104 protein-coding genes, 2 pseudogenes and 1 riboswitch are annotated in these 104,756 nt (G+C 62.6%); of the genes and pseudogenes, 39 read left to right on the top strand and 67 right to left on the bottom strand.

Features of this window, described 5'->3' with window-relative positions:
* Positions 1-319 precede the first annotated feature (319 nt).
* On the top strand, positions 320-1,741 hold the full coding sequence (gene tcuA, locus P9A16_RS24405) for an FAD-dependent tricarballylate dehydrogenase TcuA (protein ID WP_278025996.1): 1,422 nt from the start codon (positions 320-322) through the stop codon (positions 1,739-1,741).
* On the top strand, positions 1,738-2,871 hold the full coding sequence (gene tcuB / locus P9A16_RS24400) for a tricarballylate utilization 4Fe-4S protein TcuB (RefSeq protein ID WP_278025995.1): 1,134 nt from the start codon (positions 1,738-1,740) through the stop codon (positions 2,869-2,871). The genes tcuA and tcuB overlap by 4 nt, the downstream gene beginning before the upstream one ends.
* Before the next feature lie 3 nt (positions 2,872-2,874).
* On the opposite strand, the gene P9A16_RS24395 is transcribed toward tcuB, so the two are convergent.
* The 3 genes from P9A16_RS24395 to P9A16_RS24385 form a co-directional block, all read right to left on the bottom strand.
* Positions 2,875-3,033 (bottom strand): hypothetical protein, encoded by a 159-nt coding sequence (locus P9A16_RS24395; protein WP_278025994.1) that lies wholly within the window; start codon positions 3,031-3,033, stop codon positions 2,875-2,877.
* Between the two features lie 91 nt (positions 3,034-3,124).
* Positions 3,125-3,811 (bottom strand): SMC-Scp complex subunit ScpB, encoded by a 687-nt coding sequence (gene scpB / locus P9A16_RS24390; protein WP_278025993.1) that lies wholly within the window; start codon positions 3,809-3,811, stop codon positions 3,125-3,127.
* Between the two features lie 2 nt (positions 3,812-3,813).
* Positions 3,814-4,767: a DUF1403 family protein gene (locus tag P9A16_RS24385; RefSeq protein ID WP_278025992.1), complete on the bottom strand. Its 954-nt coding sequence runs from the start codon at positions 4,765-4,767 to the stop codon at positions 3,814-3,816.
* Positions 4,768-5,043: 276 nt separating this feature from the next.
* Between P9A16_RS24385 and P9A16_RS24380 the strand changes: the two genes are divergently transcribed.
* The 3 genes from P9A16_RS24380 to P9A16_RS24370 all read left to right on the top strand — a co-directional run bounded on the left by P9A16_RS24380 (position 5,044) and on the right by P9A16_RS24370 (position 9,626).
* On the top strand, positions 5,044-6,804 hold the full coding sequence (locus tag P9A16_RS24380) for a peptidoglycan D,D-transpeptidase FtsI family protein (protein ID WP_278025991.1): 1,761 nt from the start codon (positions 5,044-5,046) through the stop codon (positions 6,802-6,804).
* A gap of 114 nt (positions 6,805-6,918) precedes the next feature.
* A complete protein-coding gene (locus P9A16_RS24375; protein ID WP_024269936.1) occupies positions 6,919-7,857 on the top strand; it encodes an AraC family transcriptional regulator in 939 nt (312 codons plus the stop codon).
* Positions 7,858-8,054: 197 nt separating this feature from the next.
* A complete protein-coding gene (locus P9A16_RS24370; RefSeq protein ID WP_278025990.1) occupies positions 8,055-9,626 on the top strand; it encodes a calcium-binding protein in 1,572 nt (523 codons plus the stop codon).
* 113 nt (positions 9,627-9,739) lie between these two features.
* Here the strand turns inward: P9A16_RS24370 and P9A16_RS24365 are convergent, their stop codons facing one another.
* Complete coding sequence (locus P9A16_RS24365) at positions 9,740-10,678, bottom strand: phytanoyl-CoA dioxygenase family protein (protein WP_272790828.1); 939 nt, start codon at positions 10,676-10,678, stop codon at positions 9,740-9,742.
* A 129-nt stretch (positions 10,679-10,807) separates the two neighbouring features.
* Between P9A16_RS24365 and P9A16_RS24360 the strand changes: the two genes are divergently transcribed.
* Complete coding sequence (locus tag P9A16_RS24360; protein WP_023515186.1) at positions 10,808-11,662, top strand: helix-turn-helix domain-containing protein; 855 nt, start codon at positions 10,808-10,810, stop codon at positions 11,660-11,662.
* A 96-nt stretch (positions 11,663-11,758) separates the two neighbouring features.
* Here P9A16_RS24360 and P9A16_RS24355 read toward each other — a convergent pair whose 3' ends face one another.
* The gene (locus P9A16_RS24355) at positions 11,759-11,950 is read right to left on the bottom strand and encodes a DUF3008 family protein (protein ID WP_023515187.1); all 192 of its coding nucleotides are present in this window, start codon (positions 11,948-11,950) and stop codon (positions 11,759-11,761) included.
* An 88-nt stretch (positions 11,951-12,038) separates the two neighbouring features.
* A complete protein-coding gene (locus P9A16_RS24350) occupies positions 12,039-15,764 on the bottom strand; it encodes a PAS domain-containing protein (RefSeq protein WP_278025989.1) in 3,726 nt (1,241 codons plus the stop codon).
* 290 nt (positions 15,765-16,054) lie between these two features.
* Here P9A16_RS24350 and P9A16_RS24345 point away from each other — a divergent pair, with 290 nt between their 5' ends.
* From P9A16_RS24345 to P9A16_RS24330, 4 genes are all read left to right on the top strand, one after another.
* Complete coding sequence (locus P9A16_RS24345) at positions 16,055-16,261, top strand: hypothetical protein (RefSeq protein ID WP_278025988.1); 207 nt, start codon at positions 16,055-16,057, stop codon at positions 16,259-16,261.
* Positions 16,262-16,292: 31 nt separating this feature from the next.
* Positions 16,293-16,667, top strand: coding sequence for a CBS domain-containing protein (locus P9A16_RS24340; RefSeq protein WP_278025987.1), 375 nt, complete (start codon positions 16,293-16,295; stop codon positions 16,665-16,667).
* Positions 16,664-16,930, top strand: a complete 267-nt coding sequence (locus tag P9A16_RS24335; RefSeq protein WP_443021694.1) for a DUF982 domain-containing protein — start codon at positions 16,664-16,666, stop codon at positions 16,928-16,930. Before P9A16_RS24340 ends, P9A16_RS24335 begins: the two co-directional genes overlap by 4 nt.
* A 301-nt stretch (positions 16,931-17,231) precedes the next feature.
* Positions 17,232-17,603, top strand: coding sequence for a CBS domain-containing protein (locus tag P9A16_RS24330; RefSeq protein WP_272790824.1), 372 nt, complete (start codon positions 17,232-17,234; stop codon positions 17,601-17,603).
* Positions 17,604-17,783: 180 nt separating this feature from the next.
* On the opposite strand, the gene P9A16_RS24325 is transcribed toward P9A16_RS24330, so the two are convergent.
* The 6 genes from P9A16_RS24325 to P9A16_RS24300 form a co-directional block, all read right to left on the bottom strand.
* A complete protein-coding gene (locus P9A16_RS24325; protein ID WP_278025986.1) occupies positions 17,784-18,632 on the bottom strand; it encodes a sugar phosphate isomerase/epimerase family protein in 849 nt (282 codons plus the stop codon).
* On the bottom strand, positions 18,632-19,837 hold the full coding sequence (locus tag P9A16_RS24320; protein WP_278025985.1) for an NAD(P)/FAD-dependent oxidoreductase: 1,206 nt from the start codon (positions 19,835-19,837) through the stop codon (positions 18,632-18,634). The genes P9A16_RS24325 and P9A16_RS24320 overlap by 1 nt, the downstream gene beginning before the upstream one ends.
* A gap of 49 nt (positions 19,838-19,886) precedes the next feature.
* Entirely contained in the window at positions 19,887-20,831 is a 945-nt protein-coding gene (locus tag P9A16_RS24315; protein WP_023514289.1) for a substrate-binding domain-containing protein, read from the bottom strand.
* 76 nt (positions 20,832-20,907) lie between these two features.
* The gene (locus P9A16_RS24310) at positions 20,908-21,219 is read right to left on the bottom strand and encodes a MocE family 2Fe-2S type ferredoxin (RefSeq protein ID WP_023514290.1); all 312 of its coding nucleotides are present in this window, start codon (positions 21,217-21,219) and stop codon (positions 20,908-20,910) included.
* On the bottom strand, positions 21,216-22,250 hold the full coding sequence (locus P9A16_RS24305; RefSeq protein WP_130520441.1) for a sterol desaturase family protein: 1,035 nt from the start codon (positions 22,248-22,250) through the stop codon (positions 21,216-21,218). Before P9A16_RS24305 ends, P9A16_RS24310 begins: the two co-directional genes overlap by 4 nt.
* A gap of 171 nt (positions 22,251-22,421) precedes the next feature.
* Positions 22,422-23,423, bottom strand: coding sequence for a LacI family DNA-binding transcriptional regulator (locus P9A16_RS24300; RefSeq protein WP_023516851.1), 1,002 nt, complete (start codon positions 23,421-23,423; stop codon positions 22,422-22,424).
* Positions 23,424-23,962: 539 nt separating this feature from the next.
* On the opposite strand from P9A16_RS24300, the gene P9A16_RS24295 reads away from it, so the two are divergent.
* Entirely contained in the window at positions 23,963-24,601 is a 639-nt protein-coding gene (locus tag P9A16_RS24295; RefSeq protein ID WP_272791104.1) for an IS30 family transposase, read from the top strand.
* 64 nt (positions 24,602-24,665) lie between these two features.
* On the opposite strand, the gene P9A16_RS24290 is transcribed toward P9A16_RS24295, so the two are convergent.
* Both P9A16_RS24290 and P9A16_RS24285 read right to left on the bottom strand, forming a co-directional pair.
* Positions 24,666-26,600, bottom strand: coding sequence for a HAMP domain-containing methyl-accepting chemotaxis protein (locus P9A16_RS24290; protein WP_278025984.1), 1,935 nt, complete (start codon positions 26,598-26,600; stop codon positions 24,666-24,668).
* Between the two features lie 388 nt (positions 26,601-26,988).
* Positions 26,989-27,900, bottom strand: a complete 912-nt coding sequence (locus tag P9A16_RS24285) for a LysR family transcriptional regulator (RefSeq protein ID WP_050746032.1) — start codon at positions 27,898-27,900, stop codon at positions 26,989-26,991.
* A gap of 147 nt (positions 27,901-28,047) precedes the next feature.
* On the opposite strand from P9A16_RS24285, the gene dctP reads away from it, so the two are divergent.
* From dctP to speB, 4 genes are read left to right on the top strand one after another with little or no spacing between them, the layout of a single operon-like run.
* Positions 28,048-29,052: a TRAP transporter substrate-binding protein DctP gene (dctP, locus tag P9A16_RS24280; RefSeq protein ID WP_278025983.1), complete on the top strand. Its 1,005-nt coding sequence runs from the start codon at positions 28,048-28,050 to the stop codon at positions 29,050-29,052.
* Between the two features lie 52 nt (positions 29,053-29,104).
* Positions 29,105-29,722: a TRAP transporter small permease gene (locus tag P9A16_RS24275; protein WP_024269929.1), complete on the top strand. Its 618-nt coding sequence runs from the start codon at positions 29,105-29,107 to the stop codon at positions 29,720-29,722.
* Between the two features lie 3 nt (positions 29,723-29,725).
* Positions 29,726-31,006, top strand: coding sequence for a TRAP transporter large permease (locus P9A16_RS24270; protein WP_024269928.1), 1,281 nt, complete (start codon positions 29,726-29,728; stop codon positions 31,004-31,006).
* A gap of 27 nt (positions 31,007-31,033) precedes the next feature.
* Complete coding sequence (speB, locus tag P9A16_RS24265) at positions 31,034-32,017, top strand: agmatinase (RefSeq protein ID WP_023516999.1); 984 nt, start codon at positions 31,034-31,036, stop codon at positions 32,015-32,017.
* 214 nt (positions 32,018-32,231) lie between these two features.
* Here speB and P9A16_RS24260 read toward each other — a convergent pair whose 3' ends face one another.
* Genes P9A16_RS24260 through P9A16_RS24215 form a run of 10 tightly spaced genes read right to left on the bottom strand, consistent with a single transcriptional unit; the run spans position 32,232 to position 41,535 of the window.
* A complete protein-coding gene (locus P9A16_RS24260) occupies positions 32,232-32,999 on the bottom strand; it encodes an HpcH/HpaI aldolase family protein (protein WP_278025982.1) in 768 nt (255 codons plus the stop codon).
* Positions 33,000-33,006: 7 nt separating this feature from the next.
* Entirely contained in the window at positions 33,007-33,789 is a 783-nt protein-coding gene (locus P9A16_RS24255; protein WP_023513513.1) for a fumarylacetoacetate hydrolase family protein, read from the bottom strand.
* Positions 33,790-33,803: 14 nt separating this feature from the next.
* Positions 33,804-35,258 carry a 2-hydroxymuconic semialdehyde dehydrogenase gene (locus P9A16_RS24250; protein WP_278025981.1) on the bottom strand — a complete coding sequence of 485 codons (1,455 nt, stop codon included), beginning with the start codon at positions 35,256-35,258 and terminating at the stop codon, positions 33,804-33,806.
* Positions 35,259-35,286: 28 nt separating this feature from the next.
* Entirely contained in the window at positions 35,287-35,964 is a 678-nt protein-coding gene (locus P9A16_RS24245) for a class II aldolase/adducin family protein (RefSeq protein WP_278025980.1), read from the bottom strand.
* Between the two features lie 4 nt (positions 35,965-35,968).
* Positions 35,969-36,826, bottom strand: coding sequence for a VOC family protein (locus tag P9A16_RS24240; RefSeq protein WP_023513510.1), 858 nt, complete (start codon positions 36,824-36,826; stop codon positions 35,969-35,971).
* On the bottom strand, positions 36,823-37,683 hold the full coding sequence (locus P9A16_RS24235) for a VOC family protein (protein WP_278025979.1): 861 nt from the start codon (positions 37,681-37,683) through the stop codon (positions 36,823-36,825). The genes P9A16_RS24240 and P9A16_RS24235 overlap by 4 nt, the downstream gene beginning before the upstream one ends.
* A gap of 57 nt (positions 37,684-37,740) precedes the next feature.
* On the bottom strand, positions 37,741-38,712 hold the full coding sequence (locus tag P9A16_RS24230) for a TRAP transporter substrate-binding protein (RefSeq protein ID WP_278025977.1): 972 nt from the start codon (positions 38,710-38,712) through the stop codon (positions 37,741-37,743).
* Positions 38,709-39,662, bottom strand: coding sequence for a 3-hydroxyacyl-CoA dehydrogenase NAD-binding domain-containing protein (locus P9A16_RS24225; protein ID WP_278025976.1), 954 nt, complete (start codon positions 39,660-39,662; stop codon positions 38,709-38,711). The genes P9A16_RS24230 and P9A16_RS24225 overlap by 4 nt, the downstream gene beginning before the upstream one ends.
* Positions 39,662-40,933 (bottom strand): TRAP transporter large permease, encoded by a 1,272-nt coding sequence (locus P9A16_RS24220; protein ID WP_278025975.1) that lies wholly within the window; start codon positions 40,931-40,933, stop codon positions 39,662-39,664. The genes P9A16_RS24225 and P9A16_RS24220 overlap by 1 nt, the downstream gene beginning before the upstream one ends.
* Positions 40,930-41,535, bottom strand: a complete 606-nt coding sequence (locus P9A16_RS24215; RefSeq protein WP_278025974.1) for a TRAP transporter small permease — start codon at positions 41,533-41,535, stop codon at positions 40,930-40,932. The genes P9A16_RS24220 and P9A16_RS24215 overlap by 4 nt, the downstream gene beginning before the upstream one ends.
* A 115-nt stretch (positions 41,536-41,650) precedes the next feature.
* Here P9A16_RS24215 and P9A16_RS24210 point away from each other — a divergent pair, with 115 nt between their 5' ends.
* Positions 41,651-42,349 (top strand): FCD domain-containing protein, encoded by a 699-nt coding sequence (locus tag P9A16_RS24210; protein ID WP_050746025.1) that lies wholly within the window; start codon positions 41,651-41,653, stop codon positions 42,347-42,349.
* 131 nt (positions 42,350-42,480) lie between these two features.
* Here the strand turns inward: P9A16_RS24210 and P9A16_RS24205 are convergent, their stop codons facing one another.
* A complete protein-coding gene (locus P9A16_RS24205; protein ID WP_278025973.1) occupies positions 42,481-43,812 on the bottom strand; it encodes an NAD(P)/FAD-dependent oxidoreductase in 1,332 nt (443 codons plus the stop codon).
* Between the two features lie 100 nt (positions 43,813-43,912).
* Between P9A16_RS24205 and P9A16_RS24200 the strand changes: the two genes are divergently transcribed.
* From P9A16_RS24200 to P9A16_RS24180, 5 genes are read left to right on the top strand one after another with little or no spacing between them, the layout of a single operon-like run.
* A complete protein-coding gene (locus tag P9A16_RS24200) occupies positions 43,913-44,587 on the top strand; it encodes a sigma-70 family RNA polymerase sigma factor (RefSeq protein ID WP_245290210.1) in 675 nt (224 codons plus the stop codon).
* Complete coding sequence (locus P9A16_RS24195) at positions 44,584-45,237, top strand: ChrR family anti-sigma-E factor (protein WP_278025972.1); 654 nt, start codon at positions 44,584-44,586, stop codon at positions 45,235-45,237. The genes P9A16_RS24200 and P9A16_RS24195 overlap by 4 nt, the downstream gene beginning before the upstream one ends.
* 3 nt (positions 45,238-45,240) lie before the next feature.
* Positions 45,241-46,056 carry a DUF1295 domain-containing protein gene (locus P9A16_RS24190; protein ID WP_278025971.1) on the top strand — a complete coding sequence of 272 codons (816 nt, stop codon included), beginning with the start codon at positions 45,241-45,243 and terminating at the stop codon, positions 46,054-46,056.
* A complete protein-coding gene (locus P9A16_RS24185) occupies positions 46,053-47,090 on the top strand; it encodes an SAM-dependent methyltransferase (RefSeq protein WP_278025970.1) in 1,038 nt (345 codons plus the stop codon). The genes P9A16_RS24190 and P9A16_RS24185 overlap by 4 nt, the downstream gene beginning before the upstream one ends.
* Positions 47,087-47,686 (top strand): hypothetical protein, encoded by a 600-nt coding sequence (locus P9A16_RS24180; protein ID WP_278025969.1) that lies wholly within the window; start codon positions 47,087-47,089, stop codon positions 47,684-47,686. The genes P9A16_RS24185 and P9A16_RS24180 overlap by 4 nt, the downstream gene beginning before the upstream one ends.
* On the opposite strand, the gene P9A16_RS24175 is transcribed toward P9A16_RS24180, so the two are convergent.
* The gene (locus tag P9A16_RS24175; protein WP_278025968.1) at positions 47,651-48,052 is read right to left on the bottom strand and encodes a DUF2177 family protein; all 402 of its coding nucleotides are present in this window, start codon (positions 48,050-48,052) and stop codon (positions 47,651-47,653) included. The two genes, P9A16_RS24180 and P9A16_RS24175, sit on opposite strands and share 36 nt — an antisense overlap.
* 120 nt (positions 48,053-48,172) lie before the next feature.
* Between P9A16_RS24175 and P9A16_RS24170 the strand changes: the two genes are divergently transcribed.
* The 3 genes and pseudogenes from P9A16_RS24170 to P9A16_RS35805 form a co-directional block, all read left to right on the top strand.
* A complete protein-coding gene (locus P9A16_RS24170) occupies positions 48,173-48,553 on the top strand; it encodes a DUF2147 domain-containing protein (RefSeq protein ID WP_278025967.1) in 381 nt (126 codons plus the stop codon).
* A 164-nt stretch (positions 48,554-48,717) separates the two neighbouring features.
* Complete coding sequence (locus P9A16_RS24165; RefSeq protein ID WP_336620619.1) at positions 48,718-49,401, top strand: DUF1365 domain-containing protein; 684 nt, start codon at positions 48,718-48,720, stop codon at positions 49,399-49,401.
* A 119-nt stretch (positions 49,402-49,520) separates the two neighbouring features.
* Positions 49,521-49,613: pseudogene (locus tag P9A16_RS35805) on the top strand (IS5/IS1182 family transposase); the annotation flags it as partial.
* 254 nt (positions 49,614-49,867) lie between these two features.
* On the opposite strand, the gene P9A16_RS24160 reads toward P9A16_RS35805, so the two are convergent.
* Complete coding sequence (locus tag P9A16_RS24160; protein ID WP_272790808.1) at positions 49,868-50,791, bottom strand: GntR family transcriptional regulator; 924 nt, start codon at positions 50,789-50,791, stop codon at positions 49,868-49,870.
* Positions 50,792-50,868: 77 nt separating this feature from the next.
* Positions 50,869-51,522: an FMN-binding negative transcriptional regulator gene (locus P9A16_RS24155; protein ID WP_278025966.1), complete on the bottom strand. Its 654-nt coding sequence runs from the start codon at positions 51,520-51,522 to the stop codon at positions 50,869-50,871.
* Positions 51,523-51,577: 55 nt separating this feature from the next.
* Between P9A16_RS24155 and P9A16_RS24150 the strand changes: the two genes are divergently transcribed.
* Positions 51,578-53,020, top strand: a complete 1,443-nt coding sequence (locus tag P9A16_RS24150; protein ID WP_278025965.1) for an amidase — start codon at positions 51,578-51,580, stop codon at positions 53,018-53,020.
* A 67-nt stretch (positions 53,021-53,087) separates the two neighbouring features.
* Positions 53,088-53,408, top strand: coding sequence for a cupin domain-containing protein (locus P9A16_RS24145; RefSeq protein ID WP_245290325.1), 321 nt, complete (start codon positions 53,088-53,090; stop codon positions 53,406-53,408).
* 81 nt (positions 53,409-53,489) lie between these two features.
* Here the strand turns inward: P9A16_RS24145 and P9A16_RS24140 are convergent, their stop codons facing one another.
* Positions 53,490-54,485, bottom strand: a complete 996-nt coding sequence (locus P9A16_RS24140; protein ID WP_278025999.1) for an alpha/beta hydrolase family protein — start codon at positions 54,483-54,485, stop codon at positions 53,490-53,492.
* A gap of 129 nt (positions 54,486-54,614) precedes the next feature.
* Between P9A16_RS24140 and P9A16_RS24135 the strand changes: the two genes are divergently transcribed.
* Complete coding sequence (locus P9A16_RS24135; protein WP_278025964.1) at positions 54,615-55,655, top strand: helix-turn-helix domain-containing protein; 1,041 nt, start codon at positions 54,615-54,617, stop codon at positions 55,653-55,655.
* Positions 55,656-55,892: 237 nt separating this feature from the next.
* Here P9A16_RS24135 and P9A16_RS24130 read toward each other — a convergent pair whose 3' ends face one another.
* From P9A16_RS24130 to P9A16_RS24075, 12 genes are all read right to left on the bottom strand, one after another.
* The gene (locus tag P9A16_RS24130; protein WP_443021693.1) at positions 55,893-58,481 is read right to left on the bottom strand and encodes an HWE histidine kinase domain-containing protein; all 2,589 of its coding nucleotides are present in this window, start codon (positions 58,479-58,481) and stop codon (positions 55,893-55,895) included.
* The gene (locus P9A16_RS24125) at positions 58,423-58,980 is read right to left on the bottom strand and encodes a biliverdin-producing heme oxygenase (RefSeq protein ID WP_278025963.1); all 558 of its coding nucleotides are present in this window, start codon (positions 58,978-58,980) and stop codon (positions 58,423-58,425) included. The genes P9A16_RS24130 and P9A16_RS24125 overlap by 59 nt, the downstream gene beginning before the upstream one ends.
* A gap of 317 nt (positions 58,981-59,297) precedes the next feature.
* Positions 59,298-60,050, bottom strand: coding sequence for an SDR family NAD(P)-dependent oxidoreductase (locus tag P9A16_RS24120; RefSeq protein WP_278025962.1), 753 nt, complete (start codon positions 60,048-60,050; stop codon positions 59,298-59,300).
* 5 nt (positions 60,051-60,055) lie between these two features.
* The gene (locus P9A16_RS24115; protein ID WP_278025961.1) at positions 60,056-60,808 is read right to left on the bottom strand and encodes an SDR family NAD(P)-dependent oxidoreductase; all 753 of its coding nucleotides are present in this window, start codon (positions 60,806-60,808) and stop codon (positions 60,056-60,058) included.
* Positions 60,805-61,836: a proline racemase family protein gene (locus P9A16_RS24110; RefSeq protein ID WP_278025997.1), complete on the bottom strand. Its 1,032-nt coding sequence runs from the start codon at positions 61,834-61,836 to the stop codon at positions 60,805-60,807. Before P9A16_RS24110 ends, P9A16_RS24115 begins: the two co-directional genes overlap by 4 nt.
* On the bottom strand, positions 61,833-63,302 hold the full coding sequence (locus P9A16_RS24105; RefSeq protein WP_023512444.1) for an aldehyde dehydrogenase family protein: 1,470 nt from the start codon (positions 63,300-63,302) through the stop codon (positions 61,833-61,835). The genes P9A16_RS24110 and P9A16_RS24105 overlap by 4 nt, the downstream gene beginning before the upstream one ends.
* Positions 63,303-63,338: 36 nt before the next feature.
* Positions 63,339-64,571, bottom strand: a complete 1,233-nt coding sequence (locus P9A16_RS24100) for an NAD(P)/FAD-dependent oxidoreductase (protein WP_278025960.1) — start codon at positions 64,569-64,571, stop codon at positions 63,339-63,341.
* Positions 64,572-64,628: 57 nt separating this feature from the next.
* The gene (gene dapA / locus P9A16_RS24095) at positions 64,629-65,507 is read right to left on the bottom strand and encodes a 4-hydroxy-tetrahydrodipicolinate synthase (protein WP_278025959.1); all 879 of its coding nucleotides are present in this window, start codon (positions 65,505-65,507) and stop codon (positions 64,629-64,631) included.
* A 32-nt stretch (positions 65,508-65,539) separates the two neighbouring features.
* Entirely contained in the window at positions 65,540-66,205 is a 666-nt protein-coding gene (locus P9A16_RS24090; RefSeq protein ID WP_024269919.1) for an amino acid ABC transporter permease, read from the bottom strand.
* Between the two features lie 11 nt (positions 66,206-66,216).
* Positions 66,217-66,885 carry an amino acid ABC transporter permease gene (locus P9A16_RS24085; RefSeq protein WP_024269918.1) on the bottom strand — a complete coding sequence of 223 codons (669 nt, stop codon included), beginning with the start codon at positions 66,883-66,885 and terminating at the stop codon, positions 66,217-66,219.
* Between the two features lie 11 nt (positions 66,886-66,896).
* Entirely contained in the window at positions 66,897-67,667 is a 771-nt protein-coding gene (locus P9A16_RS24080) for an amino acid ABC transporter ATP-binding protein (protein ID WP_037404845.1), read from the bottom strand.
* A gap of 62 nt (positions 67,668-67,729) precedes the next feature.
* Positions 67,730-68,560 (bottom strand): substrate-binding periplasmic protein, encoded by an 831-nt coding sequence (locus tag P9A16_RS24075; RefSeq protein ID WP_278025958.1) that lies wholly within the window; start codon positions 68,558-68,560, stop codon positions 67,730-67,732.
* A gap of 200 nt (positions 68,561-68,760) precedes the next feature.
* On the opposite strand from P9A16_RS24075, the gene P9A16_RS24070 reads away from it, so the two are divergent.
* Both P9A16_RS24070 and P9A16_RS24065 read left to right on the top strand, forming a co-directional pair.
* Positions 68,761-69,480 carry a GntR family transcriptional regulator gene (locus P9A16_RS24070; protein ID WP_278025957.1) on the top strand — a complete coding sequence of 240 codons (720 nt, stop codon included), beginning with the start codon at positions 68,761-68,763 and terminating at the stop codon, positions 69,478-69,480.
* A gap of 2 nt (positions 69,481-69,482) precedes the next feature.
* Positions 69,483-70,265, top strand: coding sequence for a pyrroline-5-carboxylate reductase (locus P9A16_RS24065; protein WP_278025956.1), 783 nt, complete (start codon positions 69,483-69,485; stop codon positions 70,263-70,265).
* Between the two features lie 30 nt (positions 70,266-70,295).
* On the opposite strand, the gene P9A16_RS24060 is transcribed toward P9A16_RS24065, so the two are convergent.
* The 3 genes from P9A16_RS24060 to P9A16_RS24050 are packed head-to-tail and all read right to left on the bottom strand — an operon-like array spanning position 70,296 to position 73,153.
* Positions 70,296-70,601, bottom strand: coding sequence for an antibiotic biosynthesis monooxygenase (locus tag P9A16_RS24060; protein ID WP_023514172.1), 306 nt, complete (start codon positions 70,599-70,601; stop codon positions 70,296-70,298).
* A gap of 38 nt (positions 70,602-70,639) precedes the next feature.
* Positions 70,640-72,202: an autoinducer-2 kinase gene (lsrK, locus tag P9A16_RS24055; protein ID WP_278025955.1), complete on the bottom strand. Its 1,563-nt coding sequence runs from the start codon at positions 72,200-72,202 to the stop codon at positions 70,640-70,642.
* A 3-nt stretch (positions 72,203-72,205) separates the two neighbouring features.
* Positions 72,206-73,153, bottom strand: a complete 948-nt coding sequence (locus P9A16_RS24050) for a sugar-binding transcriptional regulator (protein ID WP_024269916.1) — start codon at positions 73,151-73,153, stop codon at positions 72,206-72,208.
* A 240-nt stretch (positions 73,154-73,393) separates the two neighbouring features.
* On the opposite strand from P9A16_RS24050, the gene lsrA reads away from it, so the two are divergent.
* From lsrA to P9A16_RS24025, 5 genes and pseudogenes are all read left to right on the top strand, one after another.
* Positions 73,394-74,896: an autoinducer 2 ABC transporter ATP-binding protein LsrA gene (gene lsrA, locus P9A16_RS24045; protein ID WP_272790793.1), complete on the top strand. Its 1,503-nt coding sequence runs from the start codon at positions 73,394-73,396 to the stop codon at positions 74,894-74,896.
* Positions 74,889-75,920 carry an ABC transporter permease subunit gene (locus P9A16_RS24040; RefSeq protein ID WP_272790792.1) on the top strand — a complete coding sequence of 344 codons (1,032 nt, stop codon included), beginning with the start codon at positions 74,889-74,891 and terminating at the stop codon, positions 75,918-75,920. Before lsrA ends, P9A16_RS24040 begins: the two co-directional genes overlap by 8 nt.
* A pseudogene (locus P9A16_RS24035) lies at positions 75,917-76,929 on the top strand (ABC transporter permease subunit). Before P9A16_RS24040 ends, P9A16_RS24035 begins: the two are co-directional and overlap by 4 nt.
* A gap of 2 nt (positions 76,930-76,931) precedes the next feature.
* Positions 76,932-77,963, top strand: a complete 1,032-nt coding sequence (lsrB, locus tag P9A16_RS24030; RefSeq protein ID WP_272790791.1) for an autoinducer 2 ABC transporter substrate-binding protein LsrB — start codon at positions 76,932-76,934, stop codon at positions 77,961-77,963.
* Between the two features lie 67 nt (positions 77,964-78,030).
* Positions 78,031-79,284, top strand: a complete 1,254-nt coding sequence (locus tag P9A16_RS24025; RefSeq protein ID WP_278025954.1) for a class II aldolase — start codon at positions 78,031-78,033, stop codon at positions 79,282-79,284.
* Positions 79,285-79,333: 49 nt separating this feature from the next.
* Here the strand turns inward: P9A16_RS24025 and P9A16_RS24020 are convergent, their stop codons facing one another.
* Positions 79,334-79,942, bottom strand: a complete 609-nt coding sequence (locus P9A16_RS24020) for a TetR/AcrR family transcriptional regulator (RefSeq protein ID WP_023516673.1) — start codon at positions 79,940-79,942, stop codon at positions 79,334-79,336.
* 125 nt (positions 79,943-80,067) lie between these two features.
* Here P9A16_RS24020 and P9A16_RS24015 point away from each other — a divergent pair, with 125 nt between their 5' ends.
* Both P9A16_RS24015 and P9A16_RS24010 read left to right on the top strand, forming a co-directional pair.
* The gene (locus P9A16_RS24015; protein ID WP_278025953.1) at positions 80,068-81,072 is read left to right on the top strand and encodes an NAD(P)-dependent oxidoreductase; all 1,005 of its coding nucleotides are present in this window, start codon (positions 80,068-80,070) and stop codon (positions 81,070-81,072) included.
* An 11-nt stretch (positions 81,073-81,083) separates the two neighbouring features.
* Positions 81,084-82,094, top strand: a complete 1,011-nt coding sequence (locus tag P9A16_RS24010; protein ID WP_023511826.1) for a hypothetical protein — start codon at positions 81,084-81,086, stop codon at positions 82,092-82,094.
* An 80-nt stretch (positions 82,095-82,174) separates the two neighbouring features.
* On the opposite strand, the gene P9A16_RS24005 is transcribed toward P9A16_RS24010, so the two are convergent.
* From P9A16_RS24005 to P9A16_RS23965, 9 genes are all read right to left on the bottom strand, one after another.
* Entirely contained in the window at positions 82,175-84,682 is a 2,508-nt protein-coding gene (locus P9A16_RS24005; RefSeq protein ID WP_278025952.1) for a heavy metal translocating P-type ATPase, read from the bottom strand.
* 143 nt (positions 84,683-84,825) lie between these two features.
* Positions 84,826-85,170: a RidA family protein gene (locus P9A16_RS24000; protein ID WP_023511828.1), complete on the bottom strand. Its 345-nt coding sequence runs from the start codon at positions 85,168-85,170 to the stop codon at positions 84,826-84,828.
* Between the two features lie 19 nt (positions 85,171-85,189).
* Positions 85,190-86,656, bottom strand: a complete 1,467-nt coding sequence (locus tag P9A16_RS23995) for an FAD-dependent oxidoreductase (RefSeq protein ID WP_023511829.1) — start codon at positions 86,654-86,656, stop codon at positions 85,190-85,192.
* Entirely contained in the window at positions 86,653-86,955 is a 303-nt protein-coding gene (locus tag P9A16_RS23990) for a (2Fe-2S)-binding protein (RefSeq protein WP_023511830.1), read from the bottom strand. Before P9A16_RS23990 ends, P9A16_RS23995 begins: the two co-directional genes overlap by 4 nt.
* On the bottom strand, positions 86,939-88,060 hold the full coding sequence (locus P9A16_RS23985; protein WP_023511831.1) for an NAD(P)/FAD-dependent oxidoreductase: 1,122 nt from the start codon (positions 88,058-88,060) through the stop codon (positions 86,939-86,941). The genes P9A16_RS23990 and P9A16_RS23985 overlap by 17 nt, the downstream gene beginning before the upstream one ends.
* A 154-nt stretch (positions 88,061-88,214) precedes the next feature.
* Positions 88,215-89,039, bottom strand: coding sequence for a lysine/arginine/ornithine ABC transporter substrate-binding protein (locus P9A16_RS23980; RefSeq protein WP_023511832.1), 825 nt, complete (start codon positions 89,037-89,039; stop codon positions 88,215-88,217).
* 27 nt (positions 89,040-89,066) lie between these two features.
* The gene (locus tag P9A16_RS23975; RefSeq protein ID WP_023515021.1) at positions 89,067-89,849 is read right to left on the bottom strand and encodes an ABC transporter ATP-binding protein; all 783 of its coding nucleotides are present in this window, start codon (positions 89,847-89,849) and stop codon (positions 89,067-89,069) included.
* On the bottom strand, positions 89,846-90,565 hold the full coding sequence (locus P9A16_RS23970) for an ABC transporter permease (protein WP_023515022.1): 720 nt from the start codon (positions 90,563-90,565) through the stop codon (positions 89,846-89,848). The genes P9A16_RS23975 and P9A16_RS23970 overlap by 4 nt, the downstream gene beginning before the upstream one ends.
* A complete protein-coding gene (locus P9A16_RS23965) occupies positions 90,562-91,257 on the bottom strand; it encodes an ABC transporter permease (protein ID WP_037404843.1) in 696 nt (231 codons plus the stop codon). Before P9A16_RS23965 ends, P9A16_RS23970 begins: the two co-directional genes overlap by 4 nt.
* 153 nt (positions 91,258-91,410) lie before the next feature.
* Here P9A16_RS23965 and P9A16_RS23960 point away from each other — a divergent pair, with 153 nt between their 5' ends.
* Complete coding sequence (locus tag P9A16_RS23960; RefSeq protein WP_130517459.1) at positions 91,411-92,316, top strand: LysR substrate-binding domain-containing protein; 906 nt, start codon at positions 91,411-91,413, stop codon at positions 92,314-92,316.
* A 63-nt stretch (positions 92,317-92,379) separates the two neighbouring features.
* Here the strand turns inward: P9A16_RS23960 and nrdF are convergent, their stop codons facing one another.
* From nrdF to nrdH, 4 genes are read right to left on the bottom strand one after another with little or no spacing between them, the layout of a single operon-like run.
* Positions 92,380-93,369, bottom strand: coding sequence for a class 1b ribonucleoside-diphosphate reductase subunit beta (gene nrdF, locus P9A16_RS23955; RefSeq protein WP_024269915.1), 990 nt, complete (start codon positions 93,367-93,369; stop codon positions 92,380-92,382).
* A 14-nt stretch (positions 93,370-93,383) separates the two neighbouring features.
* Positions 93,384-95,531 (bottom strand): class 1b ribonucleoside-diphosphate reductase subunit alpha, encoded by a 2,148-nt coding sequence (gene nrdE / locus P9A16_RS23950; protein WP_024269914.1) that lies wholly within the window; start codon positions 95,529-95,531, stop codon positions 93,384-93,386.
* Positions 95,528-95,923 (bottom strand): class Ib ribonucleoside-diphosphate reductase assembly flavoprotein NrdI, encoded by a 396-nt coding sequence (gene nrdI / locus P9A16_RS23945; RefSeq protein ID WP_023516431.1) that lies wholly within the window; start codon positions 95,921-95,923, stop codon positions 95,528-95,530. The genes nrdE and nrdI overlap by 4 nt, the downstream gene beginning before the upstream one ends.
* Positions 95,924-95,933: 10 nt before the next feature.
* Positions 95,934-96,155: a glutaredoxin-like protein NrdH gene (gene nrdH, locus P9A16_RS23940; RefSeq protein WP_023516430.1), complete on the bottom strand. Its 222-nt coding sequence runs from the start codon at positions 96,153-96,155 to the stop codon at positions 95,934-95,936.
* A gap of 252 nt (positions 96,156-96,407) precedes the next feature.
* Positions 96,408-96,625, bottom strand: a riboswitch (cobalamin riboswitch).
* Between the two features lie 216 nt (positions 96,626-96,841).
* Between nrdH and P9A16_RS23935 the strand changes: the two genes are divergently transcribed.
* Positions 96,842-97,045 carry a cold-shock protein gene (locus P9A16_RS23935; RefSeq protein ID WP_024269913.1) on the top strand — a complete coding sequence of 68 codons (204 nt, stop codon included), beginning with the start codon at positions 96,842-96,844 and terminating at the stop codon, positions 97,043-97,045.
* A 96-nt stretch (positions 97,046-97,141) separates the two neighbouring features.
* The gene (locus P9A16_RS23930; RefSeq protein ID WP_037404840.1) at positions 97,142-98,353 is read left to right on the top strand and encodes an MFS transporter; all 1,212 of its coding nucleotides are present in this window, start codon (positions 97,142-97,144) and stop codon (positions 98,351-98,353) included.
* Between the two features lie 88 nt (positions 98,354-98,441).
* Here the strand turns inward: P9A16_RS23930 and cls are convergent, their stop codons facing one another.
* The 9 genes from cls to P9A16_RS23885 form a co-directional block, all read right to left on the bottom strand.
* Positions 98,442-99,863, bottom strand: coding sequence for a cardiolipin synthase (cls, locus tag P9A16_RS23925; protein WP_024269912.1), 1,422 nt, complete (start codon positions 99,861-99,863; stop codon positions 98,442-98,444).
* The gene (locus tag P9A16_RS23920; RefSeq protein WP_156031757.1) at positions 99,860-100,243 is read right to left on the bottom strand and encodes a hypothetical protein; all 384 of its coding nucleotides are present in this window, start codon (positions 100,241-100,243) and stop codon (positions 99,860-99,862) included. Before P9A16_RS23920 ends, cls begins: the two co-directional genes overlap by 4 nt.
* 85 nt (positions 100,244-100,328) lie before the next feature.
* Positions 100,329-100,928, bottom strand: coding sequence for a Maf family protein (locus P9A16_RS23915; protein ID WP_023517243.1), 600 nt, complete (start codon positions 100,926-100,928; stop codon positions 100,329-100,331).
* A gap of 59 nt (positions 100,929-100,987) precedes the next feature.
* The gene (locus tag P9A16_RS23910; RefSeq protein WP_023517242.1) at positions 100,988-101,788 is read right to left on the bottom strand and encodes a family 1 encapsulin nanocompartment shell protein; all 801 of its coding nucleotides are present in this window, start codon (positions 101,786-101,788) and stop codon (positions 100,988-100,990) included.
* Positions 101,781-102,833: a Dyp-type peroxidase gene (locus tag P9A16_RS23905; protein ID WP_024269911.1), complete on the bottom strand. Its 1,053-nt coding sequence runs from the start codon at positions 102,831-102,833 to the stop codon at positions 101,781-101,783. Before P9A16_RS23905 ends, P9A16_RS23910 begins: the two co-directional genes overlap by 8 nt.
* 65 nt (positions 102,834-102,898) lie before the next feature.
* Positions 102,899-103,153, bottom strand: a complete 255-nt coding sequence (locus P9A16_RS23900) for a DUF2171 domain-containing protein (RefSeq protein WP_024269910.1) — start codon at positions 103,151-103,153, stop codon at positions 102,899-102,901.
* 26 nt (positions 103,154-103,179) lie between these two features.
* On the bottom strand, positions 103,180-103,311 hold the full coding sequence (locus P9A16_RS23895) for a hypothetical protein (protein WP_256363695.1): 132 nt from the start codon (positions 103,309-103,311) through the stop codon (positions 103,180-103,182).
* A gap of 210 nt (positions 103,312-103,521) precedes the next feature.
* Complete coding sequence (locus tag P9A16_RS23890) at positions 103,522-103,803, bottom strand: chaperone modulator CbpM (RefSeq protein WP_023516772.1); 282 nt, start codon at positions 103,801-103,803, stop codon at positions 103,522-103,524.
* 2 nt (positions 103,804-103,805) lie between these two features.
* A complete protein-coding gene (locus P9A16_RS23885) occupies positions 103,806-104,708 on the bottom strand; it encodes a DnaJ C-terminal domain-containing protein (RefSeq protein ID WP_023516771.1) in 903 nt (300 codons plus the stop codon).
* Positions 104,709-104,756 lie beyond the last annotated feature (48 nt).

The raw sequence follows: 104,756 nt of genomic DNA, 5'->3' as shown, positions 1-104,756 counted from the left end.
CGGGATGCGGGTGCGGCCATTTCCGCTGTCCGTACCCGGAAATCACTCCCGCGTTCGGCGCTGATCATCAAATTCACGCCGACCGCTGGCGTGATAAGCGCCTTATAGATAATTTCCTGTTCCTCCGCCACACCGATGTATCCATTTGCATACTGCCCTTCGGCGAATGGGGGCTTCTCCAATTGCGAGGCCCTGTTTTCATTTCCGATTTACCGTTCGATGCAGCGCGAACGTCGCGCCCTTCCGGCACATGCTTGACTGTATACAAATGTGTGCAGTATGAACGGTGCAAGTGCAGCAAAGGCGGAACGGCTCCAGCATGCTTGACGGCTCGACAGACTATGACGTGCTCATCGCCGGTGGCGGCAATGCCGCGCTCTGTGCGGCGATCAGCGCCCGGCGTGCCGGCGCGCGCGTGCTCGTCGTCGAAGGCGCGCCGCATTTCTACAGGGGCGGCAATACGCGCCACACGCGCAACATGCGCTGCGCGCACGATGCGGCGACCGAAACACTCTCCGGCCCCTATACCGAGGAGGAGTTCTTCGAGGATCTTCTGCGGGTGACCGGCGGACGGACGGACGAGGTCCTGGCGCGCATGATGATCGCCGAATCCAAGGAGATGCTGACCTGGATCGTCGAGCAGGGCGTGCGTTTCCAGCCTTCCCTTGGTGGCACGCTCAGCCTCGGGCGCACCAATTCCTTCTTCCTCGGTGGTGGACGGGCGATGCTCAATGCGCTTTACCGCACGGCCGAAGGCCTCGGTGTCGAGGTCGTCTATGACGCTGAGGTCGTGGACCTTTCGATCGAAGGCATGCACTTTCGTTCCGCCACCGTGCGACATGCGGGCAAGGACGTCGTCCTCCGCGCGAAAACCTTCATCGCGGCCAGCGGGGGGTTCGAGGCGAATATCGACTGGCTGAAGGAAGGTTGGGGCGAGATTGCCGAAAACTTCCTGATCCGGGGTACACCCTACAATCGCGGCACCGTGCTGCGGATGCTCATCGACAGGGGCGTGATGCAGATCGGCGACCCCACCCAGTGCCATGCCGTCGCGATCGATGCGCGCGCCCCGAAATTCGACGGTGGTATCATCACGCGCCTCGACTGCGTCGTCTTCGGCATTGTCGTCAACAGGCATGCCGAACGCTTCTACGATGAAGGCGAGGACGTCTGGCCGAAACGCTATGCCATATGGGGGCGGCTCGTTGCCGCCCAGCCGGACCAGATCGCCTACATCGTCTTCGACGCGCCCTCGCTCGAACTCTTCATGCCGTCGCTTTTTCCGCCGGTAAAGGCTGATACGATCGGCGGGCTTGCGGAGAGGCTGGGTCTGGAGCCGGAGGCGCTGGAGCGCACGGTTGCCGGTTTCAATGCCGCCGTCCGGCCGGGTACTTTCGATCACACGACCCTCGACAACTGTCGGACCGAGGGCATCGAGCCGGCCAAGACCCACTGGGCACGGCGCATCGAGACGGCGCCTTTCTATGCCTATCCGGTCCGGCCGGGTATCACCTTCACCTATCTCGGCGTCAAGGTTGACCGGGCGGCGCGCATGGCGATGGGGGATGGGCAGCCTGCCGCCAACATGTTCGCCGCCGGAGAGATCATGGCCGGCAACGTGCTTGGCCAGGGTTATGCCGCCGGGATCGGCATGACGATCGGCAGCGTTTTCGGCCGTATTGCCGGCCGGGAGGCTGCCCGTCTCGTTTCGTCCGCCAGCCAGTCCCCGGAGGCCGCATGAACATCCATACCCAGCTCAAGCCGGCCCATGCGACGGCCAGCCTTGCCGAGGCTGACCGTCTGATGACGGTTTGCAATTCCTGCCGGTACTGCGAGGGGCTTTGCGCCGTTTTCCCGGCCATGGAAATGCGGCGTGCCTTTTCGGACGGTGATCTCAACTATCTTGCCAATCTCTGTCACAGCTGCGGCGCCTGCTTCCACGATTGCCAGTTCTCGCCGCCGCACGAATTCGATGTGAACGTGCCGAAGACGCTGGCGATTGTGCGCAACGATTCCTACCGGGCCTATGCCTGGCCGCGGGCCCTTTCCGGCCTTTTTCATCGCAACGGGCTGGCGATCAGCCTGATTGCGGCGCTAAGCGTGGCGCTCTTCATTGCCGGCTTTGCCGTCTGGCACGATCCTGCCGTGCTCTTCGGCGTGCATACCGGCCCCGGTGCCTTCTACAAGCTGATGCCGCACAATGCGATGGCGCTGCTTTTCGGCGCTGCCTTCGCCTATGCCATGGTGGCGATGGCAATGGGCATCCGCAATTTCTGGAAGGATATCGGCGAGCCCGCCGGCACGCTCGGGGAGTCCGCCTCGATCTGGCAGGCGGTCCGCGATGCCGGAAGCTTGCGCTACCTCGACGGTGCCGGGGTCGGCTGCATGAACGAGGACGACAGGCCGACCGATCGGCGGCGCCTCTATCACCACATGACGTTCTACGGCTTCCTTCTGTGTTTTGCCGCAACCTCGACGGCGACGCTCTACCACTACCTTCTCGGTCTCGAAGCCCCCTACCCGGTGTATGATCTCCCCGTCGTGCTCGGCATACTCGGCGGTATCGGGTTGCTCGTCGGGCCGGTTGGCCTGCTCCATGCAAAATGGCGGCGCGATCCCGTCCTCAAGGACGGTTCGCGCACCGGCATGGACGTCGCCTTCCTCGTCATGCTGTTCCTGACGAGCCTGACCGGTCTTCTGTTGCTTGTCCTGCGCGCCACCCCGGCCATGGGCCTGCTGCTCGCCCTGCATCTCGGCGTCGTCTTCAGCCTGTTCGTCACCATGCCCTATGGCAAGTTCGTGCACGGCATCTACCGGTTCCTGGCGCTGGTGCGCTATGCCAAGGAGAAGCGGCAGCTCGATGAGGCCTGAGGATCACGGGGCTGGAGGCGGGGCATTGCCGAAGAAGTCGCCGAGAGCGCCCCAGACATCGGCACCATCGAGCATGGCGGACGCGCGCGCATAGGCGTCGTCGCCGGCAGCATCTTCCGCCCATGCCATGCAGTCGATGAACTTCGCCCTTCGTTCATCCACGCCAAGCGGCCTTCGGCGGCGCCCCGCGCATGCAGGCGGGAGGCGGTAAACCCCGCCGCGCCGCCACCGGTGCCTCGCCCTTCCGGCCTGATCACCCCTCCCCGTCGTCCGCCGGGGCGGGAAGAGTTTCGTCCAGCATTTCCTTGCGGCTGAGCAATCCGGCGTCTTCGAGGGCCTCGATATCCGGCAGGTCGCGCAGCGTTTCCATGCCGAAGGCCGAGAGGAATTGTTTGGTCGTCACATAGGTGTAGGGGGCGCCCGGCGTCGGGCTGCGCGGTCCGGAACCGATGAAACCTATGTTGCGCAGGGCGCCGATCGTGTCGCGGCTGACCTCCTTGCCGAAGATCTTCGACAGCTCGCCTCGTGTGACCGGCTGGAAGTATCCCACGGCCATCAGCACCATCGCCTCGAATTCTGACAGCAATGATCCGCCCCCGCGCGTGGGTGTGGAGGATGCACGGATCGCATCGGTATAGCGCAGGCGGGTCCGGTGCTGCCAGCCGCCGGCAACGGCGACGATCTCGTAGGGCCGCCCGTGCAAATCTTCCTTGAGGTCGTCGATCAGAAGATCGATGCTGCAATCCTTACCAACGATGCGGGCCAGGGTCTCACGGGTTACCGGTTCGGCCGAAGCGAAGATGACGGCCTCGATGCGCAGCATCCATTCCCGCCAGCGCAGGTCCGGCGGCAGATCCTCCAGTTCGCGATCGAAGAGGATTTCCTTCTCCGTCTTCGCCTTGCCGGCGCGCGGTGCCCTGGGAGCGGTCGATCCGGTCATCGTCACAACCCGAAGATCCTGAAGGAGGTGCGGCCGGACAGTTCGCGCACGGCGCCGAACCCTTGCAACCGCTCGAACAGCCGGGTGCTGGCCCAGCGGGAGAGGTTGGTGCCGCGCGCGGAGGCCGAGATGGCATCCTCGTCGAGCAGTTTGCGGATAACGGCGCTCGCGCCCTTGGTCCGCACCTTCGGTGCGGCGGCAAGAAGCTGTTCGGCACGGCGCGCGACTTCGCTGGCCGACCTTAGTGCTGCACCGGCACCTTCGACCAGCGCGAGGCAGACGGCGCGCTCGAAGCCTGGTTCGCCGGGGCGCACCCGTCCCCTCCCCCCGATCGTCCGGAAGGCGGGGCCGTGGCGCTCGGCCATCAGCAGCGGTACGGGGTGCTGCCATTTGAGTTTTTCCGCGATCATCGCATCGCCGAGCGCCCAGGCGAGGGCTTCGGCATCCGGCCGTTCGGCATGGATGGCGGCCACGAGTTCGGCTGCGGCGAAGGGCGCAGGGCGGCCCGACTGCAGGACCGCATCGGCGTGATCGACGGCTGCCTCGAGCCGCGTGTCCCAGGCGAGGCCGAAGAGATCGGCCATCTCGGCGACGAATTTCGACGAGATGGCACCCTTGCGGCTTGCGAGCTTGCCGAAGGCGAGGAAGAGCTTTCCGGCCGGCCCCGGATCATCGCCGGGCGCCGTCAGCAGCGCGGCATCGCGCAGGGCCGCCTCGTCCTCTCCCCTGCCCGCCAGCCGGACGGCAGCGACGGCGCAGGTAAGCGCCTGGCGCGCGCGCCAGCAGCCGATCCAGACGGGTTCGCTGCGAACGAGGTCGTCAAGGGTTTTCAGGGCTGTGCCGGCGGCAAAGGCGGCGTCGAGGTCATCCGGCGTCCGGCCGCGCGGCAGGGTCCAGCCGGGCAGGTGCGTGAGCGGCAGGACGACGGGAGCAGGCGGGCGGGTGCGCGAATCCATGTCGGCGAGTTTACATGGTGCGTGCGGTTTGTGCTGCTTTTTCCAGCGGACTCGCACAGCTTTTCGATTTCCCGCAATGCCCTCCTGCCCGGGGACCCTAAAGGATCGTTAAGCAGGTCAATACGACTTTAAATGTATATTAATGCAAATTTAATCGTGCGCCGGTGATCACCTACTCTTTCCTTGGTTTTCCGGCTTTCTGCATGCAGGCTCCCTCCAGTCAGCGCGCAGGGATCCGCCCTTCGTTTGCGGCGACAGGGCCTGGATTGCTGTGGAATGATCTCGTTCGTCATTCGGTTGAAGAGCCGAGCACATTTCGTCCTCGACCGGGACGGGCACGCCAACGGCGAGGCCTTCGTCGGCACCAATATGCGTCGCCGCAAGCAGGCCCGGCAGCGTGTAGCGATCATGATCGCGATCTTTTCGGCGGTCTATCTGGTGATCGGCGGCCGTCTCCTGCAGTACGGCCTGTCCGAGCCCGTCGTTTCCGCATCGATCGGCGGTAATGTGAATGCGGTCGCCTCGCGCCCCAACATCGTCGACCGCAATGGTGAGCTGCTGGCGACCGACCTCCACATGGTCTCGCTCTACGCCGATCCCCGCCGCATCGTTGATGCCGATGAGGTGGTCGAAAAACTCGCCCTCGTCATTCCCAATCTCGACTGGGGCGATGTTCACAGGAAGCTGCGCTCCTCCACGGCGTTCCAATGGCTGCGGCGGCAGCTGACGCCCAAGCAGCAGGCGGATATTCTGGCGCTCGGGATTCCGGGGATCGGCTTTCGGCCGGAAAAACGACGGTTCTATCCGGGGGGTGCCACCGCCTCCCATATTGTCGGCCACGTCAATGTCGACAACCAGGGTCTTGCCGGCATGGAGCGTTATCTCGACCAGCAGGGGCTGGCGGACTTGAGAGCTGCCGGGCTGACCGACAATGCACGCCTTGCGCCGGTCCGGCTGTCGATCGATCTTCGCGTCCAGAACATCGTGCGCGACGTCGTTGCCAAGGCGATGGCCGACTATCAGGCGGAAGCGGCAGGCGCCGTCATCCTTGACGTGGAGACCGGCGAGGTGCTGGCCATGGCCTCGGTGCCGGACTATGATCCGAATGCGCCGTCCCGCACCCTGGCGGACGGAAGCATCGACAAGGAATATGAGAAGGGCTGGTTCAACCGGATCAGCAATGCGACCTTCGAGATGGGCTCGACCTTCAAGAGCTTCACCCTGGCGATGGGGCTCGATGCAGACAAGATCACACTGAACTCCGTTGTCGACGCCTCCCGCCCGATCCGCATGGGTGGCTTCACCATCCGCGATTTCAGGGGCAAGAACCGCCCCCTCTCCATCCCGGAAGTGTTCCAGTACTCCTCCAACATCGGCACGGCCGCGGTGGCGGACATGGTCGGCATCGAGGGCCACCAGCAGTTCCTCACCCGGCTTGGCCTGCTGTCGAAGCTTGCAACGGAAATGCCGGGTGTTGCGACACCGACCCAGCCGCGGACGTGGAAGAAGATCAACTCCGTCACGATCTCCTTTGGTCACGGTATTGCCACCACGCCCCTGCAGACCGCCGTCGCGGCGGCGGCGCTCATGAATGGCGGCTTCCTTATCCCACCGACCTTCCTGCCACGTACGAAGGAGGAGGCGCAGGCGCTCGCAACGCGCGTCCTGAAGGACAAGACGAGCGCCGACATGCGCTTCCTCTATGATTGGAACGGGCAGCGGGGGTCGGGCAGGAACGCGCAGGTCGAGGGCTTCCATGTCGGCGGCAAGACCGGGACGGCCGACAAGGTCATCAACGGGCGTTATGCCAAGAATATCAATTTCAATGCCTTCGTTGCCGCCTTCCCGATGGACAAGCCGCGCTACATCGTCCTTTCCATCATCGATGCACCCAAGACGGGCGAGCGCGGCGGGCGGACCGCGGCGTCCACCGCGGCCCCGATGATCAAGGCCATCCTCCAGCGTGTCGCACCGCTCCTCGGCGTTCAGCCGCGCTTCGGTACACCCGAGGCGGAGATGCGATTGATCGACTACTAGGCTTCCATTCGGTCGAAGCGCGAATAGACGCGCAAACCGGCACGTCTTGATTCTGTGGCCTCCAGCGACATATCTGCTCTGCGGGTCGTACGATCAACGATTGCCGGGGGCCAGATGTCCGTCGTCCAGTTTTCCACGCGAGAGACCGCCGAGTGCCTGCGCAAGGAACTGGTCGAAGCCGTCTATAACGGCCATGTCCGCACCACGATCGATTTTCTTGGCGACGTGCCCGTGGATATCGACATGCGGCTGCGCGGGGTTGGCGGCGTGCATATTGCCGGCGCCAACACGACACCTGTCACACTGGTTACCCCCTCGGACGAGGAGGACCTTCTCTATCTCAGCATTGCCGGCGGCAATGGTGTGCACGATGCCCGCGGCGAGGACCTCTTCATCCGGCCGGGCGACGTCAACGTGATGCGGCGCGACCGCAAGACGGTGACAACGGTTGCCGAGAAGAGCTCCTGCCTCAGCATCGCCATTCCGCGTGCGCTGATCATCGATCGTATCGCATCCTCCGACAACCTCTTGAAGACCTGGTCGCTGCGCGATCCAACAGCCCATCTGTTGCACAGCTATGCCATTTCGCTGCTCGCCAGCGACGCCGAAATTGGCGAGGGCGACCAGACGGTCTTTGCCGCCCATATCGTCGACTTAGCCGTTCTGATGTTCGGCGCAAAGCGCGACGCGGCCCACCAGGCGCGCGGGAACGGCGCGCGTGCGGCACGCCGCCAGGCGCTCAAGGTCGATATCGCGACCCATCTCAGCGATCCACGCCTCTCCCTCGAATGGCTCGCCAAGCGCCACGGTATCAGCGTGCCCTATGTGCGTGCGCTGTTCTACGAGGAGGGGACCAGCTTTACGGATCATGTGACCGCCGAGCGGCTCGACCATGTGCACGGGCTTCTGCGCGATCCCGGCCTGAAAGACCACACGATCGCCACCATTGCCCTGATGGCGGGCTTCGGCGATATTTCCTGGTTCAACCAGCTTTTCCGCCGCCGCTTCCAGGCAACGCCGTCCGATATTCGCCAGCACTTCCTGTCGAACTGACGCGCCGCAGTATCTCAAAACCCTGGCTCCCTCCCCAAGCCACCACGGCCGGCCGCGGTGTAGGCTTGTCACCCTGTCGGCGTTCGGTTCACCGGGCAGCGATGGGAAAGTCGGCGTCTTGTTGCAGCAAAACCGATGGTGCGCTGCCGCGAGCGCCGGAACCGGCGGTACAAGCCGCCATGGCAAACGAGGGCGACATGGCACGCGATCCAAACGGCAGCAACAACGGCACGGATGGCAACGACATCCTCTGGGGCAAGGCCCTGGTGCTGAGTGACGGCACCTATGACAACTACAGCGACTTCGCTTCCGACGCGTTGCGTGGCTTCGGCGGCGACGACCTCATCTTCGGCGATATCTACAACGATGGCGATGACCATACCGAAGGCGACACCGCCTATGGCGGCGACGGCAACGACGTCATCTACGGCGACTGCGGCGCCGATGAGCCGAACTGGGAGACGAGCCAGAATGGTGCGAGCGACGTGCTCTACGGCGATGCCGGCGACGACCGCATCTATGGACAGGCCGGCAATGACAGGATGGAGGGCGGCACGGGCAGCGATCTCCTGGTCGGCGGCAGCGGCGGGGATGCCCTGCGGGGCGGCGACGGCAACGACGTGCTCTGGGCCGGCCTTCAGAACGACCTGACATACGAGACGACCCGTAACACGCTGTTTGGCGACGGCGGCAATGACAAGCTTTACGGCAGCGCCGGCGCGGATGAGATGGATGGCGGCGACGGCCGCGACATCCTCAACTGCGCGGCGGGCGACGACGATGTCGCCGGCGGCAATGGCTCGGATGTCATCTATGGCGGCGATGGCAACGACTACATCGAAGGCGGTGGATACTACGCGACCGAGACGGGCGATGGGGCCGACTTGCTCTATGGCGGCAACGGAAACGACAACATCTTTGGTCATTCCGGCAATGACAGGCTCTTTGGCGGGGCCGGCGAGGATGTGCTGAACGGCGGAACGGGCAGCGACATATACGATGGCGGTGCGGGTGCCGATATCTACCGCTGCGCCAGCGGCGGCAACGATACCTACATCTTCGGGGCCGGAGACAAGTTCGAGTGGGACTATGCGGACGATGGGGTCGATCTCGTTCTCTCCTCCATTTCCCACACGCTTGGTCGCTACCATGAAAAGCTGACGCTGACCGGCACGGCCGCCTTGACGGGGGTCGGCAACGGTTCTGCCAATGTCATCATCGGCAACGGTGCCGCAAACACGTTACGTGGCCTCGGCGGTGCTGACGTCATCAGTGGCGGTGGTGGCAACGACCGCATAGAAGGCGGTGCCGGCAACGATGGGCTCAGTGGCGGTGCGAGCCATGATGTCCTGTTCGGCGGCGCGGGGGCCGACCGCCTCAACGGCGGCGTTGGCAATGACAGGCTCAATGGCGGCGCGGGTAAGGACATCCTGACCGGCGGAACCGGAAACGACACCTTCATTTTCGTGCACAAGCCGACGGCCGCCAATCGTGACGTGATCACCGATTTCAACCGGGCGGCCGATACGATCGGCCTCGAGAAGGATATCTTCGACGACCTCGGTCAGCTCGGCAGGCTCGGTTCGGCGCTGTTCAAGACGATCGGTGTTGGTAATGCCGCCGTCGACGCCAGCGACCGGGTGATCTACGACAACAAGAGCGGCGCTCTCTACTATGACTTCGACGGTTCCGGCAGTGCGGCACGCCAGCAGATTGCCACGCTGGACTCCGGCCTGCGGCTGACATTCGCGGATATTCTGGTTCTCTAGGAGCTGTCGATGTTCCGGGGCGGGCCGGAAAGCTGATCCGTTCCGCGCCCTGCTTCAAGCAAGGCAATTGCCACCTCCCTGGCCGCAACATTCCCGTTGCGGCCAGGCACCCTTTACCACCGGGCAAGGCCGAGGAGCTTTTCACCGAGTGGCGTCAATGTCGCAGTCTCCGCATTGTGCTTCTCCCATTCGCGCGGGTCGCCGGGGAAGGCGTCGCGTTTCGGGTGGTCGCGGTCCTGCCACAGGCGGATACGCTCCTGCCGTTCGGCCGCGTTGTCGAATTCCGCCGGATGCATGGAGATATATTGCGCCATGCGCACCCGGGTGTCCGAATGGTTCGGCCGTACCCCGTGGGCAAGCAGCGAGTTGAAGATCATCAGGTCGCCTGGATCCATCTCGATATTGACGACGCCGAGCCCGGCCATGTCGGGATGCATGGGATCGCGATCTTCCGGTTGCGCCTTCACCCATTCCTCAAAATGCTCGAAGAGCCAGGGCACGCACTGGAAGCCGCCGACGTCGCCGTCCTGCTTTTGCAGACTGAGCACGCCCTGCACGCCGATCGGCAGCGGGCGGATCGAGGTGTCCACGTCCCAGTGGATGAAGCCGTTGGGATTGCCCTTGATCTTCTTCGGCGGGTTGAGATTGGCCCGGTCGATGGTGACCCACAGGTCTTCCCGGTCCCAGATGTCGACGAAAGCGTCGTAGACGCGGGGTTCCATGCGGTTGTCCCACAGATGCTGGTGATTGTAGATTTCCAGCATGCCGGTGTTGTTGAGCTCCTTCATCTTGTGTTCGCGTCGCTGCGGTGCGTACCAGGTGGACGGGTCTGCGGGGTTCTTTTCATCGAACCGCCAGAGAAGGTCGACGAGCCGCTCCACATTGGCCGCCGGCACTGCCTGGCGAATGATGACGTAGCCCTTCCTTGTCCAGTGTTCCCAGTCCGCCTTCGACAGGACGCGCAGCGGTAGCGCCTTGTCGATCTCTTTGAGCTGCGTTGTGGCTGCGCTTGTCGGGTGGCTGTCGCGTTTGTCTGCGGTGGCCGGATGCATCTTGTTCTCCCGTGGTTGCCGTCCCGGATGTCGGGTTTGGAAGGAGAGTATGCTTTTCTGGGCTGACGTGTTGTCGGTAGCTGGCCGGTTCTGATACTATTCCGGCGTTTCAGGCAATGTAGACGCTTCATGAGGCCCTATCTCGAACATCGCGTACCTAGCCCGGATTCGTCCTGGCACAGGCTCAACCGGCGTCTCGACGAGACCATCCCGTTCGAATGGCACCATCATCCCGAGTTCGAACTGACGCTGACGCTCAACTCCCGCGGCCAGCGTTTCGTAGGCAACCATGTGGCGGCCTATGACCACGGTGACCTTGTTCTGATTGGCCCGAATCTGCCGCATACCTGGGCATCGCGTGAAAAGCTCGATGCCACGCAGCCGCATATCGCCCTCGTCTTCTGGTTCAGCAGGGAGTGGATCGAAGGGCTGGCCGGCGGTTCGGTGGAGTTTGCGCCGATCCGGCGGCTGATCGACGAGGCGGCGACCGGTCTTGCCTTTGGCAATGCGCTCGGTGGGGCGCTCGCCGTTGATTTCGAGACGATCTTCACACAGGCGCCGGCGGAGCGGTTGATCGGCTTGCTGCAGATCCTGGTACGGCTGGCGGGTGCGGAAGGCCGCCAACCCCTTTCCTCCGTCGTCCCGCAGGAAATGGAGGGTGACAGATCCCGGCTGGACCGGGTGCTCATGCATCTTCACCAGCATTATCACGAGCCCTTGCTCATGGCGCAGCTGGCCGACATCGCGGCACTCAGCGAGAGCGGCCTGCACCGGCTGTTCAGGAAGCACACTCAATCGACCGTCTCGGACTATCTGGCGGGATTGCGGATCGGCGAGGCGTGTGCCCGGCTATCGGCAACGCGCCAGCCCATCCAGCATATCGCAGCCGATGTCGGTTATGGCTCGCTTGCCAATTTCAACCGCCAGTTCCTGCGCCTTCGCGGCATGACCCCGCGGGCCTACCGCGCCTCGTTTCAACGGTGACGGAAAGGTCTCCCCACCTCGCTTCCCATTTGATCGCCTCGGAACGGTGCAGCGGCGATCTTGCCCGGTGCCATCGTTGCTGCTGATCTCGGCGCATCACGCGGGTTTGGAGACGTGTTCGGGCTTGCCCTTGCGCTTCGTCGACGCCAGCTCCTTCAATGCGCTCTCGGACATGGATTTCTCCATGCTGCGCGAGGCGCCTTTCAGCTCGCTTTTCTTGATGTCGCCGCGCTTGGCTGCAAGCGCGGCTCCGGCGGCCTTCTGCTGTGCTTTCGATTTTGCAGGCATGGAATGGTCTCCTTGCTAGGAATGTTTCCGCCAAACCCGAAAAGGTCTTCCAATGTTCCCGCGGCGCCCGGGCACCAGGAAAAGCGTCTCAGCCAACCGCTGCCGCGAGGGCGGCGGCGATCTCGCGGCCGTCATAGGGCTTCAGCAGCAGGATGGCCGCGCGATCGCCGGGAATGGCAGGCAGGCGGTCGTGGCCGGTGGCGAAGACGACACCGATCCCTTCATTTTCCGTTCGGGCATGGACGGCAAGCTCGGCACCTGACATGGCGGGCAGGCCGATGTCCGTGAGGAGGACGTCGAAGCGCCTCTCCTTCAGCAACGGCAATGCCTGTTCCGCCGTTGCCGCTTCCACCACCTCATGGCCGAGTTCCTGTACGAGATCGACGGCATTGAGCCGGATCAGGAAGTCATCCTCCACCAGCAGGATCGTCAGCCGCCTGGCTTCCGTCACTTCGGCTCCCGTGCCGTCTGCCGGCGTCCCTGCTTGTGACGACAAGTGCTGCCGGCCCGCAAGGCTGGCACGGATTTTCCGGGCCAGAGCCTCCCGACTGTAGGGTTTGGAGAGGAGGTCGACGCCAGCATCGAGCCGGCCCTCATGCACGATCGAGTTTTCCGTGTAGCCGGAGGTGAAGAGCACGGCGAGGTTCGGCAGGCGCTCACGCGCCTTGCGGGCGAGATCGGGGCTGCGCAACGGCCCGGGCATGACGACATCGGTGAAAAGAAGGTCGATGGCAACGCCGCTTTCGATGACCGACAGGGCGCTGGCCGCATCGCGCGCCTTCAGCACCGAATAGCCGAGGTCGCCCAGCATCTCGACGACGGTTGCGCGTACCTCGTCGTCGTCCTCGGCCACAAGGATGGTCTCCGTGCCGCCGGTGACCGGACCGAAGTCGACCTCGGCAAGTCGGTCCTCCTCTTCCAGTGAGCGCGGCAGGTAGATGCGTACCGTCGTACCCTCCCCCGGCTCGCTGTAGATCTTCACATGCCCGCCCGATTGCTTGACGAAGCCATAGACCATGGACAGGCCGAGGCCACTGCCTTTGCCGGCGGGCTTGGTGGAAAAAAAGGGTTCGAAAACGCGCCCCAGCACGTCCGGCTGCATACCCTCCCCCGTATCGGTGACGGCAATGAGGACATACTGGCCTGTCTTGATATCTGGATGGTGGCGGGCATAGGCATCGTCGATATGCGCGTTGCCGACCTCGATTGTCAGTTTCCCCATGCCGTTCATGGCATCGCGGGCATTGATCGCCAGGTTGAGGATGGCGTTCTCGATTTGTGAGGGATCGATGAACGTGTTCCACAAACCGCCGGAGCGGATGGTCTCGATCTCGATCGCCTCACCGATCGTGCGATGCAGAAGATCCTCCAGGGCCATGACGAAGCGGCCGATATTGATGACCTTCGGCTCGAGGGCCTGGCGACGACCGAAGGCCAGCAACTGATTGGCGAGCTTGGAGCCGCGGCTGACGCCGGCAATGGCATTGGCGACGCGCTGCTCGGCACGGCCATTGCCCGCCACGTCCTTGCCGAGCAGCTGGAGGTTGCCGGAGATGACCTGCAGGAGATTGTTGAAGTCGTGGGCGACGCCGCCCGTCAGCTGGCCGATCGATTCCATCTTCTGGGCCTGGCGAAGCTGATCTTCAGCCTCCACGAGCGCCTGGGCCTGCTCCCGTTGCGCGGTGACATCCCGGCCGTAGGCGAAGGTCAGCCCCTCTTCTGCAAAAATGCGCCAGGAAATCCAGCGCACCGAGCCGTCGAAATGGCGGAAGCGCATGTCGAGGTCCGGAGCGCCGGAGCGCCTGTTGGTGGTGGGGAAGGTTGCGGCGTCCTCCGGCCAGACGAAGCTGCCGAGGCGTCGGCCGATACTTTCACGCGCGGGAAAGCCGAGGACCACCGACCATGCGGGATTGACCGAGCGGATCGTGCCGTCTTCGCCGGTTACGACAAGGAGGTCGCGTGCATTGCGCCAAAGGCGGTTGACCTCGGCGGTGCGTTCGCTGACCTGTCGTTCGAGCGAGTTCGCGAGCTGCTCCAGCTTCTGTTCGACCCGCCTTCGTTCGACGGCGATGCGCGTACGCGCCGCGACGTCGCGCACGAAATCGAGCTCGCTTTCCGACCATTGGCGTACCTCGGCATGATTGAGGTAGAGCAATGCGACGAGGCCGGAGGCCTCCGTCACCGGCATGTTGATGAAGGCCCGTGCCTTGATCGCCTTCAAGGCGTCGGCGGTCACCTTCGTGCGGGGGTCCTGTTCGGCGTCCGCCACCACGACGGTCTCGCCGCGCTTCAGATCGTCGATATAGGTGCCGTACTCCCGGAAATTGAGCACGCCGGCGATGGTCTCGACGCCGGGGGCATTCCAGTCGCGCTCGATGGTGATCGTCTCAGCGACGAGGTCGATGGTGCCATAACCGGCGCGGCTGACATTGTGCGCCTTGGCCAGTGTCTCGGCGGCGGCGAAGGCGATGTCGGCCGGATCGGTGAGCTGGCTGAAGCGATCGGTCAGCTCGATCAGGGCGTTGCGGCGAATTTGCTCTGCTCGCTCCTCGGTAATGTCGACATTGACGCCGATCATGCCGAGGAACTCACCGCCGGCGCCGAAGCGTGGCTGGGCCTGTGTATGCAACAACCGGTAGCACCCGAGCTTGCGGCGATAGCGCGCCTCGGCTGTGAAAGGTACCTGCCGGCGCATGGCGTCTTGCATCGTCGCGGCCAAAGCCTGCCGGTCGTCGGGATGTACGGTGCCGGCCCAGTCGAAGCTTGAGACGTCCTCGGGGGCGACGCCCCAAAAGGCGCGTTTAGCCGCATTCAGGTAAAGGCATCTGCTGTTCTGGTCGCCCATCCAGAGCATGACGGGCGCGGTATCGGCTGCCAGGCGAAACCGTGCTTCACTTTCCCGCAGCGCCTCTTCGGCCGCCCGCTGTTCGGTCACGTCATGCCCCTGCACGAAGACGCCGGTCGCCTTGCCGTCGTCGCCGAAGACAGGCTGATAGATGAAATCGAGATAGCGCTCCGCCGGCGCCTCGTCATGCCGGCGTCGCAGGAGGACGCGCGCGCCCTTGCCGACATAAGGCCGGCGGGTTGACAGCACGCGGTCGAGCAGATCGACAAAACCCTGTTCGACAACCTCTGGTAATGCCTCGCGGATCGGTTTTCCCAGAATGTCCCGGTGATCGACCAGCTGGAGATAGGCGTTGTTGGCGATCTCGAAGACATGATCCGGTCCGGTGAGCGTTGCCACGAAGCCCGGCGCCTGTTCGAACATCTGGCGCAGCCGCTCTCCTTCCGTCTTCGATCGTTCCTCGGCCTTCACCTTGGCGGTCGTCTCGACCACGATGGCGATGACGCCGGCCGGGCGGCCATCTTCGCCGAGCACCGGAGAGTAGTCGAGGTTCATCCAGACCTGTTCCGGCTCACCCCGGTGCCGGTAGAGCGTCAGTTCTTGGTCCTTGTAGGCGAGCGTTCCGCCGGCAAGGCCGACCTTCATGATATTGTCGTTGAAGTCGGCGACTTCGGGCCATCCCTCGCGCACCTTGCTGCCAAAAATGGCCGGATGCCGGCCGCCGGCAAAGATGGAATAGGCGTCGTTGTAGATCATGATGCCGTCTTCGCCCCAGAGCAGGACGATGGGGACCGGTGAACGCAGCAGTAGGCCCGCTGCCGTCTTGAGACTCTGCGGCCAGGCATCCAGACAGCCAACCGGCGTGCGGGACCAATCGAAAGCGGCAATCAGCAGGGCGGCATCCCCGCCCCCGCTCAGGAACGGATAGCGGCTGTCCACCGATCCGTCCGGACCTTCACCCAAACCCATCCACCACCTCTTTCACGCGTCCCACGGCCGGTCACGCCCGTGAAAGGCGCTTTCCCGGGAAAAACAGGCCCCGTCCTGTCTCGATCAGTTCCGTCCATGCAAGGAGGATGGAGCCGCGACAGGAGATAGGGCGCTACCCCGCTGCGTCAAATGACGGATTTGGGACATTCGGCGTGCCGGCTCGATGCAAACGGGAGTGTGCGGACGGCAAGGCCGTTGCGGTTTTTGGGGAACCAAGCCGGAGTGCGTGCGTTTGTCCAAAAGATGAAGCCCGTTCGCAGGAGTTCGATGTGCGCCAGAAAAAGAAGCCGCTTGCCCGCAAACCAGCCGTCACCACCGATGCTGAGCTCCGGAACGCCCGCAAGCGCCGCAATTCCTGGGAGCCGCAGGTAATCGTGCCGCCGCAGGTCGATCTGCCGCTCAGCCGGCAGGAACACGAAGAGGTGGTCGTGCCTACGGCGCCAAATGGCCGCAGCCTCGTCAACGGGCGGTTCTGAAAGGGCGCGTGACATGCTTGTGAAGGACGTGATGTCCGCCCAGATAGTGACCGTGTCGCCCAATGATACTGCCCAGTCGGCCGCACGGCTGATGCTTGAGGCCGAGGTCGGCGCCCTGCCGGTCGAGGTGCCCGGCGTCGGCGCCATTGTTGGCATCATCACGGACCGCGACATCGTGGTCTCGGTCCTCGGACGGGGGCATTCGACGTCCATGGCGATTGCGGAATTCATGACCGTGTCGCCTGAAGTGTGCGACGAGAGCGATGACACCGCCACGGTGGCGCTCCGCATGCGCGGGCTGGGCGTGCGCCGTCTCGTGGTGGTAAACGGGGGGCGGCGGGTCGTCGGCATCGTCAGCCTTGTCGATATTCCTACCGAGGGCCCCGCAGCGGAGGAATCGCAATGACGATCTTTGCGACCGATCGGCTGTGGGATGAGGTTGTCGTGCTCGAGGGCGATTTGCAGGTGCTTCGCGTGCAAAGCACGCGGGACGCCCTCCTTTGCCTGAAGAACCACTGGCCGATTGAAGACGGGCCTGCAGGGCTGATGGCCAGAAACGTCTGCGAGCAGGGACTGGCGAGTGACGACGATCCGGGCTTTGCGCGACGCGCGTTTATCGAGGCGGCAAAGGAGGCCGGCTTCAGGGTGAATTCTTGGACGGCGGCATAGGTTGTCTGCGACGAGGCCGCCAGGCACCCATGCACATTGGACGAGGCGATGACAGAAGGCCCCTTTGGGCTGATACAGCCAACGGCAACGGAACGGTCTTCAGGCAGGTCGGCCCCCGTCGATGGCGACGCGCAGGCCATGCTGGGAGCCGATACGGGAACCAAGGTCTGGGGCGTCTGTTCCTGGCGCAGCGCTGGTGGGATCCGGTTCGCCGGCCCTGCTTCAGGGGCTTTTTTATCGCATTTTCCGACGTTGACGTGGTCGGAGATGCACCAGTCAAAGCGCACAGCAAGAGGTCCTCATGCCCATCGGTGACATCATGACCCGCAATGTCCATCTTGTCCGGCCCGAAGAGACCCTGCAATACGCTGCAAGCCTGATGGCGGAATGGGACATTGCCTTCCTGCCGGTGGTCGATGCCAACGGTCTCGTCGGCACGCTTACGGATCGTGATATTATCCTGCGGGCTGTGGCGCCGGGGCTCGACGCGGAAACGACGAAGGTCGGCGATGTCATGACGACCAACATCACCTATTGCTTCGACGACGAAGCACCGGAAAGTGTGCTGGCCAATATGCAGTCGCTGCACCTGCGCCGTCTCGCCGTGCTCGACCGGCAGAACCGGCTGACCGGTGTCGTTTCGCAATCGGATTTCAAGCGCCGCCGGCCCTGACGGCGGCGTGCTTTCGGCCAGCGAGGCGATGTCTCTATCCCGATCCATTCGGCATTCGCCGTGCCTCCATGCCGCATGCGTCACGATCACGGTTGGTGGCTGCAGGGCACTCGCTAATTTGGGAGGCAACGGGTTCTTGCCGGGCAGGATCTGTGTCTCATCATGCGCATTAAGTGCCTGTTAACCATCCCGGTCAGGCAGGGCACTGGCGGCCCAGAGGTCGAGTGCCATCCTGCGGAGCTCAAGCGCTTCCGCCCACCGGTCCGTCGTGTCGTTGCCGTCCCGGCCGGTGATCGCATAGGGCTTGGGGCCGAGCTCGCAAGTGAAGACCAGCGTGGCGTCCACGGCTGCGCGGGAGCGCCAGTCGCAGAAGCCATAGCTCCACCACTGGTGGAAGAGATCGACCCAGGGACGATGGTGCGGAAAGGAAAGTTCGATCTGCACCTGCTCGCGCGAAGCGATGCGGCCGTGGAAAGCCTGGGCGTTCTTGAGGATGCGGTGGATCAGCGCGTGGTTTTCTTCCGAGACCGGGAAGGCGAATTCACGCCCGACCAGAAAATGCGAGAGGTCGGCGAGGAGCGGCAGGTCGGGCCGCCGGTCGAGGAGATCGAGCGTGAAGTAGAGATCCGTGGTCATCCGGTCTCGATGCGTCTCGATATAGACGGGAATGGCGGCCTCTTCGGCGAGCCGTATCCATCCATCGAGAAGCGGCAGACAGTCCTCGATCCGGCGCGGCCGGATATCGGGTTGCAGGTTGATATGGCTGACCGGATACTCTGCGGCCAGCTCCAGCGCCAGGCGCAGATCATCGACGGTGCGCGGAAAGCAGACCCCTTCGATCCTCAGGCCGGTGCCGCGTAGTGTCTCGTTAAGGCGGGCGACATCCGCGCGGTTTGTATAGTGCGCACTGACACCGTCGAACCCTGCCTTTGCGATCATCGCGATGTTTTCCGCAAGGCTACGCTCATGGCCATCCGTATGGCGGCGCTCCATGGCCCAGAGCGACTGGAAGACGAGCAGCGTCTGCATCAGGCGGCCCGGGCGCTCTTGAGAAGACCTTTGAGGTTCACAGCCGGATCGGCAAGCGCCGACCGGTCAGGTGTAATCCCGGCCGCAATCAGCATCTCCACCAGCTTGATGTCTCTTGCCACTCCGTTGCCGGTTCCGAGACCGGCCGCCGCCACGAGAAGTCCGTCCTCAAGGTAGAATTCCAGTTCACCTTCCGCTATGGAGCGGAGAATGCTCTGGTGCCCGGATTGGGGCAGGCCTGTAACCTGCAGGCTGAGATCATACTGGTCGGACCAGAACCACTGTGGGGCGCAGAAGGCTTCGTGGGCGCCGGTCATGTTGCGGGCGGCCGTCTCGGCCTGGCTGCGTGCATTGCGCCAGCTCTCGAACCGCGTGGTGCCGCCCTCCGGCTGGGAGACGGCGGCGCAGTCGCCGGCGGCGAAGATATGCGGATCGCTCGTGCGCAGGAAGGCGTCGGTGACGATGCCATTCGCCGTTGCGAGCCCTGCTCTCTCGGCAAGCGCGACATCGGGCAGAACGCCGATGGCTGAAACTACGGTTTCAGCGGGAACGCGGATACCATCGGCAAGCATGACGGCATCGGAGGTGATTTCGGTAAGCCCGAGGCCGAGATGAAAACGCACCCCCTCCCCCCGGTGCCGCGCATGCAGCCTTTCGGCGAAGCGTGGCGGAACGGCCCGCCCGAGCGGTCTGGGTGCGGCCTCGATGATGCTGACAGGAATACCCCTGCTCCGCAGCACCGCGGCAAGCTCCATGCCGATCAGCCCGCCGCCGATGATGGCGACAGGCCCGCCAGTTTCTGCACGGGAAAAGAGGGTTGCGGCGTCGCCATAGGTGCGGAAATCGAGCGCTCGCTCGGCACCGGGGCATGCCAGCCGTCGTACTCGTGCGCCGGTGGCGAGGAGCAGTTTGCCGTAGGGCAGTGCCCGGCCGTCGCTGAGGGCTATGGTGCGGCTGGCGGCGTCGATGCGGGTGGCGGTGCGGCCCGGGCGATAGGTAATGCCGGCGGCTTCCAGTGCCTCAGTCGTGCAGATCGCCTTCATCTGCACAACTCCTTCCAGTGGTTTGGAGAGCGGAGGGCGCTCATAAGGCAGGTGTGGTTCCGTGCCAATCAGCGTGACGGCGCCGGAAAAACCGGCTTCACGGGTGGCGAAGGCGGCGCGGGTCCCGGCTTCGCCCGCCCCGATAATGACGATGTCGTCCATGCTGGTCTCCGTGGAAAGGGACCGGCGCGTGGCGCCGGTCGGGGGGGGATCAGTTCCGGCTGGCGTAGTCGGCCATGTTCTTCGGGGTGACGAGCTCGAAGGGCACCCAGACCTGCTTTTCGATCGCCTCGCCGCGCACCAGCGCCACCGCGGCATCCACCGCGCTTGCCGATTGGCCCTTGGCGTTCTGGAACACGGTCGCGTCGAGATCGCCTGCCGCCATGGCTGCGAGGCCGTCCTGCGTCGCGTCGATGCCGATGATGATGACGTCGTCCATGGAGACGCTTGCCGCCTTGAGAGCCTGAATCGCGCCGATCGCCATTTCGTCATTGTTGGCGAAGACCACGTCGATGGGCTGGCCAGCAGTGATCCAGTTGGTTGTCAGGTCCATGGCATTGGTGCGTGTCCAGGCGCCGGACTGTTCGTCGGCGATGGTGACACCCTTGCAGTCGCTCGCTGCCAGCGCATCCTTGAATGAGGACGTACGGTCGCGCGAGGCCTGGTGGGCAAGGTCGCCCATCAGGATGTAGACCTGTGCATCGCTTGCCTTGCCCTTCTCCTTCAGCAGCGAACAGGCGGCCTGTGCGCCAAGTTCGCCGGAATCCGTCTCCTTTGATCCGACATAGGCCTGCTTTTGCGGGAGCTTGGCGATGTTGTCCGGCTCGAGGTTGAGATAGACGAGCGGAATGCCGGCCTTCTCGGCAGCCTCGCTGATGCCCGGGGCGGCGGAGGTGTCCGTCAACGTCATGATAATCGCATCCACCCCGGCAGCGATGAAATTGTTCACCTGATTGAGCTGCTTGGAGATGTCGGTCTGGGCGTCCTCGACCTGGACATTGACGCCTTTGACCTCTGCGGCTCGCGCGCCAATCCCTTCGCGCAAGAGGGTCTGGAAATTGTTGTCGAAACTCTGCATCGAGACGCCGATCGTCTCCGCTGCGGCAGCACTTCCCATCAAGGCGGCCAGAATGGCCGCCAGGCACATGGATTTCATGGTATCCTCCCAGTTTGGGTGCCGGTCCACCCGCTCGCACTCCGGAGACCCGGCGGGCCTGCTTGTCGGCGCCGCCCTAGCCGAGGGCGACGCGAACCTCTCCGTCGATCACCTCGGCGGGATAGGTTTTCAGGTTCTCGCAGGCCGGCAGGCGCAGGGCCTCGCCGGTGCGATAGTCGAAAGCGCCGGAATGCTTGGGACACTCCACCTCGAAATCCATCACCAATCCTTCGGCAAGATGGATCGCCTCATGAGTGCACAGGCCGGCGGTACAATAGACGCTGTCATCCGGCGCGCGGTAGATGGCGTAGGTGCGGCCGCCATGGTCGAAACGGACAGCGCCTTCCTGTTCGATGTCGGCGAGCTTGCAGGCGGGAACCCAGGTCATTCGGCAGCTCCTTGAACTTCGGTACGAGCCTTGCGGGCGGCGAGCTTTTCCTTGCGCTTGCGGTAGCGCTCCTGCATGCGGGCTTCGCCTTCCGTGGAGCCGTCGTGCCAGGTGCCGAACCACTTATCGAGCGGGATCAGGGCATCGCCGTAATTCACCTCGAAATACTTGTGGTGCAGGTAATGCGCATAGGCGTGGCTATCGACCAGCGTCTCTTCGCCCACTTCCACCTTGTCGAAGCCGACATGGCCGGGAATGGCGCCGAAGCCGGCATAGTGAAGCTGATAGAGCATCAGGATGGGGTTTGACGGCAGGACCAGGTGATAGAAGGCGGTGCCGAGATAGAGCAGGTGCTCGACCGGGTGCATCGACAGTGACGACCAAGGCGACGGGTTCACCGAATTGTGGTGGACCGAGTGCACCCATTTGTAGAGAAACGGGGTGTGGATGAGCCGGTGAATGCAGAAGAAGTGGAACTCGTGGATGATCGGCACGGCGAGGGCGACGAGTGCCAGTGTCCACGGGTTTTCGGCAAAGCTCAGCCAGGGGGCGTAGCCATTGGCATAGGCCCAGAGCATGGCGACCTCGATCGCCGTCCAGATGGTGACGCCCGAAAGAAACGTGCGCAGGATGTTGTCGAGGTTCTGGCTCTCGAACCAGAAGGCCTTGTTCTTCTGATCGGCAGGGAATTTTCCGTTGTATTTGAAGCGGTTTTCCTGCCTCTTCAACACATAGAGATGCACCTCGAAGGCGCCGTAGAAGAGAAGGACACAGACCGCATTCACCGCGTAGAGCCAGGCGACCCAGCCGATGCCGAGGCTCTGCAGCGTTTCGATTGGCGGGATTATCCAGGCCCAGTAGGCGATAGCGGAAGCCGCGAAGATGGCGTTCCACGGAAAGAAATAGTGCGGCAGCCACTTGAGGATCGCCAGGAGGCGAGGCGGAAAGACGAACAGCGGTGCGGTCTCGACCGGCTGGTTCGGTGCCCAGTCCCCACGCTTATTGCGCGTCCCGTATTTTAGATCGTCCATTGCGCTCTCCCTCGGACGTGCGAGCGGTTTCACACTCGCTGAATTTCCTTGTTGGAAGGGGCGCATGTCGCGCCGCTGGCCCTGTTGCGCCTTGCGCAACCGGCTCTCCTGCCGACCTGGAAATTATCAAGAGCGAGCCGGAATGCCGAACGGTTCCTTGATCAAATCAGATCAGAGGCCTTCGGCCGTGATGGTGATGAAGCGGATGGGGCTTGGGTCCGGTTCGACATCCGTCAGGCCGATGCGGCGGAGGACGAGGTCGAGCGCGCGCTGGGCCTGTGCTTCCGGCGCCTGGTCCAGCACCACATCCATGATGCCATCGCTGAGCGCCGCGCGGGTGTAATCAGTCAACTCGTGTCCGATGAACAGGATCTCCCTGCCCCGCGGATGGCGGCGCAGCACGCTGATCAGGGCGGAGTTGGCACCGCCGGCATTGTAGAGGCCGACGAGATCAGGATATTTCTCCAGCGCGATTGCGAGTGTCTCCGCGCTGAAATGCTCTTCGTCCCGTGTGAAACCCAGCCATTCGAAGGCGATGGGACCGGGATGGGCGGCGAAGTAACTGGAGAAACCGCGGATGCGATCGCGGTGGACCTGATAGATCGGATGACAAAGCGCGACGACAGGGCCTTTCGTGCGGGCCATGCGGGCGATGAACCAGGCGGCCGTCCGCCCGGCGGCCTCGTTGTCTATGCCGACGAAGGCCCCGGTCTTCTCCAGGGCACGGGTGACGACATGCACGATGGGCACGCCCTGGGCCGCCACGGCTTCCACTGCCGCCTTGATGAGCGGGCTGTTCGGGACGGCAAGGATCAGGCCAGCACGCGGCAAATCGGTCGAGCGGATGTGGCGGGCGATCTGCTCCGGGTTCATTTCCTCGGTAAAGCTGCGATGCACGACAACCAACGGATCCAGCGTGGCTGCGATGCGCTCGAATGCCTTGGAAAGGCGCCGGTAGAATGTCGTTTCGGGGCGGACCATCAGGACTTCGATGCGCAGCAAGCCACGGTGCGCATCGGGCAGCGTGCGGGGATAGTTCAGGCTGCGGGCGGCGATCACCACCTTTTCGGCGAGCTCGGGGCGCACGCCGCCACGCCCGTTCAGCACCCGCTCCACGGTCGCTGTACCGACACCGGCAAGGCGGGCAATGTCCCTGTAGCTGGACTTGCTCATCGTATCGTGGGCTCCTTGAACCGATCCCTGCATGCCGCGGAAGCGTGTGCCCGCCGCCGACTACCGTATGACTGCACCACCAAATAGCTGTCTTCAACAAGATCCAGTCGCGACAAATCTGTCGATGAGGCATCCGGCAACAAGCCATGGGCGCGATGCGGGATGAGAGGCAGAATGCTGCGCGATTCGATGCTCTTGCGCTACGGATCGTCTGAGGGCCGTACTTCGACAGCGCCACGAAGGATCGGGCGGCATGCGGCGGATGCTTGCGGGAAGGTGGAAAAGTGGCAGTGTAGCAAGGAATTAGCCCTTTTGCACCAACCCACGGTGACCTGCTGGAAGGTTAGTAACCTTAAAAACCTCGCGCCCCTAGAGAATCGCACATTATCCCGCTTACGTGATCATTGGCTGTCGTGGCTATTTAGTAATGCGACAGTCTCGCCTCTCGATGCGCTGGTCAACGCCAACGTTGGGAGCAAGGCTCGCGTGCCCGTCAATCCGTGATCGATCGGATCAAGCACGGCTGATCGCCGCAACAGATTGCCGGAAGGAGGCGTCTGGAGCTGCATCCAATCTCGGTCAGCCACGAAACGACCTACAAGTTCGAATGCTTAACCGACGGCCAGGCGATCAAGCTATGGCAACATGTGCCGGAGCATCGTGCCAGACATCGACCCCTTCACGCCAGACGCAAGCATGGTCAGAGGTTTAGCCCAGATCTCAATATTCTACGTCACCCGGATGTCGTGGCCGATCGCAAGCAGTTCGAGCATTGGGAAAGCGATCTTATCCAGTTTTGGAAGACGTTCGGAAAAGCCAATGTGATATCACTGGTCGAACCGGTCAGCCGGGTCGCGATTTTCCCGCGCAACAACGATCGGCAGTCCCGACCGGTCAAGAACAGCCTTGGGAAGGGACTACAAGCCCTGTCCCACCTCGCCCGCCGTTCCATCACCTTCGACGGTGGACCGGAGTTCACCGACTGGCCATACCTCCAGGTGAGCATCGGCAACCAGACGTGGTTCTGGGATCCGCAGTTGCCGTGGCAAAAGGAACTGCCGAAAACACCAACGGTCGCGTGCGGAAATGGCTTTCGAGAGGGAGCCGATCCTTTATCCGTTACCGACGCAGACCTCATCGAGATCTGCAACCGGCTAAACATGCGGCACGGAGCTTAGCATGAGACGCTCCCGCAAGCCGCGCTTCGCGCGTGAACGCCACCATCCAAATGCACGACGCTCATCAGAACTCTTCCCAACTATCCTTGCCGGTATCGAGAGCGGCATTGCCCGAGAAGGCCGACGCGATCCTGCGGCTGAGCGCCCGAACCGGCAAGGCAGCTGCGGTGTCATAGGCTCCGGTCTCGCGAGGCGGAAAAGATGCGGAGATCGTGGTCCGCAATTGCGGATGCGAGAGCCTGAACTGTGCCAGCAACTGTCTCAGCGATGCCACTTCCCGCGCCAGACCGTGGCTGGCGGCGGTCGATTCCTCGACCATTGCGGCATTTTTCTGCGTGTCGTGATCCATCTGGTTGACGGCCGTGTTGATCTGCTGAAGGCCTGAAGCCTGCTCCTGCGCCGATTCCACGATCGCTGCCACGTGCCGGTTGATTTCCTGAACCTCGGATACGATCGTTTCCAGCGCCCTCCCCGTATAGCCGACGAGTTGCACCCCTTCACGCACCTGATTGTTCGACGTGGTGATCAGCCCCTTGATATCCTTGGCGGCGCTGGCGGAACGCTGGGCCAGTTCCCGCACTTCCTGTGCAACGACAGCAAAGCCCTTGCCCGCTTCACCGGCGCGTGCGGCCTCGACACCTGCATTCAGCGCCAGCAAGTTCGTTTGGAACGCAATCTCGTCGATAACGCCGATGATGTTGCTGATTTCGTTGGCTGACTTCTCGATCTGCTCCATCGCATGCACGGCGCGGCGTACGACATCACCGGACTGCTCAGCGCCAACCTTTGCGCGGACGACAAGCTGACCCGCATCCTGAGCGCGAGCCGTGGAATTTTTGACCGTTCTCGTGATTTCTTCGAGAGCTGCGGCCGTTTCTTCCACGGCTGCCGCCTGCTGTTCCGTGCGCTTGGCCAGGTCGTCGGCCGCCGATTTGATCTCGTTCGCGCCGGCGTCAATGCCAAGGGCGTTCTGCGCGACCCTGTTTAGAGCGTCCTGAAGCTTTTCGGCCGAGTTGTTGAAGTCGTTGCGCACGGAATCCAGCGAGGCCGTAAATGGCCGCTCGATCCTGTGTGACACGTCGCCGTCCGACAGCTTCGCAAGACCGGCAGCCAGATTGTCGACCGCGAACTGCACATCGGCAGCTTCTTTCGCTTTCAGTTTCTCTCGCGCGACCCGCTCCTCCTCCGACAATGAACGGTTGGCTTCCGTTTCCTGTTCAAGACGAATACGCGCCAAAGCGTTCTCACGGAAAACCGCGACCGTTTTTGCCATTCGGCCTATCTCGTCCCTGCGCTCCTCGCCATAGATGGCAATGTCGAGCTTGCCGCCAGCCAGGGAGGCCATCGTATCTGTCATGATATCGATCGGTCTGATGACACCCTTGATGACGGTCCAGATCGAAAATACTGCGATAGCCGCAGCAAACGCGCCGATGAGGGCCATGATCGCCAACAACAGGGACTTCAGGGCTTCCCCTTCCGCCATGCCGTCTTCAGCAGCGGTGAGCTGAAGGGCAATGAGCTTGTTGATATCCTCGCTCAGAGGATCAACAAGCGGGTAGAGCGCGTTGGTAGCAAACTCTGCGAGAGCCCTGTCGTCATTCGTCGCGACCAGGTCCGCCAGCCCACCGAGCTGCGTCGCTGCATTTTCAAGGTTTTGCCCAAACTGGTTGGCCAGCCGCTCCTCCTCGGCCGTCAGTTTGGTCGAAAGATATATGGCCCACTGTCCGTCGATGTTCTTGAGAGCCGACCGGATATCCTGTTCGCCCTTTTCATTTGTTACCGTGCCCGCTGCGACCTTGTGAACGGTATCAACGATCTTCACGGCATATTCGTCGGCTATCGTCTTCAACTGGCTCATGGGTATGACGCGGTCGGCCACGATCGACCGTACGAGCTTTGCTTCCTCGTTCAGAGCATAGAGGGCGAAAGCTGCTATGGCGACCAGAGTGGCAACAAGCAAAGATATGCAGGAAAGGAGTTTCAGGCGAATGGACATTGCAACTACTCCAAATCTGATAAGTGACGAAATGTGTTTTTCGGGGCTAAAATCACTACCATGGAGTGTCTGCGTGGACACTTGTTATCGAAGATTGCATATATGTGAATAAAATTTGGTTAAACTATAGGCATTTGCCTCGTGTTTTAGCATTCCGAGTATTGAGCAGGGCGGCATAAGAGTGATCCGTCTTTGCTGAGCGAACCCAGATAGTGCGGACCGCGCCGTATTCTCCGTTGGCGCACAGGGTTCTCCGCATCGCCGATCGCAGAGCGATCGGCGTGGTTGTCTATGATAGTCTTAAGAAAAACAGCCGAGGCAAGGATTGGCGCACGCCCATTGCGCCAAGGCAGAAGTCAAGCGCCTCGCGATCGATGGTCGCTCCGCTTCACACTGACGAGCCGACGCGTGACAACTCCAGGGAGATGTCCCTTGCAAAGATCACGGCGATTTCCGGTGGTGTCGGGCGGGCGCGCAGCGCAACATAGAACTGCGACTGCCATTCCAGTTCCAGCCCCCTGATCTGCCGCATCTCGTTCTGTTGCACCCAGGGCCGCGCGAAATGCGTCGGGAGGAATCCGAGAAAACAGCCACTCCGTACCAACATGGCCTGCGCCTCCATGTTGGAAACCGACGCCGTCACGATAGGTGAGCGGAATTTGGCCAGTTCACTCTTGTGCAGGTAAGGCCTTACCGTGACCGGGTGACGTGACACCTCGGCCAGCGTGATGTCCTCATTGGGACGATGGAACAGAGGATGATTTTCGCCGCAGAAAAGGGCGTGCTCCTCGACATAGACCGGGGTGTACTCGACGTTGAGATGACGCTGCGGAAAGGGTCCGACGGCAACGTGGAGTTCACCTGTCTGCAGCCCTTTTGCGAGCGTTTCGGGTGTACCGACTTCGAGTGACAGGCGAACCTTCTGCTCGCGCAGGAAGAACCGCCGAATGGCGAGGTGGACAGGGAGCTCCGGATTGCTGGCTTCGCTGTCCACGATTCCGACGCGCAAGTGGCCTGTCAGGACACGGCGCAGCTGGCCAAGGCTTGTCTCGCAGGTTTCGATCGACCCCAGCAGCTGCTTGGCCTCGTCGTAGACGGCCTCCCCCTTCTCCGTCAGGGCAAAACCCGCACGCCCCCGATGACAGAGCGTGAAGCCCAGCGTCAGCTCAAGGTCTTTCAAATGGGTCGAGATGGCCGAGATGCTACCGCCAAGCACGGCCTGTGCACCGCCAAAGCCGCTGTGCTCGACGACGGCACAGAAGGTGCGCAGGTTGCGAAGGGTATAGTCGCTGATCCGCATGGCGCCGAGCCTCCTCGTTTGGCCCAGCGTAACTTCAATTATTCTGAAGTAAATGTGCAAAGATTGCGATTTAATGAATTATCGCACGCCTGAATACTCCTGCCATCGGCCGTGGCTGTCGCGCCCGCCGACCAGAGGGAGGAAGACATGAAAAATTTTGCCAGGGCCGCAGCCGTCGCTGCCGTCGTGACCTTCGCCGGCAATGTCGCGAAGGCTGAGGAGTGGAAATTCGCAATCGAGGAAATTCCTGGCTCGATCATGGACAGCTATGCGCAGGAGTTCAAGAAGCGCATCGAGACGGCGACCGCCGGAGAGGTCAAGGTCACGGTCTATCCGCTGGGTTCGCTCGGCACGCCGACCGAAGTGGCCGAACAGACGGCGGACGGGGTCATCCAGCTTTCAAACCTTTCGGTCGGTAATCTCGGCACGATCGTTCCGGAGAGTCAGATCTTTCTCTCAACCTATGTTCTACCCAGCGATCCCAAGCGCATGAACGACATGCTGGCGACCAGTCCCGTGATCCATCAGGAGCTGGCAGGGCATTTCGAGACCAAGGGATTGAAGCTTGGCGCTCTCTACAGCGAGGGGCCGCAGGTCTGGACCACCCGGAAGGAAATCCGCAAGCCGGAGGATCTGGCCAATTTCAAGATGCGCGTGATGGTTTCGCCCATGCTGTTGAAGGCCTATGAGGATCTCGGTGCCTCGCCGACGCCGGTTCCGTTCGGCGAAGTCTACGGCGCCCTGCAACTTGGCCAGGTCGATGGCCAGATCAATCCCATTCCGACGATCGAGGAGATGAAGTTCTACGAGGTCACGGATTACCTGATCTGGGCCGGCGAGCAGGAACTTATCACCGCGGTTCTTGCGAGCGACGATTGGTACAAGGATTTGCCCGAAGACCGTCGCCAACTTCTCGACAAGACGCTCGCCGAACTCAACGGTTTCATTCCCCCGGTCGTGCAGCGCTTCAATCAGGAGCGGCTGCAGAAGATCCAGGCGGCCAAACCCACGATCAAGCTGGTCGAGCTGACGGAGGCCGAGCGGGCAGTCTTTCGTGAGCGCGCAAAGGTGACAGCCGATGCCGTTGCGGATGTCGCTGGCCCCGATGCCGGCGCTCTCCTGAAGAAGCTTCAGGCCGAGTCCGTTCAATAGGGCGCGCGGCCCGGCAATCTGCCGGGCGCATCCCGGATCAGGAAACAGAATCATGGAACAAGCACCGCGCTCGCGCCGGAACGCCCTTTTGCGGCTGGATGATGGAATCGCCTCCCTCGAGGCGGCGGTTCTCAGCCTGACGATGATCGTCATGGCGCTGAACACGATTGCCAATGTCTTCGGCCGGTACGTCCTGGCACACAGTCTGTATTTTTCCGAAGAGCTGAACGAGATCCTGATGGTGACCGCCACCTTCATGGGCCTTGGATATGTGACGCGCAAAGGCCGCCATATCCGCATGTCTGCGGTCTACGATCTGGTTCCGGAAACCGCCCGGCGGTGGCTGATGGCCGCCATCGCGCTGACCACGGCTGCCGCCATGTTCCTGCTTGCATGGCACGCCTGGGAATATGTCGCCAAGGTTGCCGCCCGCGGGCGGCTTACACCAGCGATGCAGCTGCCGCTCTGGACAACCTATGTCGTCGTCGTCGTCGGCCTCGCGCTGACCGGCATCCAATACCTCCTTGCTGTCGTCGCCAATGTCACACGCCGGGAGGGGGTCTGGGTCTCCTTTGAAGAGACCGACGCCTTCGAGGATCCCGAAGTGACGAAACTTCTCGAATTGCAGGTCGGCGAAGAGGCCGGTCCTGCCCGCGCCACGGGAGGCTGAACCATGACACTCATGATGATCGCCGTCATGTGCCTGCTGCTCCTGGCAGGTTATCCGATGATGATGCCGCTTCTCGCCGCGACGGTTCTGGCCTTCTGGCTGTACCTGCCTGATCTTGCCATGCAGCAGATCGTCCAGCAGATGATCGGTGGGGTAAAGCCTTCCGCGCTCGTTGCCGTCCCCATGTTCATTCTTGCCGCCGACATCATCACGCGCGGCCAGTCGGCCGACCGGCTGGTCGACCTCGTGATGCGCTTCATGGGGCACCTGCGCGGGGGCCTGGCGATTTCGGTGACATCCGCCTGCGCCTTGTTTGGCGCGGTGTGCGGCTCGACCCAGGCAACCGTCGTCGCCGTTGGCGGGGCCATGCGGCCTCGCATGCTGCGGGCGGGCTACCGCGATGATTTCACTATCGGGCTGATCGTCAACGCGGCCGACCTTGCCTATCTCATTCCACCGTCGATCGGCATGATCGTTTACGGGGTCCTTTCGGGCACGTCGATTTCGGAACTGTTCATCGCCGGCATCGGGCCGGGGCTGCTCGTGGTCGTGCTGTTTTCCGTATGGTGCTGGTATGTCGCCCGGAAGGAAGGGCTTCCCGTCGAACGCCGGGCCACCTGGGCGGAGCGGTTTCATGCGGCGCGGCGCGCTCTCTGGCCGCTCGGCTTTCCGGCTCTTGTTGTCGGCGGCATCTATGGCGGCATCTTCAGCCCCACCGAAGCGGCCGCGATCTGCGTGCTCTATGCCACGCTGCTCGAGCTCCTGATCTTCCGCTCGATCGGTTTGAAGGATCTCTGGAACATTGCCCTTTCGACAGGAATGATGACCTCCGTCGTCTTCATCCTGATCGCCACGGGCGCGGCCTTCTCCTGGACGATTTCCTATGCCCAGGTGCCCCAGCAGATTCTGGCTGCCATAGGGCTGGAAGGTGCCGGTCCGATGAAGGTGCTGCTGGTGATAAACCTCGCCTTCTTCATCGGCTGCATGTTCGTCGATTCACTGGTGGTGATGCTGATCCTCGTGCCGATCTTCGCACCATTGGTGGCCGCGACCGGGCTCGATCCGGTGCTGGTCGGCATCCTGGTCACGCTGCAGGTTGCCATCGGAGCGGCGACGCCGCCTTTCGGATGCAATCTGTTCACGGCCGTCGCCGTGTTCCGCCGACCCTTCGTCGATGTGGTGCGTGGCGTACCGCCCTTCCTTCTCATCCTGCTGCTGGTCGCCGTGCTGCTGAGCCTGTTCCCGTGGATCTCGCTCGGGCTGCGTGACCTCGCGTTCCGCTGACCAAATTCAATCACAAGGAGACTTTTCATGACGGATACAAAATCCGGCAATGCGCACGGCTACGAGAACGGCAGGCTCAATCTACCCTTCGTCGGCATCTCGACCTTCGGCAAGCGCCCCTATGTCGAAGACTGGACGAAGATCGATGCGGATGTGGCCGTTCTCGGCGCACCCTTCGACTTCGGCACCCAGTTCCGCGCGGGTTCGCGCTTCGGGCCCCGCGCGGTGCGCGAAGCCTCGACGCTGTTCAGCTTCGGCCACGCCGGAGCCTATGACCACGAAGACGACCGCATGTACCTCGGCGAGGGCGTGCGTATCGTGGACATCGGTGACGCGGACATCGTGCATACGAACACGGAAAAGAGCCATGCAAACATCCGCAAGGGCGTCAATGCGATCCTGGACGCTGGTGCGCTGCCTGTGGTGATCGGCGGCGATCATTCCGTCAACATTCCCTGCATCGAGGCTTTCGAAGGCCGCGGCCCGATCCACATCCTGCAGATCGACGCCCATCTGGATTTCGTCGACGAGCGCCATGGCGTGCGCAACGGCCACGGCAATCCGATGCGCCGGGCAGCGGAAAAATCGTGGGTGAGCGGGTTGACGCAGGTCGGTATCCGCAACGTTTCGTCAACGGCGAAGGATGGCTACGACGCAGCCCGCAGCATGGGATCCGACATCCTCTCCGTCCGGCAGGCGCGAGGGCTTGGCGCACGCGGCGTGATCGACCGTATTCCCGAAAACGCACGCGTCTACGTCACGCTTGATATCGACGGTTTCTGCCCCTCGATCGCTCCGGGTACCGGCACACCCAGCCACGGTGGCTTCCTCTACTATGAGGTGCTTGAGATGCTCCAAGGCCTGGCGCGTCGCAACGAAGTGGTCGGCATGGATCTTGTCGAGGTTGCACCGGATTATGACCATACTGGCGGGACCGCCATTCTCGCCGCGCAGGTTCTGCTTAACTTCCTCGGTTTCGTCTTCGACGCCCGCGCACAACACGCGCGCTGAAACAACCGCTGAACGCACGGCGGCAGCCTTGGACAGCGGCTGCCGCCGTGACATCAGGTGAAGCCAAGCGTGGCACCTGCGATGAAGGGTGCCCCTCCTCTCCTTGAGAGCCCTTCATCGGCCTCGCCTGGAAGCCTGCCGTGCCAGCACGCGGATGGTGCAAACACAGGCACCTGCCGTTGGCGTGCGGGCAGCGGCAGGCCCACTGATGGGCTTAGCCGTCCGCCATATCCTTGAGTACACCCTGGGCGGCCTTCACCAGGAGGCCGAGATCGACCGCACCGGCAATGAAGCGGTAGCCCCAATGCCTGTAGCGGACGGCGTCGGCCGCGTTGGTGGCGAGGATGCCCGGGGCCTTGCCGGTGGCGACGATGCGGCGTGCCGCATCTTCAAGCACGGCCTGGACCTCCGGCGCTCCGGCGCGACCGAGAAAACCCATGGAGGCGGAGAGATCGGAGGGACCAATGAAGACGCCGTCGACGCCCGGAACAGCCGCGATTTCCTCCAGCCTCGTAAGGGCATTGGTGGTTTCGATCTGCACGAGCACGGCGATCTCGTCGTCGGAGACGGCAAAATAGTCCGATGTCAGGCCGTAGCGGCTTGCCCGGGTCGCGCCAGCGACGCCACGGAGCCCCTTGGGCGGGTAGCGTGTGGCGGCTACGGCTGCCGCCGCCTCCTCGGGAGTTTCAACAAAGGGAACGAGCAGGGTTTGCGCACCCATATCGAGTACGCGCTTGATCAGCACCTTGTCGTTCCAGGCGGGGCGGACGACGGCTTGGGCCGTGCCCACGGCCGCCGCCTGCAACAGGGGCTGGACGCTGGCAAGGTCGATCGGGGAATGCTCGGTGTCGAACAGCAGCCAGTCGAAGCCAACAAGCGAGAGAGCCTCGGAGGAAATCGGGCTGCCGAGGGACAGCCAGAGCCCGTTCTGCGTATCGCCGGCAAGGAGCCGGCGCTTGAACGTGTTGCGGGGAGCCTGCATCATCGCCTCACACGAACTGCACGGCGACCGAGCCGAGCGGGCCGAAATCGGCGTGAAGGGTATCGCCCTTCTTGGCCCAGACGGGGCGTGTGAAGCTGCCGGACAGCAGCATGTGGCCCGGCTCCAGCGTCACGTCGAATGGGGCGAGCTTGTTGGCAAGCCAGGCGACCGCCATCGCCGGATGGCCGAGGACGCCGGCGGCAAGTCCCGTCTCCTCGATTTCCGAATTGCGATAGAAGATCGCGCCGACCCAGCGCAGGTCCACATCCGTCGGTCGAACGGGCCGCCCGCCGAGCACCAGTCCGGCCGCCGCGCCGTTGTCGGCGACCGTGTCGAAAATCCTCCGCGGTTCGGTAACACGTGCGTCGATGATCTCGATGGACGGGATGATCCATTCCGTTGCACGCAAAACATCGACGAGGCCGACATTCGGTCCCTTCAGCGGCTCCTTGAGCACGAAGGTCAGTTCCGGCTCGACACGCGGCACGCAGAAGTCCTCGAACCGCACCTTCGCGCCATCTGCCAGCACGAGGTCGTCGAACATATAGCCGTAGTCGGGCTCATCGATCTTCGAGGCGGCCTGCATGGCCTTTGACGTCAGGCCGATCTTGTGGCCGATGATCTTCACGCCGGCCTTGACCTTGGCCTCTGCCACGGCGGAGGAGATCGCATAGGAATCTGCGATCTCGATCTCGGGATACATCTCCGAGGGACGCGGCCCCTGCACCTTGGTACGGTGGCTTTCCAGCAGGCTCGCGACACAGCGCGCGCGTTGTTCTTCGTTCAGCATGATCAAGGGGCCTTTCAGAGTTTGATGCAGACGTTGCGCAGCTCGGTGTAGAATTCGAGCGAATGGATGCCCCCTTCCCGGCCGATGCCGGAGGCTTTCGATCCGCCGAAGGGTGTTCTGAGGTCGCGAAGGAACCAGCAGTTGACCCAGGCGATGCCGACCTCGATCTGCCGCGATACACGGTGCGCGCGCGACAGGTTCGTGGTCCAGATCGAGGTTGCCAGCCCGTAGGGGCTGTCATTTGCCAGCGCGACGGCCTCCTCTTCCGTGTCAAATGGCGTGATGTGCGTGCAGGGCCCAAAAATCTCGTCAGTGATGACGGGCGCGTGCTGTGGAAGGCCGGTCCAGACGGTTGGCTCCACCCAATAGCCGTTCTCATAGCCGGCAAGCTGCGGCACCCCGCCACCGGCAAGGATCGTCGCGCCTTCGGCCCGCGCCTTGTCATAGTAGGACAGGACCTTTTGCCGATGTTCGGCGCTGATGAGCGGGCCCATCGTCGTCGCCGGATCAAAAGGATCGCCGAACCGGTAGCTGTTTGCCTTGCGCGCAAGGCCCTCGGCCAGCCGCTCGAAGATGCCGCGCTGCACATAAAGGCGCTCCGTACCGAGACATACCTGCCCCGTATTGGCGAAGCAGGCGCGTCCGATCCCTTCCAGCGTGGCGTCGAGATCGGCGTCGTCGAAGATGATGCCGGCATTCTTGCCGCCGAGCTCCAGCGAGACGGGGCGAATGCCGCCGGCCGCTGCGCGCATGATCGCCTCGCCGGTCCGCGTCTCGCCGGTGAAGGTGATACCATCGACATCCGGATGGCTTGTCAGGAACTCGCCGGCAGCACCCGGCCCCTTGCCATGCACCACATTGTAGACGCCCGGCGGGATTCCGGCCGCATTCATCACCTCGCCGAGGAGCGTTGCCGTTGCCGGCGTTTCCTCGGATGGCTTGACGACGACCGTATTGCCGCAGGCGAGCGCCGGCGCGACCTTCCACGTCATCAGGAGAAGTGGCAGGTTCCAGGGGCAGACGACGGCTATGACACCGCGGGGCAGCCTCAGCGCATAATTGAGCGCGCCGGCGCCGTCGGGCGTCGCCATCTCGAACGTCTCCGTCGAGGCCGTGAGGATCTGGTCTGCGAAGACATTGAAGTTCGCGGCGCCGCGAGGGATGTCGATATGTGACGCGATGGAGCGGGGCTTGCCCGTATCGTGGATTTCAGCCGCCAGGAACTCGTCGAAACGTGCATTGATGCCATCGGCGACCTTGCGCAGCAGTGCGACGCGCTCTGCGAGCGGCATGCGGCCCCACGGCCCCTTCAAGGCCGCCCTCGCCGCGCCAACCGCGGCATCGACTTCGGTCCGGCCGGCGGCGGAAATCTCGCCGATCACCTCGCCGGTGCTCGGGAAATGATTGGCGAAGGTCTCGGCGCTGCCGCGGACGAACTTGCCGTCGATGAAATTGAGATAGGTCTTCACATCTTGTCCTTTCGCATGACCACTTCCGTCAGGCCGCCCGCTCGGGGTCGCCGGCCGTCAGGTAGTCCCACATCCGTTCCACAATGCCGCCGCCGAGTGTCGCGCGCTGCGCGGCATCCGCCGCCGTTATGACCGGCGCTTCGTTGGCCAATCCCGCAGCAAGGGCGGCAAGCTCGACGCGGCACATGTCTTCCAGATACCAGGCGAGCATCAGCGCCTCCTCGATCGATCCGCCGCGAACGACCGCGCCGTTGCCGCGCATCAAGACGCCCGCGCTGTCGCCCATGGCGGTGACGACGCCTTCCGCCCGCCCGTCATCACGGATCAGCTGGATGTCGTCCCAGAAACCGACCCCGGGCGCAAAGTAGGTGCCGAAGCCGTGCCGCATCTGTGGCCGACGGCCGAGTGCTGCGAGTGCCATGACACACGGGGACATGAAGCGGATGACTGCACCGACGGATGGCTGTGCCGCATAAATCTGCTGGTGGATGCGCACCTCACCCAGAACACCGGCCGGTAGATCACCCGTCACCGGTACCAGGGTGCAAGGTTCGCCCGGCTCGACCAGGGCCATCGGCCGGGGTGGGCAAGTCAGGAAGTGCTGCTGGTCGATACGGGCAGAGCAATGACCGTAGGCGTGCACGAGACCGGCACGACCAAGGGCGCGGGCGGCCACCCGCACTGCGATTGCGATTTCGTTTGTCATGCAGTCAGTCCTTGAAGGCGGCGATGTTCGGCTTCGCCCCCCAGTGGCAGAAGCCCTTGGGTTCGAAGTGGAATTGCCGGTCGCGCCACAGCGGCTCGTCGTGGATCTCGCAAACGCCCGTCGAATATTCGAACGTCATGCCCTCGGGCCCGGTGAAGTAGAGGAACTGGGCCGAGGAGGTCGGATGCCGGCCCGGCCCGAAGGTGATGTTGACCTGATTGTCCCGCACGTGGCTGAAGGAACGCTGGATATCGTCTGTGCTTTCAACCTGGTGGTTGATGTGCTGGATCCCGGCCTTGTGAAAAGGAAACAGCGCGATCGAATGGTGGATCGTGCCGAGCCGCATCAGTGGCGCATCGCCTATCCGATCGGAAACGCGGGCGTTGCAGACTTGCGTCCAGAAGGACTCGTCACGCTCGGCATCCGTCGTGCAGAGGCCCACATGGGAAAAACCGGTAATGCCGGCATCGCGGGTACCATGGTAGCGCTTGCCCGACATTTCGGGGCGCACGACGAATTCGATGCCGTTGCCGGTCGGATCGTTGAACCGGATGAACTCGCGAACATGGCGTGCGTCGCATTCCTGTGCCGAGCCGTAGTGCACGCGATGGCCGAGACCTTCGAGCGTGGCGGCGGCGCGCTGAAGATCGTCGGAAGAACCGATCTCGAAGGCCGTTACCTGATCCTGTGGATCGCCCTCGAAGTAGCACAGCGTGTGTTCGCGGGCATCCGATTTGAAATAGGTCGCATCCCGGCGGCGCTCCGAGACCTCGAGGCCGAGGATGTTCACTGCGAACCATTCCGCGCCGGCAAGGTCGGTCGTGCCCAAGCGGCAGTAGACAACGTCTTTGAGCTCGATCATCGTTCTTCTCCTCCAAGGAATTCCGGCGCGAGGCAGGGCGAACCCCAGGTGCAATGCGACCGGGCGGTGTCGGAAAACTGGCGTGGACCCCGGATGGCGATCTGGGGGCCGGTCTCGGTATCGGCTGCGTAGGAATAGTAAATGTCGCCCGGCCCCTTGGCCGTGACGAAAACCGCTTCGGACGCGGCATGACGCCCCGGTCCGTGAACGACAGGAACCTGGCGCGATTGCAGGAAATACCAGCCCTGCATCACGTTGTTGACACCCTCGACGGACCAGCTCGCCCCCAGCACCCCATCGCGCTTGGAAGGATAGAGAGCCACACGGTGATGCGCCTCATCGAGGCGGAGGAAAGTTGCATCGCCGATCCAGTCGGAAACCTCCAGCCCGACGCCGCGCGTCCAGAAATCCTCATTGGCGGAGATATCGGTGCAGGCGAGCTGTACTGCCTGGAACCCGGTAATGCCTGCGTCGCGCGGCCCATGATAGCGCCAGCCCGACGTCAGCGGCCGCCAGACGAGCTCCACCGTTACACCGTTCGGTGCCTTGACCGCGATGCCCTTCTTGATCTGGCGGATCCTGCATGCATCTGTGTCGAGACGGACGGGAGACCACTTCGCCAGGCGGCTTTCAGCCGTATCGAGGTCTTCCGCCCGCGCGACCGTCAGCGCGACCGCGGTGTCGCCCGTCTTGCTGTAGCAAAGCGCGTAGTTTCGCGCATCGGATCGAAAGCGGGCATGATCCTCGTCGCGGTCACCCGCCTGAAGGCCAAAGATCTCCGTGGCAAAGGCAGCGGCGGCAGCAAGATCGGGCACCGGCAGGCGCAGGTATCGAAGGTCTCGGTAGATTGCAGTCATTTTCATCTCCTCAAGGGTGCGCCGGATGACGCACCCTTCCGTCAATGCCGGTAGCGCTCAAAGCGCGCCGGCTTCTGCTTCCAATTCGATCAGAAGTGGCGCCTTCTTGCGCCATTCGGCGTACCAGGCATCGACTGCTGCACTGAAAAACGCCCGGTCCGCAACCACGACGGGTACATCCGTCGACTTGAGTTTTTCGAGATAGTCATTGTCGATGGAGGAATAGGCGCCGACGACTGCGTCGAGTTCTTCCGCCATCAGCTTTTCCACCACCGCGCGATCCGCTTCGGAAATGCCCTGCCATTTGCGCGCCGAACCGACCGCGATCATCGGGAACATCATGTGGTTGGACGCAAGGATTGTACCCGCATGCTCGTAATATTTCGAGTTCCAGGTGCCTTCGAAGTCGATCTGCATGCCATCGACCTGACCATTGGCAAAGGCGTCATAGAGCGCGGGCAGCGGCATCGGCGTGGGGGCGGCGCCCAGCTGCTGCCAGAAGAACAGCTCCTGTGCAAAAGGCACCGTACGTACCTTCTTGCCGGAGAGGTCGGCGGCCGAAGCGACCTTGCCGCGCATGACGATCTCGCGCATGCCGGCCATGCCCCAGCCGAAGCCCTTGAGAGCGAATTTGTCGAGGCCGGCGACGAGCTTTTCCGCCACTTTTCCCTTCAGCAGCTTCTGCGCGCCGGCGGCATCCTTGACGATATAGGGCGCCAGGAAGACACCATAGTTCGGATCCCGATTGGCAAATTCGCCGAGCGTCAGGAAGGCGAAGTCGATGGCGCCAGTCTGCAGCTGCTGCAGCATCTGTGCCTCGCTGCCGAGCTGGCCGGACGGAAAGATCGAGATGTCGACACGCCCTTCGGTCGCATCCTTGATCTTCTTTGCAAGGCTTTCAGCGCTCTTGCTCCATTGATGCGGCGGCGGCGTGATCAGGCCGAGCCGGTATTGCTCGGCGAGGGCTGGCGCCGAATGAAGACCCGCCACGATGGTTGCCACCGCGGCCAGGAATTTTGCAGCTTTCATCCGTTGTTTCCTCCCGTTTGGATGTGTTTGGAACCGGCGGTTTCCTCCGCCAGAAATGTCATCAGGCTGGCCAGCTTGTCGTCGCGGTCAGCGGCAATCGCCTCCACCGGCCGTCGGTCGTGCGCTTCCATGCCGCTTGCGAGCAGACGGCGTGCCTTCTCGTCCAGCGCAGGGGCCCCGAGGCTTTCCCACCAGCGCTCGATCTGCGGACCGAGCTGGTCGATGCACCGCGCGATGCCGCCTTCGGCGCCCGCGAGATGAAAAACCCCGGTCGGACCGACGAAGCACCAGCGCGGTGCAAGCCCGGCCGTCACCGCCCGTTCGATATCGCCGACGCTCGCAACGCCCTCGCGCGCGAGGTAAACTGCCTCCCGCCACAGGGCCGTCTGCAGGCGATTGACGAGGTGGCCGGGCATCGGCCGCGACAGTTTCAACACCGTCTTGCCCATCGCTTCATAGAATCGCTGGGCCCATTCGATCGTGGTCGCAGAAGTTTCCAAACCACCGCAGAGCTCCACCACCGGCATCAGGTAGGGGGGATTGCAGGGATGGGCGATCAGCAAGCGCTCCGGCCGGGCCAATCCTTCGGCCATCTGGTCCGGATCGAGCCCGGACGATGAAGAGGCGATGATCGTATCGGGGTGCAAAAAGGGTTCGAGTGCTTGCAGGGCTTCAATCTTCAACGCCATCCGCTCCGGTAGGCATTCCTGCACCAGCTCCGGTTTCGCCCCCGCCGTTGCGGCCGTTGTGCTCCATCGTGGGGGTACGGCGGCAGGAGAGAGCTGCCCGAGCCGTTCCACAACGGGTCGGCCCGTGCTCCAGGTGGCCGCGAGACGATCTTCAGTCGCCGGATCGGGATCGATCACCACGGTCTTGTGGCCTGCCCCCGCAAAGGCGACTGCCCATCCGCAGCCGATGAGGCCGCCGCCCAGGATCCAGACATTCGCCATCACAGCAGCTCCTTCAGGCCGATGGAGAGCATCGGGAAGAACACCAGAAGAGCGAGAACGACGAGCACTGCGGCGAAGAACGGCAGAAGGAGAACGGAAAGGCGCTCCGCCCGCACATTGCCCATCAGCGAGGCGACGAACAGTCCGGTTCCCACCGGAGGTGTCAGGAGACCCAGCGTCAGGTTGAGGCAGACGATGATGCCGAAATGGAACGGGTCGATGCCATAGACATTGGTCGCGACCGGCAGGAAGACGGGCACGATCAGGATGATCGCCGGAATGGGATCCGTGATCATGCCGACCACCAGAAGCAGGGCGCAGAGCAGCAGGAGGAAGATCGTCGGCGAGGAGGTCATCGCCTGCATGGATTCGGCGACCATCGCCGGCAGGTTTTCAAAGGTGATGACCCAGCTGAAGACCTGTGCGGCGGCGATGAGGAAGAGAACGCTCGCCGCCCCTTTCGCGGCATTGGCGAAGGCAGGCAGGATGTCTTTGGCGTCGAGCTCGCGATAGACGAACATGCCGATGGCAATTGCCGCGAGGCTGGCAACGGCGGCCGATTCGGTCGGCGTTGCGATACCCCCCAGGATCGAACCCACGATGATGATCGGGATCAGCGCGGCCGGAAGCGCGTCCTTCACCGCGGCAAGACGGGCCCTCATCGGCATGGGCGGCGTCATCGGGAACCGATGCCGGTGACCAAGCCACGCTATGACGGCGATGAAGGCAAAGAAGATAAGGAAGCCGGGCACGATGCCTGCGATGAACAGGTCGCCGATCGGGATCTGCGCAATGACGCCGAAGATGATGAAGAGCATGGAGGGCGGGATGATCGGCGCAAGCAGGCCGCCGGCCGCCGTGATCGCCATCGACACATCCCGCGGGTACCCATTGCGCTCCATTTCTGGGACCGCGAGGCGCGACATGATGGTGATTTGCGCGACAGTGGAACCGAGGATGGAGGCCATCATCATGTTCGCGACGAGATTGACATAGGCAAGGCCGCCACGCAGCGGACGAAGCAGCGCAAGTGCCAGCCCCATCAGGCGCCGGCCGATGCCGCCGGCATTCATGAACTCGCCAAGCAGGATGAAAAGCGGAAGTGCAAGCAACCCGTAGTTCTCCAGGCCGCCGAACATCTGCTGGCCATAGGACTGGAGGAGCACCGTGTTGCCACTGGTGAAGATATAGATCATCGCAAGTGCGGCCAGCGCGAAAGCGATTGGCATGCCGACGGCGATCAGGCCGACAAAGGAAGCAGTAGCAATCATTGTGCGGTCTCCGCCGAAGCGTTGTAGCGGGCCAGAAGCGATGCGACGACGTGCAGAACCGAAGTCAGGCAGAAGATCGGGAGAACCAGCCAGAACCAGAATTTCGGAACGCCAAGCGTAATTGTCGGCTCCTGGTAGATGAAATTGAAAGCGGAGGAGGAGAAGGCATCGACTGATCCAGCGCGCCAAAGGCCGATCGGATCGAACCAGTTCCACAACTGGACGATCAGCACCGCAAGAAAGACGAGCAGCAGGCCATCGACCAGAAGCGCGAGGCGTCGGCGTGCGGCAGCTGGCATTGCATCGGGAAGCAGCGTCACCGCGATATGCTGGCGGTGGGCCAGCCCCATGGACGCGCCGACAAAGGCGACCCAGGCCATCAGCAGCACCGCCAGCTCGTCTGCCCAGATAAGGGGTAGACCGAGGGTCCGGCAAACGACATTGGCGAGCAGCAGCAGGAAGATCAGGAAGATCAACGCGCCCGCCAACCATGCTTCGCAGGCAGCGATTTTACGGCTGGCAACCATGAGCATGCCGGCGCCGAATGCCTTTGGCTGCGCCTCGAGATGGTTGACGGATGGATTGTTTTGTGACGATAGCATCGATATTCCTCCCGCAACGGATAAAATATCGATATTATTTGAAAGTCAATTTCTAAATTGATGTTTTTTAGAAAATGGAATAAATATCGAAAATCAAAAAGGGGAGCTCGCATCTTTGTCGAAAACGCAGCAGGACGTTCTGGAAACCGGGGACGAAAAGACCCAGGCGGAAAAGGCATACAGGCTCATGCGGGAAGACATCGTGTCGGGCGCGCTTGCGCCGGACATGAAGCTGAAGATTGATGTCCTGCGGGACCGCTATGATATCGGCGCGGGGCCGCTGCGTGAGGCGCTTGCGCGTCTTTCCGGGGAGTATCTGGTGACCCTGCTTGGCCAGCGCGGTTTCGTCGTCGCGCCGATGTCCGTGTCGGATGCGCGGGAAATCGGGCACCTGCGCAAGATCTTCGAGGCGGACGCCCTCTCCCAGTCCATTCCCAAGGGGGACCGGCTGTGGGAGGAGAAGGTCATTACCACCTACCACCGCCTCGAACGGATCGAACTTTCCGACAATCAGGGTGCAGACCGCCTGAAGGACTGGGAGCGACTGAACAACGACTTTCACGAAGCGCTGGTGGCAGCCTGTCCCTCGACCTGGGTGCTGCGCATGCGCGAAATGATGTTCCGCCACCACGAACGGTATCGGCGTCTTTCACGCATCAAGACGGTGTTCACACGCGACATCCATCTGGAGCACCGCGCCCTCCTCGATGCTGCGCTCGACCGGGATACAGCCCGTGCCATAGATGTTATCCGCAGCCATATCGAACGCACGACCAATGCGGTGGCAGAAGCGCTGGAGCGAATGGTCGCCTGATTTTGATGTATGAACCTGGGCTTGGCGAAGCCGAGTTTTGAGGTTTCGGGACACGGTGGATCGGCCTGCCCTATCCGCCAGCCTTTCTCCTCTGCTTGAAACAAGGAGCGACTGCGAACGGAATACGAGCGCTAGGCAGACTGCAAGGTCCGGAAAATGCGATCCGATTCCCCTTCGACGGACCATGGCCTGGCCATACCGCCAAGGCTCTCAGCAACCGCAAGCCCAGCCTGTATTGCATCCTCGTGAAAGCCGGAGCCGAAGTAGGAGCCGCAGAACCAGGTATTGTCTTCACCCTGAAGTGACCAGAGTTGCTTCTGTGCCGCGAGCGTTTGGGCATTGAACAAGGGATGTTGGTACACTCCACGCCAAATGATTTTGTCTTCCGCCACGGCGTGCAGCGGGCTCAGCGTCACGAAGAACGGACGCGGATCCTCGATCCCCTGCAATCGGTTCATCCAGTAGGTCACGCAAGGTTTGCGGGGTGCTGTGCCGTCGCGCCCGGATCGCGCCAGATAGTTCCAGCTCGCCCATACGCGCCGCCGGTTTGGCATCAGGCGTTCATCCCTGTGCAGGACCGTTTCATTGTCGCCATAGGAAAAAACGCTCAAGAGCGCGGCCTCCTTTTTCGATCGGTCGGCAAGCATGCCAAGTGCCTGATCGGCATGAGCGCCAATCACGACGTGATCAAACCATTCGGGCTCCGCCCCCAGCACGGAAATTTCCACGGCACCGTTTACACGACGGATCGATTTGACCGGCGCATTGACACGGATACGCTCGCGCAAGGGCGCGGTCAGCCGCTCGAGATAGGCGCGGCTACCGCCATCCACCGTGCGCCAGACCGGCCGGCGCACGAATTTCAGAAGACCGTGGTTTTCACAGAAGCGCACGAAGGAAAGCGCCGGATAATTGCCGATCTCGAGCGCCGGCGTCGACCAGATTGCCGCCGCCATGGGATAAAGGTGATCTTCCCGAAAGGCCCGGCCGAAACCCGCGCTGTCGAGATAGTCGTTGAGACTTGCGGCTGGATCAAGATTTCTCACGCCGCTCGGTGCATGTCGATAAAAGCGCACGAGGTCGCGCAGCATCGACCAGAAACGCGGGCTTGCGAGATTGCTGCGCTGGGCAAACAGACCTGCAAGGTTTGTTGCCGCATATTCCAGCTGACCGCCATCCATCGAAACGGAAAAGGACATGTCCGACGCCTTGGTCGGGACGCCGAGATGCGCAAACAACGCTGTCAGGTTGGGATAGGTCGCCTCGTTATAGACAATAAATCCCGTATCGACAGGAGCGCCGCCCGCTTGCACGGTGTGAGAATGCCCCCCGATGCGGTTGTCCGCCTCGAAAACGGTCACGTCATGACGTTGTGCTAGAAGCCATCCAGCCGAAAGGCCGGCGATACCCGTGCCGACGACGGCGATTTTCAGGGGCCGGTCCGATGTGGGAAAATGGCGCATATCGATCCTTTTGCGGCACTCGAAATCACAGGAAGCAATTAGTACCCTTTACGGGCGCGGGCCTCTGGCGGATCACTTTGGAAGGCCTATTTCGATACATGTGATCCGTCTCGGAGAACGCCGCGTAGAAGGAGGCATGAATGAAGCTTCAAGCCCTATCGAGATTGAGCACAAACCAAGCGTGCCGACAGGCCGGCGGCTTGCCGTCGTGAGGTCAAAGGAAGCACAAGACACACCTTCGCCCGATGCTCTCGCCGAGATGGTTGGGCAGGTCGCTCACGGCCGTGACCGTCAGGCCTTCGCGCTGCTTTTTGGCTATTTCGGGCCGAAGCTTAAGACCTTCTTTCTTCGCTGGTCTCTCTCGTCCGTCGTTGCGGAAGACCTCGTGCAGGAGACGATGCTGAATGTCTGGCGCAAGGCCTCCTATTTCGATCCTGAGCGAGCGGGTGTCGCGACATGGGTCTTCACCATCGCACGCAACATCCGCATCGATCACTTGCGCAGGCAGCGGGATCCCTCGATCTTGCCGCCCGACCCGGAGGGTGGGCCGCAAACGCTCGAGGACGACCTGCTCGGGGCGGAACGGGACGAGCGGGTGCGCCATGCGCTCACCGCGCTCTCGATGGAACAGCAGACGATCATCCGTCTCTCCTATTTCGGCGAGAAATCGCAAACCGAAATCGCCGATGAGCTGGGTATTCCCCTGGGGACCGTGAAATCTAGAACACGTCTGGCCATGAACCGCTTGCGCGCGCTGCTGGAAGACCAAACATGACCATCACACATCACGCAAAAGACGAAACATTGATGCATTATGCCGCCGGCACGCTTGCTGCAGGCCCCGCCATCGTCGTCGAAGCGCATCTGGCAAGCTGCCTTGTCTGCCGCACCCGGGTCGGCGAATACGAGGCGCTCGGTGGCGCTCTTTTGGAAACGGCTGAATCCACGCCGCTTTCGGCAACGGCACTGAACGATGTGCTTGCAATGCTCGACGAAGAGGAGGGCGTGTCGCCCGTCGCCACGGCGCCTCTGGTGCCGGTGGAGATAGAGGGCGTTCCCTTGCCGGAGGCCTTGCGCGGCTGCGATGTCGGGCACTGGCGCTGGATCGGCCCGGGCATGAAGATGAGTCGTGTCGGTGTGCCGCAAGATCCGGATGCCAATCTCATTCTGCTCAAGGTGGCGCCTGGCCGGGCGTTGCCCGATCACGGACATGTCGGCACCGAATTGACCTATATCGTCTCAGGCTCGTTCTCCGACCGGTTCGGCACGTTTCGCCCCGGAGATCTGGCGGAAATGGACGAGGAGGCCGAACACCAGCCTGTTGTCGACAAGGACGGCTATTGCATTTGCCTTGCCGCCATGGAGGGCAAGATGCGCTTCAAGAACGTCATCGGCCGCATGCTGCAGCCGCTCTTCGGCATCTGAGCCATGACGGCGGCGGCGCTTTCCATCCTCCTGGCGGCCGCTGTCTCCCTCGCAATGACCGCGGTGTGGCTCACCGTGGTCAAGGGTGCGGTATCCGGCTGGGTCGACGCGGTTTGGTCCTTTCTTGTCGGTGCTGCCGGTATGGTCGCGGCGCTCACGCATGTCGACGGCTGGGATGGCGATTACCGGCGGCGCCTCCTCGTCGCAACCATCGCGGGGGTCTGGTCCTGTCGCCTCGGCATTCATATCCTGCGACGCACGCTGCACGGCGGGGAGGACCCGCGCTATGCCAGCTTACGCGAGCAATGGGAGGAAAGCTGGCGTTCGCGCCTCTTCCTGTTCCTTCAAGTCCAGGCAGCGGCTGCGCTCCTCCTGACTGCGACGATTTTCATTGCCGCTCGAAACCCTGCCAACGGTCTTCACTGGAGCGATGCTGCCGGTATTGCAATTCTCGTCATAGCCGTGATCGGAGAAGGTGTCGCCGATACGCAGCTGGCGCAGTTCCGCAGTAAAGCTGCAAACACGGGAAAGGTCTGCGATCATGGCCTCTGGAGCCTTTCGCGTCATCCGAACTACTTTTTCCAGTGGCTTGGATGGGCAGGCTACGCGGTCATCGCCATCGGTCCCGCGGGCGTCTGGGGCTGGGGCTGGACGGCACTTGCGGGGCCCGCCTTCATGTACTGGCTGCTCGTCCATGTCTCGGGGATTCCGCCGCTTGAGGCCCATATGATGCGCTCGCGTGGCGTCGCCTTTGCTGCCTATGTCGAACGTGTCAATGCCTTCTGGCTTGGCCCCCAAAAGAAGGGAAGGACGACATGAACCTTGCCGTTGCCGCCATCACTGCCGCCGAGCGCCTGCCACTGCCCGATCACGCAGTGCGCTTTGGCATCAACCGGCTTGTAAGCCGCACGCGCCGCCTGCTGGCGCAGGATGGAGGCCCGACCGACCGCGAATTTGCGCGATCAATGACTGAATGGCCGATTGCCGTTCACACCGATGAAGTGAACGCCCAGCACTACGAGCTTCCGGCGGCGTTCTTTTCGCTGACGCTCGGTCCGCGCCGCAAGTATTCCTCCTGTCTTTATGCCTCACCCGGCACCACGCTTGCGGAGGCCGAGATTGCGGCGCTGGACGAATCCTGCGCCCATGCAGACCTTGCGGATGGTCAGGACATTCTGGAGCTCGGTTGCGGCTGGGGCTCCCTCTCCCTGTTCATGGCCGAGCGCTACCCGGCTGCACGTATCGTCAGCGTGTCGAATTCATCGTCGCAGCGCGCCTTTATCGAGAGAGAAGCTGAGCGGTGCGGCCTGCGAAATCTGACCGTCATCACCGCCGACATGAACAGTTTTTCCCCTGGCAGCAGGTTTGACCGGATCGTCTCGGTGGAGATGTTCGAACATATGTCCAACTGGCAGATGCTTCTCGAGCGGGCAAGCAGCTGGATCCGCCCGGACGGGCGGCTCTTCCTGCACGTCTTCTCCCATCGCAAAACCGCCTACCGCTTCGACCACGCCGACAAGGCGGACTGGATCGCCCAGTATTTCTTCACAGGCGGTGTCATGCCGAGCCACGGTCTGGTGCGGGAGTTCAGCGACAGCTTCACCGTCGAAAGGGACTGGCGCTGGAACGGCAAGCACTACGAACGCACGGCGCTTGGCTGGCTCGACAATTTCGACCGCAACCGAGAGGCCATCCGCACCATCTTCAATGCGACTTATGGGCAGGAGGCGGCGCTCTGGATACGCCGATGGCGGATGTTCTTTCTCGCAACCGCCGGGCTTTTCGGCCATGCCGGCGGCGAAGAATGGGGCGTCAGTCACTACCGCCTCCGACCCGCTGGCGCGGGGCCATGATCTCCCTGTTCCCTGCTCTGATCAAGACGGTACAGGCTTACGCCCGCCATCCGGATCCGCGTGTCGCTGCGGCAAATGTGATCGCACTGCTCGTCGCCTCGAACCAGCCTTTCTATCCGCTCTATCTTTTCTGGCTTGTAAGCCCCGACATCACCCCCGCCTGGTTCACGTTCCTGTCGACACCGTTCTTTCTCGCCGTACCGGCCATCGCCCGATGGAACACCGTCGCCAGCCGAGGACTTCTGCCTCTGGCGGGTATAGGAAATACTGTGCTCTCGACATGGCTGTTCGGCGCAGCATCGGCGGTCGAGATCTTTCTTGTTCCCTGCGGGGTGCTTGCCCTCTTGCTGTTCCGCCCGGGCGAGCGCTGGGCAGGCCTGGCGCTCACCGCCCTCGCCTTTGGCGTCTTCCTGGGGTTACCCGACGCCTATGGACCACCCCTTGCACGGTACGACGCCGCCGAATATGCCGCGCTGGCGCGGCTCAACGTCATCAGCGCAGGCGCACTTACCGCTTTCGTCGCCCTCATGTTCTCCGGCCTCCTGGCGCAGGCCGAACAATCAACCGACGCGGCTGGCGACAAAAAAGCCCGCTGATGCGCCGACAGCGGTCACGAAGGCACCCCAGGGGATGTCGGCGAGGGTGATGGAAAGCGGCCAGTCCTTCAAGGTCGCCTGGTTGGTAAGGTCATAGGTCGCATAGGCCACGAGCCCAAGCACTGCACCGTTCAGCGCAGCCCTGCCGAGGCCACCGCTCTCGAGAGCCGGCAAGACGGCGAAGAACACAATGCCGGCGACATAGATCAGGTAGAAGGCGATCGCCGGGATCAGATGAAACTGCGGTACGAGCTTGTCGCCCAGAAGCGGCCGATAGAGCACGTCTGCCATCGTCGAAAGCCAGATGGCATCGACGATCAGAAAGACGATGCCGGTTGCCAAATAGGCTGCGATAGCGGTTTTCATGCCGATGTCTCCGATGATGTACCCGGCATTCTCTACGATTTTCTCGCCATGACGGATCACCTTGAGTGAACCGATCGGCCCGCCGGTGCGTATTTCACCAAAAGCGACGAGGATGGACCGATGAGGCTAGCCATTCTGGCTGCATACGCCGCGGTGATATCAACTGCCACCGCCTCCTACGCACAGCAATCCGCCGATCCGAGCGGTGTCTGGCTACGGGACGACGGGAACGCGCGCGTGCGCATCGCACCTTGTGGCAGTAACATCTGCGCCACCAATCTTTGGATCCGTGATACCAGCAAGGGAGAGGAAGCCGGCGACCGCCTGGTCATGTCGCTTGAGCCCAAATCGCCCGACACGCTGGCCGGCACCGCCTACGACGCCAAACGCGACCGCACCTATTCGATCACCGTTCAGGTTTCGGACAGGTCCCTTCTTACGCGCGGCTGCATTCTGGGCGGTGTGTTGTGCAGGAATGTCCACTGGCAGCTGGCGCGGTGAGGGTTTCGGCAAGGGGTAAGGCATGAGGGAAGCCCGCATCACCAGCATGGCAGAAAACGGCCCGCCGCCTCCAGCTGCTGGCACGCTCTATCTCGGGAAGGTCATGCAACCAGAGGCTCAATCCCTTTGGCCACCGTTTCAGCTACAGCGTTTTCTCCTTGCTGGTGGATATCGACCGCCTTGGCGAGCTTGCCGAACTCACCCGCCTGCTCTCGGTCAACCGGGCCGGTATCCTGTCGGTCCACGAGCGAGATCATGTCGAAGAGGAGGACGAAACGCTGCGCCGGTTCGCTGACCGTCTGCTGGCGCATGCCGGGCTTGAAAGGCCTGCCGCGCGCATCCTTCTGCTCGCCTATCCGCGCATGTTCGGCTACGTTTTCAACCCGCTCTCGACCTACTTCGCCTATGATGAAGAAGATCGGCTGGTCGCGCTCATCTACGCGGTGCGCAACACCTTCGGCGAGCGGCACAGCTATGTGGCGCCGGTACTTGCGGGGGAAGGGAGCGCTGCCGGCATCCGCCAGACACGGACGAAGATCTTTCACGTCTCGCCCTTCATGGACATGGGGTTGCGTTACCATTTCCGCATCCTGCCGCCGGGCAAAACGGTTCGCGTGCGCATCCATGAGACCGCCGGCAAGGAGCCCGTGCTGGCCGCCACGTTCAACGCGGATGCTGCGCCGTTGACCGACGCCAACCTCGCCCGCTGCCTCCTGCGTTTTCCTTTCATGACTCTGAAGGTGATCGCCGGCATCCATTGGGAGGCGCTCAAGCTCTGGCTGAAGGGCGCGCGATTCCGCTCCAGCCCACCTGCACCCGAAGCCGCAAGCTATCGGGACACTGCCTGACCTGTCTTCGGCCTGCCAGCGCTCGCGGCCCGCGACATCCGCTGCAGCAGGCAGACACCATATCGCCACGAGAAAGCGCTCTATAGACGATGTCGCAAGGTAGAGGACCTGTTGTCCAGCTCAGCGACTGGCGGCGCATTGCAACGCGATACGGCCGATGTGTCCATATATTTCTCTCGGCAATCTGCACCGCAGCACCGGTCATCTTATGGTGTCAATCAATGAGACCTGCGTCTGGCCGGCGCGGGGAACCGCATACAGAGGCGATGACCTAGCGGGTGACACGTGTCATTCAGGCTTCATGCGAGCAATTCGCAGACTTTTATCTCAAAAAAAACAATGCCTGCATTGCACCTCCTCAGGAATCTTCAGCGGGCAGAACAACCATTTTCCGCGGAGTCCGATACCGAGGGCGCAAGAAACCCGACGACCGCCGCGTTGGTGGCCTGGATGTCTGATCGACGGCTTACGGATTGCCGGACGTGGTGGCGGAGAAAGCGCCAGGCTTGAAATGGACGACGTCGAGGATGTGCTTCTCCATGAGGATCGCAGCCTCTTCCATCCGGCCCTCCAGCACGAGGTCGATCATGGCGACGTGCTCCCGATAGAAGCTGCGAACGCGCTCCAGGTCCTGGTAGCTGCGATAATCGACGAGGCGCCGCGTGCGGCTTTGCTGCTGGATGGCCTGCAGGATGAAGCGGTTGCCCGAGAGTTCGGCGAGCAGTTCGTGAAAGCGCACGCTGGCGGCAAAGATATCCGAGGGGCGTGTCCTGTCGCTGAGGTTTTGCAGGAGATGCGTCTGCTCCTTCTTGCACGCCAGAAGCCGCTTGCGATCAATGCGAAAGGTCGGTTGCCGCAATCCCGCGGGCTCCAGGATCAGGCGAAAGTGCTGGCTCTCGTCGCTGGCGCCAAGCGTGCGCAGCAGATCCTCGAACTGCCAGCCATAGCCCGGATTGGCGCGAATGATGCCTTCAGCCTGCAGGCGCGCCAGCGCTTCCACCAGTGCAGGGCGGTCGGCATTGTACCGCCGCAGGAGATGGGCTTCGCTCACCTTCCCCTCCAGCCGGCCTCCGAGATAATCGCCGATCATGCCTTCGTAGATGAGGTCGCTTTGTCGCTCCTGCCTGATTTCCGGTGCTTGCATCCTCGAAACATCGGCGGTGAGGAAGTAGCCGCGATTGGCGATGCGTTCGACATGGCCGCGGCGCTTCAAGAGGTTGAGTGCCCCGCGAACCGGCGTGCGCGATACGCCGAATTCCGCAGACAAGGCCGCCTCGGTCAGATGCGCCCCGACAGGCAGTCTTGAGCCATGGGCGAAGGCGAGAATCCTGTCGGCGATATCCAGTTCGAGTGCGGTCGCGGTTTCGGTAACATCGGGTTCATCGGGCATGTGCTGTTTTATGCGCACCTGCCCGTCTGTTTCAAGCGTTGCGCCGCCGGGCGGCCACGGCAATCGGTCTGCATCAACTACGAATCGGGCCGGTGGCGCCCGGGGCGCAAGGTTATGCGCTCCATGGTTTCTGCCACGGCGCGGGCCTGTTTATCGTCGGAGGTGGCCAAACCTTCGATGACGGCAACGACATCGGTCCGGCGCTTGTCCTGGCTCATCTTGTGGGCGGCCTCGATCGACGTTACGGCAATCGAAAACGAGGCCGTCCCCTTCGAATACATCTTCACCGTTTCGGGACTGATATCGCCGAGGCGCCAGCCTTGGCCAAGCCGCGCCTCGAAATGTTCGACGGTTCGCAGAAGTACACGGTCGTTTTCCGCCGCGTCCGGAGCGTGGCGCAAATGGCCACGCAGCTGCACGGCGGAGTAGTTCCAGGTCGGAACATCCTCCTCCGCCCGGTAGTGACCCGGCGATACATAGGCGTCCGGCCCTCGGAACAGGAGGAGCACCGCATCCCCGTCCATGATGCTGCGCCAATGGGGATTGGCCCTCGCCATATGGCCGATAAGGGTTTGCCCTGACGGATCGTCGGGATCGAAGAGCGCAGGAAGAGCCGTCGCCTGCAAGCCCGCCGAAGGACTGTGCGACACAAGAGTGGCCAATCCGTATCGGCCGATCAGGTCTCGGATTTCCCGCTCGTCGGCCTCGCCGAAGCTGGTGGAAGTGAACATCGTGGCCCTTGCATAAATTGTATTTATAGATAAGAAATACAATAAATGGAGGGCAATGCAATTGTTTTCTGACTACGCCAACTACGATGGACTGGGTCTTGCCGAGCTGGTTCGGACCAGGCAGGTCCATCCAAGCGAAGTGCTGGACGCGGCCTGGGACACGATCGAGAAACTGAACCCGCGCATCAACGCCATCGTTGCATCGATGCGCGGCATTGCCGAAAGGGACATCCGCCTGGGGCTCCCGGACGGACCGTTCAAAGGCGTGCCCATCGCGCTAAAGGACGAGTACCTCTTCTATTCCGGCTTTCCCTGTGATTTTTCCAGCCGGCTCGGCGAGGGTACGACGGCCCCCTATGACTCCACCCTGATCCAGCGCTACCGGGCGGCCGGCCTCCTTATCACCGCGAAATCAAACCTGCCGGAATTCGGGGCAAGCGTGACCACCGAGCCCGTCGCCAAGGGCGCCTGCAACAACCCCTGGGATCTTGGCCACACCAGCGGCGGCTCCTCCGGCGGTTCGGCCGCGGCCGTTGCGAGCGGTATGGTGCCCGTCGCCTATGCCAATGACGGCGCCGGCTCGATCCGCATACCGGCCTCCTGCACCGGCTGCTTCGGCCTCAAGCCGACACGCGGCCGTACGCCGACAGGCCCTGTCGACGGAGAATACTGGAACGGGCTTGTTGTCCAGCATGCGATTGCCCGCACCGTACGCGACAGTGCCGCCCTCCTCGACGCATCGGACGGATGGGAGCCCGGTTCGAGCCATGCCGCACCCGGTAAAACCGGTCCCTACCTCAAGGACGTCTCGACACCGCCCGGGCGGCTGCGAATTGCCGTGTCCACCATTTCACCTGCCGGTACGATGGTCGATCCATCCTGCATCGAGGCGGCGCAAAAAGCGGCCCGGCTCTGCCGGGACCTCGGACACGAGGTGGAGGAGGACGCCCCAAACTACAGCGGGCAGGAACTGGCCAGCCACATCGCAAATCTCCTCGCCATCCATCTGGCCCACGGCATCGATCAGCTTGCCGCCGCGACAGGGCGTACGGCATCGGCAAGCATTATCGAAAGCGCCCATTTCAATCTCAGCGAATACGGTCGCAGCCTGCCCGCCACGACGCTGCTCGCGGCATTGGAGTATTTCGGCTCCCTTGCCCGGCAGGTCGCGCCGTTCTTCCAGCGCTACGACCTGTGGCTGACGCCCACCCTCGGCGCACCGCCGGTAAAGCATGGGGTCATCACCGCCAACGACCCCGACTGGCGCCGCTACATTGAGCGATACTTCGCGTTTATCCCGTTTACCCCACTCGCCAACGCGGCCGGCCTGCCTTCGATGACGCTCCCGCTTCATCACGATTCGAGCGGCCTGCCCATCGGCATCATGTTTACCGGTCGCTTCGGGGCGGAGGACACCCTCTTCCGTCTGGCCGGTCAAATCGAGCAGGCAACGCCCTGGATCGGTCGCAAGCCGCCGGTCGGCGCCTGGAACCCTTGAAGAAAGCCCGCCAATGAGCAAACCATCTTTTCATCGCCTTCACCAGCACGGCGACATCGTGAAGGGCATGCAGGACATCGGCCTGTCCTTTCCCGACCTCGTGCTCGAGGGAAACCCGCAGGAGAAAGCCCACATCTTCTACGACCGACCGCTTTCGCAGGCGACGATCGGCATCTGGGAATCCGAGTCCGGCACCCTGCGCTTCGACCCCTACCCGTTCGACGAACTGTGCATCATCGTCGAAGGCGAGGTGAGCCTCGTCGACGAAAGCGGCCAACAGGACGCTTTTAAGGCCGGAGACCTGTTCATCATCGAAAAGCAGTTCCGCGGCCTGTGGGTGATGCCGCGGCGGCTGCGCAAATTTTTTGTTGAGCTCAAGACCGCATAGATCAGGCCCCACCCATTGCCGAGCGAGCGCCATGGCGCCGCTCGGCCAATTCCTGTGCCAGTCGGATGCGTTTCAGAATGGTCAGAGGTTCCGCCTGAAGAATGCGACGACTGCGGCATTCAAGCGTCTGTGAAAGGCCGCGCGATCGAAGCCCGGACCGTCGGCGCAGATGTCGTGTGCAGCATCTTTTTGCGCCTCCGTGCACGGCGCCAGGAACGAATAATGCCCCGCACCCGGTTCGATATGACGGGCGGGCGGGACAGGCAGCCCGTCCCTGACGATGAGAATATCGGGATCTAAGGGCACCAGCTCGTCCAGTTCTGCCGCCCACAACTCCACCGGCTTGTGCAGGTCACGCAGGCCATCCGGCAGGAACAGGGCCGGCAGGGCCGGTGCTGCAACGAATGCCGCCTTCAGCCGCGGATCGGGCACGACGCCAAGTGCGGCTTGTCCGAATTTCCGGCGGACGTCCTGCGCGCCGCCCAGCGCCAGGCAGGCCGCCTTGCGGGGCATCGCCTTGCATTGCGCCACGAGGCCGGACGTCTCCGGCCGTCCCCCGAGGCTGGCGAGTGCGGTGAATCCCCCCATCGAGAACCCGAAAATCCCGATCCGGCCCTGATCGACCGCCCGGCGGTCCGGCCAGGCGCCCAGCATATAGTCGATCACACGGGAGACCTGCCGAGGCCGTTCCGTCAGTTGCTCGCGTCTGGCGTAGTGGCGCGTGTCAGCATAATTGTCACCGGGATGCGTCAAGGCAACGACGACAAAGCCCGCATCGGCCAATGCCCATGCCGTGTCGTGATGACCATGCGCACTGCCGCCCGTGCCGTGCGATATGACCACCAGGGGCAACGGACCACCGTCAATCCTGCCGCTTTGCGCAATCCGTTGCTCATAGGACGCAAGCTTTTGCAGTCGTGGCTCGCCCGTCGAGGGATACCAGATAAGTATCTGCATCGTGCCACGGGACGGATCGGGGATTTCCATCTCCTGGAAACCGACGCCAGCAAGGGTCGGGGAGGACGTGAAGAGCAGGTATTGGAGGAGAAGCAAAAGCGGAAGTCTATGTATGGTCATCAAGGTTGCCCCGGTTGGAGTGACGCGAGGCACCGTGGTGTACTCCGGGCACAATCGAGACCTTGATCATGTTCGAGGTCGTCTTGGATCACGATCCGGTCAATACTCGCGTCAAACAGGATCGACCCGATGCTTTTTATCCCGCTGCCGTTTGTCGCCGCACTCCTGCTGCTTGTCCTTCTGGCGCAAATGAGTCTGCGAGAGCCCACCGCGAACCGCTCCTTTCGGTCTCTCGTCATTCTGCTTGCAGCCTTGTCTGTCTTGATCGGCATACGATGGGGCTACAGCACTGAACGACTATTACCGGTTCAGGCCTTGTTCGCTTCCGCTGTCGGCCCCCTCGCCTGGATCGGTTTTGCGGCTTTTGTCTCACGGCAGGAAAGTCAACGCGTCCGCCGCCTTTGGCCTCATGCCTTGCCAACGGCGCTGATTGGCGTGCTCGCGATCGCCAGGCCCCAGTGGCTCGACGTGGCCCTGATCGTCATCTTCGCGTGGTATGCCGTCCTTCTGGCGCGTCTTGCCTGGCGCGGTTCGGATGCGCTCGATCTGGCCCGCATCGAGGAGGCTCCTCTGGTTCACCGGGCACTGCAGGCAATGGCCGCGACGCTTCTTCTGGCGGCGATCGCGGACAGCCTGATATCGGTAAGCATTCGGTGGTTCGAGGGCGCATTTGCCGCCGTCATTGTCAGTGCCGCGACGGTCCCGCTTATCCTGCTTCTCGGGATAGGGGCGGCCATTGCCTCAAGAAACACGACACCTCCTGAAAAGGGCGAGACACCGCGGCTGGTGCCCGATTCGGATAGTGCCGTCGTCGCGACGCTCATCGCTCTGATCGAGGAGCAGCAACTCTATCGCGATCACAACCTGACGCTCCAAAGGCTTGCCCGCAAAGCCGGGATCCCTGCCCGTCTGCTGTCCCAAGCCGTGAACGGGGTTTGCGGGCGCAACCTGTCGCAATTCATAAATGATTTCCGTGTGGCCGAGGCCTGCCGGCTGCTGGAGAATGTCGACATTCCCATCACCACGCTCACCTACGATGTCGGCTTTCTCACGAAATCGAACTTCAATCGTGAGTTCCGTCGCGTAACGGGCGTGAGCCCAACCGAATGGCGAGCCCGGAGGGCATCCAGGCAGGAGCCGACACTAAAGTTTGCGAGACGGTCTTTATAGGCCGCGTCACGCGACCCTACGCCCCGTCCTCTGTTCACATGTTTGCTTGTATGGCACACCGGGGCATGGGTTTGCCGCGGGCAACGGACCGTTGACCTTGCCGATCGATCTCCGAGATTGGACGGCCGGATTTGACCGGTTCTACACATCCGCCTTTTTCGTACCGCCTCAAGGCGCAGAAGCCGTGCCCGCAGCTCCCCGCGATTTTTTACGCTGCTCAACGAAATTGAAGAAGCCTCAGGAGCGCGTTTCCGTCAACGCGACAAGGGCTGCGATGATGGCCTTTCCGCTGTAGGGTTTGCGCACGATCAGGGTGTTGGCCAGGCCTTCCGGCAATTCGGCGCCCTCCCCGTATCCAGTCGCGAAGACGAAGGGTATGCCCCTGCGGCGAAGCTCGTCGGCGACAGGAAAGGAATTGCCAGAGCCGAGGTTGATATCGAGTATCGCAAGGTCCGGAGTGCTCGCTTCGATCGCGGCCATGGCCTGACGCACCGAGCTTGCGGTCGAAACCCTGGACAGGCCTTCCTCAGAGAGCATTGCCTCAAGATCAAGGGCGATCAGGATCTGGTCTTCGACGATGAGGACTGCCGGATCCAACCCGCGAAGCGTACCTGTCTGCGCCCCCCCATTGTCCGCCATCGCCACCGCCGCTTTCGCGCTGGACACGGTGAGCTTCACATGTGGCAAGGGAATCCGGAAGCTGGCCTCAAGACCGGATGCCTCGAAGCGGACCATGCTCTCGCCGCCAAGATCGTATGGTACGCTGCGCTCGATGAGCGCACTACCGAACCCCCTGCGCAAAGGCACATCAACGAGCGGGCCGCCGCTTTCGCGCCACAAGATCTCGCAGCCTCGTCCCTCGGTCATCGTCCAGGAAATCGTCACCATACCCGTCGATACGGAAAGTGCGCCATACTTCGCAGCATTGGTCGCAAGCTCATGGAAAACCAGTGCCAGCACGGAAAATGCGCGGCTATCGAGCCAGACATCCGGTCCGGCGAGGCTGATTGTTGATGCCCGCGACCGGTACGGTTGAAGTTCGGCTTCCAGGAGATCGACGAGGATGCCGCCGCCGTCGCCACGCACCACCTGGTCGTGGGCGATCGACAGTGCCTCGATACGGCCCTGAAGGGTTGCGACATAGTCCTCCAGCGTGTTCTTGTGGTGCTGCGGGCTTGTCACCAGCGACTTGATGACTGCGAGAATGTTCTTCACGCGATGGCTGAGTTCCTGGTTCAGCATGCGCTGACGAACCTCGGACTTGCGTCGCTCGCCGGCCATCAGTTCGTTATGACGGAGCACGACTTCTACGATCGCCATCCGTGCGATCTCGGCGATCTCGCGCTCAGTGTCCGCCCAGGCCTGTGCTTGCCCCTTGACGGTCTCCTTCCAGATCGCAAAGCTCTTGCGCGGCGTCAACCGGTCGCCAAGAGGGCCTGTTTCGTAGGTTTTTTCCGGGTTTCCCGCCCAGTTCAGTGTTTGTACAAGCTCTTTACGGAAAAACACCAGGCAATCCGAACCGGTCTGAGACAGGGGAATGGCAAGGACGCCCGATACGCGGTCGCTATAGGCGGCGGCTTCAGGCAGCTTCTGTGACAGGGCGTGCGTTGCCCAGACACGGCCGTCGCTGACCGTTCGGATGAAATCCAGGACGTCGGGCACGGCTGCGTCCGGCGGGGTCGCGCCGAGGCCGGTCCACTTGCCGTCGAACATTATGCCGATGCCGTCGTTTGGCAAAAGCCGCGAGAACTCATGCAGGCTCTGGCGCAGCAGTTCGCCGACATCCTCGTGGTGGGATGACAGGATGAGGAAGCGATCGAGTGCCTCACGTGTTCCAGCGACCGCTGCCACGCGGCGGCGCTCCTTCAGCGACTTCAGGTGCAGGGAGAAGAACTCACCGAACACCTCCATTGCGACACGCTGTGCCATGGGAAGAGCGCGCGGTGAATAATGGTGGCATGCGATGAGCCCCCAGAGCATGCCATCGAGGATGATCGAAATCGACATGGACGCGCCGACCCCCATGTTGCGGAGATACTCGCAATGGATGGGAGAGACGCTGCGCAGATGCGCGAAGCTGAGGTCGAGCGGTTCCCCGGACGCATCGAGCACCGGTTCGATCGGCACGCGCGCGCCGTCTGCATCCGAAATGACGCGAATCGTGTTCTGGAGGTAGAGCGCGCGTGCCTGCTGGGGGATATCGCTCGCAGGGAAGTATTGCCCGAGGAAGCTCTCGAGATCCGCGCGCTTCGTTTCGCTCACCACCTTGCCCGAGCCGTCCTGCTCGAAGCGGTAGATCATCACGCGATCATAACCCGTCGCACCAGAAACGATACGTCCGGCGCGCTGCACGAGACGATCGACATCCGTGATATCGCTGATGCGGCCGATCATCTCGCGCGCGATATGCAGGGGCTGACCGACCGAGGGGGCAGGTTCGAACTCGATGATGACCGCGGATTTGTGATGATGGATCGCGATGTCGAACATGCGGTCGCCGCAGGCGACGTCCAGCAACAGCGCCGGCCGCGACGCCGTGTTGGTCGTCGCCAGCGCGTTGCGAAGGTCATGCAGCAGCCTATGCCCCAACACGTCCACGACACTTCGGCCTGGAAGGCTTGCCTCGCACTCAAGAATGGCAGCGGCATTTGCAGAGGCACGCTCGATGGTCGTGAGGCCGATGTCGCACGCGATGAGGCACCCGTGCGGCTGGATGCTTCCGGGAATGTGGATCGGCTCGCGATCACAGGTGTCGAGCGTAACGGGTTCAGACGGCGGCAACACGATCACTTTCAAAGCAACGCAACGCGAATGCGAAAACGGCATTGGCCGACGCAGCGGCCCGCTCGGCTTCAAAGTCCGAAACGCCATCCAACAATAAAAGGAAGGACTGCCATTGCGCTATGTCCTTTGACATAAGAGCAAGGTGCCGGGCACCGAACGTCTCGTCAAATCCGAGCGCGGCCGCGCGCTGGCGGAGCACCCGCGCGCCGAGCGTGGCCCCCTCGAGCACGTAGAGGGCGCCAAGGAGAACGCTTGTGTCACATAGGTCGAAATCCGCTCCCCTCGGTAATGCCGGTGGCAGGTCTAGGTCTGCCGCGTCAGCGGCAAGGGCGCCGGCAATGACCGTCGGTTGCCAGAGCCAGCCCGACGGCCAGACGATCCCCCCGAGTGCTGTATCCATGGCGGACCGGAATGCGCCGAGCCGTGCAATATAGCGGCGATAGTCCTGCTGCGTATGAAAATCGCCAACGGCAGCGTCGAGCCGTTCATGCGCTTGCTGTGTCCGCCTTCTAAGATCGAACCGTCGTTCACTGTGACCCAAACCGTCCTCCACGATCGGAAACGCCTACGTTCCCAATGTTCTGACCCACAGCGCTCTCATCAGAAGGGGCGAGCCCGGGCCGATACAGGCCAAGCGCGCTGAAATCGCCAGGGAAGCTAGGGCGTGCGCCCATCAGGGACAAGGGGTTACGGAAAGTTTGGAATGGGGCTCATCGCCTTTCTGTGGATTAGGCAAAGCAGAGTGCACACCGTAAATGTGGTTCGAATCCAACGTGCCGGGCGTGACGCAGCGCCTGCAGCCTCCTGCCCCTCAGATGTTGTCCGGTTTTTCCAGCGGCCGTGAATGACGCGGGCGGATCACGCGACAGCCTGCGCCCCGGTGATCTCGACGAGTGAGCCGCACATGAACGCGGCCTCGTCGGATGCAAGGAACGCAACGAGGGCGGCGACCTCCTCGGGCCTGCCGATCCGGCCGAAGGGTACGAGCCTGTCGAGATCGGCGATGGTGCGCCCGGAGCGCTTCACCCCGGCCTCCAGCATGGGCGTGTGGATCTCGCCCGGGCAGACGGCGTTGACGCGGATCTTGTCCGGCGCATAGTCGCGGGCAAGGTTCTGGGTGAAGCTCGCCACGGCCGCCTTCGTCACATTGTAGGCGATATGGTTCGGAGCCGGGTGAAGCCCCCATTGAGAGGCGGTGTTGATGATGGCACCGCCACCGGCCCCAATCATGTGGGGCAGCGCCGCCTGGCACAGGTGGAACATCGCATCGATATTGACGGCGAAGCTTAGCCGCCAGTCCTCGGGCGTCAGCGCGAGAAGATTGCCGCGCCTGTTGAGACCGGCATTGTTGCAGAGCACGTCGATGCGGCCTTCCACGGCGATGACATCGTCGACGATTGCCCTGCACCCCTCTGCGGCCGAGATGTCGCTGGCAAATGCCCGCGCCTTGCCGCCTTCGGCAGCGATCTGCGCGACCGTCGCCTTCGCACCATCGCCGTTCATGTCCGCGACGATGACCTGCGCGCCCTCTGCCGCGAACCGGGCGCTAATCGCGCCTCCGATGCCGCCGGCAGCGCCGGTGACGATGACGACTTTGTCCTTGAAACGCATCGAAATTACCTCATGTAGCTGCCGCCATTCACATCCAGCACGGCGCCGTTCAGAGAGGCCTGCGAGGGACGGAAGGCAAAGGCGGTGATCTCGCCGATTTCCTGCGGGTCGGCCATCCTGGCGATGGGAATGCCGGCCAGGGCCGCTGCCTCGCCATGCTCGGCGATGTAGGCTTCGGCCATTTCGGTACGCACCCAGCCGGGTGCCAGTGCCACCGCCGTCACCCCCTCGTGCCCATGGCTCTGCGCGATGGACTTTGTCAGGTTGATCAGGGCGGCTTTGGAAGCGCCATAGGCCATGGCGCTGGAAGAGTAGCCGCGCTGGCCGGCCCGGCTCGCCATGTTGACGATCCGCCCGCCGCCATGGGTCCGGAAATGCTGGATGGCGAGTTTCGACAGGTCGACGGCCGACAGGAAATTGACCCGCATTTCGCGCGCCCAGACCTGCTGCCATTCCTCCATCGGCGCGTCGACCGCTACTTCCGAGCGAATGCCGGCATTGTTGACGAGACCGGTCAACCGGCCGGCAACGGCCAGTGCCCGGTCCCACAGGACGTGTGGGCCGGCGGGATCCGACAGGTCGGCCGACACGCACCAACCTCTGCCATCCAGCGCTTTCACAAGCGTCTCGGCGGTATCGCGGTTGCGGCTGCAATGCACGACGACATTTGCGCCGTCCGCCACGAGAGCGTGGCAGACCGCCTGCCCGATGGCGCCTGTCGCGCCGGTGACGAGGATGTTTTGCCCAGAAAGTTTCATAGATCCCCCACCTGCAATCCCCAGGTGTCCGACAGGGCGAACCCCTGCAGGAACGGATCCTGCGGATCGAGCCGCAATTGCTGGCGGCCGAAGACATAGCCCCGGCCCGTGATGCGCGGCAGCACCGCCGGGCGGCCGCCAACGGTAACCTCACCGAGGATTTCAGCGGTGAACGTGCCGCCGATGATGCTGTGCGAAATGCGCCTGTCGCCGGTTCTCGCCAGGCCCCGCGCATGAAGGATCGCAAGGTGGGCCGAGGATCCCGTGCCGCAGGGCGAACGGTCCACCCGGCCGGGCTTCAGCGTCGTGCAGGTGAGGAGCGAACCGTCCGGCTGATGGTCGCGGAACATCACATAGGCAATCTCGTCGAAGCCGGGTATTTCCGGATGCGCCGGGGAAACCTCGTCGGCCAGCAGCGCCTTGATCTCCGTACCTGCCTCGGCGAGCGCGCGGGCCGCTTCGGGTACGATGCGCAATCCGACACGGTCGACATCGATCTGGGCATAGAAAACGCCACCAAAGGCGATATCCCCCATGATCCGGCCCCATTTCGGCGTGTCGATTGTGACATCGAGTGCGTGTACGAAGGCCGGCACGTTGTCGAGGCTGACCGACAGGCAGTGGCCGTTCTCGCAGCGCGCACGGGCAACGATCAGCCCGGCTGCCGTGTCCAGCCGCACGATCGTCTCAGGCTCCACCATCGCGATGCGCCCTGTCTCCAGCAGTGCGGTCACCACGCAAATGCAGTTGGAGCCGGACATCGGATGGGCACGGTCGGGCTGCAGCACGATAAAAGCTGCGTCGGCATCCGGCCGGGTGGGCGGCAGGACGAGGTTCGTCGTGTGTACGACCTGCGCCCGCGGTTCGCGCGTCAGGAACAGGCGCAACGACGGATCGACGACGTTCAGATGGTTCATCTTGTCGAGAATGGTGGCCCCCGGGATTTCGGGAGCGCCACCGATGAGGACGTTGCCGCTCTCGCCCTCGCAATGGACGAGCAGGATATCGAGCGTCTTGTCGAAGGTCATTTCAGATACCATGCCCAGGGTTCGTCGCTGACAAGGCGCGTGATCTGCTTTGTCTCCAGATAGTTGTCGAGGCCCCAGCGCCCGAGCTCACGGCCTATGCCGGATTGCTTGTAGCCACCCCAGGGTGCTTCGGTGAAGGTCGGCTGCGAGCAGTTGATCCAGACGATGCCAGCCCGGAAGGCACTGGCGACGCGCTCGCACCGTGCGTCGTCCGCCGACATGACGGCGGCGGCGAGGCCGAAGCGGGAATCGTTGGCAAGCTGGATCGCTTCCGCCTCGGTTTCGAAAGGCCGGATGCAGACGACCGGACCGAAGATCTCCTCCACCCAGACGTCGCTGTCGAGCGCCATGCCGGTAAGGATGGTCGGAGCGACCCAGAAACCCTTGTCGAAACCATCGTACCGGCCGCCGCAGGCGATGGTCGCGCCCTGCTCGACGGCGCGGTCGATATGGCGCAGGACATCTGCATACTGCCCCTCGTTGACAAGTGGGCCGAGCAGCGTGCCCGCATCAAGGCCGTTGCCGATCGTGATCTTCTTTGCCTCTTCGACCAGCCGCTCCAGCAGCGACAGATATAGCGGGGCTTCAACGAGGACGCGCGAGGTCGCCGAGCACACCTGGCCCTGGTTCCAGAAGATGCCGAACATGATCCATTCGACGGCTTTCTCGATATCGCTGTCGGCGAAGACGATGAAGGGCGACTTGCCGCCAAGCTCCAGGCTGATGCGTTTGATGTCCCTGGCGCTGGCAGCCATGATGCGCGAGCCGACCGGCCCTGAACCGGTGAAGGCGACCTTGTCGACCGCGGGATGATCGACCAGCGCCTGTCCGACGACGGAACCCTTGCCGGAAAGGATGTTCAGCACGCCCGCCGGAAGACCCGCAGCCTCCGCGATGACGCCGAGCTCGAGCGCCGTCAGCGAGGTGGTTTCGGCGGGTTTCAGGATCATGGTGCAGCCGGCCGCGAGCGCCGGGGCGACCTTCCACGAGGCCATCAAAAGCGGATAGTTCCAGGGAACGATGGCGACCGCGACGCCGAGCGGCTCGCGTACGGCCTTTGAGACGAAGCGTGCATCTGCCAGCTTGATCGTCTCGATCTCGCCATCCAGTTCCTCAGCAAGATCGGCGTAGAAATCAAAGCAGCCCGCAGCATCCGCGAGATCCCATTCGGACTCGGGCAGAGGCTTGCCGTTGTCCCGGGTCTCCATTCGCGCGAGTTCCGGCAGACGGTCGCGGATGCCCTGCGCGATGGCGCGAAGATAGCCGGCACGCTCCTTGCCGGAAAGACGTGGCCAGGGTCCGTTGTCGAAGGCTTCCCGGGCCGCCTTCACGGCCGCATCGGCTTCGGCAACGCCGGCGGCGGCGATGTGATGGAAGATTTCCTCTGTTGCCGGATCGATCACGGGAAGCGTGTTTCCCTCAATCGGAGCAATCCACTGTCCGTCGATGAAAAGCTTGTTCTGCATAGTGTCCTCAAAAGGAATGGGTTTGCCGACCGCGCGTTAGAAGCGGTCGACGCGATAGGGACGCATGTCGATGGGCGGCGCCACGCCCGTGATGAGGTCACCCATCAGGCGCGCGGTCGTTGCGGCATGGGTGACGCCGAGATGGCCGTGTCCGGTGGCGTAGAAGACGCCTGGCGTCTTCGCCGAAGCCGACATGACTGGAAGCGTATCGGGAAGAGCCGGTCGATGGCCCATCCATTCGGAGAAATCCTCACAGCGTAGATCCGGCAGGGCCGTTTGCGCCCGTCGCACGGTTGTCTTCGCGCGACGGTAGTCGGGTGCGGCGTCGAGGCCCGCCATTTCAACCGTGCCGCCCACACGGATGCCGCCGGCCGTCGGTGTGACCATGAAGGCCTTAGCGGGCCAGATGAGCGAATGACGCATGGCGATGCCGGGGGACATGATCTGCGTGTGATAGCCGCGCTCTGTTTCCAGCGGCATCGGCTCATCCAGCATTTTCGAGAGCAGGCCGCTATAGGCGCCTGCGGAGATCACCACGTCGCCGGCAGCAATGCGATCGCCGTCCGTGAGGCGCACAGCGGTGATGCGGCCCGACCGCTCGAAGCCAGCCACATCACCACGACGGATTTCGCCACCCTGTGCAAGGAAGCGCTGCGCAAGGCGCGTCACAAGACGGAACGGGTCGCGCAAGCTACGGTTCTGAGGAAATAGCACCGCGATACCGATGCTTTCGGACAGCACGGGCTCCAGCTCGCGTGCCTGCGCACCCGTCAGTCGCCGGTGCGGAAAACCGAAGCGCTCCAGGGTTTCGATGTGCTCACGGTCGGCACGGAACTCCGCCTCATCACGGTAGAGCGAGAGGCACCCCTCCTCCGTCAATTCGCCCTCCAGGCCCGTTTCCCGCAAGAGGGGCAGGAGGTCGTCGTAGACGCGCCCGCAAAGGGCTGCACCGTCCGCCTCCAGCTGGCGCAGCTTGTTCGGCCGCGATGCGGCGACGAAGCGGGCGAACCAGGGAAGAAGTTTCGGCATGTAGCCAGGGCGAACACGCACCGGCCCCTCGGGATCGAGCATCCAGCCCGGAATCTGCTTCCAGATGGAGGGGCGCGAGGCTGGCATGAATTCGGTCACGGCAATCGATGCCATGTTCCCATAGGATGCGCCACGCCCGACCTCGCCCTTGTCGAGAAGCACGACCTGCCGGCCTCGTTTCTGCAAGTCGTAGGCGATGGTCGTGCCGATAATGCCCGCGCCGACAACGACGGTGGTCATGCTCTTCTCTCCCGCTGCTGGTTGCGGCCGGGCGGCCTTCCGCCGGTCGACACCGGCTTACCAGTTGAGGATGGGCTGCATGGCAGCGCGGAATTCGGCCTTTTCCTCTTCCGTCAGCGGGCCGAGCGGGGCACGGCATTCCCCGACGGGCAATCCCTGCAATTCGCAGCCATACTTGATCTTCTGAACGAATTTGCCGGATTCGAGGATGTTCATTGCCCGGTAGAGCGTCTTCATCATCTCGCGCGCCTTGCGGAGGTCGCCTGACCTATAGGTCCTGTCGAGATCGCAGCAGGCCCTCGCCATGCAGTTCGACGGGCCGCAGATCCAGCTGTCTGCGCCCCAGAACATGAAATCGAGCGCGATGTCGTCCGAACCCGAAACGAGCTGGATCCGGCCTTCATAGCGGCTGGCAATGTCGATCGCGCGTTGCAGCACCCCCGAGCTTTCCTTGATGGCGATAACGCGCGGATTGGCGGCGAAGTGATCCATCAGCTCGAAGCCGATGTCCGATCCATCCTTCGCGGGATAGCTGTAGAGCACGAGAGCGATATCAACGGCGGCAAGCACGGCCTCGTAGTGCTTGACGAGTTCGGCCTGGGTCGGGCGGGTATAGAAGGGCGGCGCGAGCAGGACCGTGTCGTAACCGATGTCTTTCGCCATGGCGGTCTGTTCGATGACCTCGCGCGTTGCAGGCGCATTCGTACCGGCGATCAAGGCTTCGCCGGGCTTTGCGAAATCCTTGACGAACTGGAGGACATCGCGGCGTTCTTCCGTCGATTGACTGAAGTATTCCCCGGTCGAACCGTTCGGCACCCAACCGGTCACGCCGGCGTCGCGCAGATGCGCGAGCAGCTTTTCGAAGGCCTTGAAATCGATGTGGCCATTGGCATCGAAGGGGGTAACGAGGGCGGGCATGACGCCTGACAGTTTCATGGAAGTCTCCATTCGAGGATCGGGCGGGCGCGTCACACGGCCAGCCGCTTGAGGATACGTTGTTCGATGACCGTGACGGCGCGCGTCAGCGGGAAGGCAATAGCGAAATAAATGAGGGCGACGACGCTCAGCACCTCGATGGGGCGGGCCGTGTTGTTGGAAATGTTCTGGCCGACGAACATGAGATCCGCCATGCCGACCGCCGAGACGAGTGCGCTTTCCTTGAAAAGGCTGACGCAGTTGGACAAGAGTGTCGGCGCAGCGCGCAATATCGCCTGCGGGAGGATGACGCTTGTCGTGCGCACGAAGGGGGAAAGCCCCAGCGCCACGCAGGCGTCCAGCTGCTCACGGCCGACAGCCTTCAGCGACGCACGAAACGTCTCGCTGCTGATCGCGCCCATATAAAGCGTGAGGGCGATAATGCCGGATGCAAGATTGGAGAGCTCGACCCCCAGCACCAGCGGCAGGCAGAAGAAGATCCAGAACAGTTGCACCAGCACGGGCGTGCCGCGGAAGAATTCCACATAGACGCTCGATGCGCCCCGCAGGATCGCGCTCTTCGAGGTGCGGGCGAGCGCAAGCAGGAACCCAAGGGCGCAGCCGAGCAGGATGCAGATCAAGGTCAGCTTGAGCGTCATCCAGAGGCCGAGAAGAAGCGCCTCCTGGTATTTGAGCACGATGGCGAAGTTGAAGGTCATCGCTCGTCTCCTCAGCTCGCTAGCGCTTCGCGGCGGCGTTCAAGATAGCCAACGACCTGGGAGACCGGGAACGACACGGCGAAATAGACGATGGCGACAACCGTAAAGGTCTCGATAGGACGATAGGTCTGCGTGGCAAGCGTCTTGCCCTGGTACATAAGGTCTTGGACGGCAACGATCGCCACCAGCGCGCTCTGTTGGAAGGTGCCGATGCCATTGGTCAGGAGCACAGGAATGGAGTTTCGCACCGCCGCCGGCAGGGTAATGTGGAGGATGCGCTGGAAGGGGCTGAGGCCGAGTGCGATGCCCGCATCGAGCTGCTCGCGTGGCACCGCCTGGATCGAGGCGCGATAGGCCTCCGCATTGAAGGCTGCAAGATTGAGCCCGAGCGCCAGGATGCCCATGGTGACCGAGCCGAGGAACACATTGAACAACATCGGCACGCAATAGAAGAACCAGACGATCTGAATGATCGCCGGCGTGCAGCGGAAGAATTCGATGAAGAGCATCACCGGCAGGCGGATCATCGCCCACCGGCTCATGACGAGCAGCGCCAGGGCAAAGCCGAGCGTCAAGCCGATAACGTTCGCCGCGATGGTGAGCTGGATCGTGACGATGAGGCCATCCCAGAGGGGGCCAAGATTGCGGAAGACGGATGCAAAGTCGAAACTGTAGGTCATGACCCCTTCCCTCAATGCTTGATGTGGAACACCCGCTCGATGAATTCACGCGTGCGCTCCTCCTTCGGGGAGCCGAGCACCTGTTCCGGTGGCCCGTCCTCGACCACGACGCCGCCTGCACAGAAGATCACGCGGGAGGCGATATTTCTGGCAAACCACATGTCATGGGTCACAATGACCATCGGCATCTGCTGCTGGGCAAGCTGCAGGATCACCTGCTCGACCTCGGCCACGAGCTCCGGATCGAGCGCAGATGTCACCTCGTCGAAGAGCATGAGCTTTGGATCAAGCATCAACGCCCGGGCGATCGCCACACGCTGCTTCTGGCCTCCGGAAAGCTGGGCGGGATAGGCGTTCGCCTTCTGTGCAAGGCCGAAGCGCGTGAGTAGCCCCATGGCACGCGCTGCTGCATCGGCCTTCCCTTCGCCCCGCACCTTCATCGGGGCCAGGACCAGGTTTCCGATCACGTCGAGATGTGGGAACAGCGTATAGTGCTGGAACACCATGCCGATCGAGCGGCGGACCTTGGGGTCGATCGTGGTCTTGCCGCTGCCATCGGCGGAAATGTACGGCTTGCCGCCAAAGACGACGGAGCCTCTGTCGATCTGCTCAAGCCCCATCAGCACCCGCAGGAGGGTGGACTTCCCGCCGCCGGACGGACCGATGACGACAACGCGATCGCCGGCCTTCATCTCGATATCGAGACCCTGCAGCACCTTGACGACGCCGCCGTAACTCTTGTGCAGTCCTTCGATCCGAACCAGCGGTGCAGTAGCCGACATCATGCGAACTCTCCTCCTTCAGACAGGCAAGCGGAGCCGCTGTGGAGCGGCTCCGGCTCGGCTCAGTTGCTGGCTTTGAGGACTTCGTCGACCGCCTTCCTGATCAGGCCCTCGACATGTCCGGTGGCGACCCGCTCCTCAAGGAAGATATCGGCCACTTCGACATCGGCCGCGGAAAGCTGGTGTGGCAGACCGAAGGAAACGCCCTGTTTGGCAAGTGCCGGCGTCGGGTTCAGCGCAACTGCCCAATCCGGGTTCGACTGGGTGAAAAGCTGGTTGGTGTCGGAGGCATCGACAAGGATATCCGCACGGCGGGAGACGAGCGCGAGGCGCGTCTCGTCATTGGTCGGCAGGCGCAGGATCGTCGCGGTTTTGACCGCGGCGGAGATCGCCTTGTCCTGCGCTGTGCCGGACATGACGGCGAGCGTCACATCGGCCTTGTCGATATCAGTGACAGACGTGGCTCCTGCGGGAACCTTCGGGTTGTCCTTGTTGTAGGCGAGCGAGATCTGGTACTCCATCGCCGGAATGGAGAACTGAACCGCCATGGCCCGGGCGGGCGTTCGGTTCAGCGCCAGCGAGACATCCCATTTGCCGGCCTGAAGGCCTGCCACGATGTTGTCCCAGGTCGTATCGACGAATTCAGGCTTTACCTGCAGCACCTCGGCAAACTCACGGCAGAGGTCTGCATAGAAGCCTGAATACTCGCCACTTGCCGGATCGCGCATCACATAGGGCGGTGCAACCGCGGCGCCGCACCGCAACGTGCCGCTCTTTTGAACACCTTGCCAATAGCCCTCTGCCGTCTCCGCCACCGCCGCGGTCGAAAGCCCGGCCATCAGCGTGAGCGCCGCCGTCGCCCGCAGAGCGGACGTCATCACATTCGAAAGCATGTGCATTTCCCCATTTTTGAGCGCTGAAAGCGCGGTTCCACCCGTCGGCTTTGGCCGTTTCTTACGTCTTCTTTTGTCGGCTCCGTGTCGACTGGATAATTTATGTCGTTTCCATGTCGACAAAGTCAAGCGGAAAATTTACGATTGCTGCATGCCGGTTTTTCTGGCCCAATGGCCGCGAAATGCGGAAAGGGATGTAAGTGTCTGAGGAAATTGAATCGAAACGCGTGCGCGGCACGGGCTCGAAAAGCGTCTACGACACGCTGCGCAATGAAATCCTGGCACTCACCCTGCCGCCCGGCCAGTTGCTCGACGAAACCACGCTGGCCGAGCGCTTCGACATGTCGCGCTCACCGATCCGCGAGGCGCTGATCCGGTTGGCCGGGGAGGAGCTGGTGGTAACGCTCTCCAACCGCAGCACCATCGTCGCGCCGATCGAGGTCGCGAGTTTTCCGAAATATGTCGAGGCGCTCGACGTCGCCCAGCGCATGAACACGCGCCTGGCCGCGGCGCTGCGTACGGAGGCGGACCTCAAGATCATCGCCAAGCGCCAGAAGGAATTCGAAGCGGCAGTGAAGACCGGCCAGCACCTGAAGATGTCGGAAGCCAACAAACAGTTTCACATGGCCGTCGCCTATGCCGGCAAGAATGCCTATCTCGCGTCCTTCTACGAGCGGCTTCTCAATCAGGGCCAGCGTATGCTGCACCTGCATTTCGAGTATCTGGAGCGTACCGGTGACGGATATCTGCTGACGGACGAGCACGAGTTGATGCTGGAGGCAATCCGTACAAAGAACGTCGAACTTGCCGACGAGCTGGCCCATGCACACACCCGGCAGTTTCAGGACAATTTCATCGCGTTCCTGCGCGAGAATTATACGACCGACGTCTCCTTCGGCCCTCTTGCTGCTGCGGAATGATCATGCCCCTGTCCCAGAAAATTGGATTTATCGGAACCGGCGCCATCACCGACGCCATGGTGCGTGGATTGCTCAGCGACCCCGCGGCGGTGCCGCATGTCGTGGTCTCCCAGCGCAGTGCCGAGATTTCGGCGAAACTTGCAGTCGACTTCCCGCAGGTATCTGTTTCCATTGACAATCAGGCGATTGTCGATGCGTGCGACACCGTGGTGCTCGCCATCCGCCCGCAAATCGCCGAGGAAGTTGTCCGTCCGCTGAAATTCCGGGATGGCCAAGCCGTAGTCAGCGTCGTCGCTGCAACCAGCCGCTCCGCTCTCCTTAGCTGGATCGGCGGCGATGTGAAGCTCTCGCAGGCAATCCCCCTGCCTTTCGTCGCCCGCCGCAAGGGCGTCACCGCCATCTATCCACCGGATGCAGGCACCGCTGCCCTCTTCAATGTGCTCGGCAATGCCGCGGAATGCGAGACGAAGGAGGAATACGACCTCCTCGCTGCCGCCAGCGCCCTCATGGCTACCTATTTCGGCATCATGCACCGCACGACGGAATGGCTTGCGCAGAACGGCCTGCCGGAAGAAAAAGGGCGAGCCTATCTCGCTCCGCTTTTTGCCGGCCTGTCCGATACGGCCCTCCTTGCCGGCAAGGACATTGCCTTCATCGAGATGAGCCACGAGTTTGCCACCAAGGGCGGCCTGAACGAGCAGGTCTTCCGCGATTTCGAAGCGAACGGCGGCAGTCGGGCGACACTGGGGGCGCTCGATCGTGTCCTTGCCCGCATTCGCGGATAGGTCGGCACGCCGCCGGGACGGCTGCCAGCATCAGGTGCTGAGAAAATCCGCCATCTCGACCTCATAAAACGTCTTGGTGCGCGGGCCGGCGAGGATCGGGTCGATCCGGCGCACGCATTCCTGATAATGCGGGGTCTTGCGGTGCTCGTCGAGCGCTTCGGAGGACGTGAAGACCTCATAGATCGTGAAGCTGTGGTCGTCTTCCGGGTTGCGCAGCACGTCGAAGCGCAAGTTGCCGGGCTCCCGGCGGGTTCCTTCGTAGTTGATGCGGAATGCCTCCAGAAATTCTGCGGCATGGCCCTGCTTGACGTTGATGCTGACCATCTGGATGAGCATGTCTTAATCCCTGCTGTGTTGAATCTTCGGTTAGTCGATCAGAGGCCCGGCGCCTTCCACATGGCCGTGGTGACACCTTCGTCGACGAGCTGGCGCTGCAGCGCATAGGCTCGCGCCCAGCGTTCTCCCGCCTCGTCATAGATGGCCTTGTGCGCAAAATCCGGCTCGAAGCGCTTGTCCCAGCGCACCCAGCCCTCTGCCGCCTCGACGAAATCCCGGCGCAGGCCGATGCCAATTGCTGCCGCCGCCGCACAGCCGAGCGCAGTCGCTTCTTTGACGACAGGCGTGACGACCGGAAGCCCGGTGGCGCTCGACAGGATCTGCGACCAGTGGGCAGATTTCGATGCACCTGCAGCGAAGACGATCTTGTCGGGCGTCTTGCCGGAGAGCTTGAAGATGGCCGAAAGGTTGCGGGCCGCCACGATGGCTGCATTCTCCTGCAATGCGCGGAAAATCGCGGCCTTGCCAGACTTTTGCGGATCAATGGAAAGGTTCAGCAGCGACGGCGCGGCATGGTACCAGTTGCCGTAGCGCATGACGTCGGAGAAGACGGGAATGATGCCATAGGCGCCGACGGGCACACCGGCCGCCTTTTCTTCCAGCAACCGGTAGGCATCGCCGCCTGGGCCAGCCGCGGCCACCTCCTCCGCGCCAAAACTGTCGCGGAACCAGCGCATGACGATGCCGACGAAGAAGCTGATCGCTTCGGCCTGGTTGAGACCGGTCACAACATGCGGATTGATGCGCAAATCCATCGACGGGTCGGAGACGGACGGGCCGACATTCACGACCTGCTGCCAGAAAGTGCCGCCGAGCACGGCGCAATCGCCTTCATTGACGACGCCGATCGCCGCCGCGCCGCTTTGGCAGTCGCCGCCTCCCATGACAACAGGCGTGCGGGCTGTGAGGCCGGTCTCATCCGCCGCCCTTTCCGTCACCCGGCCGATAACCGTGCCGGGTTCGACGCTCTCGGGGAAAATGTCGTCACGCATGCCGGCCTTTGCCATCGCCTCTGGCAGCCAGCCACGCTTTGTCAGGCTGTAGAGGCCGGTGGTGCCGGCATTGGAGGGATCGCTGGCGATGACCCCGGAAAGCCGCGCGAGCACCCAGTCGGAGAGCATGCTGATCCGGTCGATACGCGCATAGACATCCGGAAGGTTGCGTTTGAGCCAGAGAAGGCGCGGCAGCGCGCCAAGTGCGAAGGTCTGGCCGGTCTCAACGTAGAGGTCGCGCTCGAGGCCGGGAAAATCGCGCTTGAGGTCGCGCACTTCGCTGACGGCACGGCTGTCGACGTTGGCACAGGCCCAGATCTCACGGCCGTTGCGATCATAGGCGACGAAGGCCTCGCGCATGCTGGTGGCACTGACTGCGCGGATATCGGCGGCCGAAATGCCTGCCTCGGCGATCGCCTGCCGGATGGCGCGCGACAGGAGCGACCAGTTGCCCTCTACATCGAAGTCCATCGAGCCGGAAAAACGCGGATCGGTCTTGTGCCACCATTCGTGTTGGGCGCTGGCGATCTGGTTGCCGTTTTCGTCGAAGATCACGGCACGGCCGCTGCCGGTGCCGGCATCGACGGCCAGCAGATAGGAAGTCGTCATGGTTCAGTCCTTGATCTCGATGAGGCCGGCGGCCGTTGTCTCGTCGGTGATGAGGATGCCGACGAACTTTCCGCGCAGCGCCGCGTGGATGGCCTGCACCTTCTGGACGCCGCCTGCCGCCGCCACGACCTTTTCCGCGCGCGACAGCGCCGCTAGCTTCACGCCGATCACCCGGTCGTGCAGGGGCAGGTCAAGCGGCTCGCCGCGCTCGTTGTAGAACTGGCAGAGAATGTCGCCAACCGCACCCTTGCGGCGCAGCGGCTCCACCTCGTCGGGGCTGACATAGCCGGATCGGACCACCGTCGAAGCGGAGGAAAGTTCGCCGATGCCGACGAGCTGGTAGGTGGCGTTTAGCGCCATGTCGAGGAGGTTTGCGACCGCCGGCTCGGAAGAAAGATTACGCGCCACATCCGGGTCGCGCACGACAAGCGGCGCGGGCACGAGATGCACGCCGCTGCCCCAATTGGCCGTGCGCATGCCGTCGACGTAGGTGCCGACACCGCCGGTAAGGCTGACGAGGCCGATATTACGCTCGTTGGCGAGATGACCCAGCCGCTGAATGGTGTTCGAGACCGTCGCGCCCCAGCCGACAGCAAGAAGATCGTTCGTCTGCAACCGCTGCATGAGGAATTGCGCGGCCGCCTGGCCGAGCCGGTCGCTCGGGTCCTGATCGGGGAGCTGGGGCACCACATAGGCTTCGAGCAGCCCGTAGCGCTCCTTGATCTGCCGCTCCAGCGCAAGGCATCCCTGATAGCGCGAATTGATGCGCACCTGAATGATGCCCGAGCGACGGCCACTCTCCAGCAGGCGCGACACCTTGATGCGAGACATGTTGAGCTTCTCGCCGATCTCGTTCTGCGTGAGGCCGTCGTTGTAATAATACCAGGCGATGCGGGTGAGGATCTCCTCGTCCGTATCGGCGTAGCTCCATTCCCCGTTGTCCGACGCCATGCAAGCGGCTCCCTCGGTCCATTTGTGATCATTTGAATAGCAAAAAAACTTTTGATACGTCAACGCGTCACCGCGGTGAAAAATTCTTATTGGCTGCAATTCATTGATTTCCGCTGATAAATCATATTTTGCAGCGCAATATCGGCGTCCCATTGCCGCAGTTTATGTTCTGAGCATATTGACGGCTACCAATCACTATGATCACATGATTGTAGTGAATTACATATGAACAGGTGCAGAATGACTGGGAGCCCGACGACCGGGAGGGTCGCGAAGCTGACGGACATCTGGAAGTCCTACGGCGCCGTTCCGGTGCTGAAGGGCGTTTCCCTTGCCTTGCAGGCTGGAGAGGTGCATGCGCTTCTCGGCGGCAACGGTGCCGGCAAGTCGAGCCTCATGAAGATCATGTCCGGCGTGATTCCAGCCAATTCCGGTGCGATCGAGATCAATGGCCGGCCGCTTTCCCATGCATCGCCAGCCCATGCCCAGGAACTTGGCCTCTACCTCGTGCCGCAGGAAGCGCATATCCTGCCCAATCAGAGCGTTCTGGAAAACATCTGCCTTGGCCTTGCCGCCTCGCCTCGGGCGCTGCGTCCGCGCGTCGAACAGCTGGTCGCCGAACTTTCGGTATCGCTCGATCTGGATGCGCAGGCCGCCGCCTTGGAAATTGCCGAGCGGCAGATCGTCGAGATCCTGCGCGGCCTCGTGCGTGATGCGTGCGTGCTGATCCTCGATGAGCCCACCTCCGCCCTCACCCCGTTCGAAACGAGCGCCCTCTTCCAGCGCGTGCGCAAATTGCAGGCGCAGGGCGTCGGCATCTTCTTCATCTCGCATAAGCTGCGCGAGATCCGCGAGATTTGCGGAACAATCAGTGTGCTGCGCGACGGCGTCATCGTGCTTTCCGGCCCGCTCGATGGCTACACCGACGCGGAGGTCATCGACGCGATGAGCCGTGTGCAGATTACTGACGCTTCCGGGAAGGACCGCGCCGACCGCAAGGTCGCGCAAATTGGCAAGCCGCGCCTCAGCGTGCGCCGGCTCAGCGGCGAAGGGTTTCGCGATATCAGCCTTGACGTGCGGGCCGGTGAGATCCTTGGTCTTGCCGGCGTTGTGGGCGCCGGGCGCACGGAGTTCGCCGAGACGCTCTTTGGCCTGCGCCCCCAGACGGCCGGCAGCGTCGTTTACGACGGCGCGGAGCTGAAGAAGCGGTCGCCGCGACTGTGCATCGACCGCGGCCTCGTCTATCTGCCGGAGGACCGCCAGCAGCACGGGCTGTTCCTGGAGGCACCGCTCTTCTGGAACGTCTCATCCTATCTCGTTCACCGCCTGCCCTTCTTCCTGAGACCCGGCGCGGAGCGGAAAGTGTTCGACGAATTCCGCAGCCGCATGGGCATCAAATGCAGCGGCGCCAGCCAGGAGGCCCGCGGCCTTTCCGGCGGCAACCAGCAGAAGGTGCTGCTGGCGAAGTGCCTCTCGGCCCGGCCGAAGGTGCTGATCCTCGACGAGCCGACGCGCGGTGTCGACGTTGCGGCCCGCAACGACATCTACGCCCTCATTCGCCAGCTCGCCGCCGACGGTGTGGCCATCATTCTCATTTCATCCGATTTCGATGAGATCGAGCAGCTCGCCGACCGCGTCGAGGTCATGGCGTTTGGCCAATCCGGCGGGGAGCTCACGGAAAATATCTCGGTCGATGCCATCGCCCGCCTCGCCTTCGGCGCCTCGGAGGCCCGCCATGCTTGACCTTTTCGCGCGCAACCGCGTCGCAACGCTCATCGTCGTCCTTGCCATTGCCTATGTCGCCATCGGCGCTGCGGCACCCGGCTACCTCTCCGGCGCCACCGCCTCGGTCGTCCTCTCCAACAGCCTCGTCCTTATGCTGATCTCCCTCGGCACGATGATCGTCATCCTGACACGGAACATTGACGTGTCGAGCGGCTCGGTGCTCGGCCTCAGCGCCGCCGTGCTCGGCCTCTCGCTCAATGCGGGCATCGGCCTGCCACTCGCCATCGCCTTCTGCCTTGCGACCGGCGCGCTCGCCGGTGCCTTCAACGGGTTGATGGTCGCCTATCTCGGCATCCCCTCCATCGTCGCCACCCTCGGCACGCTCGGCCTCTATCGCGGCATCATGCTGGTCCTGACCGGTGGTCGCTGGATCGAGGATTTGCCGCAAGACCTGAAGGGGCTCGCTGCCAATCTCGGCCCCGGCTTTTCGGCGCTGACGATCGTCGTTCTCGTTCTCGTCGTGCTTGCCTGGCTGGTGCTGCGCAAGACGCGCTTTGGTCGCTACTTCTATGCCGTCGGCGACAATCGTGCGGCCGCGCACCATCTTGGCGTACCCGTCAAGCGCGTGCAGTTTACCGCCTTCATTGCGACGGGCCTCTGCGCGGCGCTCGCCGGCCTCGTCTTCGCCGCCCAGATCGGCTTCATTCCCAATCAGGCCGGCAGTGGTATCGAACTGAAGGCGATCGCCGTCAACGTGCTCGGCGGGGTAAGTCTGCTCGGCGGCACGGGCTCTGTCGCCGGTGTCTTTTCCGCCGTCATCTTCATCACCTCGATCGACAGCGCCCTCGTTTTCCTGAAGATTCCCGCCTACTGGAACGACTTCATCGCCGGCGCGATCCTGCTGTCGGTGCTGCTGCTCGACGGGCGCATCCGCCAGATCATCGACCGCCGCATCCGCGCCCGCCGCTACGCCGTGCACGAGCGCAGCCCTGTCCCATCCACCGAAACGACGACGGCGCGCACTGTGGAGGCAGGCCGATGAAGAAGCTGATCTTCCGCTGGGAAACCGCCCTCCTCGCCATGCTTGTCGCCGAGCTCGTCATCTTCGGCCTCGTCAATCCGCGCTTCCTCAATGTCGCGAACCTCATCTACGGCACGTCGGATTTCGTGCAGATCGGCCTCGTCGCCCTGCCGCTAACCCTCGTCATCATCGCCGGCGGCATCGACGTCTCCTTCGCCTCCGTGATTGGTCTTGCCGCCATCGTCTTCGGCGTTGCCACTTTCTATGGCGTGCCCCTGCCGCTCTCGATTGCGCTTGCGCTCGTCTCCGGCGCGCTCTGCGGCCTTCTCAACGCCACCGTCATCCATCTGTCGAAGATCCAGCCGCTCGTCGTCACGCTAGGCAGCCTCTATCTCTTCCAGGGCACGGCAACGGTCGCCTCCGGCCTCGTTGGGGCGGGCGGCTATGAGGGCATCGGCAACTTCCCGGAGGCCTTCAATGCCTTCGGTTATGCCGAAATTCTCGGCCTGCCGGCACCTCTCGCCCTCTTCCTTGCCCTTTCCCTCGTGCTGGTCGTGCTGCTGCACTTCACGCGCTTCGGCCGTGCCATCTTCCTCTCGGGCCAGTCGGAAAGCGCGGCGCGCTTCGCCGGCATCCCGGTCGGCCGCGTGCAGACGATCACCTACGTCATCACGGGTGTCTCTGCCGCCATCGCCGGCCTCGTCATGTCAGCCTATTTCGGCTCCGCGCGTGTCGATCTCGGCTCGGCGACGCTCCTGCCGGCCGTTACCGCGGCCGTGCTCGGCGGTGCCTCCATCTATGGCGGCCAGGGATCCATCCTCGGCACGCTCATCGCCACCTTCGTCATCGGCTACCTGCAGCAAGGCCTGCAGGCAGCCGGCGTGCCCAGCCAGATTTCCAGCGCACTTTCGGGAGGGTTGCTGGTTGTCGCGGTCGCATTGCGCCACGGAAGCGCAATGCTGACCGATTTCATCGCCGTCGCCCGGCAAAAAAACAAGCCCGGGCGGCAGTCACTTCAGGAGGAGAATGAGAATGATCAAGACTGTACTGAAATCCGGCGCCCTCGCCGCGGCCCTTGTTGCCGGCACCATGCTCGCTTCGGGCACGGCACATGCCGAAAACCAGATCGCCTTCATCCCCAAGCTGGTGGGTGTCGGCTTCTTCACGTCCGGCGGCGCCGGCGCCGTGAAGGCCGGCGAAGAAGTCGGCGCGAAGGTCACCTATGACGGCCCGACCGAGCCCAGTGTTTCCGGTCAGGTTCAGTTCATCAACAACTTCGTCAACCAGGGTTACAACGCGCTCATCGTCTCCTCCGTCTCTCCGGACGGCCTGTGCCCGGCACTGAAGCGCGCCATGGACCGCGGCGTGCTCGTCATGACCTGGGACAGCGACGTCAACCCGGATTGCCGGAGCTATTACATCAACCAGGGTACGCCCGAGCAGCTCGGCGGCCTTCTGGTCGACATGGCGGCGGAGGGCGTGACGAAGGAAAAGGCCAAGGTCGCCTTCTTCTATTCGAGCCCCACCGTGACCGACCAGAACGCCTGGGCGGAAGCGGCCAAGGCGAAGATCGCCAAGGAGCACCCGGGCTGGGAAATTGTCACCACCCAGTACGGTTACAATGATGCGCAGAAGTCGCTGCAGACGGCAGAAAGCATCCTCCAGACCTATCCGGATCTCGACGCGATCATCGCGCCCGACGCCAATGCCCTGCCGGCCGCCGCTCAGGCTGCGGAAAACCTGAAGCGCGCAGAAGGCGTCACCATCGTCGGCTTCTCCACGCCGAACGTCATGCGCCCCTATATCGAACGCGGCACGATCCAGCGCTTCGGCCTGTGGGACGTCACCCAGCAGGGCAAGATTTCGGTCTTCGTTGCCGATCACGTCCTGAAGAACGGCCCGATGAAGGTCGGCGACAAGCTGGAAGTGCCCGGCATCGGCACCGTTGAGGTCTCGGCCAACAAGGTGCAGGGCTACGATTACGAAGCCGACGGCAACGGAATCATCCTCCTGCCGGAACGCACCGTCTTCACGAAGGACAACATCGCAAACTTCGACTTCTGATCACGCATGGACGGCGGGCGGCTCCGGCTGCCCGCCGAATTCTTTTTTCAAGGACAGGACGACACGCATGAAAAGCCGCTGGAACGACGGGGATGCAGCCCGCTACGTAGAGGCCGCGCGCGCGGCGGGACAAAGCGATGCCCTCGGCCTTCGCATCTACACCTCCCGTATCATCGGTGGCGATCCCGACCTCGTGCTGCATGGCGGCGGCAATACGTCCGTGAAGGTGACGTCCGCTGGCGGCGAAACGCTCATGCACATCAAGGGCAGCGGCTGGGATCTCGACACAATCGAAGCGCCGGGCCTGCCAGCGGTGCGCCTCGTGCCGCTTCTGGAGACCCGCGACGGCCCGAAGCTCTCGGATCCGGACATGGTCTCGCTGCTGCGCGCCAGCCTGATCGAAGCGGACGCGCCCAATCCTTCCGTCGAGGCGCTGCTGCACGCCTTCCTGCCGTTCGCCTTCGTGGACCACACACATGCCACGGCGATCCTGGCGCTTGCCGACCAGCCTGATATGCGCGAGACCGTCAGGCGTATCTATGGAGATCGCCTCGCCTACGTGCCCTATGTCATGCCCGGTTTCGATCTTTCCATCGTTGCCGACCGCATTTACCGTGAGCATCCAGGCTGCCAGGGTCTCTGGCTGGAAAATCACGGCCTCTTCACCTTCGCCGATGATGCCCGCCTTTCCTACGAGCTGATGATCGAATTCGTCACCATGGCCGAGAGCGAGCTTGCCCGTAAGGGCGTTGCGCTCTCCGGCCCGCAGCTAAGTGATGGCACCGAGGACATGGCGCTGCGGGCGCGGCTGGAGAAAGCTCTCGTCCGTGAAGGATCGCCCTTCGCCAAAGGTGCGTTCCTCGACTACCGCTCCACCGCTGCGATCCGCGAACATGCCGCCAAAGACAATGTGGAGGCAATCAGCCTGCGCGGGACCGTCACGCCGGATCACGTCATCCGCATCAAACCTTGGCCGCTCATCATCGAGCCGGATGCGGGCGAAGCCGCGATCGAGGCGGCGCTTGCCGCCTATGCCGACCGCTACCGGGTCTACTTCGCACGAAATGCGACGCGCTCCAGCGAGCCGAAGCAGATGCTCGACGTCTATCCCCGCGTCGTGCTGGTGCGTGGACAGGGAATCTACGCCCTCGGCGCCAGCAACAAGGCCGCCAAGATCGGCGGAGATCTCTGCGAGCAGGCAACCCGGGCAATCAATGCCGCAGAAGCCTACGGTCGCTTCACACCCATCGGCGAGGCGGATCTCTTCGACATGGAATACTGGTCGCTCGAACAGGCCAAGCTGAAGGTCAACGCACACTAACATCCGCCCGGCAAGCGCTGTCGCACGTGCAGAGGGCCTTTCCGGCATATCAACCCGGTTCGATACCGATCAGCAGCAAGGCAGACAGGTTTTCGATGGCCGCGGCCTGGCTCATCCGGCCGCGCGTCATCGCGAGAGACAGCGCCTCCGCAGCGCCGACAATTCCGATACAGCGCTGCTGGAGCGCCTCGTGGGAAAGTCGCGAGAACGGGGCCAGAGCGTCTGCAAAAATGCCGACGCAGTTGTCCATCAGTTCCTGCTGGACTGCCCCCATCTGCGGGTCCCCCATCAAGGCCGCCGAAATCGCATGGCCTTCCGACCCCGAAGCCGAATGGCAGGTCATGTAAGCGTTCGCGATAAGGCGTACAGTTTCGGTTAGCTGCCCGCCCGCCCTCGACAGACTTTCCTGCAGCACCTTGACCTGTTGCTGGTCGATCCGCCGGTACAACGCGACAAGCAGACCTGACCGGGTCTCGAAATGCTCGTAGGTTATCGGCTTGCTGACCCCCGCCCTCTCGGCAAGAACGCTCAGTGTCAGGGCATCAGCTCCCAATTCGCGCACGATATCGAACGCGTTTTCAATCAGTTGCTCGCGGCGCGCTTCCTTCGTGAGGCGGCGCTTCGCCTCGCTCTTCTCGTTTGCTGTCACGCCGATCATCTTTTTCAGAACGCCCCCTTGACGGACCCAATGGCGCATACCCAACTTACCAATCGTAAGTTACGAGTAGTAGCTTATCAGGTGCAGCATCCACCTGCAAGATATCGTCAAAGAGGATAGGAAACATGCCACAGACACAACGACCCGTGCTTCTGATCGGAGGATCCGGCATCGTCGGCCTCGAGGCTGCCAGAGAACTGCGCCGCCGATATCCGGACCTGCCCATCACCATCGGTGGCCGCGATATCGGCCGGGCGCAGAAGGCCGCCGCCGAGATCGGCAACGCCACCGCGACGGCTGTAGATCTTTCGCGTTCAGACCTCGGCCTTGCCCATCCCACCTTCGGCGCGATCGCGATCTTCGTGAAGGACCAAACCCTCAACTCCCTGCGATACGCTCTCGACCACAAGATCCCGTATATCGATATTTCCACCGGCGCCTTCGAGATCGGCCCTGAAGCGGCTCTCTTCATCCATCATCCCGACCGTGCACCCGTCCTTCTGGCAAGCCAGTGGCTGGCCGGCGCCGCTGTCTTTCCGACCTTGCAGGCCGCATCCCGATACGAAAGCATCACCTCGATCCGCATCGGCGCAGTCTTCGACGAACAGGATATGGGCGGCCCGGCGGCAGCAGCCGACTACGATCGTCTGACCTCGGCCGCTCCGGCCTCGTTGACCGTTCACCAGGGCAAGGATCTCTGGCTGACAGCAGAGCAGGGACGAACCACGGTGACGAGCGTCGACGGCGTGCCCCTCGACGCTCGGGCCTATTCTCCGTTCGACGTCCTGAGCCTGCGGGCCGCTACGAACGCCGAATCGATCCGTTTCGACTTCGCCTACGGCCAGTCGGCCAGCCGCCGTCGCGGAGAGAGTTACTCGACCGAAATCATCATCGACATTGCCGGGCGCGCCAAGGACGGCACGGAAACATCCTCGCACATCGAGATCGTGCATCCACGCGGCCAGGCACCGCTGACCGCGCTGGGTGTCGTTCTGGGCCTCGAGGCCTTGCTCGGCCTGCGCGCGAATGCACCGGCTGCGGGGCTGTACCTGCCGGAACTGCTGATCGATCCGAGCTACTTCGTCGGTGAAATGATGGCAATCGGCGCCCGCTTCGACGTGGCCCGCTAAGGAGGATCGACATGACCGATACAATCAATTCCTCCGTCCTGATCCTCGGCGCGACGGGAAGCCTCGGCTCCCGCACCACCAGGATGCTGCGCAAGCTCCATCCGGATCTATCCATCACGATTGGCGCTCGCGACATGGAAAAGGCGGCAGCGCTCGCTTCCGAGGTCGGGAACGCCACGATCGCCAGACTGGACATCGCCGCATCCGATCTCGGTCTTGATCCCGGCGCCCGCTACAGCATCGTCGTGACAGCGCTGAGGGACCACTCGCTCAACACATTGCGCTACGCTCAGGCCCGAGGCATTCCCTATATCGCCCTTTCGGACGGCGTGTTCGAGCTCGGCCCGATCGTCGCCCACCATGCCTACCATCCGCAGGCCTCCCCCATCCTCCTGCTCGGACACAGCAACGGCGGCTCTCCAACCCTGGCGGCGCTGCATTTCGCCCGCGATTTCGAAACCGTCGAGGCCGTGGAAATCGCGATCCTCTTCGACCCTGGCGATCCCTTCGGTGCGGTATCGGGCAAGGATCTGGAGCGGATCGAGAAGATCGGCCCGCTGCCGCTGGTCAAGGAAGACGGGCAGTGGCAATGGGCGCGTGCACCGCTGTCCGGACGGTTCATCACAAGCGTCGATGGTTCTCCGCACGCTGCGCAGGCCGCGGGCCTGCAGGATGTTCTCAGCCTTGGCACTGCGACGCGCGCAGCCCGTGTCCGGATCGACCTTGCGGTGGGACTGGTCGCGTCGAGCAAGGAGGGCCGCGGACCGTCCAACGAGGTGATCATCGAGATTACGGGCACGCAGAAGAACGGCACATCCGGCCGCTTCCGCTATGAACTGATCGATCCCGAAGGCTACGCGGCCATGAGTGCACGCGGCGCGGCCGTCGCAATCGAAACCCTGCTTGGTCTTGCAGGCCGGGATCGCCCTGAAAAGGGCCTGTTCCTGCCCGAGACGCTCGTGGATCCGGCTCATCTCGTCAAGCGTCTGGAAGGCTACGGCGTCACAGTCCGCGCCGCATGAACCATGGATCGGTCGCGGCATGCTTGTGTGCCGCGGCCCTTCTCCCCGCTCTGTCGTCCGGCACGGGGAAAAGCCATGGTTCACAGCTTGATCGCCCGCAGCCGCAGCGCGTTGCCGATGACCGATACCGAGGACAGGCTCATCGCAGCGGCTGCGAGCATCGGCGAGAGAAGTGTGCCCAGCACGGGGTAGAGGACGCCAGCGGCAACAGGAACGCCCAGCACATTGTAGACGAAGGCGAAGAACAGGTTTTCCTTGATGTTGCGAATGGTACCCTGGGCGAGCTTGCGGGCGCGCACGATCCCGCCAAGGTCCCCTTTGACCAGCGTGATCCCGGCGCTTTCCATGGCAACATCGGCGCCGGTGCCCATGGCGATACCGACATCGGCCGCGGCAAGGGCCGGCGCATCGTTGACACCGTCGCCGGCCATGGCGACACCCTGCCCCTTGGCGCAAAGCTCATCGACCAGCGCCTTCTTGCTTTCGGGGAGCATGTCGGCCCGGACCTCATCGATGCCAAGCTTTTGAGCAACTGCCCTGGCGGTGCGGACATTGTCGCCCGTGGCCATGATGATGCGCAGGCCAAGGGCGTGCAGCTCGCGGATGGCGGCGGCAGCCGAGGCCTTGATGGGGTCGGCAACGGCGACCAGACCAGCCGGCCGGCCATCGAGAGCAACGAACATCGCTGTCTTTCCCTCCTCACGCAAGGCATCGGCACGGGCGGTAAGATCGCCGAAATCGATGCCGAGGTCGGCCATGAGGGCCGCGTTGCCGAGCGCAACCCTGCGGTCGCTGACGGCACCTGTAACACCCTTGCCGGTAATCGATTGGAAATGATGGACGCCAGGGGCTGAAACGCCGCGCGCTGCCGCGCCCTCGACAATGGCCTCGGCCAGCGGGTGCTCGGAGCCTTTTTCAAGCCCGGCGGCGAGCGACAGCAGGTCGGCTTCCTCGACGCCTACAGCGGTGATCACATCGGTGAGCGTCGGCCGCCCTTCCGTCAGCGTACCGGTCTTGTCGACGATGAGCGTGTCGACGCGGGCGAAGCGCTCCAGCGCCTCGGCGTCCTTGATGAGCACCCCGGCCTGGGCACCGCGCCCGGTGGCGGTCATCACCGACATGGGTGTGGCGAGGCCGAGGGCGCAGGGGCAGGCGATAATGAGCACAGAGACCGCCGAGACGATGGCGAACACCATGCTCGGCTCGGGTCCGACAAGCGCCCAGACGATGAAGGCAGCGACGGCGATGAGCACCACGGCCGGGACGAAATAGAAAGAGACCCGGTCAGCCAGCCCCTGGATGGGCGCACGGCTGCGCTGGGCCTTTGCGACCATGTCGACGATCTGCGACAGAACAGTCTCGCTGCCGACGCGCTCCGCGCGCATGACAAGCGATCCGTTCTTGTTGAGTGTTCCGCCCGTGAGCCTGTCACCCTCGGTCTTCTCGACAGGAACGGGCTCGCCGGTGATCATCGATTCATCGACGGAGGAACGTCCCTCCAGCACCAGACCGTCAACCGGAATGCTGTCGCCCGGACGGATGCGCAGGCGGTCGCCACCGACAACGGCATCAAGTGGCACTTCGCTTTCGGAACCGCCATCGGCAATGCGACGGGCAGTCTTTGGCGCAAGATCGAGCAGCGCGCGGATCGCCGAGCCGGTGCGCTCGCGTGCCCGAAGTTCGAGCACCTGGCCGAGGAAGACCAGAGCGACGATGACGCTGGCCGCCTCGAAATAGACCGGTACCGAACCGCCATGGCCACGGAACTGGTGGGGGAACAGGTCGGGAAAGAGGGTTGCGACCACAGAATAGAGATAGGCCGCGCCGACGCCCAGCGCGATCAGCGTCCACATATTGGGGCTGCGTTTGCGGAACGAATTCAGCCCCCTGTGGAAGAACGGCAATGCCGCCCACAGTACGACCGGTGTCGCCAGGGCAAGCTCAAGCCAGGCGGCCAGCGGCTCGCCGATCCAGTCGCGAACCGGCAGGCCGACCATCGGCCCCATGGCGATAACAAGAAGCGGGATGGAGAGGATTGCACTGACGCGGAAGCGGCGGGTGAAGTCGATCAGCTCGGGATTAGGACCGTCATCGGCGCCCGGCATAACCGGTTCGAGTGCCATGCCGCAGATCGGGCAGGAACCAGGCGTGTCCCTGACGATCTCGGGATGCATCGGGCAGGTATATTGCGTGCCCTTTGGCATGGCCTGCGCCGCGGGCGTACCGGACAGATATCGTGCCGGCTCGGCAGTGAACTTGCCCTCACAGGCTGGCGAACAGAAGTAATAGCCACGCCCCTCATGTTTGAGGAAATGTCGGGCCGTGTCGCGGGCGACATCCATGCCGCAAACGGGATCCTTGGCACTGACGTAGATGTCGGGCGCCGCCTTGAACTTGTCGCGGCAGGCGCTGCTGCAGAAATGATAGCGGTGGCCGGCATGGTCGAGCATCGGCTTGCCCGCAGCGGGATCGACGATCATGCCGCAGACCGGGTCGCGCAAAGCCGTCCCGCTATCCGCATGCGCCTCGGCTGCCGGCACGAACGGTGTGTGGCGCTCGTGATCGTGGTGGATATGATCGTTGCTCATGTCGCAGGCTCCGCACTTCACGTCACCCGATCCTAAAGGTTCCCGCAAGGGGAAGGTCAACACCCCGGTCCCGCCGAGCGCATCGATGAAACCGTCTGACAGCGCTGGCAGACGGTTTCATCTGGACTGAGAGGTCTGTATTTCTACTTATACGCAGAAACCACGATTTCGATCATCGTATCGCCGCCAAGGTCAGCAACACCGACCGTTGCGCGGGTCGGCAAGGTTTCCGGCGACAGCCATTCCTTCCAGACTGCATCCATTTCCGGCTTCTTGCCGAGATCGGTGACGAAGATGCTGGCTGAGAGCAGCCTTGTCTTGTCGGTACCCGCCTCGGCCAGATAGCGGTCCAGCTTCGCGAGGATCTCACGGGTCTGGCCGGCCATATCAAGGCTCTCGTCGTCGCAGGTCGTGCCACCGACGTGGACGATACCGTTGTGCTCGACTACTCTGTGCATGATCGGCGTTCGCAGAAATCGTTGGACCATTTTCGATACCTTTCGTGGTTCAGTGTCCGGAATGACCACCCGTCACGGCGTAAACCGCTTCGGATGTATGGGGGAGTGCGGCGATCTCGCAGAGCGGCACGGGCTTGACCGGCGGGCGAAGGCGATAGGTGCCGACATCGGCAGGGGGGCGCTGCTGTGCATCGGCGAGCAGCTCCGTGACGGTCGCAGCACACATGCGGCCCTGACACGGCCCCATGCCACAGCGCAGCATCGTCTTCAGCTGGTTCGGCCCTGCGACGCCGCGCGCAGCGGCCTCTCGGACGGCCCCGACGGAAACCTCTTCACATCGGCAGGCGACGATGTCGTCGGCTTGCGGCGCCCGAAATGCCAGGGCCGGTTGATAGGCAAGGTCGATAAAGTCCCGTCCGCGCAGCGCCTTTTTTCGCGACCGAACAATATGGCTCAACGCCTCGGACGATTGCCTGCCCAGAACCTCCTGTGCTGCTGCGATCCCAGCGATCCGGCCGTCAAGCGCCGCAACGACGGCGCCTCCGATGCCGCTGCCGTCCCCCGCGATGAAAATCGCAGATTTACTGCTGCGCCCTTCCTCGTCCACGACCGGCGCAAAACACATCTGCCGATCCTTCCAGACCAGCGCACAGCCCGCGGCATTCGCCAGATTGGTATGGGGAATGACGCCCTGATGGAGAAAAATGCTCCCTGCCCGCAGCGACACCGTCTTGCCGCCGGTCACGAAGGTCACGCCGTCTGCCCGGTCGGTACCGGTGATTTCCAGCGCCGTCACGGCACGGAACACCTGGAGCGCCCGTCTTACCCGAAGCATCAGACCAAGGCCCTTCCACGCATAGGGGGATGCAAAAAAGGAGAGGACATGCGGGGCGGCGCGAAGCCAGTTGCGGCGCGGCGTGGTTTCGAGGATCGCATCGATTGCGCCGCCGGCCGCAAGCACCTGGTCCGCATAGAGATAAAGCAGCGGGCCGCTGCCGGCGAGAACGACCGGCCCTTGCGGCAGAAGAGCGGAGGCTTTGAGGGCGATCTGCGCGGCGCCGACGGACATGACGCCCGGCAATGTCCAGCCCCGGACCGGCATAGGCCGTTCCGTTGCGCCCGTTGCAAGGATCACGCGCCTTGCGAAAACGATCCGGCTGCGGCCGGCCACGGAAACCCGCAGCTCGGCCATCGCTTCCCCACCCTCTTCCTGTTGCTCCAGGCTCCAGACCATGGCGGAAGGCACATAGGTGGCTGTCGCCGTGGAAAAGGCCTCCCAAAGGGCGGCCCCGTGCGCATAATCACTTCCGAGATACGGGCGCTTGGTACGCGTGTTTCTTTCGATGGCGCGATAGATCTGCCCACCCGCCTCGGCATTCTCGTCGAACACCACAACCGCAAGGCCCAGCCTTGCGCATTCGCTCGCCGCCGTCATACCAGCGGGGCCGGCGCCGACGATCGCGATGTCGTAGCGGACGGCAAGGGCGTCGGCATTGCGGAGTGTCGTCAGCGTCATCGATCGCTTCCTTCTGTCGTCCGCGCACCGCGTTGCAAGGCAACCGTCATTCCATCACGGACGGGAACCATGCAGGCTTGGCGGTTCTGCACGCCATCGATCGTCACCAGGCATTCGAAGCAGACGCCCATCAGGCAATAGGGTGCACGCGGCTGGTCGTTGACCACGCTACGCCGCAGCGTGGTCATGCCTGCGCCAAGAAGCGCGACCGCGACGCTTGCCGTGGCATCGACCTCGATTTTGCTGCCATCGATGACGATGGTCACGTGGTCCTTCGGGGGTTCAATGCGCCGGAACATGAAACCTCCCGCCGGGAAAGAGGCCATCGGCCAGCACGGGGTTTCGGGAAGCGATCGCATCGGCGACAAGATGTGCGTGGTTCGGGGCCAGCGTCACGCCGGAATGGCACATGACCAGACAGGCCCCAGGATGGGTGGGCGAGCACTCGTAGATCGGCAATCCGTCAGGCGTCTTCACCCGGAAGCCGGACCAACTGCGCAGAACATTCACCGCCGCCAGCTGCGGAAAGGTGCGGATCGCCCTGTCGGCAAGCACGCTGCTGATATCCTGGTCGGTGGCGATCGAGCGGGTGTCGGCCTCCTGGCTGTCGCCGATCATCACCCCACCCTCATCGGCCTGTCGCAGGGTGGTCGATGTATAAGGAAAGAAGGGTGCGCATTTCTCGGTCACCAGGATCTGCCCCTTGCTCTGGAGGGTTGGGGCCGAAAGCCCTACCATCGGCGCAAGCCGCGTGTTGCCGTTTCCGGCCGCGAGCACAACCCGGCCGGCACGGGCCTCGCCCCAGGTTCCCTTGAGGAGGAACCCGCCTGCATCAGGAACGATCTCGGTCACATCGCAGTGCGCTCGGTAACCTGCGCCGAGATTGAGCATGCCGACATGCAGCGCTTGCAGGAGGCGAAGGGAGTTCACGTCCCCGTCGAGCGGCGAGTAGATGGCACCGATGACATCCCTGCCGATCGCAGGCAGCATGCGCGCGGTCTCGACATGGTCGAGCACGGCGTGGTCGGGTGCATCCGTGCCTAGCGCTTCGGCCACGCAACGGACCTCCTCCGCCCACGTCGCCATCTCGCTTTCGGTAAGCGCGAAAGTGAAGCCGCCCCTTTGCCGAAGGCTGACATCGATCCCTGACGTCTCCATCAGATCGGCCGAGAACGCCGACCATCGGAGGGCGGCCGCAATCGTCCAGCGAGCATAGTGCGGAGCGCCCACACCCTTGCCCTGAACCCAGACCAGCGCGAAATTCGCTCGTGACGCACGGTGCGACAGATCCTCTCCGTCGAGAACAAGCGGCGCCAGCCCTCTGCGCGCCAGCCCCCATGCGATGGCCGCGCCGACAAGGCCGCCTCCGACGACGACGATTTCCTGATCCGGTAAGGTCCGCATACCCGCAGTCTGTGCTGTTGAAAGGGAAAGGAGAGCGCCCGCCCGCAAGGCGGGATGGGCGCCAGAACATTTTCGCTTTTTTCGATTTGCGAAAATGCGCCTGTTTTTTCACAGCAAAACCGCTTCGCGCTTTTGCTGGAATTGCGCTGCGACGTCAGTCCTGCGGGCTGACGTCGAGCTTGAACCACTTTTCGGACAGGGTCTTGATCGTACCGTCTGCGCGGGCGGCCATGATCGCAGCGTCGAAATCCGCCTTCAGCGCAGTATCTTCCTTGCGCAGGCCAATCCCGATCATGCCGAAGACCTTGCCGGAGAGCAGCGGGCCGGCGAGCTTCGTGCCTGCCATGTCTTCCTTCTCCATCGCCGCAGCGAGCACCGTCGCATTGGCGACCACGGCATCGAGGCGGCTGCTGACGAGGTCGAAATTGTGCTCTTCCGTCGTCTTGTATTCCCGGACATCGGCGCCCTTGAAGTATTGTTCCATGAAGGAGGAGGCGGTCGTTGAGCCTTGCACGCCGACCGTCTTGCCCTCGATCAGCTTGGCGATCTCCTCGAGAACGGGCTTGGCGGCGTCCGAATCCACCGAAAGCGGCTTGCCGGCCATCGGCAGGTTGGCGAGATCACTGTCACCGAGCACGGCGAAGGAGTTGATCGCTGCCGCATAGGGGGTCGAAAACGCGATAACCTCCTCGCGCTTCGGCGTGACGCTCATGCCGGCCATGATCGCATCGTACTTGCCGGCGGTCAGCGAAGGGATGATCCCGTCCCAGTTCTGGGCGACGATCTCGCATTCACGGCTCATCCGCTTGCACAGGTCATTGGCCAGGTCGATCTCGAAACCTTCCAGCGTGCCATTCGGGCCGGAGAAGTTCCAGGGCGCGTAGGCCCCCTCGGTCGCAATGCGGATCTTGTCCGCCGCATGGACGGGCTGCAGCGACACGGCGAAGGCCACCGCCGAGAGAAGAAGGGTCAGTTTCATGGGTTCACCTCTTGTTGTTCTCCGGTCTCAATGGGCGTGCGTCGAAATGAACTGCCGGAAACGTTCACTGCGAGGATGGGTGAAGACGTCCGCAGGCGTGCCGTCCTCCTCGATGTAACCCTTGTGAAGGAAGACGACCCGGCTGGAGACGTCGCGGGCAAAGCCCATCTCATGGGTGACGACGAGCATCGTGCGGCCCTCTGCGGCCAGGTCCCGCATGACCTTGAGGACCTCTGCGACCAGTTCGGGATCGAGCGCGGAGGTCGGCTCGTCGAACAGCATGATTTTCGGGTGCATCGCGAGTGCCCGGCCGATGGCCGCCCGCTGCTGCTGGCCACCGGAAAGATGGGCCGGATAGGCATGGCGCTTGTCCGCGATGCCGACGCGCTCCAGAAGCGCCTCTGCCTCGGCGATGCATGCCTTGCGATCCCGCCCCTGGACGTGGACGGGAGCTTCGATCAGGTTTTCAAGGATTGTCAGGTGGGACCAGAGATTGAAGGACTGGAACACCATCGTCGCCTGGGAGCGGAGCCTTTGAAGCTGGCGCCGGTCGATTACGCGTGCCGACTGGTTGGAGCGCTGATCCAGTCTGTAGGCCTCGCCAAAGATCGAGACCGTGCCGGCATTCGGCACTTCCAGCATGTTGACGCAGCGCAGCAGCGTCGATTTTCCGGAACCGGACGCGCCGAGGATGGAAACGACCTCCCCGGGCTGCGCGGTGAGGGAAATGTCATGCAGGACCTTGAGCGGGCCGTAACACTTCTCCAGGCGTGCGATTTCCACGGCCGGGATGCGGGTCTGATCTGTCATGCCTGTTCTCCGGTCGCGACGACAAAGGGACGCTGGTCACGGGAAAGCCGGTGCTCGACAAACCGGAGCAACCGCGTGATGGAAAAGTTCAGAAGAAGGTAGATCGCGCCGGCGCAGACGAAGATCTCGACGGGCCGGTAGCTGGCCGAGATCAGCTTGGCGGCGATGCCGGTGACTTCCATCATCGTGATGGTCGAGGCGAGCGCCGTCGACTTCACGACGAGGATCAGTTCGTTCGAATAGGCTGGCAGCATCAGGCGAAGAGCCTGCGGCGCGATGATCCGGCGCAAAAGCGTGAGCCGGCCCATGCCATAGGCCTTCGCGGCCTCGATCTGCCCGAGCGGCACGGCGATGACGCCCCCGCGAATGATCTCGGCGCTATAGGCGGCCGTATTCAGACAGAGTGCCAGCGCGGCACACCAGTAGGGTTCGCGCAGGAATGGCCAGGCGACACTCTTGCGCAGCTCCGGAAACTGGCTAAGCCCGTAATAGATGATGTAGAGCTGGACGAGGAGTGGCGTGCCGCGGAAGACGAAGATATAGCCCCGCGCGAGACCATCGAGCACCCGGTTGCCGGAGAGGCGGAAGCCCGCCAGAAGCATGGCAAGAAGCGCGCCCGAGGCGACCGAGAGCGCGGTCAGTTGCAGCGTGAGCGGAATGCCGCGGCACAGGGCAAGGAAACTCTCGACGAGGAAGGGAATGTCAAGGAGGTTCATGATGCCCTCCGGATGCCGCGCATCGCACGGGCTTCGGCGCGCCGGAAGACAGCACCGGAAACAAGGCTGATCAGCAGGTAGAGCACGCCGGCCGTCAGGAAGAAGGTGAACGGCTTGCGGGTCGAGCCGGCGCCGATCTGCGCCTGACGCATGAGCTCGACCAGACCGACGACGGAAATAAGGGCCGATTCCTTCAAAACCAGCTGCCAGACATTGCCAAGTCCGGGGATCGCAAACCGGGCTGCCTGCGGCAGGATGATGCGCTGGAATCGGAGGAATGCACCCATCCCATAGGCCTTGGCCGCCTCGATCTCGCCGCGCGACAGCGCGAGCACCGCACCGCGAAAGACTTCCGCCTGATAGGCGCCGGACACGACGCCGATCGCCATAGCCCCCGTCAGGAACACCGGCGCGCTTACGAAGCCTTCCGCACCGAACAGGTGGCCAAGCTGCGTTATGACGGCGCTGCCGCCGAAATAGAACAGATAGATGACGAGAAGATCGGGCACGCCGCGCAGCACGGTCGTATACCCGTCGGCAAGATAACGTAGCGAGGAAACCGGCGAGAGCGACGCGGCCGCCGAGAGCATGCCGAAAAGCGCTCCCAGCCCAAAACCGCAAAGGGCCACGGCAAGCGTGATAGCGGTGGCGCGAAGCATATCGAAGCCCCAGCCACCATCGGCAAATCCCATCAAATCGAAGTAAGCGCCCACGCGTCCACCTGGTCCGTTCCCTTGCGCCGATAGCGTGTCGGCGCGTTATGGGCTTGACTTTGGCAGGTGACGCTCCATACCGTCAAATTCGAAATTACGGGTAGAGAATAACCAAATATTATGGAGAAGCTCATGAACCTGCGGCAGGTCGAAGCGTTTCGCCTGGTCATGCTCACCGGCAAGATGACCGCGGCGGCAGAGCTCATGGCGATTACCCAGCCCGCGGTGAGCCGGCTGATCCGCGACTTCGAGCTCGACCTGAAGCTGCGGCTGTTCGAGCGGCGCGGCAACCAACTCGTCCCGACGCCCGAGGCCACCACGCTTCTGAGGGAGGTGGAGCGTGCCTATGTCGGGCTCAACCGCATCAAGGCCTTCGCCGAGGAGATCGGCCGCCAGAATGCCGGCATGCTGCGCATCGCCGTGATGCCCGCGCTCGCCAATGGCATCATGCCGCGCTACCTCGCACGCTTCCTGCGCGAGCGCCCGAACATCCATGTCTCCCTGAGCGGCATCCCCTCGACCATGGTCATCGAAGCCGTCGCTTCCGGCCAGGCCGATATCGGCTTCGCCGACGGCCCGCTCGACCGCCCCGGTTTCCTGACGGAATCCCGCCCCGTCGCGGCCGTGGTCGCCATGCCGCAGGGCCACAGACTGACCGCCCGATCCCGGATAGGGCCGGCAGACCTCGAAGGCGAGCACATGATCACGCTGGAACCGGGGACGTTGTTTGCCATGCGCGTGGAGGTCGCACTGGCGGGCATTCCGAGGGCTTCAACGATCGAGACACGCCTCTCCCACACCGCGCTGACGCTGGTGTCGGAAGGCGTCGGCATCACCATCATCGACCCCTCCTCCGCCACGGACTATCGAGGCAGAGGCGTCGTGGTCCGCCCCTTCACCGACTTCATCGATGCCGGCTTCCTGGCGATCCGCCGCAGCGACGCAACAGACAACCAGCTTGCGGAGCGCTTTATCGCAGGATTCTGGGAATACCACGGAGCCCTGCTCGAGCAACTGAACGTCGAACCGGGGAGATAGCCTGAGAGGTCTGGGTATCGGGGCCTTGAGCGGCTTGGCGGGAAAACCCTGCCGGATCCTCCTTTAGAAATCCCAGTCCTCATCTTCGGTGGCGACCGCCTTGCCGATGACGTAGGACGATCCGGAGCCGGAAAAGAAGTCGTGGTTCTCATCGGCATTCGGTGACAGCGCTGAGAGAATGGCCGGGTTCACCTTGCAGGCTTCCGGCGGGAAAAGTGCCTCGTATCCGAGGTTCATCAGGGCCTTGTTGGCGTTGTAGTGCAGGAACTTCTTCACATCCTCGGTAAGGCCGACGTCGTCATAGAGATCCTCGGTATATCGCGCCTCATTGTCATAAAGTTCCAGGAGAAGATCAAAGGCGAAATCCTTGATCTCCTGCTGCTTTTCCATGCTCAGGCGCTCCAGTCCGCGCTGGAATTTGTAGCCGATGTAGTAACCGTGTACGGCCTCGTCACGGATGATGAGGCGGATCATGTCCGCCGTGTTGGTGAGCTTGGCGCGGCTCGACCAGTACATCGGAAGATAGAAGCCGGAATAGAACAGGAAACTTTCGAGCAAGACACTGGCGACCTTCTTCTTCAAGGGGTCGCTCGTCGTATATTGTTCCATGATCAATGCGGATTTGCGTTGCAGGAACTCGTTTTCCTCCGACCAGCGATAGGCGTCATCGACGTCGGGCGTCAGGCAGAGCGTGGAGAAGATGGAGGAATAGGAGCGTGCATGCACAGCCTCCATGAAGGAAATGTTGGAAAGCACCGCCTCCTCATGCGGCGTGGCAGCATCCTCCATGAGCTTTACCGAACCGACACCGTTCTGGATTGTGTCGAGCAGCGTCAGACCGGTAAAGACGCGGATGGTGAGTTTCTGCTCTTGCGGCTTCAGCGTCGCCCAGGAGGGAATGTCGTTGGAGAGCGGCACCTTTTCCGGCAGCCAGAAATTACCGGTCAGGCGGTTCCAGACCTCGAGGTCCTTGTCATCCTCGATGCGGTTCCAGTTGATCGCGCGGATGGCGGCGGCGGCCTTCGGCGCCTTGGTCTTCACTTGGATGTTCATTTGCGTCCCCGATCTCACAGCGCGCAGGAAACGCAGCCCTGCACTTCCGTGCCGGACAGCGCCATCTGGCGAAGGCGGATGTAGTAGATGGTCTTGATGCCTTTCTTCCAGGCGTAGATCTGCGCCCGGTTGATATCGCGGGTCGTCGCCGTGTCGCGGAAGAACAGCGTCAGCGACAGGCCCTGGTCGACATGCTGGGTCGCCGCCGCATAGGTGTCGATGATCTTCTCCGGGCCGATCTCGTAGGCGTCCTGGTAATAGTCGAGATTGTCGTTGGTCATGAAGGCGGCCGGGTAATAGACGCGGCCGATCTTGCCTTCCTTGCGGATCTCGATCTTCGAGACGATCGGGTGGATCGAGGACGTCGAGTGATTGATATAGGAGATCGAGCCCGTCGGCGGCACGGCCTGGAGGTTCTGGTTGTAGAGCCCGCCCTTCATGACGGCCTCCTTCAGCTCTCGCCAGTCTTGCTGCGAGGGGACATGGATCCCGGCCTCTTCGAAGAGACCCTTCACCTTCTCCGTCGCCGGCAGCCACACCTGCTCGATGTATTTGTCGAAATAGTCGCCCGAGGCGTATCTCGAGCTCTCGAAACCCTTGAAGCTGACGCTGTTTTCCACCGCGAGCCGATTTGAGGCGCGGATGGCATGGTAGGTCACCGTGTAGAAATAGAGATTGGTGAAATCGATACCTTCCTCGGATCCGTAGAAGATGCGTTCGCGGGCGAGGTAGCCATGCAGGTTCATCTGGCCGAGGCCGATGGCGTGGCTATCGTCGTTGCCCTTCTCGACCGAGGGGACCGAGGAGATGTGGCTCATCTCGGAGACGGCGGTCAGCGCACGGATCGAGGTTTCGATCGTTCGTCCGAAATCCGGCGAGCCCATCGCAGCAGCAATGTTGAGCGAGCCGAGATTGCACGAAATGTCCTTGCCCATCCTGGCATAGGAAAGGTCGTCGTTAAATTCGCTCGCCTCACTTACCTGCAGGATCTCCGAGCAAAGATTGCTCATGGTGATGCGGCCGGCGATGGGGTTCACGCGGTTCACCGTGTCCTCGAACATGATGTAGGGATAGCCGCTCTCGAACTGGATCTCGGCCAGGGTCTGGAAAAAGTCGCGGGCCTTGATCTTCTTCTTGCGGATGCGGCCGTCCTCGACCATCTCGCGGTACTTCTCCGTCACCGAAATCTCGGTGAAGGCCACGCCGTAAACGCGTTCGATGTCATGCGGCGAGAACAGATACATGTCATCGTTGTTGCGAGCGAGCTCGAAGGTGATGTCGGGGATAACGACGCCGAGCGACAGGGTCTTGATGCGGATCTTCTCATCGGCATTCTCGCGCTTGGTGTCGAGGAAACGCAGGATGTCGGGATGATGGGCATGGAGATAGACCGCCCCCGCCCCCTGCCGCGCACCGAGCTGGTTGGCATAGGAGAAACTGTCCTCCAGCAGCTTCATGACAGGGATGACGCCCGACGACTGGTTCTCGATCTGCTTGATCGGCGCGCCCATCTCGCGAAGGTTGGTGAGGGAGAGCGCGACACCGCCGCCCCGCTTGGAAAGCTGGAGCGCCGAATTGATCGAGCGGCCAATGCTCTCCATGTTGTCCTCGATGCGCAACAGGAAGCACGAGACGAGCTCGCCGCGCTGTTTCTTGCCGGCATTGAGGAAGGTCGGCGTTGCCGGCTGGAAACGGCCGGAAATGATCTCATCGACGAGATCGCGAGCAAGCTGCTCGCTGCCGCGCGCCAGCGTCATCGCCACCATGCAGACGCGGTCCTCGTAGCGCTCAAGGTAGCGCTTTCCGTCGAAGGTCTTCAGCGTATAGGACGTGTAGTACTTGAACGCGCCGAGGAAGGTCGGGAATCTGAACTTCTTGTCATAGGCGTGGTCGAAGAGATCGCGTACGAAGTTGAAGGAATACTGGTCGAGCACCTCCTGCTCGTAGTACCCTTCGGTCACCAGATAATCGAGCTTTTCCCTGAGATTGTGGAAGAAGACCGTGTTCTGGTTGACGTGCTGGAGGAAGTATTGCTTTGCCGCCTGCCGGTCCTTGTCGAGCTGGATTTTTCCATCCTCATCGTAAAGGTTCAGCATCGCGTTCAGCGCATGATAGTCCAGCGCGGTGATTTCCGGCGTCTTCGCCGGTTTCTCGAGCGTCATCGTGTCCAAAATCGTTCCAGTCCCTGTCTGACGTTGTCGACGTCCTCATCCATGCCGAGAAGCTCGAAGCGGTAGAGATACGGCACACCGCACTTGGCGGAGATGACGTCGCCGGCGAGCCCGAAGGTCGCCCCGAAATTGCTGTTGCCCGCGGCAATCACGCCGCGAAGGTTCGCGCGGTTTTCCGCATCATTGAGGAAGCGGATCACCTGCTTGGGAACGGCGCCTTTGCCATCCTGGCCGCAATAGGTCGGCACGACGAGGACGAAGGGCGCGCGCGCCCTCAGCGCCTCGTCGGCGCGAAGGGGAATGCGGAAGGCCGGAAGGCCGAGCTTTTGCACGAAGCAATGGGTGTTTTCCGACCGGGAGGAGAAATAGACGAGCTCACCCATCGCCCCGCCCTCAGGCCAGTGCGCTGATCATATCAGGGCGGAAACCGGCCCAATGCTGCTCACCGGCAACGACGACGGGAACCTGACGGTAGCCGAGGCCCTGCACGAGCGCGAAGGCATCTGCATTCTCGGAGATATCGATGACACTGTAGTCGATGCCGTGGCGGTCGAGCGCGCGGGTGGTCGCTGAGCATTGAACGCAGGCGGGCTTGGAGTAAACGGTGATCGGCATGGTTTCCTCATATTCTGGCGATTGGGCATGGAGGGGCGTTCGGTCATCCGCCGATGACCGTTCGTGAACTGAAAATAGATAGACGGCGGCCCTCAAGGACGGCCGGACGCGGGGCGCCGCTTACTCGCGCGGAGGCACTGGAAACAAATTCGACATGACTTCACCCCGAAGCTATTCATACGGAGCATCTGGGGAGACGGCGGGGCGGCATCATTCCACAACCCATCGCTCGCCTGCCGGACACCCCGCCCGTGGACGTTCATGAACGAGGCAGGTCTCCTGGCTTGCGGGTCGCGGCATCCGTCCGCCTTCCCAAGGCATTTGCGCCTCAGTGGCTTTGTCGAACGTATGCTCGCCGCTTACAGTTGCGGGGGCAGCTCCGGATTGACGCAGCCATCATGGCCACACCGGATTCCCGTCTTAGCCTCCGACTCTCTCGAATCGGAGGAACCTCGAACACTAGATATGGTATAGGACGCAATTCCGCCGTCAACAGTTAGCTCGATCGCTCGGTTGCGAAACGCAAGTTATCCCCATGACGGATGGCGAAAGCCCTTCGTCGCGAGCACTTTTCCAGGCCTAGATTTCCACAGACACCATTCCAGCGTGAATAAGCGGTTGCCGGACCAGCGTACGACGAATAAGCTCATGCTGCGGCAAGGTGCCGCTCGATCACTGAGGATACCATGGCTACCGGAACGGTTAAGTTTTTCAATCAGGACAAGGGCTTCGGCTTCATCACCCCCGACAATGGCGGAGCAGACGTGTTTGTTCACATATCCGCGGTACAGTCCGGCGGCCCGCTGCGGGATGGCGCAAAGGTCAGCTACGACATCGGCCAGGATCGCAAGACCGGCAAATCGAAGGCTGAAAACGTTCAAACGCTCTAAGAGCGCGCGCTATTCGATGACGACCTCGGATGCGTATGGTTCATGGACGTCGCCACGGCGTTCGACCACCGCATCCGAACGGTCTCGAATGCAGATATGACCGTCGCCATCCGCACGCCCACGACGCAGCCGAGGACGCACCTCGCAGTTCTTGTGGTTTTGGGGCTTACCCATCTCCTCAACGATCTGATGCAGTCGCTGATTCCGGCTGCCTACCCAATCCTGAAGGATGCGTACGCGCTCGATTTCGTGCAGATCGGCCTGATCACCATGACCTTCCAGATTGCCGGATCGCTGCTGCAGCCGGTCATCGGCATGGTGACCGACAAGCACCCCGCACCCTATTCGCCTGTCGTGGGCATGATGTTCACCCTTTCCGGGCTCTTGAGTCTCGCATTCGCCCACAGCTATGCGATAATTCTTGTCTCGGTGGCGCTGATCGGCATCGGATCATCCATATTCCACCCTGAGGCGACCCGTATGGCGCGCTATGCGGCCGGCGGCCGGCAGGGGTTGGCCCAGGGTCTCTTCCAGGTTGGCGGTCAGGCCGGAGGCGCGCTCGGCCCGGTCTTTGCAGCATTGATCATCGTGCCGTTGGGGCAGCCGAGCCTCGCCTGGTTCGCCGCCCTTGCCTTGCTCGCCATGACGCTTCTGGCCTGGATCGGCAGCAAACAGCGCCAGATCAGTGCCGAGTTCGCGGCAATGCGGATAGGTGTAAAGAAGGCGGGCGGAGCGGCACGCCATGCGCCCGCGACGATCGCCATCGGCCTCGTCGTCCTCACGGCACTCATGTTCACCAAGAACGCCTACGGCGAAAGCTTCAAGTCGTTCTACATCTTCTATCTCATGGAGAGGTTCGGCCTTTCCATCCCGGCGGCGCAGATGATGCTGTTCATCTTCCTGCTCGCCTCGGCCGTCGGCGCGCTTGTCGGTGGTATCGTCGGCGACCGCATCGGGCGCTACCGCATCATCTGGATCTCTGTCCTCGGGCCACTTCCTCTGACACTGATGCTGCCTTATGCCGATCTGTTCTGGACGGGCGTGCTGACGGTGATGATCAACCTGATCATGGCCAGTGCCTTCGCATCGATCCTGATCTATGCAATCGAGCTGCTGCCACATCGCATCGGGTTGATCGGAGGACTGTTTTACGGCCTGAACTTCGGACTTGGCGGTATCGCCGCTGCCCTCCTCGGGATTCTCGCCGACCGCTATGGCGTCGAAACGGTCTATGCCATCTGCTCGTTCCTGCCGCTCGCAGGGCTCCTCGCCTGGTTCCTGCCGAAGATCGAGGAAGGCGGGGCCTAGCGACCTGAAGCGCTTGTCACAACCGCTCCGGAAACCGGAGGACGGCAATACCGCCGAAAGGGCGACGAGGCACACATCTCAACCGAGGCTATAAAACGGGTCCGACGATGGCGAGGCCGTTGTTCCTCAGGCGCTTCCAGACAGACCAGCGTCCCACCTCCTCCGGCAGGATCTGCCGGCATCGCTCGAGATAGGCCTCCTGTCGGGCACGCAAGGTTGTTGTCAGGTCGACATCTTCGAGAAGGATGTTGTTCTCGTAGTTGAGATCGAAGCTGCGCCGGTCCATATTCGCCGAGCCGATCAGCGAGATGGCGCCATCCATGGTCAGGGTCTTGGCATGGAGCAGCCCGGCCTCGTATTCGAAAATCTTCACGCCTGCTTGGAGAAGGTCGAGATAATAGCTGCGGCTTGCCGCCGCAACGGCGAAGTCATCATTGCGCGCGGGAAAGATGATGGTCGTCTCGACACCCCGGTTGGCGCAGGCGCAAAGTGCGGCCTGCATGGCAGCATCCGGTACGTAGTAGGGTGTCGTTACGAAGAGCGAACGCTTTGCGGCATAGATCAAGGTCTCGAACATTTCCGGCATGGCGGAATTTCGGAATGTGGGGCCGGTGGCGACCACCTGGGCGGTAAAACCAGGTTTCGTATCCACCATCTGCTGGCGTAGGAGGTGCCCGATATCGCCGCCGCCATTGCCCATCCAGTCGCTGGCGAAAAGATGCTGGTTCTGCCGTACCACCGGCCCTTCGAAGCGCATCAGCACATCGACCCAGGGCGCGAATCTTGCTTTAGGCAGGAATTCGGGATCAGCGCAGTTCTGACTGCCGCAATAGGTGATGCGGTTGTCGATGACGGCGATCTTGCGGTGGTTGCGCAAGTCGATGCGGCCAGTGAGGGCGCGCAAAAGCGGATTGCCGATCACCAACGCCCGGCGGACCTCTACACCCGCTCTCGCCATATCACGCCAGAGCGGGCCACGCACGAGCGCACGTGAGCCAAGATCATCGACGAGAACGCGACAGGCGACCCCGCGACGCGCCGCCCTTTGCACAGCCTCAGCGACCGCCGTGCCGTTACGGTCGGCGAGCCAGATGTAGAAGAGAAGGTGGACATGGTCGATCGCCGCATCGATATCCGCGACCAACGCTCTGATGGCGGCATCCGAGTCCTCCATCAGCCGGGCGCTGTTGCCTCCGGTTAGCGCATAGCCGCTGATCGAGCGCCCGACGGCAAAGAGCGCGGCGTGCTGGCTCGGCACCTGTGACGCCGACGGCCAGCACGGCGCCGTCTCCGGAGGCGGCAGCGCGCGGAAGGCGGCCTTCAGTCGCTCCATCCGCCTGCGACCGACATTCGTCTGCCCGACGAGAAGATAGACCAGCGCGCCGACATACGGGAGCAGCAGCACAAGGATGAGCCAGGCAGCACGCGATTCCGGTTGCCGATGCGGTCGCAAGAGGATGTGAACGGCCGCCGCCGCCACAACCACGATGTGCAAGACCATGAACGTCATGCGGCGGAACCATAAAGGAGATCAAGCGCGGCGAGCACGATCAGAAGATAGGTCCCGTTGCCGTCGACATCCTCCTCCTCGGAAAGATCGAACCGCGCCCAGAGGTCGTCACGGTTCCCGGCTTTGTATTCGCTGATCACCGTTTCAGCGATGGCACGAATTTTCGGAAACTGCGCCGGATCGAAATGCAGGCCCTCTTCATCGACGAACAGGCCCTGCTCCTGCAGAAAACCTGCCATCGGCATCGATGTTTCACTGAGATAAAAGAGAAGATCGTTCGCATTCAACGGCTGGTCTTGCGATTGGGGAACGAGCCCAACCTGTTCGACGAGCCTGCGCGCCGAGGATTGCATGTCGCGACTGAGGCGTTCGGATGTCACAACTGTCATTGAGATTCTCTCTCGCAAACGGCGCGGCAAGGGATTGGTGCCAGGGACTGGCCGCTCCGAATCGCACCGGGCTGCTTCAAAAATCGACGGCGCCGATCCGACGCAGTTCGGCAAGCAAGGGCAGCATCGGAACCCCGGCTGCGGTGAGGAAGTCGCCCTCGATCCTATCGACGAGCTGGATCCCCTCTCCGTCGACCCGGCAGAGATTGGCGCTTTGCAGCCCATCCGCGCCGACTTGCGCCATGTAACGGCCGATAAAGCCGGGATCGAGCTTCAACAGTGTGATGCTCGCGACACCAGCATGGCGCCACAGCACATGGCCATCCCGAGCCAACACGACGGCCACATGGATCTGGTGCGTCTTGCCGGAAAGCAGAAGAAGGCGGCGTCGTGCTTCCTCCATGTTCGCAGGCACATGCAAGATCTCGTCATCCAGCGAGAAGACTTGTTCGCAACCGAGGAAGAGGAGGCCTGGTTGCCGTCCGCTTGCCTCCGTCGCCTTGGCCTCCGCCAGAACGAGGGCGACATCTTCGGCTGATGCGCCTGTTTCTTCCAGTGGCGCCTCCAGTGCACGATCATCGAGATCGGCTGCCATGACATCAACGGTGATCCCCGCATTGCCGAGCAACCGTCTGGCGAAAGTGTTTTCCGATGCCAGGAAAAAGGGCTTGTTCATTTCCAGGTCTCCCGTTTGTTGTCGTATTCCTGCCCGCCAGCGGGACGCTTATCGTTGCGTTACTCCGGCGAGAGCACCACGGCGGCCTCTGTTGTCAGCGTGCGGAAGGTAAAGCTCTCCTGGACGTAGAGATCGACGGTGATGGCGGAGTGGTTGAGATAGCCGATCGAGAAGTCCTGCCCGACGGTCAATTCGAAATCGCCGCCGCGCAGCGACAGGACAAGCCCACCTTCGATGGCCGGTGCCCAGATGACCCCTCCGTCGGCGATCCGCTCGATATGGTGGAAGACCGGGTAGCCATCGTCGCTGCCACCGCTTGCGGCCATATAGGCATCACCACCGAGAACGAGCGCGTAAGGGCCTTCCACACCGGCAAGGCGAAGCTGGCCGACCGCCCGCGCCACCGCATCGGAATAGCGCTTCACGTTCGTGGGAAGTGGCTCGGCGGGATTGCTTGCGGCGGCGCGAATCCCCTCGATATCGGCGGCAGCGTAGCCGTCGAACACGGCCCGGTCCTCGGCATGGGCGATTTTGCGCATGGCTTCCTTGACGGGCGACCAGTCGCTGTCAAGCGCGCCGCGCTCCACATCGTCGATGGCGCTGCGCGAGAGCTGAAAGGGGACACGAAGCTCGACCAGCGCCTTGACCTCGCGCTTCACCGACTGCACGCCTTCGGCCGGTGGCGTGACCGGCTCGACATGACCCGTGCCGACCGCCGAGAGGCCAAGCCCGGAAGGACCAACCATGTCGACAACCCGGCGGGCGGCGAGATGGCGCTTCAGCGTGCGTGTCGCCTCTTCCTTGATTGCGGCCCAGGCGGCCTCGGAAACCGGCGCAAGTTCACGATGCAGGTTATTCATGGGAAGCCCCTTTCCTGAGAGAGCCTATGCCGAGCGATCCATCGCGGCGGGACGGTAATTGATCCGCTTCCAGCTGTACCTCAGCAGCAGGCACGGGTGCGGCATCTGGTGTCACCGCATCGAGGAACGAAGCGGAGGGAATGAAGAATAGCGTGCCCGTGACGGCACGGCTGAAATCGAGCAGCCTGTCGTAGTTGCCGGGTGGACGGCCGATGAACATGTTCTCCAGCATCATCTCGACCCGGCGCGGCGAGCGCGCATACCCGATGAAGTAGGTGCCGAACTCGCCCTTGCCGACATCACCGAAGGGCATGTTGTCGCGCAGGATTTCCAAGGGCTCGCCGTTCTCCTCGATCGACGTGAGAACATTGTGGGCATAGCTCGGCTTGGCGTCATCATCGAGCTCGATATCGGAGAGCTTCTCGCGGCCGATGATCCTTTCCTGATCGGCCACCGGCACGCGGTTCCACGCGGCGAGATCATGCAGATACTTCTGCACGATCACATAGCTTCCACCGGCAAAATCCGGGTCTTCCGCACCAATGATGGTGGCGGCGACGGCAGCCGCGTCAACAGGATTTTCCGTGCCGTCAACGAAACCTATAAGGTCGCGGTCGTCGAAATAGCTGAAGCCGTGAACCTCGTCCTCCGGGACGACGAAGCCCTTCAGCCGGTTCATCACTTGGGTTGCCAGTTCAAAACAGAGATCCATGCGTGTGGCGCGGATATGAAAGAGCAGGTCGCCGGGCGTGGCTACGGCATGATGCCGTCCACGGATTTCACGAAAGGGATGCAGATCTTTCGGACGAGGTGCACCGAACAGCCGGTCCCAGGCATCCGAGCCGATGCCGAGCACACAGGAAAGCCCGCCTTCAAGGTCACGAAAGCCAACGGCGCGCAGAAGGCCCGAGAGATCGGCGCAGAGCTTGCGCACGGCGCTTTCGGCCTCACGGCCCGGTTCGAGGGTCACGACAAGAAAGATTGCCGCCTTTGTCAGGCGCGTGGCGACCGGTTGCGGGACGACGGAGGAAAGGACTGCATCCATGCGGAATCCATTCGGCAAGGGCTGAAGACGGGCGTGACCGGAGAAAAAGGCCGCCCCTGAACTGGTCAGAGATCGACTGGGCGGCCGGATTTCTCTTCTTCCAATGTCACCGCGATATCGGCATTGGCCGCCAGCCGCACCTTGTCGCCCTCGACACCTGCCACGAAACCCATCTCGATAAAGTGGTGGTGGCCCTCGTGGCGACCAAAGCTATCGCTCTTCTTGAGCTTGATACGGTTGCCTTCCACACGGTCGACAGTCCCGACATGCACGCCGTCCGCGCCGATCACTTCCATGTCTTCCTTGACCTTGTCGCTCATGTCCTTCTCCTTTGCTTTGACGCCAATCAGACCACGACGAACTCATCCTGAAGGTAAGGCCGCTCCCGATAGCAAAGATACGCACGGTAGAGCGTGCCACCGAGAAGCATCAATTCTGCCAGTGGATCTGGTACATAGCGCTGGATCGCCTGTTTCAAAGGGGCACCCCTGACGGAATCCCATCCCTCTCCACCAGCCCGTCGCAGCTGGCGCCCAGGCCCGATCGCGCGCTCCTCCAGCACTTCGGGGCAAGGCATGCAAACTGGATATCGGCGACACCATTCCGGCCGAAAATGCGTCCGCGCCATCCTTGCCGGCGATGAAGATTGCCGCCTGCGCCGACATGGCCAGACCTGCGCGCTTCACCGTCAGACGTCCGGCTTGCCCATTTCGCGCCGCAGCTCATCGAGGGCCCGGCGCATGCCGTGCAGCTGGTCCATGAGATGCAGGATCACGTCGATGCCCGCATCGTTCGCACCGATGCCCGACTGTAGTTCGCCGATCAGCCGTGCGCGAGCGACATCGATTTCCCGGAAGCACGGGCCTGATGGTGTCTTCTCCGGCACCAGCCACTCCTGTTCGATCCAAAGTTCCAGAACCGTCACCTGGAGGCCGGAGGTTTTCAGGAATTCCTCTCTGGTCATGACCATGGTCAGCCCTCCTCACGCGGATTGAACGACTTGCCCTTTTCCCAGCTGGCAATGAAGGCTTCGAGCTCGGGATCAGGCGGGTTCGGCAGGACAACCTTCAGCTTGACGAACTGGTCGCCGAAGCCGCCGCCGCGTTTCGGTGCACCCTTGCCCTTCAGCCGGAGCCGCGAGCCGGTATTGGATCCTTTCGGCACGGCCATGACGACGGCGCCGGTGGCGGTCGGAACGCGTACGCGCCCACCAAGCACCGCTTCGCTCAGCGAGATGGGCAGTTCGATCGTGATATCGTCGCCATCGCGGGTAAAGCGGGGATCGGACAGGACCTCAACCTCGATCAAGGCATCGCCCGGACCGCCCGTGCCGAAACCCGGCGCACCCTTGCCCTTGAGCCGGATCGTCTGGCCGCTGACGAGGCCTGGCGGGATCTTCACGTCAAGCGTACTGCCGTCCGGCAGGGTGATGCGCCGGGTGGCGCCGGCGATGGAATCGGCGAACCCGATCTCAAGATGGTAGTGCCTGTCCTCGCCGGGGCGGTTCGCCCGAGCCTTCTGGCCTCGGCGAAGAAGATCGGCAAAGATGTCGTCGCCGTCCATAAAGTCGGCATAGCCGGAAGCATCCGCGTAGGGATGCTCAGCCTGGGCGCCGGCGTAATCACGGTAGTAGCTCTGGCGCGGAGGTCGTTCGGCGCCGGTGGCGTCGATCTCGCCGGCATCGAAGCGCTTGCGCTTGTCGATGTCGCCGAGGAGATCGTAGGCGCCGGCGACCTCCTTGAACTTTTCCTCCGCCGCCTTGTCACCCGGATTAAGGTCCGGGTGCAGCTTCTTGGCAAGCTTGCGGTAGGAACTCTGTATCTCGGCCGCTGTCGCAGTGGACGACACGCCGAGAACCTCATACGGATTTTTCACGACTGGCTCCGGACATCATTGAACGACACTACCTATATTAGGCCTGTG

Origin of the sequence: Shinella sp. 838 (assembly GCF_029623935.1) — a bacterium.
Classification (GTDB): Bacteria; Pseudomonadota; Alphaproteobacteria; order Rhizobiales; family Rhizobiaceae; genus Shinella.
Note: the sequence above shows the minus strand (reverse complement) of the source record. Positions and strands in the feature narration are given on the sequence as shown.

Bases quoted from the DNA above. Each gene is read 5' to 3' on its own strand.
- tcuA (WP_278025996.1), top strand. From the start codon at position 320: ATGCTTGACGGCTCGACAGACTATGACGTGCTCATCGCCGGTGGCGGC.
- tcuB (WP_278025995.1), top strand. From the start codon at position 1,738: ATGAACATCCATACCCAGCTCAAGCCGGCCCATGCGACGGCCAGCCTT.
- scpB (WP_278025993.1), bottom strand. From the start codon at position 3,811: ATGACCGGATCGACCGCTCCCAGGGCACCGCGCGCCGGCAAGGCGAAG.
- P9A16_RS24385 (WP_278025992.1), bottom strand. From the start codon at position 4,767: ATGGATTCGCGCACCCGCCCGCCTGCTCCCGTCGTCCTGCCGCTCACG.
- P9A16_RS24380 (WP_278025991.1), top strand. From the start codon at position 5,044: ATGATCTCGTTCGTCATTCGGTTGAAGAGCCGAGCACATTTCGTCCTC.
- P9A16_RS24375 (WP_024269936.1), top strand. From the start codon at position 6,919: ATGTCCGTCGTCCAGTTTTCCACGCGAGAGACCGCCGAGTGCCTGCGC.
- P9A16_RS24370 (WP_278025990.1), top strand. From the start codon at position 8,055: ATGGCACGCGATCCAAACGGCAGCAACAACGGCACGGATGGCAACGAC.
- P9A16_RS24365 (WP_272790828.1), bottom strand. From the start codon at position 10,678: ATGCATCCGGCCACCGCAGACAAACGCGACAGCCACCCGACAAGCGCA.
- P9A16_RS24360 (WP_023515186.1), top strand. From the start codon at position 10,808: ATGAGGCCCTATCTCGAACATCGCGTACCTAGCCCGGATTCGTCCTGG.
- P9A16_RS24355 (WP_023515187.1), bottom strand. From the start codon at position 11,950: ATGCCTGCAAAATCGAAAGCACAGCAGAAGGCCGCCGGAGCCGCGCTT.
- P9A16_RS24350 (WP_278025989.1), bottom strand. From the start codon at position 15,764: ATGGGTTTGGGTGAAGGTCCGGACGGATCGGTGGACAGCCGCTATCCG.
- P9A16_RS24340 (WP_278025987.1), top strand. From the start codon at position 16,293: ATGTCCGCCCAGATAGTGACCGTGTCGCCCAATGATACTGCCCAGTCG.
- P9A16_RS24335 (WP_443021694.1), top strand. From the start codon at position 16,664: ATGACGATCTTTGCGACCGATCGGCTGTGGGATGAGGTTGTCGTGCTC.
- P9A16_RS24330 (WP_272790824.1), top strand. From the start codon at position 17,232: ATGCCCATCGGTGACATCATGACCCGCAATGTCCATCTTGTCCGGCCC.
- P9A16_RS24325 (WP_278025986.1), bottom strand. From the start codon at position 18,632: ATGCAGACGCTGCTCGTCTTCCAGTCGCTCTGGGCCATGGAGCGCCGC.
- P9A16_RS24320 (WP_278025985.1), bottom strand. From the start codon at position 19,837: ATGGACGACATCGTCATTATCGGGGCGGGCGAAGCCGGGACCCGCGCC.
- P9A16_RS24315 (WP_023514289.1), bottom strand. From the start codon at position 20,831: ATGAAATCCATGTGCCTGGCGGCCATTCTGGCCGCCTTGATGGGAAGT.
- P9A16_RS24310 (WP_023514290.1), bottom strand. From the start codon at position 21,219: ATGACCTGGGTTCCCGCCTGCAAGCTCGCCGACATCGAACAGGAAGGC.
- P9A16_RS24305 (WP_130520441.1), bottom strand. From the start codon at position 22,250: ATGGACGATCTAAAATACGGGACGCGCAATAAGCGTGGGGACTGGGCA.
- P9A16_RS24300 (WP_023516851.1), bottom strand. From the start codon at position 23,423: ATGAGCAAGTCCAGCTACAGGGACATTGCCCGCCTTGCCGGTGTCGGT.
- P9A16_RS24290 (WP_278025984.1), bottom strand. From the start codon at position 26,600: ATGTCCATTCGCCTGAAACTCCTTTCCTGCATATCTTTGCTTGTTGCC.
- P9A16_RS24285 (WP_050746032.1), bottom strand. From the start codon at position 27,900: ATGCGGATCAGCGACTATACCCTTCGCAACCTGCGCACCTTCTGTGCC.
- dctP (WP_278025983.1), top strand. From the start codon at position 28,048: ATGAAAAATTTTGCCAGGGCCGCAGCCGTCGCTGCCGTCGTGACCTTC.
- P9A16_RS24275 (WP_024269929.1), top strand. From the start codon at position 29,105: ATGGAACAAGCACCGCGCTCGCGCCGGAACGCCCTTTTGCGGCTGGAT.
- P9A16_RS24270 (WP_024269928.1), top strand. From the start codon at position 29,726: ATGACACTCATGATGATCGCCGTCATGTGCCTGCTGCTCCTGGCAGGT.
- speB (WP_023516999.1), top strand. From the start codon at position 31,034: ATGACGGATACAAAATCCGGCAATGCGCACGGCTACGAGAACGGCAGG.
- P9A16_RS24260 (WP_278025982.1), bottom strand. From the start codon at position 32,999: ATGCAGGCTCCCCGCAACACGTTCAAGCGCCGGCTCCTTGCCGGCGAT.
- P9A16_RS24255 (WP_023513513.1), bottom strand. From the start codon at position 33,789: ATGCTGAACGAAGAACAACGCGCGCGCTGTGTCGCGAGCCTGCTGGAA.
- P9A16_RS24245 (WP_278025980.1), bottom strand. From the start codon at position 35,964: ATGACAAACGAAATCGCAATCGCAGTGCGGGTGGCCGCCCGCGCCCTT.
- P9A16_RS24240 (WP_023513510.1), bottom strand. From the start codon at position 36,826: ATGATCGAGCTCAAAGACGTTGTCTACTGCCGCTTGGGCACGACCGAC.
- P9A16_RS24235 (WP_278025979.1), bottom strand. From the start codon at position 37,683: ATGACTGCAATCTACCGAGACCTTCGATACCTGCGCCTGCCGGTGCCC.
- P9A16_RS24230 (WP_278025977.1), bottom strand. From the start codon at position 38,712: ATGAAAGCTGCAAAATTCCTGGCCGCGGTGGCAACCATCGTGGCGGGT.
- P9A16_RS24225 (WP_278025976.1), bottom strand. From the start codon at position 39,662: ATGGCGAATGTCTGGATCCTGGGCGGCGGCCTCATCGGCTGCGGATGG.
- P9A16_RS24220 (WP_278025975.1), bottom strand. From the start codon at position 40,933: ATGATTGCTACTGCTTCCTTTGTCGGCCTGATCGCCGTCGGCATGCCA.
- P9A16_RS24215 (WP_278025974.1), bottom strand. From the start codon at position 41,535: ATGCTATCGTCACAAAACAATCCATCCGTCAACCATCTCGAGGCGCAG.
- P9A16_RS24205 (WP_278025973.1), bottom strand. From the start codon at position 43,812: ATGCGCCATTTTCCCACATCGGACCGGCCCCTGAAAATCGCCGTCGTC.
- P9A16_RS24195 (WP_278025972.1), top strand. From the start codon at position 44,584: ATGACCATCACACATCACGCAAAAGACGAAACATTGATGCATTATGCC.
- P9A16_RS24190 (WP_278025971.1), top strand. From the start codon at position 45,241: ATGACGGCGGCGGCGCTTTCCATCCTCCTGGCGGCCGCTGTCTCCCTC.
- P9A16_RS24185 (WP_278025970.1), top strand. From the start codon at position 46,053: ATGAACCTTGCCGTTGCCGCCATCACTGCCGCCGAGCGCCTGCCACTG.
- P9A16_RS24180 (WP_278025969.1), top strand. From the start codon at position 47,087: ATGATCTCCCTGTTCCCTGCTCTGATCAAGACGGTACAGGCTTACGCC.
- P9A16_RS24175 (WP_278025968.1), bottom strand. From the start codon at position 48,052: ATGAAAACCGCTATCGCAGCCTATTTGGCAACCGGCATCGTCTTTCTG.
- P9A16_RS24170 (WP_278025967.1), top strand. From the start codon at position 48,173: ATGAGGCTAGCCATTCTGGCTGCATACGCCGCGGTGATATCAACTGCC.
- P9A16_RS24160 (WP_272790808.1), bottom strand. From the start codon at position 50,791: ATGCCCGATGAACCCGATGTTACCGAAACCGCGACCGCACTCGAACTG.
- P9A16_RS24155 (WP_278025966.1), bottom strand. From the start codon at position 51,522: ATGTTCACTTCCACCAGCTTCGGCGAGGCCGACGAGCGGGAAATCCGA.
- P9A16_RS24150 (WP_278025965.1), top strand. From the start codon at position 51,578: ATGCAATTGTTTTCTGACTACGCCAACTACGATGGACTGGGTCTTGCC.
- P9A16_RS24145 (WP_245290325.1), top strand. From the start codon at position 53,088: ATGCAGGACATCGGCCTGTCCTTTCCCGACCTCGTGCTCGAGGGAAAC.
- P9A16_RS24140 (WP_278025999.1), bottom strand. From the start codon at position 54,485: ATGACCATACATAGACTTCCGCTTTTGCTTCTCCTCCAATACCTGCTC.
- P9A16_RS24135 (WP_278025964.1), top strand. From the start codon at position 54,615: ATGCTTTTTATCCCGCTGCCGTTTGTCGCCGCACTCCTGCTGCTTGTC.
- P9A16_RS24130 (WP_443021693.1), bottom strand. From the start codon at position 58,481: ATGCCGTTTTCGCATTCGCGTTGCGTTGCTTTGAAAGTGATCGTGTTG.
- P9A16_RS24120 (WP_278025962.1), bottom strand. From the start codon at position 60,050: ATGCGTTTCAAGGACAAAGTCGTCATCGTCACCGGCGCTGCCGGCGGC.
- P9A16_RS24115 (WP_278025961.1), bottom strand. From the start codon at position 60,808: ATGAAACTTTCTGGGCAAAACATCCTCGTCACCGGCGCGACAGGCGCC.
- P9A16_RS24110 (WP_278025997.1), bottom strand. From the start codon at position 61,836: ATGACCTTCGACAAGACGCTCGATATCCTGCTCGTCCATTGCGAGGGC.
- P9A16_RS24105 (WP_023512444.1), bottom strand. From the start codon at position 63,302: ATGCAGAACAAGCTTTTCATCGACGGACAGTGGATTGCTCCGATTGAG.
- P9A16_RS24100 (WP_278025960.1), bottom strand. From the start codon at position 64,571: ATGACCACCGTCGTTGTCGGCGCGGGCATTATCGGCACGACCATCGCC.
- dapA (WP_278025959.1), bottom strand. From the start codon at position 65,507: ATGAAACTGTCAGGCGTCATGCCCGCCCTCGTTACCCCCTTCGATGCC.
- P9A16_RS24090 (WP_024269919.1), bottom strand. From the start codon at position 66,205: ATGACCTTCAACTTCGCCATCGTGCTCAAATACCAGGAGGCGCTTCTT.
- P9A16_RS24085 (WP_024269918.1), bottom strand. From the start codon at position 66,885: ATGACCTACAGTTTCGACTTTGCATCCGTCTTCCGCAATCTTGGCCCC.
- P9A16_RS24080 (WP_037404845.1), bottom strand. From the start codon at position 67,667: ATGTCGGCTACTGCACCGCTGGTTCGGATCGAAGGACTGCACAAGAGT.
- P9A16_RS24075 (WP_278025958.1), bottom strand. From the start codon at position 68,560: ATGCTTTCGAATGTGATGACGTCCGCTCTGCGGGCGACGGCGGCGCTC.
- P9A16_RS24065 (WP_278025956.1), top strand. From the start codon at position 69,483: ATGCCCCTGTCCCAGAAAATTGGATTTATCGGAACCGGCGCCATCACC.
- P9A16_RS24060 (WP_023514172.1), bottom strand. From the start codon at position 70,601: ATGCTCATCCAGATGGTCAGCATCAACGTCAAGCAGGGCCATGCCGCA.
- lsrK (WP_278025955.1), bottom strand. From the start codon at position 72,202: ATGACGACTTCCTATCTGCTGGCCGTCGATGCCGGCACCGGCAGCGGC.
- P9A16_RS24050 (WP_024269916.1), bottom strand. From the start codon at position 73,153: ATGGCGTCGGACAACGGGGAATGGAGCTACGCCGATACGGACGAGGAG.
- lsrA (WP_272790793.1), top strand. From the start codon at position 73,394: ATGACTGGGAGCCCGACGACCGGGAGGGTCGCGAAGCTGACGGACATC.
- P9A16_RS24040 (WP_272790792.1), top strand. From the start codon at position 74,889: ATGCTTGACCTTTTCGCGCGCAACCGCGTCGCAACGCTCATCGTCGTC.
- lsrB (WP_272790791.1), top strand. From the start codon at position 76,932: ATGATCAAGACTGTACTGAAATCCGGCGCCCTCGCCGCGGCCCTTGTT.
- P9A16_RS24025 (WP_278025954.1), top strand. From the start codon at position 78,031: ATGAAAAGCCGCTGGAACGACGGGGATGCAGCCCGCTACGTAGAGGCC.
- P9A16_RS24020 (WP_023516673.1), bottom strand. From the start codon at position 79,942: ATGATCGGCGTGACAGCAAACGAGAAGAGCGAGGCGAAGCGCCGCCTC.
- P9A16_RS24015 (WP_278025953.1), top strand. From the start codon at position 80,068: ATGCCACAGACACAACGACCCGTGCTTCTGATCGGAGGATCCGGCATC.
- P9A16_RS24010 (WP_023511826.1), top strand. From the start codon at position 81,084: ATGACCGATACAATCAATTCCTCCGTCCTGATCCTCGGCGCGACGGGA.
- P9A16_RS24005 (WP_278025952.1), bottom strand. From the start codon at position 84,682: ATGAGCAACGATCATATCCACCACGATCACGAGCGCCACACACCGTTC.
- P9A16_RS24000 (WP_023511828.1), bottom strand. From the start codon at position 85,170: ATGGTCCAACGATTTCTGCGAACGCCGATCATGCACAGAGTAGTCGAG.
- P9A16_RS23995 (WP_023511829.1), bottom strand. From the start codon at position 86,656: ATGACGCTGACGACACTCCGCAATGCCGACGCCCTTGCCGTCCGCTAC.
- P9A16_RS23990 (WP_023511830.1), bottom strand. From the start codon at position 86,955: ATGTTCCGGCGCATTGAACCCCCGAAGGACCACGTGACCATCGTCATC.
- P9A16_RS23985 (WP_023511831.1), bottom strand. From the start codon at position 88,060: ATGCGGACCTTACCGGATCAGGAAATCGTCGTCGTCGGAGGCGGCCTT.
- P9A16_RS23980 (WP_023511832.1), bottom strand. From the start codon at position 89,039: ATGAAACTGACCCTTCTTCTCTCGGCGGTGGCCTTCGCCGTGTCGCTG.
- P9A16_RS23975 (WP_023515021.1), bottom strand. From the start codon at position 89,849: ATGACAGATCAGACCCGCATCCCGGCCGTGGAAATCGCACGCCTGGAG.
- P9A16_RS23970 (WP_023515022.1), bottom strand. From the start codon at position 90,565: ATGAACCTCCTTGACATTCCCTTCCTCGTCGAGAGTTTCCTTGCCCTG.
- P9A16_RS23965 (WP_037404843.1), bottom strand. From the start codon at position 91,257: ATGGGATTTGCCGATGGTGGCTGGGGCTTCGATATGCTTCGCGCCACC.
- P9A16_RS23960 (WP_130517459.1), top strand. From the start codon at position 91,411: ATGAACCTGCGGCAGGTCGAAGCGTTTCGCCTGGTCATGCTCACCGGC.
- nrdF (WP_024269915.1), bottom strand. From the start codon at position 93,369: ATGAACATCCAAGTGAAGACCAAGGCGCCGAAGGCCGCCGCCGCCATC.
- nrdE (WP_024269914.1), bottom strand. From the start codon at position 95,531: ATGACGCTCGAGAAACCGGCGAAGACGCCGGAAATCACCGCGCTGGAC.
- nrdI (WP_023516431.1), bottom strand. From the start codon at position 95,923: ATGGGTGAGCTCGTCTATTTCTCCTCCCGGTCGGAAAACACCCATTGC.
- nrdH (WP_023516430.1), bottom strand. From the start codon at position 96,155: ATGCCGATCACCGTTTACTCCAAGCCCGCCTGCGTTCAATGCTCAGCG.
- P9A16_RS23935 (WP_024269913.1), top strand. From the start codon at position 96,842: ATGGCTACCGGAACGGTTAAGTTTTTCAATCAGGACAAGGGCTTCGGC.
- P9A16_RS23930 (WP_037404840.1), top strand. From the start codon at position 97,142: ATGACCGTCGCCATCCGCACGCCCACGACGCAGCCGAGGACGCACCTC.
- cls (WP_024269912.1), bottom strand. From the start codon at position 99,863: ATGACGTTCATGGTCTTGCACATCGTGGTTGTGGCGGCGGCGGCCGTT.
- P9A16_RS23915 (WP_023517243.1), bottom strand. From the start codon at position 100,928: ATGAACAAGCCCTTTTTCCTGGCATCGGAAAACACTTTCGCCAGACGG.
- P9A16_RS23910 (WP_023517242.1), bottom strand. From the start codon at position 101,788: ATGAATAACCTGCATCGTGAACTTGCGCCGGTTTCCGAGGCCGCCTGG.
- P9A16_RS23905 (WP_024269911.1), bottom strand. From the start codon at position 102,833: ATGGATGCAGTCCTTTCCTCCGTCGTCCCGCAACCGGTCGCCACGCGC.
- P9A16_RS23900 (WP_024269910.1), bottom strand. From the start codon at position 103,153: ATGAGCGACAAGGTCAAGGAAGACATGGAAGTGATCGGCGCGGACGGC.
- P9A16_RS23890 (WP_023516772.1), bottom strand. From the start codon at position 103,803: ATGGTCATGACCAGAGAGGAATTCCTGAAAACCTCCGGCCTCCAGGTG.